The sequence below is a fragment of the Labrenzia sp. OB1 genome, from assembly GCF_001624695.1.
GTDB lineage: Bacteria > Pseudomonadota > Alphaproteobacteria > Rhizobiales > Stappiaceae > Roseibium.
The window spans coordinates 1-112,400 of sequence record NZ_JSEP01000011.1 but is presented as its reverse complement, the minus strand read 5'-3'; the positions used below and the strand labels follow the sequence as shown (position 1 = coordinate 112,400).

106 protein-coding genes, 1 tRNA gene, 1 pseudogene and 1 riboswitch (1 of these 109 running past the window's edge) are annotated in these 112,400 nt (G+C 59.4%); of the genes and pseudogenes, 53 read left to right on the top strand and 55 right to left on the bottom strand.

The window, feature by feature from the left end:
- Together OA90_RS16085 and OA90_RS16080 are read right to left on the bottom strand one after the other, a co-directional pair.
- Positions 1-48 carry the start of a BMP family ABC transporter substrate-binding protein gene (locus tag OA90_RS16085; RefSeq protein WP_068413948.1) on the bottom strand. Its footprint begins 924 nt before the window's first position, so only the first 48 of its 972 coding nucleotides appear in the window; the start codon lies at positions 46-48; its stop codon lies off the left edge, out of view.
- Positions 45-1,010, bottom strand: coding sequence for a tripartite tricarboxylate transporter substrate binding protein (locus OA90_RS16080; protein ID WP_068413946.1), 966 nt, complete (start codon positions 1,008-1,010; stop codon positions 45-47). The genes OA90_RS16085 and OA90_RS16080 overlap by 4 nt, the downstream gene beginning before the upstream one ends.
- A gap of 254 nt (positions 1,011-1,264) precedes the next feature.
- Here OA90_RS16080 and OA90_RS16075 point away from each other — a divergent pair, with 254 nt between their 5' ends.
- Positions 1,265-2,149 carry a MurR/RpiR family transcriptional regulator gene (locus tag OA90_RS16075; protein ID WP_199823730.1) on the top strand — a complete coding sequence of 295 codons (885 nt, stop codon included), beginning with the start codon at positions 1,265-1,267 and terminating at the stop codon, positions 2,147-2,149.
- 142 nt (positions 2,150-2,291) lie between these two features.
- Here the strand turns inward: OA90_RS16075 and OA90_RS16070 are convergent, their stop codons facing one another.
- Complete coding sequence (locus OA90_RS16070; RefSeq protein WP_068413942.1) at positions 2,292-4,106, bottom strand: adenylate/guanylate cyclase domain-containing protein; 1,815 nt, start codon at positions 4,104-4,106, stop codon at positions 2,292-2,294.
- Between the two features lie 300 nt (positions 4,107-4,406).
- On the opposite strand from OA90_RS16070, the gene OA90_RS16065 reads away from it, so the two are divergent.
- The 5 genes from OA90_RS16065 to OA90_RS16045 all read left to right on the top strand — a co-directional run bounded on the left by OA90_RS16065 (position 4,407) and on the right by OA90_RS16045 (position 9,424).
- Positions 4,407-5,159 carry a transporter substrate-binding domain-containing protein gene (locus OA90_RS16065; protein WP_068413939.1) on the top strand — a complete coding sequence of 251 codons (753 nt, stop codon included), beginning with the start codon at positions 4,407-4,409 and terminating at the stop codon, positions 5,157-5,159.
- Positions 5,160-5,390: 231 nt separating this feature from the next.
- The gene (locus OA90_RS16060) at positions 5,391-6,134 is read left to right on the top strand and encodes a hypothetical protein (RefSeq protein ID WP_068413936.1); all 744 of its coding nucleotides are present in this window, start codon (positions 5,391-5,393) and stop codon (positions 6,132-6,134) included.
- Positions 6,135-6,300: 166 nt separating this feature from the next.
- On the top strand, positions 6,301-7,479 hold the full coding sequence (locus OA90_RS16055) for an aminotransferase (RefSeq protein ID WP_068413932.1): 1,179 nt from the start codon (positions 6,301-6,303) through the stop codon (positions 7,477-7,479).
- A 69-nt stretch (positions 7,480-7,548) separates the two neighbouring features.
- Positions 7,549-8,577 (top strand): asparaginase, encoded by a 1,029-nt coding sequence (locus OA90_RS16050; RefSeq protein ID WP_068414137.1) that lies wholly within the window; start codon positions 7,549-7,551, stop codon positions 8,575-8,577.
- A 46-nt stretch (positions 8,578-8,623) separates the two neighbouring features.
- Positions 8,624-9,424 carry an arginine deiminase-related protein gene (locus OA90_RS16045; RefSeq protein ID WP_068413929.1) on the top strand — a complete coding sequence of 267 codons (801 nt, stop codon included), beginning with the start codon at positions 8,624-8,626 and terminating at the stop codon, positions 9,422-9,424.
- 47 nt (positions 9,425-9,471) lie between these two features.
- On the opposite strand, the gene OA90_RS16040 is transcribed toward OA90_RS16045, so the two are convergent.
- The 3 genes from OA90_RS16040 to meaB all read right to left on the bottom strand — a co-directional run bounded on the left by OA90_RS16040 (position 9,472) and on the right by meaB (position 12,558).
- Positions 9,472-10,842, bottom strand: coding sequence for a TIGR03808 family TAT-translocated repetitive protein (locus OA90_RS16040; protein ID WP_068413927.1), 1,371 nt, complete (start codon positions 10,840-10,842; stop codon positions 9,472-9,474).
- A gap of 104 nt (positions 10,843-10,946) precedes the next feature.
- Positions 10,947-11,555, bottom strand: a complete 609-nt coding sequence (locus tag OA90_RS16035; protein ID WP_068413919.1) for a peptidase C15 — start codon at positions 11,553-11,555, stop codon at positions 10,947-10,949.
- A gap of 7 nt (positions 11,556-11,562) precedes the next feature.
- On the bottom strand, positions 11,563-12,558 hold the full coding sequence (meaB, locus tag OA90_RS16030) for a methylmalonyl Co-A mutase-associated GTPase MeaB (RefSeq protein WP_208986163.1): 996 nt from the start codon (positions 12,556-12,558) through the stop codon (positions 11,563-11,565).
- Between the two features lie 179 nt (positions 12,559-12,737).
- On the opposite strand from meaB, the gene OA90_RS16025 reads away from it, so the two are divergent.
- Positions 12,738-13,775, top strand: a complete 1,038-nt coding sequence (locus OA90_RS16025) for a phytanoyl-CoA dioxygenase family protein (protein WP_068413917.1) — start codon at positions 12,738-12,740, stop codon at positions 13,773-13,775.
- Between the two features lie 286 nt (positions 13,776-14,061).
- On the opposite strand, the gene OA90_RS16020 is transcribed toward OA90_RS16025, so the two are convergent.
- The 6 genes from OA90_RS16020 to OA90_RS15995 all read right to left on the bottom strand — a co-directional run bounded on the left by OA90_RS16020 (position 14,062) and on the right by OA90_RS15995 (position 21,590).
- On the bottom strand, positions 14,062-14,652 hold the full coding sequence (locus OA90_RS16020) for a DUF1131 family protein (protein ID WP_068413912.1): 591 nt from the start codon (positions 14,650-14,652) through the stop codon (positions 14,062-14,064).
- 153 nt (positions 14,653-14,805) lie between these two features.
- Complete coding sequence (locus tag OA90_RS16015; RefSeq protein ID WP_068413910.1) at positions 14,806-15,387, bottom strand: TIGR00730 family Rossman fold protein; 582 nt, start codon at positions 15,385-15,387, stop codon at positions 14,806-14,808.
- A 147-nt stretch (positions 15,388-15,534) separates the two neighbouring features.
- The gene (locus OA90_RS16010) at positions 15,535-16,923 is read right to left on the bottom strand and encodes a dipeptidase (RefSeq protein WP_068413908.1); all 1,389 of its coding nucleotides are present in this window, start codon (positions 16,921-16,923) and stop codon (positions 15,535-15,537) included.
- Positions 16,924-17,073: 150 nt separating this feature from the next.
- On the bottom strand, positions 17,074-18,930 hold the full coding sequence (locus OA90_RS16005) for a mechanosensitive ion channel family protein (protein WP_068413903.1): 1,857 nt from the start codon (positions 18,928-18,930) through the stop codon (positions 17,074-17,076).
- A 153-nt stretch (positions 18,931-19,083) separates the two neighbouring features.
- Positions 19,084-20,022 (bottom strand): cation transporter, encoded by a 939-nt coding sequence (locus tag OA90_RS16000; protein ID WP_068413899.1) that lies wholly within the window; start codon positions 20,020-20,022, stop codon positions 19,084-19,086.
- Positions 20,023-20,030: 8 nt separating this feature from the next.
- Positions 20,031-21,590, bottom strand: coding sequence for a helicase HerA-like domain-containing protein (locus tag OA90_RS15995; RefSeq protein ID WP_068413895.1), 1,560 nt, complete (start codon positions 21,588-21,590; stop codon positions 20,031-20,033).
- Between the two features lie 213 nt (positions 21,591-21,803).
- On the opposite strand from OA90_RS15995, the gene OA90_RS15990 reads away from it, so the two are divergent.
- Positions 21,804-22,217 (top strand): DUF2780 domain-containing protein, encoded by a 414-nt coding sequence (locus OA90_RS15990; protein WP_347876839.1) that lies wholly within the window; start codon positions 21,804-21,806, stop codon positions 22,215-22,217.
- Between the two features lie 45 nt (positions 22,218-22,262).
- Positions 22,263-22,670, top strand: coding sequence for a DUF4332 domain-containing protein (locus OA90_RS15985; protein ID WP_068413890.1), 408 nt, complete (start codon positions 22,263-22,265; stop codon positions 22,668-22,670).
- 145 nt (positions 22,671-22,815) lie between these two features.
- On the opposite strand, the gene OA90_RS15980 is transcribed toward OA90_RS15985, so the two are convergent.
- Positions 22,816-23,526 (bottom strand): helix-turn-helix transcriptional regulator, encoded by a 711-nt coding sequence (locus tag OA90_RS15980; protein WP_244274652.1) that lies wholly within the window; start codon positions 23,524-23,526, stop codon positions 22,816-22,818.
- A gap of 501 nt (positions 23,527-24,027) precedes the next feature.
- On the opposite strand from OA90_RS15980, the gene OA90_RS15975 reads away from it, so the two are divergent.
- The 3 genes from OA90_RS15975 to OA90_RS15965 are packed head-to-tail and all read left to right on the top strand — an operon-like array spanning position 24,028 to position 28,657.
- The gene (locus OA90_RS15975; protein ID WP_068413887.1) at positions 24,028-26,049 is read left to right on the top strand and encodes a methylmalonyl-CoA mutase family protein; all 2,022 of its coding nucleotides are present in this window, start codon (positions 24,028-24,030) and stop codon (positions 26,047-26,049) included.
- A complete protein-coding gene (gene scpA / locus OA90_RS15970) occupies positions 26,046-28,211 on the top strand; it encodes a methylmalonyl-CoA mutase (RefSeq protein ID WP_068413885.1) in 2,166 nt (721 codons plus the stop codon). Before OA90_RS15975 ends, scpA begins: the two co-directional genes overlap by 4 nt.
- Before the next feature lie 26 nt (positions 28,212-28,237).
- Complete coding sequence (locus OA90_RS15965) at positions 28,238-28,657, top strand: GFA family protein (RefSeq protein ID WP_068413883.1); 420 nt, start codon at positions 28,238-28,240, stop codon at positions 28,655-28,657.
- A gap of 34 nt (positions 28,658-28,691) precedes the next feature.
- Here the strand turns inward: OA90_RS15965 and OA90_RS15960 are convergent, their stop codons facing one another.
- The 6 genes from OA90_RS15960 to dctP form a co-directional block, all read right to left on the bottom strand.
- Positions 28,692-28,997 (bottom strand): hypothetical protein, encoded by a 306-nt coding sequence (locus OA90_RS15960; RefSeq protein ID WP_068413879.1) that lies wholly within the window; start codon positions 28,995-28,997, stop codon positions 28,692-28,694.
- A 123-nt stretch (positions 28,998-29,120) separates the two neighbouring features.
- Positions 29,121-29,342 carry a helix-turn-helix transcriptional regulator gene (locus OA90_RS15955; protein ID WP_068413876.1) on the bottom strand — a complete coding sequence of 74 codons (222 nt, stop codon included), beginning with the start codon at positions 29,340-29,342 and terminating at the stop codon, positions 29,121-29,123.
- A 43-nt stretch (positions 29,343-29,385) separates the two neighbouring features.
- Positions 29,386-29,964 carry a hypothetical protein gene (locus tag OA90_RS15950; protein ID WP_068413873.1) on the bottom strand — a complete coding sequence of 193 codons (579 nt, stop codon included), beginning with the start codon at positions 29,962-29,964 and terminating at the stop codon, positions 29,386-29,388.
- Between the two features lie 274 nt (positions 29,965-30,238).
- Positions 30,239-31,594 carry a TRAP transporter large permease subunit gene (locus OA90_RS15945; RefSeq protein ID WP_068413870.1) on the bottom strand — a complete coding sequence of 452 codons (1,356 nt, stop codon included), beginning with the start codon at positions 31,592-31,594 and terminating at the stop codon, positions 30,239-30,241.
- Positions 31,595-31,598: 4 nt separating this feature from the next.
- The gene (locus OA90_RS15940) at positions 31,599-32,921 is read right to left on the bottom strand and encodes a TRAP transporter small permease subunit (protein ID WP_068413867.1); all 1,323 of its coding nucleotides are present in this window, start codon (positions 32,919-32,921) and stop codon (positions 31,599-31,601) included.
- A gap of 212 nt (positions 32,922-33,133) precedes the next feature.
- Positions 33,134-34,240, bottom strand: a complete 1,107-nt coding sequence (dctP, locus tag OA90_RS15935) for a TRAP transporter substrate-binding protein DctP (protein ID WP_068413866.1) — start codon at positions 34,238-34,240, stop codon at positions 33,134-33,136.
- 29 nt (positions 34,241-34,269) lie between these two features.
- Between dctP and OA90_RS28590 the strand changes: the two genes are divergently transcribed.
- Positions 34,270-34,518 (top strand): hypothetical protein, encoded by a 249-nt coding sequence (locus tag OA90_RS28590; RefSeq protein ID WP_156510526.1) that lies wholly within the window; start codon positions 34,270-34,272, stop codon positions 34,516-34,518.
- 67 nt (positions 34,519-34,585) lie between these two features.
- Here OA90_RS28590 and OA90_RS15930 read toward each other — a convergent pair whose 3' ends face one another.
- Both OA90_RS15930 and OA90_RS15925 read right to left on the bottom strand, forming a co-directional pair.
- Positions 34,586-35,248: a haloacid dehalogenase type II gene (locus OA90_RS15930; protein ID WP_068413865.1), complete on the bottom strand. Its 663-nt coding sequence runs from the start codon at positions 35,246-35,248 to the stop codon at positions 34,586-34,588.
- Positions 35,249-35,373: 125 nt separating this feature from the next.
- Positions 35,374-35,808 carry a VOC family protein gene (locus OA90_RS15925; RefSeq protein WP_068413862.1) on the bottom strand — a complete coding sequence of 145 codons (435 nt, stop codon included), beginning with the start codon at positions 35,806-35,808 and terminating at the stop codon, positions 35,374-35,376.
- A gap of 293 nt (positions 35,809-36,101) precedes the next feature.
- Between OA90_RS15925 and OA90_RS15920 the strand changes: the two genes are divergently transcribed.
- A complete protein-coding gene (locus OA90_RS15920; RefSeq protein WP_068414132.1) occupies positions 36,102-36,959 on the top strand; it encodes a branched-chain amino acid aminotransferase in 858 nt (285 codons plus the stop codon).
- Between the two features lie 39 nt (positions 36,960-36,998).
- Here OA90_RS15920 and OA90_RS15915 read toward each other — a convergent pair whose 3' ends face one another.
- On the bottom strand, positions 36,999-38,174 hold the full coding sequence (locus OA90_RS15915; RefSeq protein WP_068413859.1) for a YbfB/YjiJ family MFS transporter: 1,176 nt from the start codon (positions 38,172-38,174) through the stop codon (positions 36,999-37,001).
- Between the two features lie 225 nt (positions 38,175-38,399).
- Positions 38,400-38,732, bottom strand: coding sequence for a hypothetical protein (locus tag OA90_RS15910; RefSeq protein WP_068413857.1), 333 nt, complete (start codon positions 38,730-38,732; stop codon positions 38,400-38,402).
- A gap of 485 nt (positions 38,733-39,217) precedes the next feature.
- On the opposite strand from OA90_RS15910, the gene OA90_RS15905 reads away from it, so the two are divergent.
- The 4 genes from OA90_RS15905 to OA90_RS15890 all read left to right on the top strand — a co-directional run bounded on the left by OA90_RS15905 (position 39,218) and on the right by OA90_RS15890 (position 42,059).
- Positions 39,218-39,820, top strand: coding sequence for a superoxide dismutase (locus OA90_RS15905; protein ID WP_068414129.1), 603 nt, complete (start codon positions 39,218-39,220; stop codon positions 39,818-39,820).
- Between the two features lie 255 nt (positions 39,821-40,075).
- Entirely contained in the window at positions 40,076-40,537 is a 462-nt protein-coding gene (locus OA90_RS15900; protein WP_082837086.1) for a cytochrome c, read from the top strand.
- 42 nt (positions 40,538-40,579) lie between these two features.
- Positions 40,580-41,512: a cytochrome c gene (locus tag OA90_RS15895; protein WP_068413853.1), complete on the top strand. Its 933-nt coding sequence runs from the start codon at positions 40,580-40,582 to the stop codon at positions 41,510-41,512.
- A 28-nt stretch (positions 41,513-41,540) separates the two neighbouring features.
- The gene (locus tag OA90_RS15890) at positions 41,541-42,059 is read left to right on the top strand and encodes a GNAT family N-acetyltransferase (RefSeq protein WP_068413850.1); all 519 of its coding nucleotides are present in this window, start codon (positions 41,541-41,543) and stop codon (positions 42,057-42,059) included.
- Here OA90_RS15890 and OA90_RS15885 read toward each other — a convergent pair.
- The 3 genes from OA90_RS15885 to OA90_RS15875 all read right to left on the bottom strand — a co-directional run bounded on the left by OA90_RS15885 (position 42,047) and on the right by OA90_RS15875 (position 46,551).
- Positions 42,047-42,430 (bottom strand): hypothetical protein, encoded by a 384-nt coding sequence (locus OA90_RS15885; protein WP_156510525.1) that lies wholly within the window; start codon positions 42,428-42,430, stop codon positions 42,047-42,049. The genes OA90_RS15890 and OA90_RS15885 overlap by 13 nt on opposite strands.
- 293 nt (positions 42,431-42,723) lie before the next feature.
- A complete protein-coding gene (locus tag OA90_RS15880; RefSeq protein WP_068413846.1) occupies positions 42,724-44,298 on the bottom strand; it encodes an ABC transporter substrate-binding protein in 1,575 nt (524 codons plus the stop codon).
- 168 nt (positions 44,299-44,466) lie between these two features.
- Positions 44,467-46,551 (bottom strand): S9 family peptidase, encoded by a 2,085-nt coding sequence (locus tag OA90_RS15875; protein WP_068413844.1) that lies wholly within the window; start codon positions 46,549-46,551, stop codon positions 44,467-44,469.
- A 107-nt stretch (positions 46,552-46,658) separates the two neighbouring features.
- Positions 46,659-46,872, top strand: a riboswitch (cobalamin riboswitch).
- A 106-nt stretch (positions 46,873-46,978) separates the two neighbouring features.
- Between OA90_RS15875 and OA90_RS28585 the strand changes: the two genes are divergently transcribed.
- From OA90_RS28585 to OA90_RS15855, 5 genes are all read left to right on the top strand, one after another.
- Positions 46,979-47,254, top strand: a complete 276-nt coding sequence (locus OA90_RS28585; RefSeq protein WP_156510524.1) for a hypothetical protein — start codon at positions 46,979-46,981, stop codon at positions 47,252-47,254.
- The gene (locus OA90_RS15870; protein ID WP_068413842.1) at positions 47,251-47,655 is read left to right on the top strand and encodes a DUF1636 domain-containing protein; all 405 of its coding nucleotides are present in this window, start codon (positions 47,251-47,253) and stop codon (positions 47,653-47,655) included. Before OA90_RS28585 ends, OA90_RS15870 begins: the two co-directional genes overlap by 4 nt.
- A complete protein-coding gene (locus OA90_RS15865; protein WP_068413838.1) occupies positions 47,652-48,425 on the top strand; it encodes an ABC transporter ATP-binding protein in 774 nt (257 codons plus the stop codon). The genes OA90_RS15870 and OA90_RS15865 overlap by 4 nt, the downstream gene beginning before the upstream one ends.
- A gap of 17 nt (positions 48,426-48,442) precedes the next feature.
- Positions 48,443-49,378 carry an ABC transporter substrate-binding protein gene (locus OA90_RS15860; protein ID WP_068413834.1) on the top strand — a complete coding sequence of 312 codons (936 nt, stop codon included), beginning with the start codon at positions 48,443-48,445 and terminating at the stop codon, positions 49,376-49,378.
- Between the two features lie 87 nt (positions 49,379-49,465).
- Complete coding sequence (locus tag OA90_RS15855) at positions 49,466-50,470, top strand: iron ABC transporter permease (RefSeq protein WP_068413829.1); 1,005 nt, start codon at positions 49,466-49,468, stop codon at positions 50,468-50,470.
- Here the strand turns inward: OA90_RS15855 and OA90_RS15850 are convergent.
- Complete coding sequence (locus OA90_RS15850) at positions 50,430-51,668, bottom strand: MFS transporter (RefSeq protein WP_068413825.1); 1,239 nt, start codon at positions 51,666-51,668, stop codon at positions 50,430-50,432. The two genes, OA90_RS15855 and OA90_RS15850, sit on opposite strands and share 41 nt — an antisense overlap.
- Positions 51,669-51,831: 163 nt before the next feature.
- Entirely contained in the window at positions 51,832-52,701 is an 870-nt protein-coding gene (locus tag OA90_RS15845; protein WP_068413822.1) for an SDR family oxidoreductase, read from the bottom strand.
- Positions 52,702-52,854: 153 nt separating this feature from the next.
- Here OA90_RS15845 and OA90_RS15840 point away from each other — a divergent pair, with 153 nt between their 5' ends.
- A complete protein-coding gene (locus OA90_RS15840; RefSeq protein ID WP_068413819.1) occupies positions 52,855-53,274 on the top strand; it encodes a helix-turn-helix domain-containing protein in 420 nt (139 codons plus the stop codon).
- Positions 53,275-53,312: 38 nt separating this feature from the next.
- Here OA90_RS15840 and OA90_RS15835 read toward each other — a convergent pair whose 3' ends face one another.
- From OA90_RS15835 to OA90_RS15825, 3 genes are all read right to left on the bottom strand, one after another.
- Positions 53,313-54,062: a transporter substrate-binding domain-containing protein gene (locus tag OA90_RS15835; protein WP_208986162.1), complete on the bottom strand. Its 750-nt coding sequence runs from the start codon at positions 54,060-54,062 to the stop codon at positions 53,313-53,315.
- Between the two features lie 158 nt (positions 54,063-54,220).
- Positions 54,221-54,691 (bottom strand): peptide-methionine (R)-S-oxide reductase MsrB, encoded by a 471-nt coding sequence (msrB, locus tag OA90_RS15830; protein ID WP_068413816.1) that lies wholly within the window; start codon positions 54,689-54,691, stop codon positions 54,221-54,223.
- Positions 54,692-54,861: 170 nt separating this feature from the next.
- Positions 54,862-55,839 carry a diguanylate cyclase gene (locus OA90_RS15825; protein WP_068413814.1) on the bottom strand — a complete coding sequence of 326 codons (978 nt, stop codon included), beginning with the start codon at positions 55,837-55,839 and terminating at the stop codon, positions 54,862-54,864.
- Between the two features lie 561 nt (positions 55,840-56,400).
- Between OA90_RS15825 and OA90_RS15820 the strand changes: the two genes are divergently transcribed.
- The 8 genes from OA90_RS15820 (at position 56,401) to OA90_RS15785 (ending at position 63,094) form a co-directional block, all read left to right on the top strand.
- Positions 56,401-58,785 carry a putative monovalent cation/H+ antiporter subunit A gene (locus OA90_RS15820; protein ID WP_068413812.1) on the top strand — a complete coding sequence of 795 codons (2,385 nt, stop codon included), beginning with the start codon at positions 56,401-56,403 and terminating at the stop codon, positions 58,783-58,785.
- A complete protein-coding gene (locus OA90_RS15815; protein WP_068413810.1) occupies positions 58,785-59,204 on the top strand; it encodes a Na(+)/H(+) antiporter subunit B in 420 nt (139 codons plus the stop codon). The genes OA90_RS15820 and OA90_RS15815 overlap by 1 nt, the downstream gene beginning before the upstream one ends.
- Positions 59,204-59,581 (top strand): Na+/H+ antiporter subunit C, encoded by a 378-nt coding sequence (locus OA90_RS15810; RefSeq protein ID WP_068413808.1) that lies wholly within the window; start codon positions 59,204-59,206, stop codon positions 59,579-59,581. Before OA90_RS15815 ends, OA90_RS15810 begins: the two co-directional genes overlap by 1 nt.
- A gap of 5 nt (positions 59,582-59,586) precedes the next feature.
- A complete protein-coding gene (locus OA90_RS15805) occupies positions 59,587-61,185 on the top strand; it encodes a Na+/H+ antiporter subunit D (RefSeq protein WP_068413806.1) in 1,599 nt (532 codons plus the stop codon).
- Positions 61,182-61,658, top strand: a complete 477-nt coding sequence (locus tag OA90_RS15800) for a Na+/H+ antiporter subunit E (protein WP_068413804.1) — start codon at positions 61,182-61,184, stop codon at positions 61,656-61,658. The genes OA90_RS15805 and OA90_RS15800 overlap by 4 nt, the downstream gene beginning before the upstream one ends.
- Positions 61,655-62,011: a cation:proton antiporter gene (locus OA90_RS15795; protein ID WP_068413800.1), complete on the top strand. Its 357-nt coding sequence runs from the start codon at positions 61,655-61,657 to the stop codon at positions 62,009-62,011. The genes OA90_RS15800 and OA90_RS15795 overlap by 4 nt, the downstream gene beginning before the upstream one ends.
- Positions 62,008-62,361 carry a monovalent cation/H(+) antiporter subunit G gene (gene mnhG, locus OA90_RS15790; RefSeq protein WP_068413797.1) on the top strand — a complete coding sequence of 118 codons (354 nt, stop codon included), beginning with the start codon at positions 62,008-62,010 and terminating at the stop codon, positions 62,359-62,361. Before OA90_RS15795 ends, mnhG begins: the two co-directional genes overlap by 4 nt.
- A gap of 316 nt (positions 62,362-62,677) precedes the next feature.
- On the top strand, positions 62,678-63,094 hold the full coding sequence (locus OA90_RS15785) for a MucR family transcriptional regulator (RefSeq protein WP_068413794.1): 417 nt from the start codon (positions 62,678-62,680) through the stop codon (positions 63,092-63,094).
- A gap of 178 nt (positions 63,095-63,272) precedes the next feature.
- Here OA90_RS15785 and OA90_RS15780 read toward each other — a convergent pair whose 3' ends face one another.
- Complete coding sequence (locus OA90_RS15780; protein WP_068413789.1) at positions 63,273-63,704, bottom strand: SufE family protein; 432 nt, start codon at positions 63,702-63,704, stop codon at positions 63,273-63,275.
- Between OA90_RS15780 and OA90_RS28580 the strand changes: the two genes are divergently transcribed.
- Positions 63,691-63,846 (top strand): hypothetical protein, encoded by a 156-nt coding sequence (locus OA90_RS28580; RefSeq protein WP_156510523.1) that lies wholly within the window; start codon positions 63,691-63,693, stop codon positions 63,844-63,846. The genes OA90_RS15780 and OA90_RS28580 overlap by 14 nt on opposite strands.
- A 175-nt stretch (positions 63,847-64,021) precedes the next feature.
- Here OA90_RS28580 and OA90_RS15775 read toward each other — a convergent pair whose 3' ends face one another.
- Positions 64,022-64,507 carry a DUF5330 domain-containing protein gene (locus OA90_RS15775; RefSeq protein WP_208986161.1) on the bottom strand — a complete coding sequence of 162 codons (486 nt, stop codon included), beginning with the start codon at positions 64,505-64,507 and terminating at the stop codon, positions 64,022-64,024.
- 421 nt (positions 64,508-64,928) lie between these two features.
- Between OA90_RS15775 and OA90_RS15770 the strand changes: the two genes are divergently transcribed.
- The 3 genes from OA90_RS15770 to OA90_RS15760 all read left to right on the top strand — a co-directional run bounded on the left by OA90_RS15770 (position 64,929) and on the right by OA90_RS15760 (position 67,789).
- On the top strand, positions 64,929-66,551 hold the full coding sequence (locus OA90_RS15770) for a hypothetical protein (RefSeq protein WP_156510522.1): 1,623 nt from the start codon (positions 64,929-64,931) through the stop codon (positions 66,549-66,551).
- A gap of 8 nt (positions 66,552-66,559) precedes the next feature.
- Positions 66,560-67,309, top strand: coding sequence for a peptidoglycan-binding domain-containing protein (locus tag OA90_RS15765; protein ID WP_068413785.1), 750 nt, complete (start codon positions 66,560-66,562; stop codon positions 67,307-67,309).
- A gap of 90 nt (positions 67,310-67,399) precedes the next feature.
- A complete protein-coding gene (locus OA90_RS15760) occupies positions 67,400-67,789 on the top strand; it encodes a DUF1491 family protein (protein WP_068413779.1) in 390 nt (129 codons plus the stop codon).
- 70 nt (positions 67,790-67,859) lie between these two features.
- On the opposite strand, the gene OA90_RS15755 is transcribed toward OA90_RS15760, so the two are convergent.
- Positions 67,860-68,999: a DUF2336 domain-containing protein gene (locus OA90_RS15755; protein ID WP_082837083.1), complete on the bottom strand. Its 1,140-nt coding sequence runs from the start codon at positions 68,997-68,999 to the stop codon at positions 67,860-67,862.
- A gap of 459 nt (positions 69,000-69,458) precedes the next feature.
- On the opposite strand from OA90_RS15755, the gene OA90_RS15745 reads away from it, so the two are divergent.
- Positions 69,459-70,316 carry a hypothetical protein gene (locus tag OA90_RS15745; RefSeq protein ID WP_068413771.1) on the top strand — a complete coding sequence of 286 codons (858 nt, stop codon included), beginning with the start codon at positions 69,459-69,461 and terminating at the stop codon, positions 70,314-70,316.
- A gap of 264 nt (positions 70,317-70,580) precedes the next feature.
- Here OA90_RS15745 and OA90_RS15740 read toward each other — a convergent pair whose 3' ends face one another.
- Genes OA90_RS15740 through OA90_RS15730 form a run of 3 tightly spaced genes read right to left on the bottom strand, consistent with a single transcriptional unit; the run spans position 70,581 to position 73,980 of the window.
- Positions 70,581-71,141 carry a hypothetical protein gene (locus tag OA90_RS15740; RefSeq protein ID WP_068413768.1) on the bottom strand — a complete coding sequence of 187 codons (561 nt, stop codon included), beginning with the start codon at positions 71,139-71,141 and terminating at the stop codon, positions 70,581-70,583.
- The gene (locus OA90_RS15735; protein ID WP_068413765.1) at positions 71,138-71,824 is read right to left on the bottom strand and encodes a DUF1214 domain-containing protein; all 687 of its coding nucleotides are present in this window, start codon (positions 71,822-71,824) and stop codon (positions 71,138-71,140) included. Before OA90_RS15735 ends, OA90_RS15740 begins: the two co-directional genes overlap by 4 nt.
- Positions 71,821-73,980, bottom strand: a complete 2,160-nt coding sequence (locus OA90_RS15730) for a PBP1A family penicillin-binding protein (RefSeq protein ID WP_068414112.1) — start codon at positions 73,978-73,980, stop codon at positions 71,821-71,823. The genes OA90_RS15735 and OA90_RS15730 overlap by 4 nt, the downstream gene beginning before the upstream one ends.
- Before the next feature lie 361 nt (positions 73,981-74,341).
- Here OA90_RS15730 and OA90_RS15725 point away from each other — a divergent pair, with 361 nt between their 5' ends.
- Positions 74,342-74,821 (top strand): YcgN family cysteine cluster protein, encoded by a 480-nt coding sequence (locus OA90_RS15725; RefSeq protein ID WP_068414109.1) that lies wholly within the window; start codon positions 74,342-74,344, stop codon positions 74,819-74,821.
- Positions 74,822-74,852: 31 nt separating this feature from the next.
- Here OA90_RS15725 and OA90_RS15720 read toward each other — a convergent pair whose 3' ends face one another.
- Positions 74,853-75,470, bottom strand: a complete 618-nt coding sequence (locus OA90_RS15720) for a TetR/AcrR family transcriptional regulator (protein WP_068414104.1) — start codon at positions 75,468-75,470, stop codon at positions 74,853-74,855.
- A gap of 109 nt (positions 75,471-75,579) precedes the next feature.
- On the opposite strand from OA90_RS15720, the gene OA90_RS15715 reads away from it, so the two are divergent.
- Positions 75,580-76,161 (top strand): NAD(P)H-dependent oxidoreductase, encoded by a 582-nt coding sequence (locus OA90_RS15715; protein ID WP_068414101.1) that lies wholly within the window; start codon positions 75,580-75,582, stop codon positions 76,159-76,161.
- An 88-nt stretch (positions 76,162-76,249) separates the two neighbouring features.
- On the opposite strand, the gene OA90_RS15710 is transcribed toward OA90_RS15715, so the two are convergent.
- On the bottom strand, positions 76,250-77,254 hold the full coding sequence (locus OA90_RS15710; RefSeq protein WP_068413763.1) for a P1 family peptidase: 1,005 nt from the start codon (positions 77,252-77,254) through the stop codon (positions 76,250-76,252).
- Positions 77,255-77,307: 53 nt separating this feature from the next.
- Entirely contained in the window at positions 77,308-77,835 is a 528-nt protein-coding gene (locus OA90_RS15705) for a flavin reductase (RefSeq protein ID WP_068413760.1), read from the bottom strand.
- A gap of 218 nt (positions 77,836-78,053) precedes the next feature.
- Here OA90_RS15705 and OA90_RS15700 point away from each other — a divergent pair, with 218 nt between their 5' ends.
- Entirely contained in the window at positions 78,054-79,160 is a 1,107-nt protein-coding gene (locus OA90_RS15700; protein ID WP_347876838.1) for a branched-chain amino acid ABC transporter substrate-binding protein, read from the top strand.
- A 50-nt stretch (positions 79,161-79,210) separates the two neighbouring features.
- Here OA90_RS15700 and OA90_RS15695 read toward each other — a convergent pair whose 3' ends face one another.
- Positions 79,211-79,825, bottom strand: coding sequence for a YceI family protein (locus OA90_RS15695; RefSeq protein WP_068413757.1), 615 nt, complete (start codon positions 79,823-79,825; stop codon positions 79,211-79,213).
- Between the two features lie 298 nt (positions 79,826-80,123).
- Here OA90_RS15695 and OA90_RS15690 point away from each other — a divergent pair, with 298 nt between their 5' ends.
- Both OA90_RS15690 and OA90_RS15680 read left to right on the top strand, forming a co-directional pair.
- On the top strand, positions 80,124-80,597 hold the full coding sequence (locus tag OA90_RS15690) for a L,D-transpeptidase (protein WP_244274654.1): 474 nt from the start codon (positions 80,124-80,126) through the stop codon (positions 80,595-80,597).
- A 519-nt stretch (positions 80,598-81,116) separates the two neighbouring features.
- On the top strand, positions 81,117-81,983 hold the full coding sequence (locus tag OA90_RS15680; RefSeq protein ID WP_068413748.1) for a hypothetical protein: 867 nt from the start codon (positions 81,117-81,119) through the stop codon (positions 81,981-81,983).
- A 117-nt stretch (positions 81,984-82,100) separates the two neighbouring features.
- Here OA90_RS15680 and OA90_RS15675 read toward each other — a convergent pair whose 3' ends face one another.
- Together OA90_RS15675 and OA90_RS15670 are read right to left on the bottom strand one after the other, a co-directional pair.
- The gene (locus OA90_RS15675; RefSeq protein ID WP_068414092.1) at positions 82,101-83,306 is read right to left on the bottom strand and encodes a VWA domain-containing protein; all 1,206 of its coding nucleotides are present in this window, start codon (positions 83,304-83,306) and stop codon (positions 82,101-82,103) included.
- Between the two features lie 46 nt (positions 83,307-83,352).
- A complete protein-coding gene (locus OA90_RS15670; protein ID WP_068413745.1) occupies positions 83,353-84,291 on the bottom strand; it encodes a MoxR family ATPase in 939 nt (312 codons plus the stop codon).
- 164 nt (positions 84,292-84,455) lie between these two features.
- On the opposite strand from OA90_RS15670, the gene OA90_RS15665 reads away from it, so the two are divergent.
- Complete coding sequence (locus OA90_RS15665) at positions 84,456-84,803, top strand: cytochrome c (protein WP_244274650.1); 348 nt, start codon at positions 84,456-84,458, stop codon at positions 84,801-84,803.
- A gap of 136 nt (positions 84,804-84,939) precedes the next feature.
- On the top strand, positions 84,940-85,212 hold the full coding sequence (locus OA90_RS15660) for a Usg family protein (protein WP_068414090.1): 273 nt from the start codon (positions 84,940-84,942) through the stop codon (positions 85,210-85,212).
- An 8-nt stretch (positions 85,213-85,220) separates the two neighbouring features.
- Here OA90_RS15660 and OA90_RS15655 read toward each other — a convergent pair whose 3' ends face one another.
- The gene (locus OA90_RS15655) at positions 85,221-86,024 is read right to left on the bottom strand and encodes a methyltransferase (RefSeq protein WP_068413740.1); all 804 of its coding nucleotides are present in this window, start codon (positions 86,022-86,024) and stop codon (positions 85,221-85,223) included.
- 4 nt (positions 86,025-86,028) lie between these two features.
- The gene (locus OA90_RS15650) at positions 86,029-86,265 is read right to left on the bottom strand and encodes a DUF2007 domain-containing protein (RefSeq protein ID WP_068413737.1); all 237 of its coding nucleotides are present in this window, start codon (positions 86,263-86,265) and stop codon (positions 86,029-86,031) included.
- 256 nt (positions 86,266-86,521) lie between these two features.
- Here OA90_RS15650 and OA90_RS15645 point away from each other — a divergent pair, with 256 nt between their 5' ends.
- Entirely contained in the window at positions 86,522-87,457 is a 936-nt protein-coding gene (locus OA90_RS15645) for a polyprenyl synthetase family protein (RefSeq protein WP_082837091.1), read from the top strand.
- Positions 87,458-87,539: 82 nt separating this feature from the next.
- Here OA90_RS15645 and OA90_RS15640 read toward each other — a convergent pair whose 3' ends face one another.
- Positions 87,540-88,421, bottom strand: a complete 882-nt coding sequence (locus OA90_RS15640) for a 4-(cytidine 5'-diphospho)-2-C-methyl-D-erythritol kinase (protein ID WP_068413731.1) — start codon at positions 88,419-88,421, stop codon at positions 87,540-87,542.
- An 11-nt stretch (positions 88,422-88,432) separates the two neighbouring features.
- Complete coding sequence (locus OA90_RS15635) at positions 88,433-90,220, bottom strand: tetratricopeptide repeat protein (protein ID WP_082837080.1); 1,788 nt, start codon at positions 90,218-90,220, stop codon at positions 88,433-88,435.
- Positions 90,221-90,494: 274 nt separating this feature from the next.
- Here OA90_RS15635 and ppdK point away from each other — a divergent pair, with 274 nt between their 5' ends.
- Positions 90,495-93,164 carry a pyruvate, phosphate dikinase gene (gene ppdK / locus OA90_RS15630; RefSeq protein ID WP_068413728.1) on the top strand — a complete coding sequence of 890 codons (2,670 nt, stop codon included), beginning with the start codon at positions 90,495-90,497 and terminating at the stop codon, positions 93,162-93,164.
- Positions 93,165-93,208: 44 nt separating this feature from the next.
- Positions 93,209-94,162, top strand: a complete 954-nt coding sequence (locus OA90_RS15625) for an ArgK protein (protein WP_068413725.1) — start codon at positions 93,209-93,211, stop codon at positions 94,160-94,162.
- Positions 94,163-94,233: 71 nt separating this feature from the next.
- Here the strand turns inward: OA90_RS15625 and OA90_RS15620 are convergent, their stop codons facing one another.
- From OA90_RS15620 to map, 3 genes are all read right to left on the bottom strand, one after another.
- Positions 94,234-96,555: a bifunctional diguanylate cyclase/phosphodiesterase gene (locus OA90_RS15620; RefSeq protein ID WP_068413722.1), complete on the bottom strand. Its 2,322-nt coding sequence runs from the start codon at positions 96,553-96,555 to the stop codon at positions 94,234-94,236.
- Between the two features lie 204 nt (positions 96,556-96,759).
- Entirely contained in the window at positions 96,760-97,437 is a 678-nt protein-coding gene (radC, locus tag OA90_RS15615; RefSeq protein ID WP_068413720.1) for a DNA repair protein RadC, read from the bottom strand.
- A 15-nt stretch (positions 97,438-97,452) separates the two neighbouring features.
- Positions 97,453-98,283: a type I methionyl aminopeptidase gene (gene map / locus OA90_RS15610; protein ID WP_068413717.1), complete on the bottom strand. Its 831-nt coding sequence runs from the start codon at positions 98,281-98,283 to the stop codon at positions 97,453-97,455.
- A 447-nt stretch (positions 98,284-98,730) separates the two neighbouring features.
- Between map and OA90_RS15605 the strand changes: the two genes are divergently transcribed.
- Positions 98,731-99,390, top strand: coding sequence for a DNA methyltransferase (locus OA90_RS15605; RefSeq protein ID WP_068413714.1), 660 nt, complete (start codon positions 98,731-98,733; stop codon positions 99,388-99,390).
- A gap of 61 nt (positions 99,391-99,451) precedes the next feature.
- Here the strand turns inward: OA90_RS15605 and OA90_RS15600 are convergent.
- A tRNA-Leu gene (locus OA90_RS15600) sits at positions 99,452-99,537 on the bottom strand.
- A 298-nt stretch (positions 99,538-99,835) separates the two neighbouring features.
- On the opposite strand from OA90_RS15600, the gene OA90_RS15595 reads away from it, so the two are divergent.
- Entirely contained in the window at positions 99,836-101,407 is a 1,572-nt protein-coding gene (locus tag OA90_RS15595; protein WP_068413704.1) for an alpha/beta hydrolase, read from the top strand.
- Between the two features lie 225 nt (positions 101,408-101,632).
- On the opposite strand, the gene OA90_RS15590 is transcribed toward OA90_RS15595, so the two are convergent.
- Positions 101,633-101,977, bottom strand: a complete 345-nt coding sequence (locus tag OA90_RS15590) for a BA14K family protein (RefSeq protein ID WP_068413701.1) — start codon at positions 101,975-101,977, stop codon at positions 101,633-101,635.
- A 202-nt stretch (positions 101,978-102,179) separates the two neighbouring features.
- Positions 102,180-102,881, bottom strand: a complete 702-nt coding sequence (locus OA90_RS15585; RefSeq protein WP_068414084.1) for a Crp/Fnr family transcriptional regulator — start codon at positions 102,879-102,881, stop codon at positions 102,180-102,182.
- 393 nt (positions 102,882-103,274) lie between these two features.
- Here OA90_RS15585 and OA90_RS15575 point away from each other — a divergent pair, with 393 nt between their 5' ends.
- The 3 genes from OA90_RS15575 (at position 103,275) to OA90_RS15565 (ending at position 107,637) form a co-directional block, all read left to right on the top strand.
- Complete coding sequence (locus OA90_RS15575; protein WP_068413696.1) at positions 103,275-103,796, top strand: FecR domain-containing protein; 522 nt, start codon at positions 103,275-103,277, stop codon at positions 103,794-103,796.
- Positions 103,797-103,804: 8 nt separating this feature from the next.
- Positions 103,805-105,679 carry an adenylate/guanylate cyclase domain-containing protein gene (locus tag OA90_RS15570; RefSeq protein WP_244274648.1) on the top strand — a complete coding sequence of 625 codons (1,875 nt, stop codon included), beginning with the start codon at positions 103,805-103,807 and terminating at the stop codon, positions 105,677-105,679.
- A 446-nt stretch (positions 105,680-106,125) separates the two neighbouring features.
- Positions 106,126-107,637 (top strand): alpha/beta fold hydrolase, encoded by a 1,512-nt coding sequence (locus OA90_RS15565; protein WP_068413692.1) that lies wholly within the window; start codon positions 106,126-106,128, stop codon positions 107,635-107,637.
- A gap of 376 nt (positions 107,638-108,013) precedes the next feature.
- On the opposite strand, the gene OA90_RS15560 is transcribed toward OA90_RS15565, so the two are convergent.
- Both OA90_RS15560 and OA90_RS15555 read right to left on the bottom strand, forming a co-directional pair.
- Positions 108,014-108,580, bottom strand: a complete 567-nt coding sequence (locus OA90_RS15560) for a cytochrome b (RefSeq protein WP_082837078.1) — start codon at positions 108,578-108,580, stop codon at positions 108,014-108,016.
- A gap of 195 nt (positions 108,581-108,775) precedes the next feature.
- Positions 108,776-108,991 (bottom strand): hypothetical protein, encoded by a 216-nt coding sequence (locus tag OA90_RS15555; RefSeq protein ID WP_068413689.1) that lies wholly within the window; start codon positions 108,989-108,991, stop codon positions 108,776-108,778.
- A 1,241-nt stretch (positions 108,992-110,232) separates the two neighbouring features.
- Between OA90_RS15555 and OA90_RS15550 the strand changes: the two are divergent.
- Positions 110,233-112,400 (top strand): annotated as a pseudogene (locus tag OA90_RS15550) (DUF5801 repeats-in-toxin domain-containing protein); the annotation flags it as partial.

Genomic DNA, 112,400 nt, shown 5'->3' with positions numbered 1-112,400 from the left:
TTCCGGCAGACCTTTCCCGGAAGGGGAAAGCGGGTGAATACGCATCATTCACTCGCCTGCCTGACGAGCGGTGCCCAGCTTTCGGCAGAAGCTGCGACATAGTCGGCGAAGGCTTCACTCGACATGTCCGATCGGACGATACCCCAGGAGTCGAACTGCCTGACGACGTCGTCGGATTGCAGCGCGGTCGCCAGAGCTTCCTGCAATGTCCCGGTTATCTTGGCGTCGATGCCGGCGGGAGCCGAGATGCCCAGCCAGTTTTCAGCGACGATGTCATAACCGAGTTCGACAAAGGTGGGCGTGTCAGGCAGCGTTGCGAGGCGCTCCGTGGCGCTGACGGCGAGGGGGATGGCATTGCCTTCCTCCACATTGGGCAGGTTCTGCGGCACGGCGTCGAATATCACCGGGATCACTCCGGCACGGAAGTCGAGACGCATGGGCCCGGAGCCCTTATAGGGAATGTGGGACAGTTCGACGTCGGCCTCGCTGGTGAAAGCGACAGCGAAGACATGGCCCCAGGAGCCCACTCCTGAGGAGCCGAAGTCCAGCACGCCCGGTTCGGCGCTGGCCTTTTCCGTGAAGGCTGCCATGTCGGGCGTGCCGAGTTCGGGAGACGCGAACATGCCGAGATGAACCGCGCCGATATAGGCGATATGGGTGAAATCCTCGATCGGGTCATAAGGCGTGTCGGGAAAGCGGGTCGGTGCGACGCTGAACGGGGTGAGGTTGGACAGCATCAGGGTGTAACCGTCATTGGCCGCATTCTTGAGTTCTGTCGCGGCTACTGTGCCCGCGGCTCCCGGCTTGTTCTCCACCACGAACTGCTGGCCGAGTTCGCCGCTCAGCTTTTCCGCCAGGAGACGGGCAACGAGATCGCTCGATCCGCCCGGCGGGAACGATACGAGAATGCGCACCGGACGCTCCGGATAATCAGCGGCAAATGCCGCCGGAGCAGTCACGGCAATGCCGGTGGCAAGGATGGCAATCGTCAGTCTGGAAGTGGCAGGCATGGCGGAACTCCTGGGTCTGAATACGGAACTGTGAACACGAAATTCAATTTCCAAAAAATGAAATTACAGTTTCATACTCACCGCAAGCGGAAAAACAGGCAAATCCGGCAAGTGCAATAAATTTGGTCAGGCTGGTGAAGTCCTAGGCGGAAAATGGCCCGGAAATGCCACGTTTCTTGTCGGATTTCACGGGTTGTGGTTCAGGAATACTCCACTTCTCACGGCGATTACGGAGGGCCCTTGCAATTTCAGCAGTGAAACCGTTAATTGACGAGATGAAATCAGAGTTTCAAAATCACAGTGATGACGAGCCGTTCCTGCGCAGGGTGCAGCGTGTTTTGCCGGTGCTCAGTCCGGCGGAGCGGCGCCTTGCTGAATTCCTTCTCGACTTTCCGGGTGAGCTCGGCAGCTATGATGCCCAGGAGTTGGCACGGCTGTGTGAGGTCTCCAAGGCCACGGTGTCCCGCTTTGTACGGCGCATCGGCTTCGAAAGCTACGACAAGGCCAGGAAGGCCGTGCGCGACGAGCGCGAGACCGGATCACGATTGTTTTTCGCCCACGCCGAGCCGGAGGCGAACGCCGCGGCGTTGGCCATGGACATGCGCGAAGACAAGGACAATCTCGACTGGACCTTCAGCAAGCTCAGCGCGGCCGATCTCGACGCGTTGTCGCGGGCCGTCATTTCGACACGCAAGGTCTGGATTGCCGGGCAGCGCATAAGTCATTCCTTCGCGCAGTACCTCTATTGGCAGCTTACCAAGATCGTTCCCGAGGTGGTGGTCTTCCCGCAAGGCGGCGAGACCCTCGGCGAGCATGTGGCGCGGATCGAAAAGGGCGATCTGGTGATCGCGATCGTGCTTCGCCGTCGGATGGCCGGCACCAGCCGCCTTTTGGACGCGGTGACGGAAACCGGCGGCGAGCTTGCGCTGATATCCGACGAGAGCATGCCGCGCCATTCCGGCGCGCGCTGGCATTTCCATTGCCGCACCCATTCGGAAGGTCCGCAGTTCAATCATGCCGCCGTGCTGGCGCTTTGCCACCAGGTCGTCGTGCGTGCCACCTTGTTCAGCGGCCGGGAGGGCAGAGAGCGGCTGCGGGCGGTGGACGCCGTCAATGAGAAGCTGCTGCAGTATGAATAAACAATCTGACGCCTTGCGATCCTCTGATTTTACCAGCGGCGCCAGATCCGACGGGATCGGATCGATCCATACTCCAGTGGCGTGCGGATATATTTTTTCAGACTGATTTTTGCCGCAGGTTTTGATCTGAGACAGGCCAGGATCAGACCACCAGCCGCGCCACGCGCAGCGGTTCAGCCTTGCCCTTGACCCGTTGCGGTCCGATCGGTTGCAGCTCTATGTCCGGACCGAGCCTGCGGGTGATTTCTTCAGAGGCGAGAATGATGACCTCTGCCGCGCCGTCGATTTCCTTGCCCAGGCTTTCCAGCCGGGAGGCGGCATTCACCGTGTCGCCGATGACGGTGTAGTTGACCCGTTCCGGAGCGCCGATGTCGCCGACGACGAGAGGTCCGGCATGGATGCCGATGCGGATGCGGACCGGGGCCTCGCCGCGCCCGATACGGGCCTGATTGTCCGCGTGTATGGCTCTTGCCATGCCCAGGGCGGCGTGGGCGGCCGGTTCCGCCGGGTTGTCAAGATGTTCCGGCGCGCCCCAGAAAGCCATGACGCTGTCGCCGATATATTTGTCTATGGTGCCGTCCTGTCTGGTGATCTCGGCACCGAGCAGGGACATGTGATGATTGACGAAGTCGGCGGTCTGTGTTGCCGACATGCCTTCGGAGGCGGAGGTGAAACCGGCGATGTCGGTGAACAGCACAGCGACCTCTCGCGCTTCGGGAGGCGCGTCGGCACGTCCTTCGCGCAGGAGTTTCTGAACGAGGGTTCTGGGGACATAACGGCTGAACGCCTTCAGGCCGGAGACCATCGAATTGAACCCGCCGGACAGGTCATCCAGTTCGCGGATAACGCTGCCGGGCAGCGGTTCGACGTCGTTCAGGTTCAGGTTCGCCACCTGGATGGCTGCTATCGATGCGCGCTGAACCGGCCGGGCAATGCGGCGGGCCAGAAACGCGGCGCCGAACAAGGACATCAGAAGGAGGCCGGTGCCGACGATGATCGCAACCATCAGTTCCTCAAGCGGCTGGTCTAGATAGCCGGCAGGGAAATGCACACCGATGCGCGCGGGCAGACCCTTCAGGTTTTCGTTCTGCTGCTCGAGCACGACGAAGCGCTTGTTTCCGTTTTCATCCTGACCGGAGTGAAGATCCAGCCCTTCGGCGATGTCGAACGCGATATTTTCAAGCTTCTTCATGTCTTCAAACGCCGCCAGGAACCCGTCGGAAACCTGACTGACATGAAGCAGGGGCGTTTCAACGCTCAGATGATCGAATTTTTCGTGCAGGTCCTGATGGGCAATGATTTCGTGGCCGCCTTCCTTCATCAGGAACACAGACATCTCGTCTGTTGAAATGAACCAGGTGATCTCGGACATCCTGTCGAGAGACATGCCGATCAGAAGGCTGCCGCGATATTCCCCGTCTTCGTGAAGCGGCTGGACATAGACGAAATAACTGTGATCGCGCTCCTGCATGAACAGGGCGTCGCTCCAGAAAGGTTCAGGTCCGGCGGCGGCTTTTTCCGTGAGCGGCAGGAGCTCAGGGATGTCGGCCGCAAGATCGACGTCACCGCCGAGCAACTCGCCATCGGCGTCGCCGCGGTCCACATCCACGCCTTTGCCGGTTTCATCGACCAGAACCAGAAAGGAAACCTGCTCCGTAGGGGCAAGGGCACCAAAGAGATAGCTGACCAAAACGTCCGGACCGTCAAAGGCGAGTTCGCCCTCTTGCCAGGCGCGTTTCGTGTATTCCCCGGTTTCCGTGACCGCATGGAGTTGTTCGACAAAGGCGGTTTGCGCGGACTCCAGGCCGAGGTCGACCAGTTCGCCCCCCAACTGGCGGACGATCTTCTGCGAGGTGACAGCCTGAATCAACAGAATCGCTGCGGCTGTGATCAGAACGAAACTTCCGATGACGGTTGCCAGCGTTGGTGTAATGAAGAGTTTTTTACGCTGTGGCACGATTTCTTTCTGCGCTTCGACTGCCGTAGTGCGACCCGCGACAGGCCGGGGAAACGACTATAGCTCAATCTCTGTCAAATTCAGGCCTTAAGCGCAACTCGGTTCCACACGGAGAAAGCGGGTCCGGTACCGCAGGAATGGCGGTGTCTTTGTTGGAACTGAAGTGAAAGGTGACCCAGCGTTTACAGTTGTTTGACCGGAAATTGCTTAAAGTAGAATCAATTAGCGCTAACTTTCTGATATTGTTAATTAATATCACTACTAATATTCACAAGGTTTATTAGAATTCAGGACAGCCACATGTCGTTTATTCCTCTACGGTACTTGTCGCTGTTTCTAGTGCTTGCAGCTTCGGCTTTTCCGGTAAAGGCGACCGAGATGCTGCTGGCAACGGATAAATGGTCTCCGGGGGCGATATCGGTATCCAAAAGCAAGTCGGGGCCGGATGTGGATCTCATCAGAGAGATTGCCCGGCGAAGCGATGCGGACCTGAAGGTGGCCCAGATGCCATGGGGGCGGGGGCTCGCCTCGATGCAGAGCGGAGCCGTCGATGTGATGACCGGCCTGGCTTACCGGGCCGAACAGGCGGAATACATCGTCTACACCGATATGCCCTATTCCAAATGCAGGACTGCCTTCTATGCGTTGCGCGGCGTGTCACAGGAAATTCGCGGCTACCCGGATCTTTCAGGACGTCAGATCGGCTATGTGCTGCATTCGGCCCACTTCGACCGGTTCGACAAGGACGCAACCTTGAACAAGGTCGGGGTTCCGGCGGAGCAGACCCTCCTGGACATGCTGCTGAAGCGCAGAATCGCAGTCGTGATCGGGACGGATTGCCAGTTCGATTACTATATCAAAGAGCAGGGGCTGGCTTCCCTCGTCGAAAAGGCGCCTTACAGCCCGGGCGCCGCCGTCGATCTATTTCTCGGAGTCTCCAGAAAATCCGTTTGGGCCCGCCGGATTGACGTGCTGAACAGTATCATCCGGGATCTTGGCGATGAGGGCTATCTCGATAGAATTGCCCGGGAATATTCTCACGGGCCGTCTTAGCGGAACTTGCCTGTTCTGTTGTTTCGCAGCAGAAGCAGCATGTCTTCATGCTGATAGGAGCGTTGTCCGCACGTCAAATCGGACAATGTGATTATCTACGAGCGCAAAGCCGACAGGTTGCATTTTTCCGATAGCTGCCCCTAGAGTTATGACGGGTTGAATGTCCGGTATTCTGTCCGGAAAAGTCGTGATTTCGAAGGCTCGGACAGCTGCAGACCACGGGGGGAATATATGCGCCGGCTACTTGTCTGTGCCCTTTTGGGCATTCTGGCATCCGCGGGCAGTGTATCCGCGCAAGAGAAACTGCGCTTCTCGGGCTTTGTAGCGCCAGGCTTGACACCCGTCGCCGAACAGATCCTTTCCCAGGCCTATGCCGAATTGGGCATTCAGATCGAGACGGTCATTTCGAATCCGCGCCGGGCCCTTCTCGATGCGGCTTCGGGCAAAACCGACGGCGAACTCGTGCGGGTTAAAAACGTCGATGACCGTCACAGGACATTGATCCGGGTCGATGTGCCTGTTGCGGTCTCGCATATTTCTGCCTTTACCCGGAATCCTCAACTGCTGGGAAAATCACTTTCCGAGCTCCAGTATCTCAGAGCAGGGCATATATCCGGCGCGCGCTTCGGCCATGAGCTTACCGAAGGCTTTTCGGAAGTATGGACCGCGGAAAAACCCGAACAGCTTCTTGAGATGCTGGTCCGGGATCGGGTCGACGTGGTCGTCATAAGCGAGAGTTCCGGCCAGCGCCTGATCAGGGAAATGGGATTGAGCGATGTTTTTTCGCTTCAGCCTCCCTTGAAGGAAGTCGCCTTCTATCATTTCTTGCATGAGAAGCACGCCGATCTGGTCCCCCAGTTGGAGGACGTTCTCAGACGCCAGTTGGGGGCGGCCAAAGGTGAGGAGCAGGACGGTTCCAACCGGCGCGAACACCCGACCAAACAGTTGACCCGGCTCAGTCACGAAATGAGCTGATATTTTCAATGCCCCGATCTGCATTTGTAGCGGGCGAGGGGATGACCGGTTCATTGCGACGCAGATCCGGACAAGGGTTCGACTGTCTTCAAGGCGGCAGAAAAATCTCGACGCACACCTTCCGGAGGATTAGAAGAACCGGCGAAAAAGCCTTCCGGGAGGAACCATGAAGCCGACCAATCCTGTGTTTACCGGCATCGATACAACCGTGTTCGAAACCATGTCCCGTCTTGCCATGGCTCATGGGGCGGTCAATCTGGGGCAGGGGTTTCCCGATGTGGACGGCCCGGAAGATATCCGCGAGGTTGCAGCACGGGCGCTGCAGGAGGGGCCGAACCAGTATCCGCCGATGCTCGGGGTGCCGGACTTGCGTCAGGCGGTCGCGGAGACGAACAAGCGTTTTTACGGTCTCGACATTGACCCCATGAGCGAGGTTCTGGTGACGTCGGGTGCAACGGAGGCACTCGCCGACTGTATTCTCGCGCTTGTGTCCCCCGGCGATGATGTGGTGCTGATCGAACCGCTGTATGACTGCTATCTGCCGATTGTAAAACGGGCGGGCGGGGTGCCTGTCCGCGTGCGGGTCACACCGCCGGGGTGGCAACTGGACAGGCAGGCGCTGCAGAACGCCTTTTCAGACAAGACCAAGGCCATTCTCCTCAACAATCCGATGAACCCGACCGCCAAGGTGTTCTCGGACGACGAACTGCAATTCATCACGGACCTTTGCGTCAGGCACGATGCCTACGCGATCTGCGACGAAGTCTATGAGCATCTGGTGTTCGACGGCCTTGCACACAAACCTCTCATGACCTTTGAAGGCATGCGTGAGCGCACGGTGCGGATCGGGTCCGCCGGCAAGACGTTCTCTCTGACCGGATGGAAGGTCGGCTATGTCACCGGACCTGCCGGCCTGTTGGACCCGATCGCCAAGGCGCATCAGTGGGTGACGTTCACCACGCCTCCGGCTCTGCAAAAGGCGGTTGCCTTCGGCCTGCGCAAGGACGACGGTTACTATCAGACCTTCGAGCACGACCTCATGACGAAGCGTGACCGGATGGCGCACGGTCTGGCCGCTCTCGGTTTCACCGTTCTTCCCTGCAAGGCGACCTATTTCCTGACGTGCGGCTTTGCAGGTCTCGGACTTGGCAGAACGGATGTCGAGGCCTGCGAGACCCTGGTGAAGCAGGCAGGCGTTGCTGCCGTGCCCGTTTCGGCCTTCTACGGATCCGACGCGCCCACCGGTTATATTCGCTTCTGTTTCTGCAAGCAGGAGAATGTGATCGATGAAGCCCTGGCGCGGCTCTCTGTCTTTTTGACTGCGGCGCGGGCCGAATCCGCCTAGGTTATCTGCTTGAAATATTTCGCGTTCAGGCGGACGCGGAAAATGACCCTGTTCCGGATGAGAAACCACATGGACAATCCCGCACTCGTGGATGTTACCCGCGGTAGCCTGACCGAGAGTCTTCACCGCGGCAGTGTGGCGGTCTGCGATGCCGCCGGCAAACTCGTTTGCGGGATCGGCGATGTGGAGGCCCGGGTGTTTCCAAGGTCCGCCATCAAGGCGATGCAGGCTCTGCCGCTGGTGGAATCGGGCGCCGCGGAAGCGCTGGCGCTGACGGATGCCGAACTGGCGCTTGCCTGCGCCTCCCACAACGGCGAGGAAATGCATGCCAACGCCGCCAGGGTCATGCTGTTGAAGGCCGGCCTCACCGAAGACGCGCTGGAGTGCGGGCCGCAATGGCCACAGCGCATGGAGGATGCGGCCAAACTGATCCTCGCCGACGAAACGCCTTGCGGATTGCACAACAACTGTTCGGGCAAGCATGCCGGGTTCCTCGGGCTCGCTAAGGTGATGGGCGTGGAAACACGCGGCTATGTCGAGCCTTTCCATCCTGTCCAGCGGGAAATCCGGCTGGTCATGGAACAACTGACCGGCGACGCCTTGACCGAAGACGTCTGCGGCACGGACGGCTGCTCCATTCCGACCTATGCTTCGCCACTGAAGAGCTTTGCCCGGGCATTTGCCGCCTTCGGGACCGGTGAGGGCCTGGAGCCTTTGCGGGCTGACGCTGCGCAGCGGCTGTTCGATGCCTGTATCAACGAGCCCTACATGGTTGCGGGGGCAGACCGGTTCTGCACCAAGGTGATGGAGGGCTTCCGTGGCAGGGTCTTTGTCAAGACCGGTGCGGAAGGGGTGTTCTGCGCGTCCATACCCGAGCTCGGTTTTGGTGTCGCGCTCAAATGCGAGGACGGCGCAAAGCGCGCAGCCGAAGTGATGATGGCCACCGTCATCGAGACGATGCTCGACCTCAATGACGACGAAGCCGTGCTTCTTGACGGTCTCGTCAACCCTCCGGTTCTGACGCGGCGTGGAATTCAGGCCGGGCACATCAGGCCAAGGCCGGAGTTTCTGTCAGAGCTGAAATCAGCACTCAACTGAGGCCAGACCGCAGCTCTTTTTCCGTCATTCTGTCTGGAGACTTCTCATGCCACATCGGGCCGGACTGTCTTTTCGTTTCACCCATGCAATCACCAGAACCCCCGCGGACAGTGTCTCAAGGGGGCTGCGGGCGGTCGATGCGGGCAATCCGAGTGGCGAGACGTTTCGAAAAGAACACGGTCTTTACGTGAAGGCTTTACGGGACGCCGGTCTCGCGGTGGAGGTCCTGCCGCCGCTGGAGAATTATCCGGACAGCTGTTTCGTCGAAGACCCGGCCTTCTGCCTTCCGGAGGGCGCGATCCAGCTCAGGCCGGGAACCGAAAGCCGTCTGGGTGAGGGCAGGGAAATTCGTGCCGCGCTGGACAGGCAATTCGGCAAGGTCGCCGAGTTGCCGGGGTCGGGTCATGTGGACGGCGGCGATGTCCTGATGCTGGACGATGTCATCCTGATCGGCCTGTCCGCCCGAACGGACAAAGACGGCGCGCAGGCTTTTGCGGATCTGCTCGGCGCCTGGGGCTACAGGGCCGAAGTCTGCGACACACCGGAAGGGGTGCTGCATTTCAAGACGGCCTGCTCGACGCTGGGAGACGGCGTCATTCTGGCAACGACAGTCATGGCGGAAAGCGGCTTTTTCGCAGACCGACGGGTGATCGAGGTGCCGGAAGGCGAGGACTATGCGGCCAACGTCATCCGTGTGAACGACGTGGTGCTCGTGCCTGAAGGCTATCCGAAGACACTTGCCGCCATACGAGCCGCCGGGTTCGATACGGTGGTGCTGCCGACCCATGAGGCGCGCAAGGTAGACGGCGGCCTGTCCTGCCTGTCCCTGAGGTTTTCCCTCGGCTGATGGCGGCTGAAAATTGCAGTCATGTTGTCATCTGGGGAAGTGGATACTCAAGCCGCGATCTGATTGCCTTCTATGGTCAGGTTGGCAAACTCCGAAGCGTTGTTGAGCTCACCTGTAACCTTATCCAGCCAGCGGAAGCCGTTGATCGATCCTGATTTTGCACCCTGAACGATATTGTTTGTGATGACGGCCGGCCCGGCGCCCTCCACCACGGTGACGGCAATGCCCGTGCCGCAATCCCGGATGATATTCTGGGAAGCGGCGATGTTGCGCATGTAGGGTCCCCAGCCGAGCAGCATGCCGAATTTCGGCGCGCCCTCGATCACGTTGCCGGTCAGAGCGGTGTCGGCTTCCGCGGAAATACCGATACCGAACCCCGCGACTTCAGAAGGGTAGGGGCCGACGTCGGAAATGTTGCGGACGAGATTTCCGGAGCAGACCGCCATGCGGCCGCCATCCATGAAATTGGCGATTGAAATCCCCGTCGTGCCGCCGTCGACGATATTGTCCGAAATGATCGCACCCTCGAAGCCGAACTCGGAATAGATACCGGTCTCGCCGGAGCGCTGGCAGGAGTTGCCGATGATCTGCACATTCGATCCGGTGTTGGAGCGGATGGCGGAAAAGGCGCAATCCGCGATCCGGTTGTTGGATATCATCACGCCGTGGGCGCGGAACACGTTGATGCCGTTGCCGAACTGTCCCGTGCCGCCGTAGCGGGCGCCGATGCGCTCCACACGGTTGCCGGAGACGATGGTCCCGTCCTCTCCCTCGCGCCAGCGATGCACCCAGATGCCGCCATTGGCGCAATCGGTGACCGTGTTGCCGGTAATCGCGAGGCCGTCGGCCTCGTTGGATCTGAGGCCGGCTTCGGCGGCGCCGGAAATACGGCAGTTTTCCACCCGGCCGGAGCAACGGTCCATGACGAGGCCCATTTTGGACGAACCGGTGATCTCACAATTGTCCAGCACGGCATTGCGGACGCCGATGAAGTGCAGCAGGCCTTCTGTAAAGTCGCCAATGGAGCGGTTGGCGCCGTCGAAGGTGAGTCCGGTGAGGCCGATGTTGCTGACACCTTCGGCGCGGATGAGCTGTCCACCGCCGCCCTGATAGACAAGCCGCGTGCGGCCCGGAACGCCGACGATGAGCGTGCCGGATGGCAGCCGCAGATTGGCGACGGGATAGGTGCCGGCAGGCAGAAACAGCGCCCGGCCGCGTTCAACGGCGCGATTGACAGCGTTCTGGAACTGGGCAGTCTGATCGTCCGAGGCGTTGGGAACCAGCCCAAGTTCCGCGGAATCTATGGAGCCCCTGAGGTCGGCGACCTTCATTTGCGCAAAAGCCGCTGTCCCGGAAAGGCACAAAGCTGTCCCGGCAAGAAACGCTCGGCGGTTCAGTTTTGATGTTTCTCGTGTCATGGGCTCCGACCAGTTGCTTTCAGCGTCCCGGAATGGGAAGCGATCCGGTTTCCTTTCCGGACGGAGCAAGAGGTGTGCCGGTTGAGTTCCTATCCTTAGGCGCTTCAGCGCAAGCGTCTGGCGGTTTCCTGAAGCAGACGGACCGCAGCGTCTTCAACGACATGATAGGGCGGGCGCCTGTCGTGGCGACCCTTGGGCAGCGCGGGAACATGCACGAAGACGCTCGGAATGCCGGAGCCGATGGAGTCCCAGAGCGTGGCGTTGCACAGATAGGTGCCGGCATCGGTGGACACGAGCGCGGGCGCGCCTGCTGACCGGGCCGCCCGGCAAAGTGCCTGGCCGGGCAGGGTGCTGCTGCGCGCGCGTTCGGAGCCAACGCCGAGTTCCGGTCGTGCGGGCGCATTGCCCTCGGCGTCGAGGCGAACGCGGATCGCTCGGTTGACCGCACGGGTTTCGATATTGAGCGTGCGGCGGGTGCCGTCGACGCCAAAATGAACAATCGCGTCCGGCCGGATGTCACGTCGGAGCCTGTCCGTCACCTCCGCCCGGCCGGCCCAGGTCGTCGGCAGGACATGAAACAGGAAACGGGTGCCGGACCGGTTGCCGCCCAGCCGTATCGGCAGACGGCGCATCAGTCTCTCGGTCGGATTTAACGGAGCGCCCGGAAACGGCGAGAAGCCTGTGACCAGAATGGTTTTGGCCGTGTGTTTCATTCGCCGCTCATTCCTCCAGGCCCATCAGCTGTGCCAATTCGTCCACGGCGAAGGAAACGGCTGTCGTGCCGTCACGAACGCTGGCTTCCAGGGTTTTCAGACGGTCGGCGGTGTGCCGGTTGGTCGTGAGTGCTTCCATCATCCGCTGGCGCAGCATGTCCCACATCCAGGCAACTTGCTGCCGGCTGCGTTTTTCCTGCCATTCGCCACTGGCCTGTGTGCGTTCGCGGTAGATGCCGATCTGCTCCCAGAGATGGTCCAAGCCCTCATTGGCGAGGCCCGAGACCGTGATCACCGGCGGTGTCCACGTCGGGGACCTGGGGGCGAGGATATGCAGCGCCGCACGGTAGTTCGACGCGGCGGATCTGGCGCTTGTCAGCCCGTCTCCCTCGGCCTTGTTGACCGCGATCATGTCGGCGATTTCCAGTACGCCCTTCTTGATCCCCTGAAGCTCGTCGCCCGCGCCGGGCAGCATCAGGACGAGGAAGAAGTCGACCATGTCGGCAACCGTTGTTTCCGACTGGCCGATGCCGACGGTTTCCACGAGGATCACGTCAAAGCCCGCCGCCTCGCACAAGAGCATCGTTTCGCGGGTCTTGGCGGCAACGCCTCCGAGTGTGCCGGCGGAGGGGGACGGGCGGATGAAGGCGTTCGGATCGACCGCCAGCCTTGCCATGCGGGTCTTGTCGCCGAGGATCGATCCGCCAGTGCGGGTGGAAGAGGGATCGACGGCAAGAACCGCAACCTTGTGCCCCGCGGCGGTTAGATTTGAACCGAGCGTGTCGATCGTCGTGGATTTGCCGACGCCCGGCACGCCGGTGATTCCGACGCGCAGGGCCCTTCCGGTCAGAGGCAGGAGCTTCTGGACCAGGCGATGAGCGAGGCGCCGGTGATCGGTTTTTTTCGATTCCACCAGCGTGATCGCCCGAGCCAACGCGGCGCGCTTTCCCGCTTTCAGATCGCAGGCAAGCTGCTCCGGATCGATGGATCGTGCCTTGGTCATCATGCTTCAAGGCTTTACCGCAGGAATCGGTAAAGGTCACGGTCGCAAAAGGGTGAACATGGTGTCCGATCCGCCCGGACTGACGCCGGCACTAGTCCGGGCGATTATCTCCATTGTGAAAATCCGGGTAAATCTGATAGATACGGGAAGATGATTTTTTCTGCATTTACCGGTACAGCATGACGCCCTTATCCTATCTGAAGGCCCCTCTCTGGCTTATTGGTCTTGCCGGGATGGACAAGTCTCCGCGCAAGAATCCCATCCTCGGCAACGAACGGCTGAACACCTGGGGCCTGCATCGGAAGCGGGTGGGGATCGCGGCGAATCTGGCATCGCGGCGGCGCGCCCGTCTCGCGAAGAGCGTCGATCCCGAACAGCGCGCGTTTTTCGACGAGAACGGCTATTTCCTGGTCAAGAATTTCCTGCCGGAAGAGGTTTTCAGGCAGTTGAAGGATGAAGCCTTCAATCAGCCGTTCGAGACCCGGGAAATGCGTCAGGGGCAGGCGGTGACCCGCATGACACTGCTGCCGCCGGACGTTCTGCGAAGGAATGCCGCCCTGGCAGCGGCCGTACGCGATCCGCGCGCGCTCGCCATGATCCGCTACGCCGCCTCCCATGGCGGGCAACCGCTCAATTTCCTGCAAACCGTGCTGGTCGAGCCGCTGAAGGTCAAGAAGAAGGACCCGCAATCGGACGCCCATGCGGACACGTTCCACGCGACCTCCAAGGCCTGGCTGTTCCTGCAGGATGTAGGCGAGGAGGACGGGCCGTTCTTTTTCGTGCCGGGATCGCACAAGCTGACACCGGAACGGCTGGAATGGGAATACCAGTGTTCCCTGTCAGCCTCAAAGGACCCGCGCTCCCATCATGCCAGCGGCTCGTTCCGGATCAGGGCCGATGAGTTTTCAGCGCTCGGTCTGCCGCAGCCGGTCAGGATGGCGGTGCCTGAGAACACGCTTGTGGTCGCCGACACTTTCGCCTTTCACGGCCGGACGCCTTCGGACAAGCCGACGGTCCGTTCGGAAATCCACTGGCACATGCGGCGCAATCCTTTCCTGCCCTGGACCGGCCTCGACATCAAGTCGCTGCCTTTCCTGAAGGATCGGGAGATGCCGATGCTGATGTCGTTGGCCGATTTTGCCGAAAAGACCCTGAAGCAGCGCAATATCTGGCGTCCGGTCGGCGACGTGACGGTGCGCTCGAAACCACATGTCTAGGCCTAACCAGGGTCGGTAGCCCAGGGCGTAAACTCATAAATGAAGACGAAATGGCATGGGAAATGGCGAAACCCCGTTAGGAAGCGTGCGATGAGCGGGCTTCCTGCCCGGTCAAGCACGCTGACGACAAGGGGTGAAGCCATTTCCATGTCCTTCGGATTTGACCGAATTGGTCCTCCTCTGCGTCGCAAAAGGCTTGAAAATGAACCACATTTCCTGCGCTTTCGCTCCTTGATGAAGACCAATTCGCCTCAAACCATTTCATCTTCATTTATGAGTTTACGCCCTAGCTCTTCGGCGTCCAGAGAATACGCTGAAGTTCGGCGTCGAACAGGTCGTTGGACGCCGGCAGCTGATCGAACGGGCCCTGGTATCCGGGGATTGCGTAGACCAGCTCGACATTCGGATGACCCTGCGATTTGCAGATCGCCATGCCGCGCCAAAGGTTGTTGCCGACACGGCAGTCCACGCGGGCCGAGCCGACTTCTCCGAAGGTCATGCCGATGCGTTCGCCGTTAGGGCCCTGAAGATGATGGGTCACACCGTGTACTGTGCGGACCTTGCCGTCATTGCCCTTGAAGATCTGAAGGACCTGGAAGCCATCGCTGTTGAAGGCGGCCAGTGCCCATTCCGTCCTGTCTTCCTCGGCGGTCTGAATGCCTTCCGTGGTGAAGCCGGGCAGGGCGGCTTCGATTGCCTTCGAGCCGTAAGTGGTCTCGCTGGTGATCCCGCCGATACTGTCCTCGGTGATCTGCACCAATGTCAGATTTGAGGTCCTGACCAGACGGCCGGATGTGCCGTCATAATCGGAGGTGGGAGAACACGCGGCTCCTGTAAGAGCAAGTAGACATGCAAAACCGGCAGCTCTTTTACGCATAAACATTTCTCGGAAAGAGTTTCGGCCGCGCGTCGGAGCGCGGTCTGGACAACGGACTTACCAACTAACGTCCTGTTTGCAAAGGGAGCAGATTGTCCTGTGGACAATCGACCCGGATCCACCCGATGCCCGGGAAATCAATCCCGCAAATGCTCAGGTTTCCTCCCGGTTAATCCATTTGGGAGACGTGGGCGGTGTGTAGGAATTGAATTGTTCGACCAGGCCCTCCGGCGTGCCGGCGAACATCGCCATGTCGCGCATCACCTTTTTGGTAAAGCCCTCCCGGGTCTGGTGATCGAGAAAGGCGATCAGGTGATCGTAGTATCCTTCGATGTTCAAGAAGCCGCATGGCTTTTGATGATAACCGAGCTGGCCCCAGGTCCAGACCTCGAAAATTTCCTCCAGCGTGCCGACACCGCCGGGCAGGGCGATGAAGCCGTCGGAGAGATCGGCCATCAATGCCTTGCGCTCGTGCATCGAGCCGACAAGGTGCAGTTCGCTCAGGCCCTGGTGCCCGATCTCCTTTTCCTGGAGGGCTTCCGGCAGAACGCCGATCACCTCGCCGCCGGCCGCAAGGGTCGCGTCCGCGACCGTTCCCATCAATCCGACCTTGGCGCCGCCGTAGACAAGCCGGTAACCCCGCTCGGCGATGACACGGCCGGTTGCCGCCGCAGCCTGGCCATAAGCTTCACTGGCGCCGTGGCTGGAGCCGCAAAAGACGCAAAGAGATTTCATAAGTACACTCCTGTGGGGTGGCCGGGTGCTTGTGGCGCCTGCCGGAACCGAGGCTTTCACGGGGGAACAAGGAAAGCTGAAAAAGGTTCCATTTGACAATATCGGACCATCCCGCGTCGTTCCCGACACGGGACATGTTATCTCAATTCACTCGTCCGCCAGTTCGTTCAGGACGCGGGCCCAGGACCGGATGCCCTTGTGGAAGCTGGTCAGATTGTATTTTTCGTTCGGGGAATGGATCTGGTCATCATCCTGGGCGAAGCCGATGAGAAGGGAATCCATGCCCAGCATGCGCTTGAAATCGCCGACGATCGGGATGGAACCACCCATGCCGGTAAGTGCGGCCTCCTTGCCCCATTCATCCTTGAGCGCCTTCTTGCCTTTTTCCAGCGCCGGCATTGCAAAGTCGAGGCGCAGGGCGGGGCTGCCCTCCTTGGCGATGAAGTCCACGGTGCAGTCGGCGGGAATTTTCGAGCGGACATAGGCGCGGAAGCTCTCCTGCACCTTTGTCGGGTCCTGATCGCCGACCAGCCGGAACGTGAACTTGGCATGGGCTTCGGCCGGAATGACGGTCTTGGATCCCGCACCCTGATAGCCGCCCCACATGCCGTTCACTTCCGCGGTCGGGCGGGTCCAGATATGCTCCAGCGCCGTGCGGTCCTTTTCACCGCGGGGGAATTCCAGTCCGACCTCGCCAAGGAAACTCTCGGCGGTAAATCCGAGCTTCTCCCACATCTGCTTTACCTGGTCCGGCACTTCGATGACGCCATCGTAGAAACCGGGCAGCGTGACCCGGCCGTTTTCATCATGCAGGCCTGCGATGATGTTCGCCACGATATGGTTCGGGTTCTGCGCCGAACCGCCATACATGCCCGAATGCAGGTCACGGCTGGCCGCCTTGACGATGATTTCGTCGCCCACCATGCCGCGCAGCATGACGGAGATTGCCGGGGTCGAAGGATCCCACATGCCGGTGTCGCAAACGAGTGCGAGGTCGCAGGACAGTTCGTCCTTGTTGGCTTTGAGAAAGGGGTGAAGAGATGGCGAGCCGGATTCTTCTTCCCCCTCGAACAGGATGGTGACGTCCACAGGCAGATCACCGGTTTCGGCGATGAAAGCGCGGGCAGCCTCGACGAAGGTCATGAGCTGACCCTTGTCGTCGGATGCGCCTCGGGCGACGATCACCCTGGTGCCGTCCTCACGCGTGACGATGGCAGGATCGAAAGGATCCCTGTCCCACAGGTCGAGCGGGTCGACCGGCTGAACATCATAATGGCCGTAAAACAGCACATGCGGGCCCGGTTTTCCGGACTGGCGGTGGCCGACAACCATTGGATGACCGCTGGTGCTGCGAACCGATGCCGCAATTCCAATCGAGTTCAATTCGCCGGCGAGCCAGGTGGCGGCTTCGCGGCAGGGCTCGGCGAAGGCCGGGTCTGTGGAAATGCTCTTGATTTTAAGAAGATGAAACAGACGCTCGAGACTGGACTCGAGATTGGCGTCGATATGCGACAAGACCTTATCGATGGAACTCATGATGGATCCTTGAAATTTTAACGGATTCGAGCGGGCCGAACCGAAACGGCCTCTTTCGGAAGGACCCTAAAAGGCCACAACAGAGCTTTGAGCGCAAATGGATATTGCGCTCTTTTCCGTTTGCTTGCGCCGCTTGCGACAGTCTTGCCCTCAGGCGACCCGCCGGTCCTTTCCGGTCTGCCGACCGATGGTTTCGGCCGGCATTTCGCTGTCCCTGGACAGGTAGACGGTGGAGGAAGGATACGCGAAGCCCGAGCCATTGGTCTCTATGATGGCGCGAATGTCGAAGAGCATCTGCTCCTGTATTTCAAGGAACCCGGAATAGTCCGGAGCGAGCACATAGGCATAGGCCTCGACCGGGACGGCATAGTCGTTGAAACCGATCATCCGGACACGTGTCGTATCGGCAAGAACCCTCTCGTGGGCGGTCAGATAGTCACGAATCGCGGCAAGAATCTTTTTCAGGTTCTCCGGTTCCGTGTCGTATCGCAGTCCGAATATGTGCCGGAAATGAAACTGGTCGCGCTCGCTGAAATTGATGATCTTGCGTCTGGCGAGATCGGCATTGGCGATGGTGATGACCGTCCTGTCGAGCGCGCGGATACGCGTCGACCTGATCCCGATGGATTCAATGGTGCCGGCAAGTTCGTCACATTGGCAGAACTCGCCGACACGGACCATCCGGTCGGCATAGAGAATGACGCCTCCGATCAGATTTTCAATCGTTGGCTGGGCCGCGAGCGCGATAGCCAGACCGCCGACGCCCAGACCGGCGATGACGCCGTAGATCGGGATGCCGATCTGGGTGGCTCCGTATCCGAGAACGATCAGGGCGATGGCCAGGGAAAACACCCGGAAGCCGGTTCGCAGCAAGCTGGCGTCGAGACCCTGCCGCGCCGTGCCCGGTCCGCGTACGAACCACAGATAGATCAGTTGCAGCGCGTGATAGACGAGCCAGGCGGTTGCGGACCAGATCACCGCCGTCGTGATGGTCGTGATCGCGACAAGCACCGCGCCGGTGATGTTGATATGATCCTCACACAGATAGCGGAAAACCACCGCGCTCAGGATCACGAGAACGGGGTTGAGGATCGAGTGACCGACCCGGGTGCGTTCATCCACGGATACGGCCCGCCACTTGCGCCAGCGGATGAAGAAACCCGCGCAGGCCGCATAGGCCGCGAGCAGGGTGAGGAGCGCCAGCCACTGCCAGTAGGCCTGGTCGGCGAAATGTCCATGGAGCCAGTTCGGACCGGCCTCGATATATTCATACCAGTGCGGGGCAATGAGATTGCCGGGTGTGTAGATGTAATATTGAAACAGGTCCTCGCCGCGATCCGCGCGCAGGGGCAGAACACTCACGACGGCATAGTCGTCTGGGATCCTGCCGACAGAATCTGCCGAGAACAGAAAGTTGCCCCTCTGTTCGCCTGCCTCCTGGCGCAGGATGCTGATGCTGGTGCTTGGCAGCATCCACCGGTCGGGCAGGCTCGCACTGCCAGCGGAATGTACGAAACGGCCTGCGGGAAATCCGGGAATGGCGGAAAAGTCGTGCGCCGGAATACGGTCCAGAATTTCCTGAAGCTGCAGGGCGATCTCGATGCCGGCCCGTTCACGGGAGGTTACAGGAATTTCCGAAAGGTCAAAGGTTTGCGCCGCCTTTTCCAGCAGCGCGGTGATCATCACCAGCTTCTCGCGTTGTTTCTCGGTCAGGAAAATCCGGTTGCTGTTTTCATAGTCCTGACGCACAGAGTTCCACAATAGGCTTGCCTCGCGCATGATGAAGACAAAGCTCTCGAGCGTCGCGCGGGGACTTGTGGTGTCCGGAGGCGATATTGGATTGTCGCGCAGATACAGCCTGGCCTGTTCGACCCGGTCGGAATCAAGTGTCGCTGGCCCTTCTGTAGTCGCAACGTCCGGCGTGGCCGTGTCCTGGGCCCGGGCGCTTGCCGGCAAGCCGGGGACGATCCCGATCATGACCAGCCAGAACAGAAGCAGTGCTCTCATGGTTGAACGCGGAAATTTCAAGCAGACACAACTGATTGAAAAGAATGTTCGATTGCCCCGGTTACGCATAGCGGCCCACCTGCGATTGATTGTTCAGGCAAATATAGCGCCCATGGGTAAGCATCTTGTTACCATGAGGATTTTTGACGTGTTTTACGCCCTAAGGCCATCGGATGCGGTTACAACGACTTCCACCCGTGTCGGCCCGATGCGGTCCTCAAGGCGGGCTGCCAGAAGGTCACGGAATGCATCCACATCTTTTGCCCGAATGGGCAATTCCGGATCGAGATAGACCACGACCCAATGCATGCGCCCGGCCTGCAGAACGGCAGCGCGGTGAAACTTGTAGCCCTTCTCCCGCGCAACATCCCGCGAAGTCCGTGCGGCTTTGGCATATGTGCCGCTCGGGGCACTGACGCCGGCAAGGTCGGCAAGAGTATTGCGAAAGGTTGCGAGGGGCTGCCAGATGATTGCCGAGATCAGCAGAAGCACGATCACGGCGTCGCCGATTGGGACGTAAGGCCCCAGAAACGTTCCCTCCAGAAAAGGCAGGGACAGCAGCGCGGCTCCGGAGCCGAGGCTGAGCGCGCCGTCGATCATGGCGGCGCGGGATTCCATCTTCAGGATCGAGCTGCGTTTTCCCGTCCGGTGGTAGGCGCGGTAGTAATTCAAGGCCAGACCCAGGCAGATGGCAACGATGACAACGGCGTAGACCGCGATCGGACCGAAAATCAGTTCGGGTACGTTGCCGCCGGAGAAGAACGTCCAGATCTTTGTTCCGGCAACGAAGCCGGCGAACACCAGCACCCCGATCAGGATCAGGCTGCGGAACGTCACGTAGAGCACTTCGTCGAAGTCGTGCCCCCAGGGACGGGTGCGGGTGGGCGGCAGGCCGACACGGGCGCCAATTCGAGCCGCTGCAATCGCAGAGGCGAAGTTCACAGCCGAATAGAGTCCGTCCACCAGCATCGCATCGGATCGCGAGGCCCAGGCAGTTGCGATTCCGGCGAAGGCCATGAAGAGATTGGCCCATTTGCCCAAGGCAAGCGCCTTGCGCTCAACGGCCAGATGTTGTGCCCTGTCGTCGGTCATGGGTGAGCTCAGTTACCGCGCTTCAGCGAGCCGAGAAGACCTCGCACCAACGCTCTGCCGAGCGAGGTGCCAAGACTTCGGGCGGCCGATTTGAGGCCGGCTTCCAGCACGTTGTCGCGTTGGCTGCGCCGGTTCGAACGGCGTTGCACACTGTCCCGGCGCGGGCGATCATCGCGGCCAAAGTCCGGCAACTGGAACCCGGAACGGGTCCGTCGCGGTTCGCCATGCTTGCGGGCCTGATTGTCTTCCTTCTGCCTGCGGCGCTCTTCCTGGCGCTGCGTTTCTTCCGCGCGGCCGGTCAGGATTTCATAGGCGGATTTCCTGTCCTTTGTGCGGTCGTATATGCCGAAGACAGGGCCGGACTGTATGAGCGTGCGCCGCTCGGCCTTCGTGATCGGGCCAAGCCGCGAGGAGGGCGGGCGGATCAGCGTGCGTTGAACGACGGATGGGATGCCCTTGCCTTCCAGAGTGGAAACCAGTGCCTCGCCGACACCCAGCTCGGTGATGACGCGCTCGGTATCGAGATCCGGGTTCGGCCGGAAGGTTTCGGCCGCGGCGCGGACGGCCTTCTGGTCGCGCGGCGTGAACGCCCGAAGGGCGTGCTGAATGCGGTTGCCTAGCTGGGACAGCACGGTTTCGGGAACATCGAGCGGGTTCTGGGTGACGAAATAGACGCCGACACCCTTGGAGCGGATCAGGCGCACGACCTGCTCCACCTTTTCGATCAATGCCTTGGGGGCATCGGTGAACAGAAGATGGGCCTCATCGAAGAAAAACACGAGCTTCGGTTTTTCCGGATCGCCGATTTCAGGCAATTCCTCGAAGAGCTCGGACAGCAGCCAGAGCAGGAAGACACCGTAGAGCCGCGGTGAGGTCATCAGTTTGTCTGCTGCCAGAATGTTGACAACGCCACGGCCGTCCGGCGCGGTCCGGATCAGATCTCGGATGTCGAGTGCCGGCTCACCGAAGAAGTTTTCGCCACCCTGGCGCTCAAGCACCAGAAGTCTGCGCTGGATCGCGCCAATGGATGCCTTCGAGACATTGCCGTAAAGGGTGGAGAGCTCGGACGCGCGCTCGGCCACATGGGCGAGCATGGCGCGCAGATCCTTGAGGTCGAGAAGCAGCAGACCTTCATCGTCGGCCAGTTCGAACAGGATGTTGAGCACGCCTTCCTGAGTGTCGTTGAGTTCCAGGAGGCGGGCCAGCAGCAGGGGGCCGATTTCCGAGACCGTCGTGCGGATGGGGTGGCCCTGTTCGCCGAAAAGATCCCAGAAGACGGCCGGAAAGGCCTTGTAGCTGTAGGTCTTCTCAAGCCCGACTTCCTGCGCCCGTTTTTCCAGGAAATCCTTGGAAACGCCTTCCGCGGCCAGGCCCGACAGGTCGCCCTTGATGTCGGCACAAAACACGGGAACACCGGCCTTGGAAAAGCCTTCGGCCAGAATTTGCAGGGAAACGGTTTTGCCGGTGCCGGTCGCGCCTGCGATGAGGCCATGGCGGTTGGCAAGCTTGAGGGCGAGGTTTTCGGTTTTTGTGCTGGCACCGATAAATATGTTGTCTTTTGCCGTCACGATTTAGCTGTCTCCCTCCGAATCCGGTCATCCACCTGTCAGCCTAACCCAGCCCGGACAAAATTACGCTATGTATAAGCATCGACGGACGTGCATCCGGCCCTGTATAGAGGGCCAGCTTATTTTGAGTCTATGACCTAAAGCGTCAGAAACCCGAAGTGCCATAAAGCCGAGGCGACGGGACCCGAAGCGCCGGGCGGATGCAGTGCAAGTTTGTTGAATTGGGAGAATAGTATGGAAGAACTCGTCAACCGGATCATGACAGCGGCGGGGATCGATGAGGATGTCGCCAGGAATGCTATCGGCATCATTCTCGGTTTTCTGAACAAGGAAGGCCCCGAGGACAAGATGCAGCTCATCTTCGACGCTCTTCCCGGGGCAACCGAACTGGTTGCCGCGCGCGAGCAACAGAGTTCCGGTGGCGGCCTTCTGGGTGGCCTGGGAAACATGATGGGTGGCGGAATGGGCGCCATGGCGGCGCTAAATGAGTTGACAAATGCCGGACTCGATATGAACGGAGTTCAAAGTGTTGCCAAAGAACTCATTACATATGCTAAGGAAAAAGCAGGGGAAGACGTTGTGGATGAAGTGATTTCACAAATTCCGGGACTGAGCCAAATCGTCTGACTGCCCCAGCGTTCGGTCGCCGGTCTTGAAGGGAGTTCTGTGCGGATGTCTTATTCCATTGCTGAAATCGAGGGCATCGGCCCGACTTATGCTGAGAAGCTGGGTAATGCCGGCATCAAGACCACGGAAGCGTTCCTTGAACGGGCGAAGGATCCGAAGGGACGCAAGGCTCTTGAGGATGAAACCGGTATTGACGGCAAGCGTATTCTGAAATGGGCCAATATGGCCGACCTGATGCGCATCAGCGGCGTCGGGGAGGAGTATTCCGAGCTTCTGGAAGCAGCTGGTGTCGATACGGTGAAAGAACTCAGGAACCGGAACGCGGTCAATCTTGCGGCGAAGATGCAGGAAGTGAACACGGACAAGAAACTCGTGCGTCAGGTGCCCAGCGAAAGCCAGGTGACCAAGTGGGTCGACCAGGCCAAGGACCTGCCGCCGATGATGACCTACTGAGCCTATTGGCGCTGCCGCCTGACGTGGCGCGCCGGTCCCTTACAGTCAACATCAACCGGAATAGAAAAAGGCGCGCCACCGGCGCGCCTTGATTGTTTGTTGCAGTGAAAACCAGAAAGACGTTCAGTCCCGGGTTTTCCCGAAATTAAACGCTGATCTGGCCGTAGCGGAGCGCTTCGACAACGGTGTGCGTCTTGTTGGAAGCGTTCAGCTTGACACTGGCGTTCTGCAGATGTGCATGGACAGTCCGCTGGGAGATGTCGAGCACGTCGGCAATCTGACCTGCTGTCTTGCCATAGGCGGTGAGTTCGAGAACCCTGCGCTCACGGGTCGACAGGGCACCCGGACGCTGTCCGGAAATCACGCCGAGTTCGCGCAGGCGAGAGAACGCAGCGGCCGACAGAACTTCCAGGTTGGCAAGATCGTATTTATTGACCTGAAGCGAGGGCCCGCTTGCAAATACGAATGCCTGGAACGGATAGAGTTCCGTAACCGGGACAACCACGATCTGGCTGCCTTCACCGGCGGAAGCCAGAAGATCCGAATGCTCCATGTCGCCTGCGGTTATGGTCCAGATCCGGGCTCTGTTGGAGCCGAGGCCGAGCATAAGCGCGCTGTCGTTTGCGGAAAGCGAGGTGCTTTCAATTCCGTCATTGCGCTGGTCGGGCCAACGGAACCGCTGAACAAGATTGTCGATCGGGCGGTTCGGCATCGGCAGCCCGGTGATCAAAATATGAGTCGCCCCCATACGCCGAAGGTTGGATTCAAGAATATCCAGAACGTGGTGGGCTGCGTTTGCTTCCGAGATTGCTCTGAGTTTGCTTTTCAATTCCGTTTGATCAAGCACTGTGCACATCCTTTGCGGCCTGTTTTGGGCCGCTTTTTTGCAGACACCTCGAAAATTCGTGAGGGTTTGTCCGCTGATGGGTTAGTCACGTGTCCCGTCCAACCCTTGCAGGTGAAGACTGAACCCGAATGTCGCGCACTTCATTATTGGGCGGTAGAAATTCCCATGCGTCAACAGCCATAAGCTACAATACAATTGATGATCGTACCAATAGGGAAAATTGGTGAATTTGGCTTAATGCGCCAAAAATTTGACAGTTTCTTGTCATCTTCTGCAGTTCCTGCCTTCTTTTAACAATATCCTCGCCTTCTATTGTTGAAGAGCAGGTGCAAAATTTGCGCTATAAATTTATTTCCGGTGAGGAACTAAGCACTTCCTCCATCCGGATTCTTGTCGGAATTCGCAAACCTTACCTTTGGTAATGTCTTGGGCGGACCAACCTTACCCTTTCTGCTGAGTTGCCAAGCTTCAAGCCCGGGGACTAAAACGGTGCCAAGGGAGATGATTGCAATGCCGCGCAGCTTTACCGGACCCGACAGTTTCTTTTCCTCTGACGAGGAGGCGTGGTGGGCATCCGTCGACAAGGCCCTGAAAGGAACGTCGAGAGAGAAACTTTTCGGATCGACGGAAGACGGTCTGGAGATCGCGCCGCTTTACGCGCGCTGGCCGGACACGCCAGCGCGATCGCTCCGCTCCCATGCCGGGGACTGGACTGTCGTCCAGAGGATCGACATCGCGGATCCGGACAAGGCCAATGCGCAGATCCTTGACGATCTCCAATCCGGAGCAAGCGGACTTGAGCTGGTTCTGCCAGGCGCCCATGCGACGGGTGGCAATGTCATCGGCGTGACCGATCTGGCCGGCATGGAAACTCTCCTGAGAGACGTGCAGCCAGACCTTATAAATATACGCATCGACGCGGGCGCGCAGACACCTGAACTTCTGGTGCTGATTCTGGCACTTCTGGAAAAACGCAGGATTGACCCGTCGCAGGTCGCGATAACCGCAGCTTTCGATCCCTTTGGCTGGATGGTCGCGGCCGCAACGGCAGATCAGGACTTCGAGGTCATCGCGAAGCGTTTGCAGGACGTCGTCCTTGCCGCGCGGGAGACCGGCAGTCCGCTGCGGGCCATGACTGCAGACGGGGCTGTGTGGCACAACGCCGGTGCGACACCGGTTCAAGAACTGGCTTTTGTGCTTTCGGCGGTGGTTGCCCATCTGCGTCGACTTGAAGATGCCGGGCTTCCGCCGGAAGAATGGGCGGAGCGGATATCCATGTGCCTTGTTGCGGATGCCGATCAGTTCGGCACGATTGCAAAGGCACGGGCGATACGGGCCCTGTGGTCCTGCGTCCTGGAGACGGCGGGTCTGCCGCGGTCCCCGGCGGCGCTGCATATGACGACGTCGTACCGGATGCTGACCGCGCGCGACCCCTGGGTCAATCTTCTGCGAAACACCGTCGCGGCCTTCGCAGCCGGTATCGGCGGCGCCGACAGCGTCTGTGTTCTGCCGCACACTCTTGCTGTTGGTCTGCCGGACGGCTTCGCACGCAGGCTGGCGCGCAACACCCAGTCCATTCTTCTGGAAGAGAGCAATCTGGCGAAGGTGACGGATCCGGCTGCCGGGGCCGGTGCGATGGAAGACAGGACCGAGAAACTCTGCGGGGCTGCCTGGGAGCTGTTTCAGGAAATCGAGGCGGCCGGAGGACTGCAGACCGGTCTCGGCCAGGGGCTCGTGCAAAAGCATATAAGCGCGGCGAAGGACGAGCGGGACAGCGACATTGCCCGCAGGAAGCGCCCGATCACAGGAGTGAGCGAGTTTCCGGATCTGTCCGAGAAGGAAGTCTCCGTGCTTCAGGACAGCGCAGACGCGGGACCGTCAACGCCGCGGGAACTGCCGGATCTTTCGGCACTGCCGGTGCCGGGTGACGGCCAGTGGTTCAAGGCGTTGCGGTCACTAGCTCTTCAGGGCGCGGCCCTGGTCGATGCTGCCCAACCCAAAGATCTCGGGAAACGCGACCAGTCTGGTCCCGCGCTGGTGGCCGGCCGGGTCGCCGAGCCGTTCGAAGAGCTGCGCGCCGAAGCGGCACGTTTCGAGGCGGCGACCGGTGCGCCGCCGCAGATCTTTCTGGCAAGTCTTGGTACTCCGGCGCAATTCACGCCGAGAGCCGTCTGGACGGGGAATGCCTTCGCGGCCGGCGGCATAAGGGCGGCCGGACCGGCGCCCCACGCTTCGCTGGAAGCGCTTCTTGAAGCGTTCAAGGAGAGCGGTGCCACGCTCGCCTGTCTTGTTTCCTCCGACGATGTCTACGAAGCCCAGGCGCAATCTGCGGCGCGTGCGCTGAAGGATTCCGGTGCCGGGCATCTTTATCTGGCAGGCAGGCCGGGTCCGCGCGAGGCGGACTATAATGGGGCGGGCGTGGATACATTTCTTTACGCCGGCTGCGATCTGCTGACCCTTTTGAAAGATGCGCACAGGCACCTGAAATCGGTCTATGATGGCGGGCACTCTGATCAGGAGATCCTAAAATGAGCAGGATCCCGAATTACGCCGGTAAGCCGTTCGGCAATTTTCTGAAGTCAGCGGAGGCCGGATCGCAGCCGGGCTGGCGGACGCCGGAGGATATCGAGGTTCCACCGGTCTATCAGGCCGCGGACCTTGACGGGCTGAAGCATGTCGACACCTGGCCGGGCCTGCCGCCATTCCTGCGCGGCCCCTATCCGACCATGTATGTGCAGCAGCCCTGGACTGTGCGACAGTACGCGGGATTTTCCACGGCGGAGGATTCAAACGCCTTTTACCGGCGCAATCTGGCTGCCGGTCAAAAGGGCTTGTCGGTGGCCTTCGATCTCGCCACCCACCGGGGCTATGACAGCGATCATCCGCGCGTTGCCGGGGATGTCGGCATGGCGGGCGTGGCCATCGATTCCATCTATGACATGCGCACGCTGTTTTCCGGCATTCCGCTGGACAAGATGAGCGTCTCCATGACCATGAACGGCGCGGTTCTGCCGGTTCTGGCGCTATATATTGTTGCCGGGGAAGAGCAGGGCGTTGCCTGGAAGGATCTGTCCGGAACCATTCAGAACGATATTCTGAAGGAGTTCATGGTCCGCAACACCTATATCTATCCGCCTAGTCATTCGATGCGGATCATCTCGGATATCTTCCAATTCACGTCTCAGAATATGCCGCGTTTCAACTCGATCTCGATTTCCGGCTATCATATGCAGGAAGCGGGTGCGACGGCGGATCTGGAGCTGGCCTATACCATCGCCGACGGGATCGAGTATGCCCGCGCCGGGGTGGCCGCCGGAATGGATATCGACCAGTTCGCACCGAGGTTGTCCTTCTTCTGGGCAATCGGCATGAATTTCTTCATGGAGGTCGCCAAGCTGCGCGCGGCGCGGCTGATCTGGGCCACGCTGATGGCAGAAAACTTCCAGCCGAAGAACCCGAAATCCCTGTCCCTGCGCACCCACTCCCAGACATCGGGCTGGTCGCTGACGGCTCAGGACGTCTTCAACAATGTTGTGCGCACCTGCGTGGAGGCGATGGCGGCAACGCAAGGCCACACCCAGTCGCTGCACACAAACGCTCTGGACGAAGCGCTTGCCCTGCCGACTGATTTTTCCGCCCGCATCGCCCGCAACACCCAGCTTTTCCTGCAGCAGGAAACCGGCACCACCCAGGTGATCGATCCCTGGGGCGGGTCGTATTATGTGGAGAAGCTGACTGCCGATCTTGCGGAAAAGGCGATGGCGCATATTCGCGAAGTGGAAGAGCTCGGCGGCATGGCCAAGGCCATCGAGAAGGGCATCCCGAAGCTGCGCATCGAGGAAGCCGCCGCCAAGACCCAGGCGCGGATCGACGGCGGCGCCCAGACCGTGGTCGGCGTCAACAAATACAAGCCGGAGAGCGAGCAGGACATTGACGTCCTGAAGGTCGACAACGCGCAGGTACGTGCCGCCCAGATCGACAAGCTGAAGCGGCTGCGGGCGGAGCGCAACGAATCGGAAACCCGGTCCGCGCTCGATGCGCTGACGAAATGCGCCGAGACCGGTGAGGGCAATCTGCTGGATCTGTCGGTCAAGGCGGCCCGGGCCATGGCGACTGTCGGGGAAATTTCCCTGGCAATGGAAAAGATCTTCGACCGTCACAAGGCCGAGATCAAGTCGATTTCCGGGGTCTACAAGCGGGAGGCGGGCGCCATGTCCGGGACCATCGAAAAAGTTCAGAAGCTGGTCGAGGCCTTCGAGGACAATGACGGGCGCAGGCCGCGCATCCTGGTCGCCAAGATGGGGCAGGACGGCCATGACCGCGGGCAGAAGGTGATCGCCTCCGCCTTTGCAGATCTTGGTTTCGACGTCGATATCGGCCCGCTGTTCCAGACACCGGAAGAAGCTGCCAGGCAGGCGGTGGAGAACGACGTCCATGTCATCGGTGTTTCCTCGCTTGCCGCCGGGCACCTGACGCTGGTGCCCGCCCTGAAGGCGGCGCTGGCCGGGGAAGGCCGGGAGGATATCATGATCGTGGTGGGCGGCGTCGTGCCGCCGGGGGATTACGATGCGCTCTACAAGGCCGGAGCGGCGGCGATCTTCCCGCCGGGTACGGTGATCGCGGAAGCCGCTGTTGGCTTGATCGGCAAGCTGAACGAGCAGCTTGGCTACGGTTCCGCCGAGGCGGCCGAATAACACAAGATCGCAGGAGAAGCAGGCACGTGTCCCGAAAGCTGACCGGAGGGTGCCTCTGCGAGGCGGTGCGCTATGTGTGCGCTGCGCCGCCGACGGTCACGGTGAAATGCTATTGCCGGGACTGCCGCAGGATCGGTGGTACGGGGCACGCGACGCACAGCGTCTTTGCGCAAGAAGCCTTCTCGCTGACGGGCACGGTTACCGAATTTGAAAAGACCGCCGATAGCGGCCGGACCATCAACAGGCGGTTCTGTCCCATCTGCGGCAGCGCTCTTTATCATACGCGCGATGGCATGGAGGGACTCGTGGTCGTCCGGGCGTCGTCTCTGGATGATCCGGAAAGCGTCATACCGGAACGGGCTATCTACGTGTCGCGGGCGCTCTCCTGGGATCCCGCCGATCAGGAGCTGATCTGTTTCGAGGAAATGACGCCGCAGGCAAAATAGACCTCCGGCCGGGGGATTGCGGCAGGAATTCCTGTCAGGGGGCCGCTGTCATGCCAAGCGGTATCGGCGGCTCCAGATAGGCGCCGAAGAGATAGGGACCCATGCGCCAGCAGATCTGGGTGAAGGCCAGTGTCAGATCCTTGTCGTCCTGAATCAGGACCCGATCCGGCACAGACAGCTCTGTTTCCGCCACGACAATGCCGATATCGCCGTCTTCCAGATCATACAGGGTGCATTCGCAAATCGGCTTTTTGTCCAGGTCCAACAGTTTGCCGGAACGCAGACGGGTTCTGGTCGCTGGCGTGGGCCGGTCTTCCGAAAAAAAATGGGTTTGTGACATTCCAGCGCGCCTTACCTGTCTCAACCGGGGTGTCGTTGGACTTTCCACGGTTGAGGTACCCGTTGAAACTTGCGCGGGGCTGGAGGAGGCGCGCGTCGGCCGGTACCAGGTCACCGGAGATGATCAGTCTTCCGGGCTTTCAGGAGGGCGGTAGACAAGAATGTCGCCGGGCTGGCACTCGAGCGCAGCACAGATCTGCTCAAGCGTTTCGAAGCGAATGCCTTTCACCTTGCCCGACTTGAGCAGCGACACATTCTGCTCAGTGATACCGATGCGCTCCGCAAGTTCCCTGGATCGCATCTTGCGGCGAGCAAGCATCACATCAAGTTCCACGATTATCGGCATTGCGTTCCTTTATGCACCGGATGAAAGCCTGCACCGCGAGGCGTCAGACAAACTGACGGTTTTCGTTCGCGAGCGCGGCGGCCTCGCGCATGATCCAGCCGAACACAAGCAAGAGCGCTCCGAAAACAAGAAAAAAGAACTCGCCGCCGTTCAGCGCGATCTCGAGGCTGCGCTTGCCCGGCGCATTGTCCCAGGTCAGGAGAACGGAACTGATCGGGTCGCTCAGAATGTCGAAGACACCATAGGCAAGCAGCCAGAACCCGGCGTTCAGCACGTGAGCCTGCGTGGCAGGGGCGAAAAACGCGCCGTCTTCAAACTGGGCGAAAAGCTGCCGGATGTTCCAGAGAATTCTGCGGAGCAGAAAAAAAGCAAACAGCACCATTGCAACGAGGCCAAGGCGTTGGGCAAACGGAATGTCGCCCAGTCTCCGCTCTTTCCCGGCCAGATCGAGCATGCCCGTCGAGACGTCGAGAAGGGTGGGCAGAAGAAGGAGGAGGACCAGAAGCGCGCCGACAATGGAAACCAGGATCAGCAAGGCTGTCACAAACCATTTCATCACGTTCGAGAGCCTTCGGATTCGCGTCAGACGTTTTTCCCGTTCCAGTCCTTCAGGGGTGCTCATAGCCGTCTCCACCAAGTCAATCAGATTGTGGCGATGCTACAGCGGACAACAGGTCTGTTCAATATGTAAAAAACGTTTTATGTTAAAAATTTATCGTAATACAATAAATTTTGTCTGCGTTTTGATGTCTTTTCCTATGTTGCAGCCCCTCTTGCAGCAAGGGCCGCACTCATGACAAGTGCGGCCCCGGCAGTCTGCGGTGCGGTCAGAACTTGCCGCGTCAGATTGATTTCAGGAAACCCTGAATCCGCTCAAACGCGACACGCGATAAAAATCAGCCGTAGACCATGTTCGGCAGCCAGGTGATCAACTCCGGGAACATCATGCACAGGACAAGCCCGACGATCTGCAGTGCCAGGAAGGGCAGGGCGGATTTGAAGATATCGGTCATCGGGATTTCTTTCGGCGCGACGCCGCGCAGATAGAAGAGAGCATAGCCGAAGGGGGGGGACAGGAAACTCATCTGCATGTTGACCAGATAAAGGACCCCGAACCACAGCACCAGATCGTCCGGATTGTCGAGGCCGAAGGAGGCCGCGCCCAGTGCCTTGATGATCGGCACGAAGATCGGTACGCAAAGCAGAAGAATGCCGACCCAGTCCAGGAACATCCCGAGCACGACCAGGACAACTTGCATGATGATCAGGATACCCCAGGGGCCGAGGCCAGTGGCTTCGAGCGCGCCTTGAACGAATTGCTGACCGCCTTCGAGCACATAAAGGCCGACGAAGATCGTTGCCCCGAACATGATCCAGATCACCATGGCGGACGCCTTGAGGGTGGTCAGGGAGGCCTCGCGCAGGGTCTGCCAGTCGAGATTACGGTGAATGGCGGCGACGATGATTGCGCCGAACGTACCGATCCCGGCCGCCTCGACAGGGGTGGCAACACCGGTGAAGATCACACCCAGCACGATGACGATCAGGACGATCGGTGCGGACATGTTGGACAGCAGCCGCATCTTTTCCTTGAAGGGGATCCGCTCTTCCTCGGGGATCGGCGGTCCTTTCTTCGGGTCGATCACGCAGCTCATGATAACGTAGAGAATGTAGAGACCCGACAACATGAGGCCGGGGACGACAGCGCCGATAAAGAGTTCACCCACCGACTGTTCCGCCACCACGGCATAGATGATCGCCAGGATCGACGGAGGGATAAGGATGCCGAGCGTGCCGCCCGCCATGATCGAACCCATGGCGATCTTGGGATCATAGTCACGCTTCAGCATGGCCGGGAGCGCGATGATACCCATTGTCACGACCGCCGCGCCGATAACACCGACCATCGCGGCAAGTATGGTGGAGGCGATGATGGTTGCCGCCGCCAGGCCGCCTTTAACGCCGCCGAGTACCTTGTAGATGACGTCGAACATCTCGTTGATGATGCCCGCTCGTTCCAGCATCGACGCCATGAAGATGAACAATGGTATCGCCGAGAGCTGATAGTTGGTCATCAACGGGAAGATGCGTGACGGCACGATGTTGAGCGCCCGTTCATCGCCCAGCACGAACAGGAAGACGCAGGCGAGGCCGCCGGTAACGAAGGCAAGCGGCAGGCCGGCCATGAGCAGGACCAGCAGCGAGCCGAACATGATGAGTGTCAGCCACTCGATTCCGATTTCAAGTCCCATGGATTCAAGCCCTGCCCATTAGCGCGCGGATGTCCTGCGCGAATTTCGAAATTCCCTGAAGCACCAGGAGCAGGCCTCCGAGCACCATGACCCACTTCATCGGCCACAGCGGCACCTCCCACTCGTTGAAGCTGATTTCTCCCCAACGCACGTTTGGATCCGTCCATTGGGAGAGGGACAGGCTGCTCAGCGCCTCGCCGAGGCCGATCTGGCCGCGCGCCCAGTCAGAGACGAGCGCGTTGCCCGAGGGCACGGCGATTGCGTCAAAGGCAAAGATCCAGGACGTGTAGAGCAGCGTGCCGGCGAATATGAAGAAGAAGACCGAGGTCAGCAGATCGACGACCGCCTTGCGGCGGGGCGACAGGGGCGCGTAGAAGATATCGACGCGCACATGGGACTCCGTCAGCATGGCGTAGGACCCGGCGATCAGGTACTGCATGCCGAACATGAGATACATCGCCTCGTGAGCCCAGTTGGTCGGGCTGCCGAAGACATAGCGGCTCATCACCTCGAAATAATAGACAATGACCGCGATCACCGCCCAGTAGCTGACGAACTCGCCGCAGAAGAGCGACAGCCGGTCGATCCAGCCTGTCCAGCCGGAAGAGACGTGACTGGCGTCGTCCTTGCGCTCGGCTTCCTCCAGGGCCTTGAGTTTCTTTTCCGCCTCGCTGAGTTCCGGATCGGGCGGCAGATTGGCATTCGCCTTGCGCACCAGAGCAGGAAGCAGAAACGCATCCACCAGAACACCGGCGAGCAGCAGCCAGAAGGCGTATTTCGCGAAGTTGCCCCAGAAAACGAGTGTCTTGCGGGCTTCGTCCGCCGCCGGCCTGGCGGTTACCAGTGCGGTTTCCGCTTCGGCGATGCGCTCGCGTCCCTGGTCGATACGCTGATTTGCCCGGCGGACGTCGCGCTGGGCCCGGCGCTCGGCCATACTGCCTTCCTCGGCATCGGCAAGCGCGCGTTGCATGGATGGCAAAGCGGTTTCCGCCGCGCTGACGCGATCCGTTTCCCGGTCGAGTGTGCGCTCGGACTGACGCACCAGATTGTCCATGTCGGACACGACCGACCTTGCATCGTGGCTTTGCGCATTGGCGAACAGGATGCAGATGAAGACGGGAATATAGACCAGCCCCAGCAGGCTCTTCAGATACAGCCTGTGCAGGCCGAGTATCCCGCCGGTGACAAGAATGAAATAGGCGAGCACCAGCGAATATTGCCGCTGTTTCGGCTTTGGCCGTTTCGCGAGAAATGTCGCAATGACCGGAAAGACGATCAGTCCGACCCAATAGGCCCAATGCGGCAACGTGAAGTCCAATTGAGGCATGCCTCACCCTTCCCCAGGGGCGCGGATCGGTGGTTACCTCCTGGCCCCAGTCGAATTCAAGCGGGCCCGCGCAGTAGACTGCACGGGTCCGGGTCTCAAGGTGTCTTGAACGGGCCCGAACCTGCTGCGTCCGGATGAACGCAGAAAGTTCGGGCATTTAAAGGCCGATCAATTTTCAGAAATTCAATCGAAACCGATGAACGTCCGTTGATCTAGAGGTTGAGCTCCAGGCCCTCGATCTGCTCCGGCGTCACGTATCCGAGCGAGCCGGACATCATGTAGTCGAGCTGGATCTTGAAGATACGGGCGCTGTCCTTGTCGCGGTTCGCGTAGTTGAACCAGATCGGCACGGCAACTTCCGTCATCAGTTCCACGTCGTCCTGGCTCAACCGGGTGATTTCGGTGCCGTCGGCCTCGAATTTCTCCCAGGCGTCCTGGTCGGCCTTCTGGATGGCCGCGTGGTGCATGTCGGAATAGACGTGCGTTTCCATTTCCACGAACCGCCGCATTTGCGGGCTGAGCGCGTTCCAGGCATCCATGCCGACGGTGATGTCCATAAGGTCGACCGGCTGGTACAGGGACATGAAGCCCGGAGGGCCCATTGAGATGTAGTCGGTCACCTGGCTGAAGCCGAGCGAGTAGTTGACTGCAGGGCCGACATAGTCGGCAACATCAATGGTGCCTTTTTCGAGAGCCGGGAAGATTTCCGACCCCGGAAGAACGGTGGTTTCCGCACCGATTTCAGTGAAGACCTCGGCGACCATGCCTCCCGGCAGGCGCATCTTGCGGCCGCGGAAATCATCGATGGACCGAATCGGCACCTTGGAATGGATGATGTTGGGCCCGTGATGCACAGGTCCGACGAACATCATGTTCTGCGCGGCATAGAGTTCACGGGCGATTTCAAGACCGCCGAGCGAATAGTAGAAGACGTCCCATTCGTGCGGATTGCGCAGTCCCAGCGGGTAGCTGGTCAGGAACGTTGCCGCCGGAATGATGCCCTGGGCATAGATGGTGAACGGATTGACCGCATCCAGAACGCCGTTCTTCACGGCATCGAAGAGCTGGAAATCGCCGACGACGTCATTTGCGCCGAAAGCCTGGAAAGCCAGTTCGCCGTCCGTTTTTTCCTCAATGGTCGCACACCAGTCCTTGAAGATCTGAAGGCCTGCGCCACCGGGCCAGGACGACTGGATCTTCCAGGTCGTGGTCTGTCCCTGCGCCGATGCGACATGCGGTGCGGCAAGAGTTGCGGCACCGGCGGCGCCGACACCGGCTATCTTGCGAAGGGCCTGCCTGCGTGTGTTCAGTTGTTTCATGGTTTCCTCCCAATACGATCAAGGAGAAAATGAGCGCCGATGAAGGGCCTTTTTACAAAGACCCTCGTGTTTCCGAAGACGTCAATCCAATCGCTCGTGTTTTTAAGTCTTTGTTCCTTAGCGATTTTTGGAGTGATCCCGCGGAAGCGCGCCGCTCTTCTTTTCCTCCCGAGCCAATGAAGGATATTACAGTTTATGAATCGTGCAACCTTGCGGTGCGTTCAAAACATCTTTTCCAATTTGGAAACAATAGTTTTGACTGTCAAAAAAATGGATAAGCCCAGCAGGCCGGTTCCGGAGCGGGCATGACCTCTTGCCGGAGCTCGGAATTCGGGTGCGGAGATCTCAACCCAGAGCGGTGAGGCCGGTCAGGTCTGCGAGAACGGCCTTCGGGGCGAGGTCCTGATATTCGTCCGGCATTCCCATCCGGTTCATCCAGACAGTGCGGAACCCGGACGCGGTCGCGCCGGCGATGTCCCAGCGGTTCGAGGACTGGAAGGAGACTTCTTCCGGATAAATGCGGAAATGGGTGGTGACCATCTCGTACACCTGCGGGTCGGTCTTGAAGGTTTTCAGCTCATCCACCGAGAAGATCTCGTCGAAAAGCTCGGTGAGTCCGGAGGCTCGGGCTGCGGCTTCCAGCATGTCGGGCGATCCGTTGGACAGAATGGCGACCTTGGCGCCGCTTGCCTTAAGGTCCGTCAGCACCTGCGGGACTTCCGGGTAGCAATCCAGTTCCCAATAGGCGCTGAGGAGTTCTTCGCGCAGGGACTTGTCGGCGGAGGGGACCAGCGCGAACGCCGTGTCCAGACCCTGCTGGGTCAGTTCCCAGAAATCCTTGTACTGGCCCATGAGCGCGCGGACCCAGGAATACTCCAGTTGCTTTTCCCGCCAGAGCGCGGAAAGCCTCTGCGCATCGGGCCCCAGTTTGGCTGCATGCTTGCGCACAGCGGCATGCACATCAAACAAGGTGCCGTATGCATCGAACACAAAAGCGGCATGTGCCATGGCCGGTACTCCAACGCGTGAATTCAAGAACCGCGGAAGAGAACAGCGTGACACCTCCCGCGTCAAGCGCGGTCGTTGCGACAATAGTCCTGGTCGCAAGAATAATGTGAGAGAGGGTCAGTTCGTCACTGCGGCGGCGGCAACGTGACCGTGCCATCGTCCTCGATGGTCCAGAAAGGATTGTGGGCAATTTCCAGAAGATGTCCGCCGGGTATCTCCACATAGGAGGAATATCCGCCCCAGAAGGCTTTCTCCGGCTGTTTCACAGGCTTGGCGCCTGCCGCGAGAGCGGTTTGGAAAGCTTCATCCACTTCTGCCTGGGAACGGGCATTCCAGGCCAAAGTGACGGCGCCGGTCGCGTTGTCTGTTACTTTTCGGCCGATTTCGGCAGCAAGAGCTGACCGGCTGTAAAGCGCGAAGACGTAGCCGGGAATCTGGAAAAACACGACCTCGGGAGACGGGGCCGCATTGACCTGCCAGCCCAGTCCCTTCTCGAAAAACCGACGGGCTTCGGCAACATCGGGGACCGCGAGTGTCGTCATTGAGATACGTTGTTCCATTGCATAAAGCCTTTGAGGAGGGCGGGTGGAACATATAGGGAACAGTGGCGCCGGGTTGTCAACAGGCCGATGCCCGATACGTCGACTCGTATTGGATACAATTCCGGGAAGATTTTGGAATAATTCTATCGCATTCTCGCCATTTTCTGCTGTTTTTTCCCTGTGAGGAAATGAATTTGGAATAAACTTGGTGAGTTTTCGGAAAATTTTGGCAAGCTCTTGACCTGACCAGACGGCAGGTGTTGTTTCGCAATGTCAAACAGATGGTCAGCGGCCTCGAAAAGGGAAGAAACATGAGCGGATGGAGCGAAACCTGGACATGGATCGACGGGACCTGGCAGGCAGGCAACCCGCCTATCATGGGACCGCGCACCCATGCTTCCTGGCTGGGCTCCAGCGTGTTCGACGGTGCAAGGTATTTCGAGGGCGTGATGCCGGATATCGACCTGCATTGCAGTCGGGTCAACGATTCCGCGCTCGCCCTTGGCATAAATCCGACCATGCAGACCGGCGAGATGGTCGAGCTGACGCGGGAAGGCTGTGCGAAATTCTCAAGCGATCAACAGATTTATGTCAAGCCGATGTACTGGAGCGAAAACGACGGGGCAGGGGTCATTGTGGGCGATCCGGAAAGCACCCGCTTCTGTCTGTGCCTCTTCGATGCGCCGATGGCCCCAAAGGATGCGTCCGTCAGCATAACGCTGTCGCCCTTCCGGCGCCCGACAATGGAGTGCATGCCCGTCAACGCCAAGGCAGGCTGTCTTTATCCCAACAATGCAAGGGCCATGATGGAGGCAAAGACCCGCGGCTTCGACAATGCCGTGGTGCGCGACATGCTCGGAAATGTGGCCGAACTGACGTCCGCCAACATTTTCATGGCCAGGGACGGCAAGGTGCATACACCTGCGCCGAACGGAACCTTTCTTGACGGGATCACACGGCAAAGGGTTATACGGCTGCTGTCATCGGCCGGTTACGAGGTGTTCGAGCGCACCATGGGTTATGACGAGTTTCTGGAAGCCGATGAGATCTTCGCGACCGGAAACTACAACAAGGTGACACCGGTCAAGCGCATCGAGGACCGACAACTGCAACCAGGACCGATCGCGGCGCGGGCCCGGGACCTCTATTGGGAGTTCTCCCACGCCTAGGGCGCGGCGTATGCGGGCACGCCGCCGAATCTCCGTACACTAACGCAGTATCAGAACGGCTGCGACGACCAGTACCGCTGCGGCGGCGAGTGAAGGTGCCTGGAATGAGCCGGTCAGGGCGTGCAGCTCACCGGCGAACCATGGCCCGACGATCTGTCCAACTCCGAAACTGGCTGTCATGACCGCAAGCATTTGACGGATTGCGGCGGGTCCTGCGGAGCTTGCCTGATGCCGCGCTTCGATGAGGCCGAGAGCCGTGATGCCCATGAAGGTTGCGCCCAGGAGCGCAGCTCCTGCAAGAAACAGGACCGGTGCGGCAGCGATCGCCGTCAGGGCGACGCCGCAGGCTTCCAGCAGGCAGGCGAGCGCGAACGCCCGTCGGGCGCCGATGCGAACCGCGATCCGGTTCCAGAGGTAGATGGAGGGCGCGGCGGACAGCCCCACGGCGAGCCAGACAAAGGGTTCGGTGGACTGCAGTGCGGGCGTCGTGCGCGCAATCACCGAGACGAAGGTCGCCGTAATCACGTAACCGAACCCGAACAGACCATAGGCAAGGATCAGGCGCAGCACGCCGCCATTCAAGTAATGTGGTCCCGGGCCGGAGGCAGGGCCGTTTTGGGCAATCGCGGAAACGGGACCAGCGGGCTCTCCTGGAACCAGCCTGGCCGCGACCATCAGAAACACAAGGGTGGCGGCACCGCTCGCCAGCCACAGGGCCTGCCAGTCCGCGCAGAGCCTGCCAAGCCCGGCAACGAGCAGCGCGGAAAACGCGATGCCGCAACCCACTCCGGCAAAATGCAATGCGGACAGGTCACCGCGCCCGCCTGCATTCAGGCGTTCCAGCACCAGCGTTGTCGAGAAAACGAGCACGAAAGCGCTGGCGGCACCGGAGGCGAAGCGAATGAGCAGAAAGACAGGCAGTGCGGTGGTTGTTGCCATGGCCGCGCTGGTCAGAGCACTGACAAGAAGGCCACCCAGGAACCAGAAGCGGACGTTTCCGGGAAGGGATCTGGAAGCCGCAGCAACAGCGCCGACAAGGTAACCGAGAAAATTCGCCGAAGCGATCAATCCCGCATCTTCCGCCGGCAGCTTCAGTCCCTCGCTCATGAAGGGCAGGATCGGCGTGTAGACAAACCGGCCGATGCCCATGGCCGCCGCCAGGGAAAACAGCCCGCCAAAGGCTAGCGCGGCCGTTGCGCGGTCTTGTGATGGCATGCAGACCTCATGGAAAGCAGGTGAGGAGTGGCGGGAAGGCCGGGCCAGCCTGGGCCAGCCTGAGCCGAAGTGGTTCGAACCTGCCATGGCTTCGTTCGAAAGTCACCGGTAAAGCGGGCCTCGGCAAGAAAGAGAAAAGAGGCCGGCCGATGATGAAATGAGGAAAACGCAAAAGCCCCGCAATGCGTCCATTGCAGGGCTTTTTGCAGGTGAGCGGTGCGACGCTCAGTTTGCGCGGCGGACCGGCTGAACGGTCGGGGCAACCAGGGTGGTGTTCGCGCGCTTGGCCTTGCGCAGCGAGCTGGACTTCAGCGATTTCACCTTTTGGGCCGGAATGACCGAAATCGCGCTGTGAATGCTGTCGCAACGATCCAGGCTCTCGTCGTAGCAACTGTTCGGATAGCCGGAGGTCTGGTCGTTGCACCAGGTAATCCAATTGTTGTAGCAGTCTCCGAGATTACTTCCGTCACTCGGACCGGCCATCGTAGACAAGGTGGTGGCGAGAAGGATGCCTCCGGAAACAACAAGTGCAATTGAATATGTATTCTTGAAAATCATATCTTTCTCCAATCAGTTTTCAGCCGCAATTGGCTATGATGAAAAAGATAAACACTCATTCGAGGCAGTGTCGTGCTGGAAATCACACTTATTGTTTTTGATGGAATATTGTTCAAATCGGTGTGATGAATCGCAATGATTGGAACTGATCACCAGCGTGCGGACTGGTGCAGGCACTGCATCTGTTCCGGTCCGCACACAACCGGCTCAGTTTCGGCCGGTTCAGCTCCATTTTCGCTCCTGTGGCAAATTAAAAAGAATTTTTTATTTTATTTTCGGGATACGCGCTTGCCGTCCACGCTCAGCAATTCTATTTTGCCGCTCGACGCAGCCTTTCGGGCTTTGGATCGGCCTGCTCTCATGTGGAACCACCTGAAAGCGGGAGCGTTGTACGATCTTGAGGTGTTGGAATCTCGCCGGGGTTTTAATCCCTCTACAGGATGCCCTCGGGGCTGCCGGTCACCGACCTTTTTGAGGAGTTTGTCATGTCTTTCGAATTGCCTGATCTGCCGTATGCATATGATGCACTGGCCCCTTACATGTCTGCCGAGACCCTTGAGTTTCACCACGACAAACACCACCAGGCGTATGTCACCAAAGGCAATGAGCTGCTTGCAGGCAGCGGCCTGGAAGGCAAGTCCCTGGAAGAGATCGTCAAGGGCAGCTACGGCAAGAACGCCGGCCTGTTCAACAATGCCGGCCAGCATTACAACCACATCCATTTCTGGAAATGGATGAAGAAGGACGGTGGCGGTTCGTCTTTGCCGGGTGCGCTTTCTTCCGCGATCGACAGCGATCTCGGCGGTTTCGACAAATTCCGTGCAGACTTCATCGCGGCCGGTATTGGCCAGTTCGGTTCCGGCTGGGCATGGCTTGCCGTCAAGAACGGCAAACTGGAAATCATGAAAACGCCGAACGGTGAAAATCCGCTGGTTCATGGTGCCGCACCGATCCTCGGCTGCGATGTCTGGGAGCATTCCTATTACATCGACTACCGCAACGCGCGTCCGAAGTATCTGGAAGCTTTCATCGACAACATGATCAACTGGGACTACGTCCTGGAAATGTACGAAGCTGCAACGAAATAAGTCGTTTTCACAGACGCTTTACAAGACCCCGGTTCGCAAGGACCGGGGTTTTTTCATGCCCGAACGCCTCACGCCAAACAATGGGCTGCGCGACTTCACGGGAGCGTGATTTTGTTCTTCATGGTCAAACGGGCTGTACTTTGCTCTGATCAAATTGTTTTCCCGAGGACGCGCGGGATGTTTGGACAGTTGGTCGGTTTTGAAGTGCAGGTGCATCCAGCGCCGTGAGACTCTTTGATCGAGAGGGAGAAAAATATGCGCATTATCCGGAACGCCATGACTTTGGGCCTTGTTGCGGGACTAGGCTTTGCAGGCGCGGTCGCTCAGGCGGCTGCCGATCCCATCCTGACACGGAAGGCGATCATGTCATCCGTCGGTGCGGCGGCCGGTCTCGGCGGCGGAATGATGAAAGGCGAAATCGCCTATACCCCGGCTGCCGGAAAAGCAGCCATCGCCACGATGAGAGCGGCGTCGCTTTCCTTCGGTTCTTTCTTTCCGGCCGGATCGGACACAGGTGACAGCGATGCTGCGGCCACGATCTGGAGCGATGCCGAAGGGTTTGCAACTGAGCTTGACAAATACTCGGCGGCTACAGCAAGCGCGGCGGCGGCATCCGGCAAGTCGGGCCCAGCCGATCTGGATGCATTCAAGGCTGCATTCGGTCCTGTGCTGGGCACTTGCAAATCCTGCCACGAGACTTACCGTAAGCAGAACTGACCGGACGCGAACCGGGAATTCATGAATCTTCGGAGAGGCCCGATGAAAAAGGCTGTGATTGCCGCTCTTCTGCTGGTCCTGGCGGGAGCGGGCATTGGCTGGGGCCTTTCCGCACCGACCCGCATGAGCGCGGAGGAAGCCGCCGCGCTGACGGAAGGCGATGCGGCGAGGGGTGAACCGGTCTTCTGGGCAGGCGGCTGTGCGTCCTGCCACGCCGCGAAGGAAGCAGATGGCGAGGACCTGCTCAAGCTGGGCGGCGGTCTGAGACTGGAAACGCCGTTCGGAGTGTTTGTCGCCCCGAATATCTCCCCGAGCGAGACTGACGGGATCGGAGCATGGTCGCTTGTCGATTTCGCCAATGCGATGACCCACGGCACGTCGCCCGGTGGCGAAAACCTGTATCCGGCGTTTCCCTACACATCCTATGCCAGAATGAGTGCGGCGGATCTGGGCGATCTTTTCGCCTTTTTGAAGTCGTTGCCGGTTGTCGAGGGAAAGGCCGCGGCGCATGAGCTCGGTTTCCCGTTCAACATCCGCCGTGGCCTGGGTCTGTGGAAACGCCTCTTTCTCGATCCGGCGCCGGTGATCGCCGAGCCGCTGAACGGGGCCGGCGTCGACCGTGCCGTGTGGGAGCGCGGCCGCTATCTTGTCGAAGGTCCCGGTCATTGCGGCGAGTGCCACACCCCGCGCGATTTTGCCGGCGGGCTCGTTCTTGCCGACTGGCTGGGCGGTGCGCCCGCGCCGACAGGTGAGGGCAAAATCCCGAACATTACACCGGTTGAGGGCGGTTTCGGCAGTTGGAGCGCCGCCGATATTGCCTATTATCTGGAAAGTGGCTTTACCCCCGAATATGATTCGGTCGGCGGCGAGATGGTTCATGTTCAGGAGAACATGGCCAGGCTTCCGGCGAGCGACAGGGAGGCAATCGCCGTCTACCTGAAAGCGATCCCGCCCATAAGTGCCGGTTCTGACTGACCGGCGATCCTCATCCGGAAACGCAGCAATGGCTCCCCTCGATCAATTCGCAATTTTTCCGGTTGAAACGGCTGAAGATCTGGACGTGGTCAAGACCCTGTTCCGGGCCTATGTTGACTGGCTGGGGATCGATCTTTCCTATCAGGGTTTCGAGGAAGAACTGGCCGGAATGCCGGGCAAATACTCCCGGCCGTCAGGTGCTCTTTTTCTGGCGAAAGATCCGGATGGCAGCAGCCTCGGCTGCGTGGGGTTGCGCCCTTTCGCCGATAATGGTGCCTGCGAGATGAAGCGGCTCTATGTGCTGCCGGCAGGGCGGGGGCGCGGTGTCGGTGGTGCGCTCATCGACCGTGTCCTCGGCACGGCGGCAGATGTCGGTTACAGCGAGATGCTTCTGGACACGCTGCCGTCGATGACGGGGGCGATCAAACTCTACAAGGCTGCGGGGTTCGATGAAATTCCGGCCTATTACGAGACGCCTATCCGCGAGACGGTCTTTTTTCGCAAAGTGTTACAGGTTCCGGACGGTAACCGGCCTCACGCTGTATAGGGGTTGCAGCGCATGAAGCGCGGAACGTCGATATAGCTGTGCATGACGGTCAGATAAGCTTGGCATTCCGACTGGGTCTTGAAGCACCCGGCTTGCGAAATCCGGTACTGGTCACCGAAGTTGTGCACCAGCCCGCTGGCGATGGCCTTCCAGCCGGAGCCGCTGAAATTCCGGCAGTCATAAGGCGTGTTGTAGGTATAGGGGATACTTTGCCTGGTCGTGCTGAACCCGGGGGCAAAGAGCAGGTCGGAAGGGGTCTGATACTGCTGGCAGGCGGCCATCCCTAGCGCGCTCGTGAGGATCGCGGCAAGGCGCAGGCCGGTCTTCAGACCACTGGCCGCTGGCAGGGAACTGCGGATTATGCGGTGCATGGCGAACTCCAGTGATCTGCGCGTCGGGAATTTGAACTCAGGCCAGTCAAACGACTGATATGCAATACCCCGGAATTGACCTGAAGACATGGTCAAAATCAAGTCACGATCCGTTTCGAACCGCGCGCCGCGAAGTCGGCAGGCGGTTTCGACGAGACTTCAGGTTTCCGGATCAGTATGTCCGTGACCCGGAGCATGTCGTGTGAAATTGAAGTCAGGAAATTGCCCGAACGCATTTGCAATGCAAACGCTGCCTTAAGCGTTTTCCTGACCCCGCTAAAACGCGACACACTTCAGTTGACCGAAATCCAGCGCAGCATCAGGAAATTGTCGGCGCGCTGGGTCAGGTCGATATTGGCTTTCGACCCCCAGAGCAGCGGCTGGATGTGCAGGGGAACATACACCACGTCGTCCCGCACAATTCCGGCAACTTCGTCCAACATTGCCTGTCGGCTTTCCGGGTCGATTTCCTGCTGGATCTGAGGCAGCAATTCATCGACGCGTGCATTGGAATACCCGCCGAAATTCCAGCTTCCGAGTTTCTTCTCGTCGTTCCTGGTCGTGACCAGAAACCGGATGGGGTGTTCGGCGTCGAAGGTGCCCGGCGACCAGCCAAGCAGATACATGTCGAAATTGTCCGACCGCAATTCCGGCCAGTAGTTGCGCACCGGCATCGCTTTCAGGGTCGCCTGCATGCCTGCCTGGGCGAGCATGGCGGTCATCGCCTTGCAGAGCGCCTCGTCATTGATATAGCGATCGTTGGGGCATGACAGGCCGAAAGAGAACCCGTCCGGATATCCGGCGTCCGCCAAAAGGGCCCTGGCGCCCTCCGGATCATATCCAAGCCGGTCGCTTGCCGATTCGCTGTAGCCCTTCATCTGTGCGCTGACCAGCTGGCTGGCGACTTCCGCATTGCCACGCATGATCTTGTCTGCAAGAGCCTCCGCATTGATGGCTTTTTGCACGGCCTGGCGGACCCTGACATCCTGAAACGGATTTTTGCCGGCCGTTTCCTTAGATGCGGTCAGCTCATCGTGCCCATGACCGAAACCCAGCATGATGACGCGGGCCTCGATACCCTGATGCAGCGTCAGGCCGTCATTGCGTCTTATACGATCGACATCCTGGACCGGCACAGGATCGATCAGGTCCACCTGACCGCTCAAGAGAGCCGCCACAGCCGTTGCCGGATTGGCGACCGGAATGAAGGTTGCCTTGGTAAGATTATGCCCGGGCTCGTCCCACCAGCCGTCATTTGCGGCCAGGACAGTCTCGACACCCGGCTCCCGCGAGACCAGCTTGAAAGGACCGGTGCCGTTGGCGTTGAGTGTCGCGTGGGTTTGCGTTTCCTTTGCCGGCAGCACGGCCCCGTTGGCTGTTGCCCAGTCCTTGTCCAGGATCATGAAATTGGCGATGGAATCGGGAAAGATCGGATTCGGAGCGTTGGTCAGAAAGTCGACCGTGTAATCATCGACGATCCTGACCTCGCTGACGGGAGCGAACCAGGAACTCACATCCGAGGCTTGTGAAGACGCGCGCTCATAGGAAAACAGCACATCTTCTGCAGTGAACTCGGCACCGTCATGAAACGTCACCCCCTCGCGCAGATGAAAGCGCCAGCCGTCGCCACCGAGTGGTTCCCAGCTTTCGGCGAGCGAGCCTTCGATCGCCATGTCCTTGTCGCGCCGGACCAGACCCTCATAGACGTTGTTCAGAAATCCGAGCACAGGTGCGGAGTTGACGGCATGCGGGTCCATTGTTTGCGGATCGGTCGGTGACGACCAGCGCAATTCGGCGGCTTCCGCAAGCGGGGCCGATGCGAACAGGGCAGCGGCAAACAGGATCTCACGGCGTGGCAGCTTCGTCATGGCTCAACCCCTCAGGCGTTTTGTTGTCTTTGATCTTGGCGAAACAACCTAAGCAATTTGAGAACAAAGGAAATACCGGACCCGATATCGGGTCCGGTCCGGGCCTCACATATGCGTGAGCAGCCTTTCGCATGAGCGATCTCCGGCGGCCGGAGCGCCCCGGAGCTCCTATGTCTTTCCCGTCACCATCAAGGCGAAAGCCTGGTTGAGGGCAACCTCCTTCAGCCTGTCGAAGCGGCCGGAGGCGCCGCCGTGTCCGGCTTCCATATTGGTCTTCAGCATCAGCAGGCTGTCGCCGGTCTTGAGCGCGCGCAGTTTCGCGACCCATTTGGCGGGTTCCCAATAGGTGACGCGCGGATCGGTGAGGCCCGCGACAGCCAGGATGGCCGGATAGTCCTGCGCGGCGACATTGTCGTAAGGGGAATAGGACGCGATGTATTCGTATGCGTCCTTGCCGGTGACCGGATTGCCCCATTCCGGCCATTCGGGAGGGGTCAGCGGCAGGGTGTCGTCCAGCATGGTGTTCAAGACGTCGACAAAGGGAACCTCGGCGAGAATGCCGCCGAACTTCTCGGGCGCGAGATTGGCGATGGCGCCCATCAGCATGCCACCCGCGGAGCCGCCCTGGGCGACGATCCTGTCATGGGTGGTGAAGTTCTCCGCCACAAGATGATCGGCCGCGGCGATGAAATCCGTGAAGGTGTTCTTCTTGGTCTCCCGGCGGCCGTCCTTGTACCAGCGGAAGCCCTTGTCCTTGCCGCCCCGGATATGGGCAATGGCATAGACGAAGCCTCGGTCCACCAGCGAAAGGCTATTGGTGTTGAAGCTTGCCGGAATGGAGATGCCATAGGAGCCGTAACCGTACAGCAGGAGCGGAGCCGAACCGTCAAGCTTTGTATCCTTGCGGTAAAGCAGGGAAATCGGCACGGTCTCGCCATCGGCTGCCGGAGCCATGAGGCGGCGGGTCACGTAATCTCCGGCCTTGTGACCGGAAGGGACTTCCTGCTCTTTTCTGAGCACCCGTTCGCGGGTGTCGACATTGTAGTCGAAGGTCTGCGAAGGGGTGGTCATGGAGGAATAGGAAAAGCGGATGGTCGCCGTGTCGAATTCGTAGCCGCCGCCGAGGCCCAGCGAATAGGCCTCCTCATCGAAGGCGATGGAATGCTCGATATTGTCCGCCAGGCGCCGGATGACGATGCGCGGCAGGCCGTCCTCGCGCTCCAGCCGGGTCATGAACGTCTTGTAGACGCAATGGGAGAGGATCAGACAGCCGGGCTTGTGCTCCACAAGGTCCGTCCAGTTTTCCTTGCCCGGATTGTCCTTCGGCGCCGTGACGATCTTGAAATCCTCAGCGTCCCCGGCATTGGTGAGGATGTAGAGCATCGCGCCATTGTCATCGACGGAATATTCGATGCCGGTCTCGCGCGGTGCGATCAGAACCGGATCCGATGTCGGCCGGTCGGCCGGGATCATCCAGACTTCGGAGGTTTCGTGGTCGTGGATGTCGATCACGATCGCCTCGCCCGACTGGGTCTTGCCGACGCTCATGAAGAAGCCGGCGTCCGGTTCCTCGTAAACCAGCACGTCTTTTGACGGATCCGTGCCGATTTCATGGCGGAACAGCCTGGAGGGCCGGTGATTGGTGTCGAGCCGGACATAGAAGACGAACTTGCTGGCTGCACAGAACACGCCGCCGCCGCCGGTATCCTCGATCAGATAGTCCATGTCCCTGCCGGTGGCGGTGTCGCGGATCTGCAGGGAATAGAATTCCGAGCCCTTGTCGTCATACGCCCATGCGAGCAGATTGTGATCCGGCGACTGGCCGGCGCCACCGAGCTTGAAATAGGATTTGCCTTCGGCTTCCCGGTCGCCATGCAGCAGCACCGTCTCCTCGCCACCGTCTCGCGGTGTGCGGAAGAAAATCGGCTGCTGGCCACCGGTTTCGAACCGCATACTGTATGCATAGGGCCCATCGGGAGACGGAACGGAACTGTCGTCCTCCTTGATGCGGCCGCGCATCTCGGCAAACAGCTGTTCCTGCAGCTCGGCTGTTGGCGCCATCCGGTCGTTCTGATAGGCGTTTTCCGCCTCCAGATAGGTACGGATGTCCGCGTCCAGAACGGAGGGGTCCCGCATGACCTCCTGCCAGTTTTCGGCGCGGAGCCAGTCGTAATCGTCCTGACGGGAAATGCCATGGGTCGTGTGGGTGAGGGGGCGCGCGTCCGCGCGCGGGGGGAAAGCATCCTGTTTCATGGTTCCGGAGGTAGGATTTTTAGGCAGTGAAGGCAAGAGGGCCGGATGCATCCCGGCGAAACGGCGCAAATCCTTCCATGACCTTTATTGACACTTTTTACGAATTCCTTCAGGCATGTGCGGATGGTTCCCGAATCCAGCATCTGGATCGGGATTAAAAGGGAACACGGTGAGGCGTAGCCAACAGGCACCAAATCCGTGACTGCCCCCGCAACTGTGAGCGGCGAGCGAACCTGAAAGTGCCACTGGGGAAACCCCGGGAAGGATCAGGCAAGCTGCGACCCGCAAGTCAGGAGACCTGCCATTTCACTTTCAACCTCAACCCGGGCGGGGTGCCCCGGAGGAGCGAGTGGCATGACAGTTCAGCATCAGTTGGCAAGGTTTGACATTCGGTTCTTTGACGCCCCGCGCAATCGCGGAGGGCGACATGAACCGGTCTCAATCGAAAAAATCAGAGCATATCACCAGTCTTCTTTCTCAAGCAGGCAGCCTTAGCGACCGTGTGGCGCGTGCCATGCGGGCGAATGGGCTCACTCAAACTCATGCAGAACAAGGCTTGCGTAATGTAATAACATTACGTAAATGTTTGAAGCACATCATGACCGGCAACGTTCAGTGGCGGGTCAAGCCCGGCACCGAAACAGCCGGGGGGCATGCGGCGCCGGTGCCGCATTCGATCGTCAACAAGGGAGAATTCCGATGAGATCGGAGCCACACCGGATTTTCGTCTGCACGTCCTGCCGGAACAAGGTGACAGGTAACCGGCCGGGCGATGAGTTGATCGGAAAGCTGAGGCGCGCGCTTCGACCGTCCGATCCGGTTGCCGACACCAATTTCGCGGTCTCGGGCGTTGCGTGCATGGCGGGGTGCGCGAGGCCTTGCGTCGTGGCGTTTCAGGCAGCCGAAAAGACGGCCTGGTTATTCGGTGACATGGACCCGGAAACGGATGTCGACGATCTGGTGGCCTTCGCAAGGCAATACCGTGACATCGGGGACGGCTGGTGTTCGTCCGGACAGCGCCCGGGCAAACTGCGCAGGACCGCGCTTGCGCGGGTTCCAGCGGCAATTGTCCCGGTTGAAACCGGCGGAAAGATTCGCCCATGACCGGCGCCCGCCTTTCCGTCAGAAATGTCAGCTGGAAGCCAGGGCGTGGTGCGCTGCTGCTTCATCCTGTCAGCTTTGACCTTACTCCGGGAGAGATACTCGGGATCGCCGGCGCCAACGGGGCGGGCAAATCGACGCTTCTGCGGTTGCTTTACCGGTTCCTTAGGCCCGTCACCGGATCCATTCAGGTGGACGGTTGTGACATCTGGCGCCAGTCGGCGCGTGAAACGGCGAGGAAAGTCGCCGCTGTCCTGCAGGAGCAGCCGACCGACTTCGCTCTCTCCGTGCGTGAAGTCGTTGCGCTGGGCCGGCGTCCCCACGGCTCGGGCTTTGCTGGCGGCGGCAAGCGAGACGACGAAATCGTATGCAATGCGCTGGAGAGAATGGGACTACTGAGGTTTTCGGATCGTTCTTTCGGCTCGTTGTCAGGTGGCGAGCGCCAGCGGGCAATGGTCGCCAGGGCGCTTGCCCAGGAACCGATATTGCTCATCCTCGACGAACCCACCAATCATCTCGACATCCGTCATCAGCTCGAAATCGTTGAGCTTATCGGCACGCTCGGCGTCACGATCGTAACAAGTCTGCATGACCTGAATCTGGCCGGCCGTGTCTGTGACCGGGTTCTCCTTCTGCACGAAGGCAGAGCCATCGCCTGTGGCCCGCCGAGAGATGTGCTGACGCCTTCTCATATCGAAACGGCCTATTCGGTTCGTGCGCGACTGGAGAACCTTGCGCCAAGCGAACTCCCGCATCTCACCTTTCACCTTTAAAAATCCGGAGAAATCACATGAAACGTCTGGCTTTCAGCCTGGTTGCGCTGACACTCGCCAATTCCGCTTTTGCGCAGGGCACGGTTATGAGTTGCGGCCGGGAGGTGGTGTTCGATGCCCCGCCCGAGGCCGCGGTTTCAAATGACGTCAATCTCACAGAGATGATGCTCGTGCTCGGACTGCGGGATCGCATGGTCGGTTACACGGGCATATCGGGCTGGAAGACCCTGGACGAGGAGATGCGTTCAGGTGTCGCGGAGCTGCCCGAGCTTTCGGCGAAATATCCGACGAAGGAGGTTCTGATCGGAGCCGATGCGGACTTCTATTTCGCCGGATGGAACTATGGAATGAAAGTCGGAGGCGAAGTCACCCCCGAGACGCTGGCACCTTTTGGCATCAAGGTCTACGAACTGACGGAATCCTGCATCCATGTTGGCGACAAGCCGAAGGTTTCCATGGAGGACATGTATGGCGATCTTCTTAACCTCGGAAAGATTTTCTCTGTGGAGGAGCGCGCCCGCGATCTCGTGGCGGGGTATCGGCAGGACCTTGAGGAGATCAGGACCTCGCTGACAACCGGCGGGGAACCGCTGAAAGTTTTCGTTTATGACAGCGGTGAGGACAAGCCGTTCACGGCCGGCCGGTATGCAATGCCGACGGCTCTGATCGAGGCTGCCGGAGGGGTCAATATCCTAGATGACTTCGAAAAGAGCTGGGCGGTGATCGACTGGGAAACCGTGGTCGACAAAAATCCGGACGTGGTGGTGATCGTCAACTACGGCAATGTAACGGCGGAACAGAAACGTGACTTCATGAAAGAAAATCCGGCGCTTGCCGGTATTGACGCCGTCCGCAACGACCGGTTCGTCACCCTGGAGTATGTCGAGGCGACACCCGGACCACGAAACATACAGGCGGTAAGGAAACTCGCCCAATCCTTCTGGGGGGAGTGACCCTTGCTGCAACTGCCAAGCCGGCCCCCATGCCGGGACTGCGCCCCTGAAGAAAACGCTGGAGGAAACCGGAGTAACTATGGGTTATTGCTCCTTTCAGGGGTGGTTGTTCTCGGATTTTCCGTGATAGCGGCAGTGTCTGTCGGGGCAGTAACGATTCCCGTCGATACGGTTTTCGGAATTCTGGCCGGAAAGCTCGTTGCGGGGGCCATTGACCCGGGCTGGTCGGCGGGCCGGGAAGCGATTGTCTGGGAGATCCGCTTTCCCCGCACTCTGCTTGCCGGGTTCGTCGGCGCGGGACTTGCCGTTACCGGTGCCGCATTGCAATCGGTGACGCGCAATCCGCTTGCCGACCCGCATCTGCTCGGCATCTCGTCCGGCGGCGCGGCCGGGGCCATTTTCGCGCTGCTGCATACCGGGCTTTTTCTGGGACTTATGACCGTTCCCCTGCTGGCGTTCGCAGGAGCGTTGCTGGCGACACTGACCGTGCTGGGGGTGACGCATTTCGCCTCGGCAACAAGTGCGGACCGGCTCGTTCTCGCCGGTGTCGCGGTGTCCTTCATTGTCATGTCGATCGCCAACGTCCTGATTTTCATGGGAGACCCGAGAGCAACTCATACGGTTGTCTTCTGGATGCTTGGGGGGCTCGGCCTGGCACAATGGAATCAGTTGCTGTTTCCGCTGGCGATCCTGCTTGTCACGGTGCCCTTTCTGCTCCTCAAGGCGGGTGACCTGAACGCCATGACCATTGGCGATGAGACCGCGTCAACGATCGGTATCAACATCGTCCGGTTCCGTCTGACCGTTTTTGTCGTCGGCGCGCTCATCACCGGTGTGATGGTCGCGTTTTCCGGTATCATCGGGTTTGTCGGGCTGATGATCCCGCACATCGCACGATTTCTCACCGGTGGGAGCTATAGCCGGGTTCTGCCGGTTTCGATGCTGCTGGGGGCCATTTTTCTGATCTGGGCCGACATTCTGGCGCGCACGGTGCTGGCTCCGGAGGAAATACCCATCGGCATCGTCACCGGGCTGATCGGTGGCCTGTTCTTTATCTACCTGCTGCGGTCGAGGTCCGTGGCCGGCCGCTGAAGAGAATGAAGATCATGATCGCTATGGTAACGAAGTTCCAGGCGATGCCGTTGATGAAGGCTGCTTCGTAGGAGGCGGTCAGGTCGTAGATCCATCCCGACAGCCAGCCGCCGAGCGCCATGCCCAGGATAGTGGCCATGATCACCAGCCCGACACGCTGTCCGGCTTCGCGCGCGGGCAGGTATTCGCGCACGATCACTGCATAGCTGGGAACGATGCCGCCCTGGGCGAGGCCAAACACAAGCGATACCAGATACAGCGAGGTCAGGCCGGTAAAGGGGATGAAAAGGAACAGGGCGGCGCATTGCAGTACCGCCCCGGCCAGCAGGGTTTTGACACCGCCGATCTTGTCGGCGAGGTAGCCGGACGTCAGGCGGCTGATGATGCCGGTGCCGGTCATGAGGGCGATCATGTCCGCGCCGGGCGCCACGCCGTAACCGAGATCGACGCAATAGGCGACGATGTGGACCTGGGGCATTGACATGGCGACGCAGCAGCCAAGGCCCGCGATCACCAGGAGGATCTGCAGGGCGGTCGGGGACAGTCCGCTCGTATGTTTTCCGAAAGATCGGGGGCCGGTTCCTGCGGCCATTGCGTTTTCAGGTGGCGGGCGGCGCAGGATCAGCGATAGCGGCAGCATGGCCACGAGACAGATGACCGCGATCATGAGATAGGTCTCGCGCCAGTCCGCTGTTGCAAGGCTCCACTGGATGAAAGAGGGCCACAGAACACCGGCGAGATAATTGCCGCAGGCGACGCAACCGACGGCAAGACCGCGGCGTTTAACGAACCAGTGGGAAACATCTGCGATCAGCGGCCCGAATGTCGCGGCGGTGCCAAGTCCGATGAGCACGCCCTGCGCCAGCGTGAAGAGCCAGATATCGGGTGCGATTGCCGCCAGGGAGAAGCCGGCGCTCAGGCAGAAAGCGGAGGCAATGACCGGCGGCACGATGCCGAAGCGGTCAGCGAAACGGCCGAGAATATAATTTCCGGCCGCGAACCCGAGCATTGTTGCGGTGTAGGGAAGGGAGGCATCCGCCCGGTCGACGCCAAAGTCGGCCTGCACGGCCGGAAGCACGATGACGACGGCCCACATGCCCGCTCCGCCAAGTGTGCTGAGCAGGATGGAAATTGCCAACCGGAACCAAGCATAGGGTCCGTCCTGAACATAGGGGTCGGGTGCAGCGGCTAGGGACATTGTCAGCGCTCGGTATCTTGCGTGACCTTCGGCCTATCAGTTTCTCGAAACCGGCACCAATGAATATCCTTGAAGCAATTGAGCAGTTTTCGGAATGAAAGCCCGGACGTGCCGAAGCACCTCCGGGCTTTCATTTTTGTTCAATGGCCCGTTTCCTGGCCTGTTAAGCGGCGCCACCAGCCATGCTCTTGAGACATTCAGCCACAAGATCGCCGAGCGTCCGGGTGGGGTGACCGATCAGGTTCTGGAGTTCGGTGGATGTACTGTTGAGTTCTCCCTGCGCAGCGCCCCGGTCTGCGTCGGCCAGCGTGGCGGCAAAACCGTCCGGAAGACCGGCCTGGACCAGAACACCGGCGTAGGCTTCTTCGGGCAGATTGGTGAAGGGAATTTCGCGTCCGCTCTGGCGGGAGAGTTCCGCAGCCAGATCTCCGAGAGTGAAGGCGGGGTGACCGGCCAGTTCCAGGGCTCGGGTGGAAAGGTCGCTGCCGGCAATGATCCGTGCGGCAGCTTCCGCATAGTCTTCGCGTCCGGCGGCGGCGAACTTGCCGTCACCGCTGGCGCCAACCACCGCGCCGTGGGCGAGGGCTCCGGCAATGGCCCCGGCGAAGTTTTCGACATACCAGCCGTTGCGCAGAAGGGCGTGAGGAATGCCGCTATCGCCCAGATTCTGTTCTGTCGCGATATGTTCCTTCGCCAGGACAAGGCTGGAGCCGGGCACGTTCAAAAGGCTGGTATAGGCGATGAAGCCGACCCCGGCAGACCTGGCGGCATCAATGACGGCGGCATGCTGGGGCGTGCGTTTGCCGATCTCGGACCCGGAGATAAGCAACAGCCTGTCGATCCCTTCAAGGGCAGCGGGAAGAGTTGCAGGATCGTCATAGTCGGCCTTCACCACGGTAATCTTGCCGCCGGCCAGATCCTGCGCTTTTTCCGGCGAGCGGACGAGTGCACGAATGGGCTCATCGGTGAGGGCGGCGAGATGTTTGAGGACGAGACGGCCCAGTTGTCCGTTGGCACCCGTTACTGCGATCATTGGTCTGCTCCTTGAGGATTGAACGGTGATTTTTCACCTGATGCGCCCCATATAAATCTAAAACTATCCTTTTGTTAGTACGCACTAAAAGGTTAGTTTTGGTGTATGAAGCTGTCCGATCAACCAAACGGAATGCAAAGAGACAGGGATACGATGACCAACAGGACCCAGTTCGAACGTGAAAGGGAGAGGGAAGGCGAAACGACCTTGTCCACCCTCCTGCGTCGGGGAGAAATGTTCGACACGAATTGTCCGGGCCGGGAGATTCTCAAGCATCTGACGAGCCGGTGGGGTGTGCTGGTGCTGATCGCGCTGCTGGAAGACGATCACCGGTTTTCAGATCTGCGCCGGAAGATCGGCGGTGTCAGCGAGAAGATGCTGTCGCAGACGCTTCAGACACTGGAAGCCGACGGCTTCGTGAAACGGTTTTCCCACCCGGTCGTGCCGCCGCGTGTCGACTACAGCCTGACACCGATAGGGCGTGAAGCGGCCATGAAGGTGCGTGAGTTCGCCGACTGGATAGAAATCAATATCGGCAGGATCATGAACGGCAAACGGGTGGCCGAGGCCTGACGCTCCCGCGGCTGTCCGGGGTAAATCGCCAGCGCTCTTCAACCGGCGTAGCGATCCACGATCTGCCAGTAGCGGGGATCCCGCCAGACTTTCGACACCGCTTTGGCAAGACGGGCGCGCATGTGCGGGTCGATGGACTTGTTTGCAGCAAGCCACTGAACACCGTGAGTGACAGGTGCGCCGAAGACCAGGCGTTTGGGGTCGTAGCCGAGTTGCCTGAACATGTAACCGGCCCGCAGGGACATGGTGTACCAGGCATCGATCCGGCCGGTCTCAAGCATGGCGCCCATTTGTTCGGCGGAGGGAATCTCGGTAAAATTGGTAATTCCCGCCCGTTTGAGCATCCGGCTTCGCCAACTGCCGAGATGGACACCGACGAGTTTGCCGGTCTTGATCGCCTTGTCGAAGCTGTCGAGCGGCTGGTCGATGGTGACAAAGGCGCTTTCGGTATAGATCAGGGGGGCTATGTACTCGAATTTTCCCTGTCTTTCCTTCGATCTGGCCAAGGTGAAAACCAGGGCGCCAGGCGTGGTTTGCGCCAGCAATTGCGCGCGTTTCCAGGGGGCAAAGCGAATGTCGAATTCAAGCCCGGCTGCCTCGGCGATGAGCCCCATCAGTTCAACGGCGATCCCCTTGCGCTGCTCATCGATCGAAAGCGGTGGAAGATAACCGGTATAGGCAACGATGCGGTCGGCTGCCTGGCCGGGCAACGCAAGGCTCAGCAGCAAGCCGAATGCGCGCGCCGTGGCCCAAACGCCTGCCGTTATCCTTCCATACAAGACAGACAAGAACCCGCTCCCACAATTTTGTAAGTTCATTGTGATTTATAGCAGGTAACTGTAACTGAAACCTAAACGGTATTCGTATATGATATTGATCTCGCAAAGGATTTCGCGTCGAATTCCGCTAGGTTATCCGGGTTGCGATGTGCTGGTCTTCCTAAACGTCAGCTGCGGCCGGAGTTTCCGCCGTCCGACCCGGCCGGTGGCCGGCCGCCATGGACGAAGTTCATTGCGTGGCCATTCATGCAGTAGCGCCGACCGGTTGGTGGCGGGCCGTCTGGAAAGACGTGACCAAGATGAGCATCGCAGGACTTGCAGCGGATTTCCGTGCGTACCATACCGTGGGAATTGTCGTCCAGTTCCCGGATGGCGTCCGGACCAACCGCCTGGAAGAAACTTGGCCAACCGCAGCCCGCATCGAACTTGGTGTCCGACATGAACAGCGGTGCTCCACAGCAAACGCAGTCATAGCGGCCGATCAGCTTGTTGTCCCAGTAAGGGCCTGTGAACGGGCGTTCGGTACCCGATTGCCGTGTTACGTAGAACTGTTCCGGCGTCAGCTGCTTCATCCATTCGGCAGTTGTTTTTCTGACTTTCGGGGCATCGTCGTCCTGCCGGACAGTGTCATCGCTCATCGGAGATTTCCTGGTTTCTTCTCGGTCAAGAAATAGGGACAAGATGGATCGGAGGCAAGGTGCGCGGCAAGGCTGGCCGGTTGACTATTTTCATGGCAACGAAGCGGAGCGGTGAATTCAAGGAATGCAGCCGGCAATCATGAAGGTTGTGGCCGCCGCATCCGGGGCAGTCAGCGCGCCAGAACGTTCATGATCGTCTTGACCCGGTTGCCGCCTTCCTGACGTGCCTGGAAAACGCAGTTTTCCGCTGCAGAAAGGATGAAATCCGGGCTTTCGCTGACCCCGGTCTGCTCAACCACGGCACAGGCCGCGCCGACGGAAGCCGTTACGACGCGGTCGCCGCGGCCATTGTCCAGGTTGGGAATTCCAAGATCGCGGATCGCGAGGTGAATATAGGCGCTGATGGTTTCCGCTCCCAGTTCATGGGTTCGGGGCAGCAGAATGGAAAATTCCGAGGTGGCCGTACGGGCGGTTATGTCAGCCGGTCGGCGAGCGATATCCTTGAGGGTTTCGGCAACTCTGCTGAGGCAGTCTTCCGCTGCGGCGGGACCGTTGTGCTCGGCCAGTGCGTCGAACCGGTCGAGCGAGACCCTTATCAGGCTCGTATGGGTTTTCTCGCGCAAGGCGATCGCCCATTCCCGCTTCAGGTTGTCTTCGAACGCACGGCGGTTGAAGAGCCCGGTGACGGGATCGGTCTGGGTAGCGGCCTCAAGCTGCACTTCCAGTTGCTTGCGCTTCGCGATGCTGCGCAGAAAGACGGCGAAGGCATAGGGCGTACCGGCGGAGCTTTCCAGGAGATGTGTGGAGATTTCGGCCCAGATCACCGGTCCGAATGCGGATCTGAACTGCAGATCCGCATGGGGAAGGGGACGGGCCGGGTCGCCGTTGCCGGAAAGAATCTGCTGCAGAAGGTCCGCGTTTGCATTCGATCCGGTTACATGGACGAGGCTGTCCAGATGACCGGCGAGTTTTTCCGCTCTCCAGCCGAACAGGCGTTCCGCTGCCGGTGAAATGAAAAAGGGCTTTCCATTGAACTCAAGAAGAATGACGGCTTCATTGCTGAGTTTTACAAGCAATTCAAAGTCGATGCCCGACGGACTGAACTGTTCCCGGCCGGAGGGAATTTGCTTGCTGGAGTCCAAAGCCATCTTTGCCTCATTCAGAATGCCGGTGGCTGTCCCAATGGAAACTGAACGGTATTTACGTCGAGAAATCAAGATGTTTAGACATGGCCCTGTCGCGGAAACACAGTCTCGTGGGGCCGGGACGCATCGAAAACACTCGTAATTTTGCCAATGTTTGCAATCCCCCGTTGTCCCTGCCTGCAGTGGTGCCTAAATACCGTGGAACCGGAGCAAAGAGCTGCCTCGGCAATTGCACCGATACACGACTGTAACATTTGCGGAGATCGGTCCGCAGGAGCTTGAAGAGGCGCATTGGCTTGCCTAGGTACGGACCCATAAAGTTGTCTTTTCAAGTCGTTCGGAAAGTGGCTGTCTCCAGTGTTGCAAAATCATGAAAACCGGACTGGTTTCCTGTGATCCTGTCTGTGGAGTTCCCATTTTTCGAACGACTTGAAAGCATAATTTTAAGAGTCCACAGCCTAAGACATGTCATAAAATTTCAAGGCCGCTATTATCCGGCGCAAAGATGTTGATTCGCAGTAATCGGCATCTGCCGTTTCTAGCAAAACGTGACGAAAGATCAGTATGACGCCAGCAGTGATCGACGACACCACTCTTCTCGCCGTTCTGGCGCCTTTTGCGGCCGCTGTCGTCGCGCCTGCTTTGACACGCTGGTTCAAGCATAATGCGGCCTGGCCGCTGGCGCTGGTTCCCGCACTGATCTTCCTGCATTTCACCGGGTTCATCGGGCCGGTCTCCGAGGGCGAGACCTTCGTTGCGGCAAAGGCCTGGGCGCCCAGCTACGGTGTCAATTTTTCCGTCTATGTGGACGGATTGTCGACGCTGTTCGCGCTGCTGATTTCCGGCATCGGCACGCTGATCATCCTGTACGCGGGCGGTTACCTGAAGGGTCACGTGCAGCAGGGGCGTTTCTTTTCGTTTCTGTTCCTGTTCATGGGGTCGATGCTCGGGCTGGTGCTGGGCAACAATCTGATCTCGCTGTTCATCTTCTGGGAACTCACGTCCATCACATCCTTCCTGCTGATCGGTTTCGACAACCTGCGCGCCGCCTCACGGCGCGCCGCTTTGCAGGCGCTGCTGGTGACGGGTGGTGGCGGTCTGGCCCTTCTGGCGGCGTTCATCCTGATCATTTCCGCGACCGGCGAGATTGAAATGTCCGTCCTTCTGGGGTCGCCGGACATTATCAAGGATACGGGGCTTTACCTGCCGATCTTTATTCTGGTGCTTGGGGGGGCGTTCACCAAGTCGGCTCAGTTCCCATTCCATTTCTGGCTTCCGAACGCCATGGAAGCACCGACGCCGGTTTCGGCCTATCTGCATTCCGCCACAATGGTGAAAGCGGGTGTCTATCTGCTCATGCGCATGCACCCGCTGCTGGGTGACACGGTGCTGTGGACAACCGTTCTGCCGCTTTTCGGCGGGGTTACGCTGTTGGTGGGGACGGTGCTTGCGGTGCGCCAGACCGATCTGAAGCTGATGCTTGCCTATACGACCGTGGCGTCGCTCGGCCTGCTCGTCATGCTGACCGGTACCAGCTATGAGAAAGCCCTGGAAGGAGCGGTGCTCTATCTTCTGGCGCATTCGCTCTTCAAGGGCGGGCTCTTCATGATCGCGGGCACCATCGACCATGAAGCCGGAACCCGGGATGTTACAAAACTGGGCGGGCTGCGCACGGCGATGCCGATTACCTTCGCCGCCGCTTGCCTCGCGGCTCTGTCCATGTCCGGTCTGCCGCCATTCATCGGTTTCATTGCCAAGGAAGTTCTTTATTACGGCACATGGGGCTGGCCCGGTGCGGGCCTGGCCGTCACGCTCGTCGCGGTGGCTGGAAACGCCCTGATGCTGGTGATCGCCGCAGCGGTCGCGCTCAAGCCGTTTTTGGGGCCGAAGGTCGAAACACCGAAACATGCCCACGAAGGGCCGGTGCTGCTTATCGCGGGACCTGTGGTGCTTTCCCTGACCGGTCTTGTTCTGGCGTTCATGGCGCATACGACCGGCCTACTGTTTGTCGGGCCCGCTCTGTCGTCCCTGACCGGTGAGTTCAAGCAAATTGATCTTCATCTGTGGCCCACATCGTTCAACGCGCCACTGATACTCTCCATCATCACCGTCGGCCTTGGCATTGTGCTGTACACGCAGCTCGACAGGCTGCGCAGCCTTATAGCCTCCGTGCTGGCTGCAATCGGATGGGGACCGGACAAGGGGTTCGATCAGGTCGTTCGCGGCATCGTCGGATTTTCCGGCCGGATTACACGGCTTGTTCAGACCGGCAACATGCAGACCTACATGACCGTGATCTTCGTCTTCACGGCGATAGCCGTTCTGCTGCCGGGCTATCTGACCGGCGGTTTGCCGGAAATGCCTGAAATGCCGGAATACCGTTTTTATGAATGGGGCATACTCTTCATCGCGGTTCTGGGACTGATCGCGGTTCTTGTCGCCAAGACCCGTCTGACTGCCATCGTTTCGCTCGGTATTCAGGGGTTCGCGGTGGCCCTGATTTTCATGATGTTCGGCGCGCCCGACCTTTCCTTCACCCAGTTCATGGTCGAAACGCTTTCCGTGGTCATCCTGGCCCTCGTCATGACACGGCTCAACCTGATGCCGAGCGACCATCGTTCGACCCCCGCGGCGATTCTGACGGGAATTATCGCCTGTGCCGTGGGCCTCGGGTTGACGCTGACGCTGCTTGCCATCACGCAGCAGCCGTTCGACACCCGCCTGTCGGATTTCTTTGCCCAGTTCAGCCGCTCGATCGCCCATGGCCGCAACATCGTCAACGTGATCATCGTCGACTTCCGCGGTTTTGACACGCTTGGTGAAATTGCGGTGGTGGTGCTGGCGGGCCTGTGTGTGCTGGCTCTGATCAGGGTGCGGACAAAACCGGACAAGACTGTTGAGGACTCCACCACGGACGCCGTTCAAACCCAAGCCTCGGAGGCTCGCTGATGCGCACGATCATCTTCCGCACCATCGCGCCCTTTCTGACGGCGCTAATGGTCCTGTTCTCGGTATTCGTGCTGCTGCGCGGCCATAACGAGCCGGGGGGCGGCTTTATCGGTGGCCTGATCGCAGCCTCTGCACTGGCGATTTTCGGTATTGCCTGCGGGGTCGCTTCCGTGCGCCGCGCGATTTACTTCCATCCCATGAGCGTGTCCGCCTTCGGGCTGTTTCTGGGAGCGCTTGCCGGAGTGCTCTCCTTTTTCAAGGGACAAGCCTTCATGACAAGCCAGTGGCTGATTTTCGACTTCTTCGGCGTGGAAATCGCCCTGTCCACTCCGATGGTTTTCGATATCGGCGTCTATCTTGTCGTGGTCGGAGCAATCGGTTCCATCGCCCTCGCGCTTGAAGAAAGGGAGATCGACTGATGGAGACCGGTGTTGTTATCCTGATCGGCCTGTTTTTTACGGTGGCCGTCTACCTGATGCTCTCCCAACAGCTTGTTCGGATGCTGCTTGGCATCGCGATTCTGGGCAATGCCGTGAACATGCTCATCTTCACGAATGGACGGTTGATCCGGGAAGTGCCGCCTCTCATCCCGGAGCATCTGTATTCTCCTGATGTCGCTACCGCGAACCCGCTGCCGCAGGCATTGGTGTTGACGGCGATTGTGATCTCGTTCTCGTTTTTTGCCTTTCTTCTGGTGCTTGCCTTCCGGGCTTATCAGGAACTGGGAACGGACGGTGTCAATGAAATGCGTCTTGCTGAACCTGAAGACGACCAAACTCCGCCGCAGGGATACTAAACTTCATGGCCGGTTCTTCCGTTTCCGTTGATCTTACTCAAGCTATGGCGACCGCGCCTGTTGCCGCAGGTGACTGGCTCGTGGTCGCACCGGCGCTGATCACCATGCTGGGCGGGTCCCTGTGCCTGATGCTGCGCAAGAACACCGATCTGCAGCCCAAGGTGGGCATCGGTTTTCTGGGCCTGCTGGTGCTGGCCAATCTGGCGCTGCTGATCCGTGTGCTCGATCATGGCGTCATCACCATGGTGATGGGCAGCTGGCTGCCACCCTTCGGGATCGCCTTCACCGTGGATACGCTCGGAGCGATGCTGTCGCTCATCGGCTCCGTCGTGGCGTTCTGCGCTGGTGTGTTCGGTGCGGCAACCATCGACAGCACGGGCCGCCGTTACGGGTTTTATCCGTTCCTGCTGCTCCTGATGACAGGCGTGTGCGGCGCCTTCCTGACCGGTGACATCTTCAACCTCTATGTCTGGTTCGAAGTCCTTCTGATTTCCTCCTACGGGCTGCTTGTCCTGGGCAATGACAGGATCCAGCTGGACGGGGCGGTCAAATACGGTGTGCTCAATCTGGTCGGAACCAACCTCTTCCTGATCGGAACCGGCATGCTCTACGGCATATTCGGCACGCTCAACATGGCCGATCTTGCCCAGAAGGTCGCGGCGCTGGAAGATCCGGCATCGGGTACGCTCGCGACGGTCGCGGCTCTGTATTTTCTTGCTTTCGCCATGAAGGCTGCGGCCTTTCCCGTCAATTTCTGGCTGCCGGCTTCCTATCACACGCCAAATGTGGTGGTTTCGGCGGTTTTCGCCGGTCTATTGACCAAGGTCGGGGTTTACGCGCTGATCCGGGTCTTCGTCCTGATCCTGCCGGCCTCGCGCGGCTACCTGTCGGACGTGATCTCCCTGGTGGCGGTCGCGACCCTGCTCACAGGCGCGTTTGGCGCGCTCGCGCAAACCGAAATTCGCCGTCTGCTGGGATATCTGGTGATCGCCGGGATCGGGTCGATGCTGGCCGGGATCGCAGTCGGATCGACGCTGGCGATCTCCGGTGCTATCTTTTACGCCGTGCACTCGATCATCGTGATGACGGCGCTTTACATGGCGGCCGGTGTCATGGAGATGATGGGAGGCTCCTACGACCTTCGCAAACTCGGCGGGCTTTACCAGAAGAGCGCGGCTTTCGCCGCAGTGTTTCTTGTTCTGGCTTTTGCCGTGTCCGGCCTGCCGCCCTTCTCGGGCTTCTGGCCCAAGGTCATGCTGGTGGATGCCGCCTTTTCCGATGGCCGGTCGTGGCTCGGAGCGGCTATCCTGGTCAGCGGCTTCCTGACGACGCTCGCCATGGGCCGGATCTGGATATTCGCCTTCTGGCGGGGTGGTCCGGAAGGGACACCCGACGGGCAGACCGCACCGGTCACCGCCGGTACGGCGCTCTCGGAAGCACAGCTTTCCGGCAGTGCGGTCTGGCTGCCGCTGGGCATTCTCACCGCGCTTGTCATCTATTTCGGGCTGCAGCCTGAATGGATGCTGGAACTTTCAACACAGGGCGCGAGCGGTCTCGTTGAACCGCTTGGCTACCTGAGATCGGTCTTTGGAGTCCAGGGATGACAAGTCTTTTCCTCGTCAACATTCTTCTGGCGCTCGCCTGGGGAGCGGTCACGGGCAACTTCTCGGAGGTCAATCTTGCCTTCGGCTTCGTGCTTGGCCTCGGAGCGCTCTATCTGATCCGTGAACAGGTCGGCACGACGCTCTATTTCAAGCGTTTTGCCAAAGGGATCGGGCTGGCGCTCCTGTTCGTCTACGAACTGGTCCTGTCGGCCTGGCGTGTTGCGGTGATTGTGCTTCAGCCCCGGATCAAGCTTCAGCCGGGGATCATCGCCTTTCCCCTGACCGTGGACAGGGATTTCGAGATCACCATGCTGGCCAATCTGATCACTCTGACGCCTGGCACGCTCTCCGTCGATGTTTCCGATGACCGCAAGATCCTTTATGTGCATTGCATCGACGTACCGGATCCGCAGGCGACAATCGACGACATCAAGAACGGTTTCGAGCGCAAAATCCTGGAGGTGTTCAGATGACTTCGCTAGAAGCCTTTGCGTCTGTGTTTCTGGATGTTGCAGTCCGGATCTCGCTGGCAATCCTGACAGTGTCATTCGTGATCATCGTGTTCCGCACCCTGAAGGGGCCGAGCCTGCCTGACCGTGTTGTCGCGCTGGACATGCTGGTTGCCGTCGGTATCGGGTTTATCGCGGCCATTGGCATTCTGACCGGTTACTACCTTTACATCGACATCGCCATCACCCTCGGCCTTGTCGGGTTTCTGGCAACCGTCGCCTTCGCACGCTTTGTCCTCAACCGGGGGGTGGCCGGCGACAAGACGATCGTTGCGGAAGTAGAGGAAAGCATCAAACGCAGAGAGGCGGGGCAATGACTGCTGCTGTCATAGAAATCATTTCCGGCACCATGCTTATCATCGGCGCGTTGTTCGCGCTTGTGGCGTCAATCGGTCTGATTCGGTTGAAGGATGTCTATATGCGCATGCACGCCGCGTCCAAAGCGGGGACGCTCGGGTCCGGCGTGATGCTGCTTGCTATGGCAGTCCATGCCAGCGACCTCGCCATTGTGACGCGGGCGATTGCCGGTGTTGTGTTCTTCTTGCTCACCGCCCCAATTTCGGCTCATTTATTGGCGAAAGCTGCTTATGCAGCGGGGTACCGTCCGTGCGCGGATACAAAAGAAGACGCTCTTGCTGCGTCAATCCGGCCCAAGGGGCAGGGATAATAACGAATTGTGCATCGCTGTGGATAAAGACTGCACCTGCGGCATTACTTTCACTTAATTGTAGGTTATATGCATACTAAACAGTCAATATTTATATAAATTGATTTTTATTGGCGCTATCTGTCCTTTATTTGATTTCTGGGGTTGCCGTATTAGGAAACCAGCTATATAAGGCTGTGACGATCATCTGCGAAGTAGAATCTGTGTTGATTTCCCAAGTCTGCAAGTAACAGAAAATCTATAAATGCTTGCGGCGCCAGATTTTTGCAGATTAGCACCGAAATTTGAATTGAATTCAGTAAAGAACGGGTGAAATATGACTGACAATCCGGTGGATGCAAATTTGATTGACCTAACGGCAGATATTGTCTCAGCTTATGTGAGCAACAATACCGTTGCGTCTACAGATCTGCCAAACCTGATCAGCGACGTGTACGGCGCTCTTCAAAAGACCGCGACGGCCTCGAACGAGCCTGAGCCGGAACCTTTGAAGCCTGCTGTGCCGATCAAGAAATCCGTTATGCCGGACTTCATCATCTGCCTGGAAGACGGCAAGAAATTCAAGTCGCTCAAGCGTCACCTGCGGACCCACTACAACATGACTCCGGAAGAATACCGGGAAAAGTGGGACCTCGGCACGGACTATCCGATGGTTGCTCCGAATTACGCAGCTGCCCGGTCCGAACTGGCCAAGAAAATGGGCCTCGGCCAGCAGCGCAAGCGCTCCAAGTAAAATCTGGCAAGTCCAGTAAAGCTGAAAAAGAGCCGTCCTTTTGGGCGGCTTTTTTTGTTTAAGGTGCGTTGCCGTGCAGCGGATTCGTGGATTCAACCCAACGCAGAAAGCGACAGGTTTTTCCAGGAGCGATTTGTTTTCAGGTCCGTCCGCGCGAACAGGGCAAGTATTTCGTACCCTATGCCGCGGCCGTGGCCGCTTCGGCATCCGTGCGGATGCGGCCGACCATGGATCTGAGGCCGTTCGAGCGCTGCGGTGTCAGGTGGTCCTGCAGTCCGAGCCGGGCGAATACGGCGTCGACATCCGTGTTCAGGATTTCCCTGGCGGTCTTGCGGTTGAAGAGGGCGGTCACCACCGCCACCAGCCCCTGAACGATCAGAGCGTCGCTGTCGCCCCTGAACGTCAGCACAGGCACGCCATCCGAACCGGTGCTGACTGTTGTGATCAGCCAGACCTGCGAGACGCAACCGCGGACCTTGTTGGTATCCGTGCGTTCCTCGGCGGACAATTCAGGAAGCTCCCGGCCGATATCGATCAGGTATTTGTAACGATCTTCCCAATCGTCCAGAAGTTCGAAAGTCTCGAGGATTTCGCTTATGTCTGTCGTCATCGCGCCGGTCTTTGCAGGTGTTGATGTCTTTCATATAGAGCGCTTTGCGATCGAGTTGAACCGTTTGATGCTCATTTATGAATTTCCGGCACAGGGCGGCAGAGAGCGGACATATCCGGACCGATTGCGGCAACAGTGCTGATTTTCTGGAAAAGATACGCCGCAGATGAAGTGGGCAGCTTCTCATCTGCGGCGCAGCGGATCGAACCGCTGGAGTGAAGCTGTCTTGGCGGCGCCGTCATGCAGCGCCGCGCCAGCGTGGCGCAATCGACCGTTTCGGGTTCAGGGGGGCAGAATACCCTAAACGGCCTGCGTACTCAGGTTTCGCGACCTGAGTGGGGTTTGGACCGGGGAACCGGTCCAAATTCTGTCTCAGAAGAGGAGGCTGTGTCCGACACCGGCTGAAGCAACGCACTGGCGGAAGGAACTTCATATGTCGTTTCCGGGAGCGGCGCGGAGGTCGAACCCGTCACGAGAGCGTCGTTTTCGGTCCGGTCTTCGATCCGGGTGTCGATATACTCATACACAATGCGGACGCCGTCGCGGGCTCTGCTGCCGATAACGGTCAGGGCATTTCCACCGGTCTCGCAGGCCTGCGGATTGCGACCGCAGAAGCCGCCAATATCCGAAACGGTTGCCTGAGCCACCAGAAACGCGGACACGGGGTCCACGGTTTCGGTTGGAGTGGTGTTTTCCCGATCCGACCCAAAAGGGATCAGAACCAGCACCAAGGTTAGCCAGAAGGCCGTCCTCAAAAGAAAGAACATGTCGCTACCCGTAGTCTTGTCGATCTTGCGTGCCATTTTTTTGCCGGCACGCCTGTTATGGGGAGACCATAGCAAGGACATGAGAATGGCCGGTTGAACCGGAACCGCGAATTTTCATAAAATAAATCAGGTATTTGAATCGGTTTTTCTGAGAAATTGATTCAAATTTTAGCCAATTGCAGGCAAGCGCTTGAACATAGTGATATTTCACGATTTTTTCCGCGTTTCGAATTCTTCCTTTATCGTTCCTTAAGTGCTCCGCGACAGAATAGCTTTACAGGAGCTGCGAGCGGGAAGTCCTGCATCTGTCGTGTGGTAGTGTAGAGTGCGTAATCTTTTGATTTTTCTGAAGAAAATACTGAGCCTTTGGGCCTCTCGGGTTGACGGGATGATTCATCCCAACGCCGCCGGGGACAGCTTGCTGGCACCATTGCACCGATCTTTTCTGATCAGCTCCATGTTGAGTGGCGCCGTCGCGCTTTTTGTTCTGCCCCTGCATCTTGCGCTCGCAGGCCCTCCGCATGTTGCCGAAATTCTTGTGCTGGCCTGGATGCTGAGCCAGTGGCCGCTGGCGCTCTATCTCTCGCAATCGGGAAAGCTGAATCGGGCGATCGCGGTTTCATCGTCGTTGTTTGCCTGTACCGTTGCTGCCATATGCCTCCTGACCGGAGGAGAGGCTTCGTTCGCTGCGGTCTGGCTGTTGATTCCCCTGGTGGAGGCGGCGTTTTCAACCAGTCGGAGAACACCGATCCTTGTCGCCGCGCTTTGTGGTGTCCTGCTCGCCGCCATCACCTTTTTGCCAATCCCGCAGTTTCAGTTCGAGCCCTTGCCGGTGGCGGCACAGTTCATCGCCATTCTGGCAGGGCTTATCTATGCCGGACTGCTGGCGTATCGCTTGTCGGGCGACCGCAAGCGCACCCGGGACGCGGTCGTCGCGTCGGAAAGCCGGCGGCAGATGATGAGCCAGAGTGCTTCTGAAGTTTTCTGCGAACTTGATCCGGGCGGCGGTATCCGGGTTCTGGGCGGGCCGGTCAAACAGATGTTCGGCTGTCTGCCGGCCAACTGTGCCGAGGACTGGCTGTTTCAACGGTTGCATGTGGCGGAGCGGCCGCTTTATCTGACCAAATTGTCCGATGTCCGGCACAGCGGTGCGCCGGCGGTCTTCGACGCCCGCGTACGGGTCGGCGCGAGCGCACCCGGTGAGACCGGTCAGGCGGAGTACCGCCAGTTGCAGGTGCAAATCAAGCTTCAAGGGCAGGAGGGGAACCAGGCACCGGTAGTGGACAGGAAACTGCTGCTGTTGATCCGGCAAACGGATGACACCCTTTCGTCTCAAGAGGCCGAAACCGCTGCCTCCCCACAGGAAAGCCGGACGGCAGGCATCTCCAGAACCCTGCTTGAAACCGCCGGTATGGACGCCCGGCGGGCCTTCTCCGACATCATCGCCCAGGCGGACGCCCTGCAAGCTGATGGCGGGGCGCGGGCCGGATCGGCTACTCATGCTGCCGCAGGCCGGTTGAAAGCTGCCGGCAAGGCCGGACTTGAAGATCTCGACGCTGTTCTGGATTTCCGGCCGGCCCTGTCCGCAGCATCGGAACCGGATTATGCGGCGATCGACATTCCAACCTGCCTGACGCAATGCCGTAAACTTGTGACGCTGGTTGCCGACCGGCGCGGCGTGGAAATTGAAACAGACGCAAAGAGTGATTTGCCGCCTGCGGTCGCGGATGGGAAATGTCTGCGCCAGGCGCTCTGCTTTGTCCTGTCGGATATGGTCGAGACGTCCAAAAGCGGAGCGGTTGTTACTGTCTCGGGGCGGACCGGGCATGGCGATCTGGAAATCGTGCTGTCCGTCAAGAACCGGCATTCCAGTTTGAGCTGGAGCTCGGATGTCTCTCGGCCGGTCCTGGAGTTTGCCAGGGAACTTCTGGAGAGAACCGGAGGCGGCCTTTCGGTTCAAACCACGCTCGGACATGGTGAGAGTGTTGTGCTGCACGTGCCCGTTCGCTCCGTTCAAGTCTTGCGGACCGGTCAGATCCACGCGGATCAGGCCGGCCTGCCAGTCGCTAAATCGGCATAGGCGGAGGCATGGCGAAACAGGCGAAAAAGAAAAAACAGGTCAAGGCCCCCGACTCCTTCATGGCACGGGCAGGCCATGTGGCGCTCGACAATCCGGTGGCTGCTGGCGGTACGGTCGTTATGGGGCTGACGGCCTGCCTGATTGTCGCCAATGCGGTCGGACTGCAGCCGGGCCGGCACCCGGCGCCCTTGTTTGCCACCCGCGAACGGTCCGATGCCTTGCAGCTTCCCGAACCGGGTGACCGCCGCGGCGAGTTGCAGATCCAGGAGATCTCGACGCTGGTGCTCGATCTGCAGATCTCCCTGAGAAAGATCGGGCTCTATGCAGGTCCGCTTGACGGGTTGAACGGTCCGGCAACGGAGCGCGCCATCCGCGCCTTCGAACGCCGCGCCGGGCAGATGGAGACGGGCGAGGCGAGCGAGGCGTTGCTGGCACTCGTCCTGTTGCACGGGGACGCACCGATTGCAGGTCAACTGCCCGTCCCACGCGCCAAACCCGGGTTCTCCGGCACTCCCGTTCAGGACGCGGGCTCCGAAACGGTCGCCGACATCGATGCGGACCCTCGTCTGATGAAGATACAAAACGCGCTTTCGGAACTCGGTTACGGTCCGTTGAAAGCCGACGGACGTATGGGCGCCAACACGACGACGGCCATCAAGCGGTTCGAACTCGATCGCGGTCTGCCGCTTACAGGCGAGCCTGGCGCGAAGGTGATCGAGCGTCTGGAAATGATCAGCGGGCGCTCCCTTTCCGGCTGAATTCTGATATGAAGCGGCCAGGTTGAAATTTCAGCCGCTTCGAAATTCCGTCACTGTCGAATTCCTCCGTCTCCAGCCGAGGACCTATCAATGCGGGTCACGTCCGACTTCTTCGTCAGTGCGCTTGTGCGCCGGATCTTCAATGGTGGCGGATTTGCTGCGGTTTCGAAGCGGGGAGCACCGGAAGCCGGAGCTGTCTTCGTTAGCGTCGACCGGCTGGACGGAACCTACGATTTTTACGGACCCGCACCGCAATCCATGTTCAGCGACCTGCCCGACGGACGCCTGTTCGAGCGTGTCCTCTTGCAGGCCGACCGGGAAATGCTGGCCGACCGCCTTCAAAAGGAAGGCCGGATGGATCCGGATTACTGGCTGGTGGAGATCGAGGCGCGAGACGGGCAGGTGGAGCTGCCGCTCGCCACGGATGAGCCCGCAGCCGATCCCACAATGGATCCTGGCAAGGGCGTGTTCCGGTTTTGAGAAATACTCTGTCCGCAGCCATGCGGAGCTCTCAAAGAAAATGCGGGCTTTAGACCCGGTGTTGCCGGGGTCAGCTGCCCGAATTCCTGCGGGCAGGGCTGACTTCTGCGTCTGATACAGTCCGTGCCTGTTCCTGGCGGCGATTGCTCTCCTGGTATTGGGGGGCATGTCTGGGTGACGTGGTCTGCACGGTCTGATCCTGCAGCATCCACTGGCCGGCCAGAACGCCTGCCGCACCGACGCTCAATGTGCGATGGAGGCGCAACAATCCGCGCAGATCCGTCAATGGCATCTGCTCGCCAAACAGCCGGATCAAAACGGTGGCGGTTTGCGAGGCGGACATGCCGAGGGCCTTCAGGGCAATTGTCAGGCCGTCGCTCTGGTCCGTCTGCAGCATGAGGTCGCATACGGGCTGCGGCAGGCTCAGTCCCTGGCAGAGGAGATCGGAGAAGCGGAGCCGGTCGCCGGCGAGCGCTTCGGCCACCAGACCATCGCAAAGATGGAGGCGGGCGCTGTTCTGACGGTGAACCGGAGCAGTGCCGGGTGTCTGTGCCTGTTTTATCAGGCTGGCCATCTCGGCCGCGGCAATGGCCTTCGCCTTCAGCTTGGTGGGCAGATGCAGGTACTGGCCCATGAGGCCATCGGGATTGAGGGCGTCCTGGCCGGCCAGTTCCATGCCGAGCGCTGCGACGATATCGCCGCGGCGGCTGAGTTTGTCGTGGTGAACCGGTGCAAGGCGGATATCGTCCCTTTGCAGGAGAATACCTATGGAGTCCGCACCGGCATGCTCGCACAGGGCGCTGAGCACCGATTCGCGCAGCGACGGGCGGTTTGCGATGGCCCGTCTGAGAGATTCCGGTCCTTCCTTGACCTTGCGTAAGAGGAGATCCACAGAAAGCCTTTGACTGTAACGGAGCGGCGGATAAGCAGTCAGCTCGTCTTCGTCGGCGGCAAGGATCTCGAGCAGATCGTCCGGTATTTCGGGATGAGCCGCGAGCATGGAAGCAATCCGGCGACGGTCCTGCAGTGTGGTCGCCGACAGGAGATTGCGTGCCAGCTCCAAAAATATCTTTTTTTCTTCAATATCATGCCGGGACTTCCCGACGAACAGTTCGGTCGCCGCGAGCAGGACGCAGCGATCCTGCGGCGGTTTCTTCCGGCCGGGCACGGACGTCTCGACGGTAGGATTGAAGTGAGGCCTTTGACGCATGACACCTGTCTACAAAATACAGAAGACCGGACCACCGGCTGAAGTTGTTTCATTCAAATTGCCCTAAAAGCGTTAGCATCCTGTTAACCCTGACGGCTTCCTAATGAAGCCTGCAGGAAGTAATGCGTCGCCCGTTTGACTGTGTTTCGCCGGTAATACGCCGCCGAAGCAGCAGGAACCGAAGGAGGAGACGATGGGCAATTTGTTGGACTTTGCGTCCGCTCAGCGGCCCGCTGCACGTGTGGGTCGTCATTCCGATAACCGGCATTCGGCCAGCCGGGAGGCCTTTGGAGAAGTTATCCTCTTCCCAGGTGTCCGGTATGAGCACCATGACCTTGATCTTGCCGCACGAATCGCGACCATCGGGAAGGCTGCTGGACCGGCCGGTTCCGACAAGGACTGACGGTCGTATCGCTCCAGCCGCGTTGCTGACTTTCGAGCGGTCTGGAGAAGCGCCCTATGGGCAATTGCGAAGCGGTACATCCCGGTTCCGCGAAGGGCGGGGGACACAGGCTCGGGCGGGTGCTGACATTCGGCGCTGTCCTTGTTGCTGCCGTTGCCTTGACCGCCTGTGTGCGGCCGACCGGTGACTTTGACCGCGCGAGACCGTCGGTGATCCATGATGACCTGATGCCGAAAGCCGGTGATGAGGCCGCGCGGCTGCGCGGGGATCCGGTTTCGAAATTCAATTATACCAACGATGAAAAGCTGCTGCGCAACCGCGGCTGGACGCTGATCCGTCCACCCTGGACCAAGGACTGGATCGGCGGAACCATCGTGGAACTGGCGCGCACACGGGTCATGCCGGAAACCGAGGGCAGGGTTCCGCCCGATCTTTACCTGATTTATCTGCGCTCCGACAAATTCAGGTCCTCTGATGCCCGCTACGACAAGATCGCGTCCGACGCCACCGGCGACGCGGAACTGGTCATGCCGTTCTGCACGGTGGCGATCCGGGTTCAGAAGGCGGATGACGAGCGGCTGAGGGTTCTGCGCAACAAGACCGTGACCACGGAGGAAACCTATGACGGCGCCAAGGCGCGGGTCTGGGAAAACCGGGTGATGACCAAATGGGTCGGCCAGGCACTGCGCTACCGGATCATTGCCTACAAGAAGGCGCTCGAGGGGCTGGAAATCGAGACCCCGACCCAGAACCGGGTATGGAAGGTCAACAACGCCATCCGCGAACTCGAGGGCCAGGTGAAGCTGGCCGAGGAAAGCTGCGAACGCGGTGGCCGCTACATCACCACCGCGCCTGCCAAGAGATCGCGGATCTACTCGGGGTGGGGAGTCGAGCGGGCGCCGGTGGTGAAATAGAGCGCCGAACCCAACGTTTTTTCACCAGAGTGTAACGGCTCAAACAGATTCATGGTTTCAGGAGGACACCCGAGGCAGCATTTGCATTTGCATTTGTATGCGCTCGCGCGATTTTCCGAGGCCAATTCAACGCGGCATCTGCAGGCTTCTGTTTGAAAATTCCCTTATCCGCTGCTGGTACGGGCTGTCGATGAACGGGGGCGAGCTTTTCCGCAATCCGGCTTTCACGTTGTCCGGGCGGTGATGCGCGGATTTCATGTGTGCTCAGATCGTCCCGCAACGGGCTGCCCGCAATGCCAGGTCGATCTCGTCTGCTTTCGAGCTATGCGGAACATACGCTCTCAGGAGCGCAAAGCCGCTGATCGGCTCCGGGGTTTCGATGACAATCAGGTCTTCAAGGTTTTCCGGCGGGTTCTCGCGAAGGATGGAGAGCTGCGGGGTGGTCAGAACCAGCATGGAGAGGCGTTCGGCGCCGGCGGTGCGGTTGTTGAGGCTGTAGACTGCCTCGCCGGCGGCATTGAACAGGCCGATGGACCAGAAGGACACGGGGATGCTGGCGTCGAAAAGGACAGGCCCGTCGGCGAGCTGGAACCGGCAGGCGGCGTGTTTCATCGCCGGGTCGAGATCGGGAAGAGCTTCCTGGCCGGGTTTGACGTCGGGCAGAAGATTGAACTGCCGGTCGATCCCGTAGGTGGCGATATTGTCATAGGCGCTGTGCTGCACGTTGCGGGGAATGCTGAGCACCACCAGAATATGGATGACCGCCGCCAGACACAACGTCGCCAGAATTCCGACCGTCAGGGTAAAGCGGGGCGAGAGCGTCATGGGCAGCCCGTCCTTTCGATCACCGGCATACTAACGCCGTCCAGAGCTGCGCCCGTGGTGACAGGCGCATCGTAAAGCCGCAGGACGAAACGCAGGCCGTCGCTGGCGTTGGCCCCGGCTGCCAGCGGCAGCCAGTTGCCGGACTGGGGTGACGCCGCCGCGGTGATCTCAAAGGTGCCGTCCCCGGCGCGCAGCAGGTTCTGGCTGACCAGGTGAACGCGGCCGGGCAGGGTTTCAACGAGATCGCCCCTGCCATTGACGGCGGTCAGGGTCCACAGGCGTGCGGACGGGGTCTGTCCGGCGATCCGGTAAACGCAGGTCGGGTCGAGCAGGTGTTCGTTGCTGTCCACGCGAGCGACCAAGGCGAGCCCTTCACCGCTTGCAAGCGGAATGACAGCACCGCGCGTGTAGATGGCCACCGAATAGGGGTCCGCTTCGGTCGTGCCTGCCTTAGGGTAAGCCTGCCAGGGCCCGATCGTGACCGCATTGAGTGGCTGTTCGCGCTCGATGACCAGATAGGCGGAACTGATGCCGAGGAGAGAGGCCAGGAGCAGTACAAGCGAGATTGCCGTCAGCGTGCGCACGGGATGGCCGCGATGGGGACGGATGACCCTGGGCAGCTCGTTCTCGTACCAGTTGGTTTCGCCGCTGGTGACGCGCGGCCACAGGGACGTCTCACTCATCGCGCGGCCGCGAAACTGGTGGGGGTGGATGCCGGTGAAGGAATTACGCTGGCATTGGACTGTTCCAGGAGCAGGCGAAGTTCCTTTCCGATGCGCAGCAGCAAGTCCTGAGTACGCCGTTTCAGGACGCGCGGCTGCGGGGCCTCGGCGTCCTGCGCTGCCGGTTTGGCCGGGCTCGCACGTGCCAGCCTTGGCAGGTTTTCCGCATCGACGCCGGGCATGGCGGCCAGCTCGATGCCGCTATGGGCGAATTCCATGTATTTCTGCCAGGTCATGGCGGGCAGGCTGCCACCGGTAACACGCCGGGTGGATGCGAAATCGTCGTTGCCGTACCAGACGGCGGTGGTGAAATTGCCCGTATATCCGACAAACCAGGCATCCCTGTAGGCATTGGTTGTGCCTGTCTTTCCAGCCGCCACCACACCATCGATGCGGGCACGCCGGCCGGTGCCGGCCTCCACCACATTGACCAGGATGTCGTTGATCTGATGCACCTTGTCCTCCGGCAGGACCCTTTCAGGGCCGGTTTCGTCCTGGTCCCTTCGGTAGAGAACTTCACCGGCGCTGTTCGTGACTTCCATGATCGCGTAGGCGGAGGCCTTCAAGCCGCCATTGGCAAAAACCGAATAGGAGGAGGCCATGTCGATCACGGTCACTTCGGAGGAGCCGATGGGAAGGGAAATCCCGTTTTCAAGCTCGTGGGTGATGCCCATGGCATAGGCGGTCTCGATGATTTTTTCACGCCCGAAATCCATGGAAAGGCGTACCGGGATCGTGTTGATCGACTTGGTGAGCGCCGTTCTCAGGGTCACGGGACCGCGGTAGCTTCTGCCATAGTTCCGCGGTGTCCAGTTGCCGATATAGACAGGCCGGTCCGGGACGATGCTTTCCGGACCGTACCCGTTCATGAAAGCAGTGATATAGACGAACGGCTTGAAGGAGGAGCCTGGCTGGCGCAAGGCATTGACCGCACGGTTGAACTGGCTCTCGCCATAGGAGCTGCCACCTACCATGGCGACCACGGCCCCATCGGGGAGCATTGACACCAGTGCCGCTTCGTTGGCGTCTCGCAGTTTGCCATTTTCCCTCAGGATGGTTTCCACCGCCTGATCCGCGCTGCGCTGCAGGGCAGGGTCGAGTGTGGTGCGCACGGTGACAATGCGGTCGCGGGCAAGGGCGGGATTTCGGCGGGCGAGTTTTTTGACTTCCTCCAGTGCCCAGTCGAGGAAGTATTCCGGCAGCTGATCCTGTGAGCGATCAACCGCGACGGCGGGATTGCGGCGGGCACCGATAACCTGGCCTTCGGTCAGGAAATCGGCCTGCACCATGTTGGTCAGCACCTCGTTGGCGCGGGCGCGGGCGGCGGGCAGGTTGATATGCGGGGCATATTTGGTCGGCGCCTTGTAAAGTCCGGCAAGCATGGCGCTTTCGGCGAGGGTCAATTCGCGGACGTTCTTGTTGAAATAGAACTCGGCCGCAGCGGTCACCCCGAACACCCCGCCACCCATGTAGGCCCGGTCCAGATAAAGTTTCAGGATTTCCTGTTTGGAGAGATTGGCCTCCAGCCACAGCGCCAGATAGGCTTCCTTGATCTTGCGGATCAGGCTGCGTTCGTTGCTCAGGAAGAGGTTCTTGGCGAGCTGCTGGGTGAGGGTGGAGCCACCCTGGACGACGCCGCCCGCACGGGCATTTTCGACCATTGCACGGAAAGTGCCGACAAAATCGATGCCGAAGTGGATGAAGAACCGGCGATCCTCGGTGGCCAGCGTTGCCTTCACGAGGGAATCCGGAATTTCCTCCAATGGCACACTGTCATTGAGCACGATACCCCGTCGTCCGATTTCCTTGCCGAACCTGTCCATGAAGGTCACGGCGAAATCGTCGGTGGTTTTCCAATCGGCGTAACGGGTGGCCTCGAAGGCCGGCTGGGCAAAGGCCAGAACGACGATGAAGCCCGCAAGACCATAGGTGAGAGTGTCGGAGGAAAGCTCTGCCAAAGCCCGCCAGATGCCTTTCGCCCGGAAACGGCGCAGAAAGGCGTCATAGCCTTCGAAAGTCCGCCGTATGGCGGCGCCGCTTTTCCAGAGAGCGGTGTCTACAAACGCATCGAGGCCGAGAAAGAACCGGCGAATACGGTGGCGCTTGCGCGGCGGCAGATTGCCGTCGGTATCACTTGAATGCTGTTCGTTGGCCACGCGAACGGGTTCTCCGGATCAAGATGGATCAATTCAAATTACCGGTTTTTTGTCCGTGTGGAAACCGGTCTCGAATGGCTGTCCTTGTTGTTGTGAATGAACGGTCCTTCCTGAATACCAGTTTCCGGCAGTATTGCTCGTACAAATGCGGTGTGCGGCCGGGCCGCGCTTGCCGGAGGTGGGCAGGCATGCTAGGCGCACCTGAAGATCCCTGATGTCCCCGACGCTCCTTTTGGGTTTGGAAGGCGTTCAGGCTGGACAATATCCAGCTGCCTCGGCGGGATCCGACAAACGGCAGATTGATCTGACAGGCACGGATAAAATGATACCGGCGGATATCGAGGGACATCTCCCGTTCTGGAAAACCAAGACGCTTGAGGAGATGAGCGGGCCGGAGTGGGAATCGCTGTGCGACGGCTGCGCCCGTTGCTGTCTCAACAAGCTGGAAGACTGGGACACGGGTGAAATCGTCTGGACCGATGTCGCCTGCACCCTTCTGGATGGCGACAGCTGCCGCTGCAAGGACTATGAAAACCGCGCGGCGACCGTCCCTGATTGCATTCGCCTTACACCGCAAGAGGTGCGCACGCTCACCTGGTTGCCACCCACCTGTGCCTATCGTCTCGTTCGCGAAGGACAGGACCTTTACTGGTGGCATCCACTGGTGTCGAAAGATTCCGAAACCGTGCACCAGGCCGGCATTTCCGTGCAAGGCAAAACCGTGCCGGAGGACGGCATGCGACTTGAGGAATACGAATTCCATGTCGTTGCCTGGCCCGGAGAAGTGCCCGACACAAGGTGACGGCCACCCTGTCTTGAAGCTTCGGTTGCTCTCACGCGACCAGCAGATAGGCTTCCACATGACGGCGGAGCCTGGCTTCCAGTTCCCCGCGATCCGTAAGCTGGTGACTTTTCAGCAGGATCGCGCCATGCACCATGAAGGCTACCAGGCCGTCGACCATTTCCGCCGGTGATCTGTCGTGCCGCAAGGCCGGCCGGATGTCCGCCATGTCCTGCCAGATCTGAAGAAAAGCCGCGAGATCCGCGTCAAGCGCATCGAGCGTTTCGACGAATTCCGACGCGCAGTGGGGCTTCGTGACGCCGATATTGTCGAGAAACAGGCGCAGGATCGTCGGATTGTCGGTGATCACGGCGATAAGGGACATCATCCGCCGCATAAGCGTGCCGACAGGATCCGACAGATCTTCTGCGGGATCCTTTTCATCCTGCGACGGACCGCGGAGTGCGTTGAGCCTGTCCAGGAGCACATAGGACAGCAGTCCGTCCATGTCGCCGAAATGAGAAAACACGGTTCCTTTCGCAACGCCTGCTTCCTGCGCGACGGCATCGGCCGTGACGAGTTCCAGACCGTGTTTCCGGCTCAGATCCCTTGCGGCCTGCAGCACGCGGGCCCGGGTGGCAATGCTGCGTTGCTGCGGCTTGCGTGTCATGCAGTCTCCAAAAAAATTGACCATGGTCAGAAAACATCTTGACGCACGGATTGGAAGATGTCAAAAAATGACCACGGTCAATTTTTTCTTTGCCAGAATTGGACTTCAAATGACACGAATTCTGATCCTCGACGGACATCCGGCCAGCGGCTCTTTCTGTGGTGCGCTTGCAGAAGAATATGCCAGCAATGCCAAAGCGAGCGGACACGAAGTGCGCTTGCGGCATCTTTCCGCCACGGATTTCAATCCGGACTTCGGCGTTTCCCGGTTCAAGGATGCGCCGCCGCTTGAGCCCGATCTTCAGGCGTTGTGGGACGATATTGTCTGGTGCGAAAGCTTTGTCATTGCGCATCCTTTGTGGTGGGGCGGGATGCCGGCAAAGCTGAAGGGTTTTTTCGACAGGGTGATGCTTCCGGGCAAGGCCTTCCAGTATGTTGCCGGAAAGCCCATTCCGGACAAATTGCTCAAGGGGCGCACTGCTGAAGTTCTGGTGACCTCGGACACGCCCGGCTGGTATTTTCACTGGATCTACGGTGCGGGCATCAAGAAGCAGACCCAAAAGCAGATTCTGGGTTTTTGTGGCCTGAAAGCAAAAGGCTATCACCTGTTTTCACCAATCAGGGGATCGCAGGAGCAGCAGCGGGCGAAAATGCTTTCGCGGGCAGGGGCTCTCGGCCGCAGGGCCGCATGAACTCCCGAGCGCCCGTGGGTCTTCATCGCACAGGTATCGGCCGGGTTTCGCAAGGGGGCATGAGGCCGGGTTCCTGGTTAGTTGCGTCTCACGATCCGAAGCGCTGCTGCCATGTAGGAACGGGATCCTCGGCGGCCGGCGTTGCATGATAGATGCCCCTGGCAATGGCGCGGGCGAGGCAGGAGGCTGCCCCCGCGCCGAGCTGCACCATATCCTCCAGACCATTTTCCATCTTGCGTTGACCGGTGGACATGGCGAAGACCAGGTCTCCGTCGAGCGGCGTATGAGCCGGCCACAGGGCCCGGGCAAGACCGTCGTGGGCCATGACGGCGAGGCGCTTGGCTTCACTCTTCGTCAGGATCGCGTCAGTGGCGACGGCGGCGATTGTCGTGTTTGCGCCGGCTTTCAGTCCGTCCAGTTTGGTTCTGACCACGGTTGCGTCCTGCGGGAAAGGATGTGCCATGCCGAGGCCGCCGAATTCGTCGCCGATCTCAAAAGGAGCGGCCCAGAAATGCGCGCTGTCACCAACTGTTGCGCGGCCGAGGGCATTCACTGCGACGATGGCCCCGATAGTGACGCCGTTTTCCAGAACCATCGATGCGGACCCCAGGCCGCCCTTGAGGTTTGCGGTTGTGGCTCCGGCGCCTGCTCCGACCGATCCGAGGGGAAAATCATGGCCGATCGCATCCAGCGCGGCGCGGCCGAGATCACGATAAGGTGCCGCCTGTCCCCAGCTCTTGTCGCCGCCGTTCAGAAGATCAAACAGGATGGCTGTCGGCACGATCGGCACCCGAAAAGGGCCAATTTCGAAGCCGTAGCCCAGTTCCGCCAGACGCCCCTGGACGCCGGCGCCAGCGTCGAGACCGAAGGCTGAGCCACCCGCCAGTACGATGGCATCTATCTTTTCCACTGTCTGTTCCGGTTCCAGCAGCGCGATTTCGCGCGTGCCCGGAGCACCGCCATGGATGGCGACGGAAGTCACTGATGGCTCGTCCGGTACAAGAACAGTCGCCCCGGATTTCAGCTCCTGGTCGGACGCGTTGCCGACTTTCAGGCCGGGAACATCGGTAATCAGATTGCGCTGGGCAGCCATGTGGTGCTTGTCCCATTGTTATTTATCAGAAGGAGAGTTTGACCGTCAGCAGTCTATGTGTCGAGGCTTTTGTAGCCCCTACGGACATAGAGCAGGGATTTGCCCGGGTCGGTCATGCGCAGATCCGCGACCGTGCCGATGACAATTGAATGCGTGCCCATCTCGGTGATCGCAAACACATCACAATCAACGCTGAGACGCGCGCTGTCGAGGCCAGGGCAGCCTGTGGCCAGCGGTGTCCAGTCTCCCTTGGCGAACCGGTCCGGCATGTCCAGATTTTCGCGCCCGGCAAAGGCATCGGAAATGGCTTCGTGATCGTCGCTGAGTGTGTTGAGGCAGAAGCGGCGGTTTTCCAGAACCGCACCATGAATGCGCGTTTGCCGGTTCAGGCAGACGAGAATGCTTGGAGGATCGTCACTGACCGAACAGGCGGCGGAAACGGTTGCTCCGATGCGTCCGGCCGGACCATCGGTGGTCACTACATGGACGGCGGCGGCAATGCGGCTCATGGCCTCCCGGAAAACCGTCATGTCGAGCGGCAGTCTGGCCTGATCTTCCGGATCTGATGAGGATGAGGACATTCTGTCTGCTCCATGGGACAGCGGCGATGGAATCGGGCAAGGCCCCGAGCACAGCGGAAGTTTATGGCTCCCGGGTCAAAGGCGCAATCGTCGCGGCCCGGCCGTCCAGCTCCCGGAGTGTATATTCGAACGCAAGAACACTATTTGAACCAGCCGGATTGAGCTCGGTATGCGCTCAGGTTAGGTGTAGGAGACGTGAAAAAAGGAATTCCGGGAGAATGATGAAAAACCGGCAGCTTGCCGCCAGTATAACCGTTCTGGTTTTCGGTCTCCTCAGCGGGCCGGCCCTCGCCGATATTCCGATTGCGGTCGCCGGGCCGATGAAGGGGCAGTTCGCAGCATTCGGCGCGCAGATGCTGGCAGGCGCCGAACAGGCGGTCGCCGACATCAATGCAGCCGGCGGTGTGAATGGTGAGCCGCTTGTTCTTGAGGTCGCGGATGACGCCTGTGACGGGGAAACGGCAACCGCTGTTGCCAACCAGATGATCGGCAAGGGGGTCAGGTTCGTCGCGGGGCATTTCTGTTTCGGCGGATCGATCGCGGCAAGCGAGGTTTATTCCGGGGCGGGTATCGTGCAGATCTCCCCTGCGAGCACATTGCCGGCCTTTACCGATCAGCGTCCGGGGGGCGGCATCTTCCGGCTGGCGCCAAGGGATGACCGGCAGGGCAGGCTTGCCGGGCGGCTCCTGGCGGAAGACTTCGGTGACGCGCGTGTCGCGATCCTCCACGACAAGACCGCCTACGGAAAAAGTCTGGCCGATGCGGTCAAGGCCGAGATGAACAGCCAGGGCAAGCCGGAAAGCATGTTCTACGGATTCGATTCCGGTGGTCAGGACTACAGTGCGCTTGTGTCCCGGCTGGGCCTTGAAGATGTCGGTGTTGTGTATCTGGGCGGCTATTATCCGGAAGCCGGGTTGATCAGACTTGAAATGAACCGCCAGGGACTGGACGCGGTGATGGTGTCCGGGGACGCTTTGATGACGGAAGAATTCTGGTCCGTGGCTGGACCGGCGGGTAACGGCACCCTTGTGAGCTACCCGCAGGAACCGCGTGATATTTCCGCTGCAGGAGATCTTGTCAGCGTATTGGAAGATGCCGGCAAACCCGCGGAGCGCTATGCCCTGACAACCTATGCGGCGATTCAGGCCTGGGCTCAGGCGGCGGAAGCCGCGGGCGGCACGACTGAAGAAGAGGTTGCCGCGGCTCTGCGGGAAGGATTGTTCCAGACTGTGATCGGGGCCATTTCCTTCGACGAAAACGGTGACAGCGATGTGCCGGATTTTGTCTGGCATGAATGGCGGGATGGCGAGATCCTGCGAAAATAGCCCGTTCGGGAGAACCCGGACAGGCTATTTGGTCAACAGTGTCGGGCGCACTAACCACGCTGCCCCGTGCCGGAAATCTTCAGGTTGACCTTGTCGGCATAGATCGGCAGGCCGATCTCCATGCCGTAAAGGCTTCTCAGAAAACCTCCGGTGACTTCAAAACCGACACGCCCGTCCGACCCTGTTCCGGTGACGGTCACGGACAGCTTGGTGCGTTTCTTCATACCGCGCAGCGTCAGGACGCCTTCAACCTCGGCGGAATCCGCTCCGGTGATGCGCACCCTTGTGCTGCGAAAGTCGGCAAGCGGATATTTCGCGACGTCGAACATGGCCGCGCTCTTCAGGAAGCCGGTGACCTTGTCATTGCCGGTCTCAACGCTTGCGAGGTCGATCGTCACGCTCACGCGGCTGTTTTCCGGCCGGTTCTGGTCAAGAACCATCTTTCCTGAAACCTTGTTGAATTGCCCTTTCACCGATCCCCGGCCGAGGACGCGCACAGAAAAGCCGGTGTCTATCTGGGCCGGCGTAAGCACATAGGTTCCCGATATGGGGCCGGCGAGAGCCTGAACGGGAGTGCTTAGAAGAACAAGGGCAAGAGCCGGAATTTTCCAGCAACCTCTCAAGCGTTCGGCGAAAGCGGTTGGCACGGTATCGAAAGAAGTCATGTTTCAGTCCTTCAAATAGATCATCGGCAACGCAACCGGCGAAAGCGGAAGGGATCTCGCTCTGCTGACCGAAGCGGCAGGGGAATTATCGCCTGGAACCGCGCGCGGCATAGTGCTCCGCGTCACAGCACATAGAGCGTGGCGCGGCGCCGGCCATTGCCTCGTTAACCTTTTGATAAGAAATTGATGGTGGATGCGTTCAATCCGGCGAACCTCGGCTGTATTGTCCTGGAAAAGGTCGGGAAAAGCCATGTATTTGAAGTCCTTGTTCCGCGGAGTGTTGCCGCTGGCCGTCTTGATGCTTCTGAGCGGCATGACGCCACCCGCAGATGCGGCCGAAGTGGTGGGGTTCGCCGATGCCAGGTTCCGGCCCGGCACCATCGTCATCAAGAACTCCGAGAAACGGCTTTATCTGGTTCTCAGGGGGCAAAGGGCGATCCGCTACAGTGTCGCTGTCGGCAAACGTCATAAAGCCTGGACAGGCAATGCCCTTATCACCGCGAAATATGTAAAACCCGACTGGGCGCCGTCGCCGGAAGTCCGCCGGGATTTCCCGCATCTTCCCGACGTTATCCGGGGCGGAGCGCCGAACAACCCGATGGGCGTTGCCGCGATGACCCTGTCGAACGGCAATTACGCCATTCACGGCACCAACCGCCCCGGCTCAATCGGCCGCGCCGTTTCCTACGGATGCATCCGTATGGCCAATCACGATATTCAGGATCTGTTTCAACGGGTTGGGGTCAGCACACAGGTGGTTGCATTGCCTTAAGGCGTAAACTCCTAAATGAAGACGAACTGGCATGGGAAATGGCGAAACCTCGTCAGGAAGCGTGCGATGAGCGGGCTTCGTGCCCGGTCGTCAAGCACGCTGACGATACGGGGTGAGCCATTTTCATGTCCTTCGGATTTGACCGAACTGGTCCTCTTCTGCGTCGCGAAAGGCTTGAAAATGAACCATATTTCCTGCGCTTTCGCTCCTTGATGAAGACCAAATCGCCTCAAACCATTTCATCTTCATTTATGAGTTTACGCCCTTGTGTTGAGGCCCGGGAAGTCAACGCGAGATGCCTTGAAACCGATTGTCTTTCAAAAAGGAGCGTTCGTCATCAATTGTGCCGGAATTCTGTAGTTCCGTAATTTTCACAGTCATAAATTGCCTTTTGTGAATCTTGCCTAATTGTGGGCCGTTTTAGAGATATTTCAACTATTGCGCGTATAATGGAGTTTAATGTAGCTTGAGTTAGCAATGCAGCGCTCCCGATTTTCAGGTGACCGGAACCGGCTGAACATGAACGATTTCGAACTGTCAGACTTTGAAAGCTCCCTGTTCCACCAGCTCATTGGCTGCCTGCTGCTGCTCGTGGTGATCTTCGGTCTGGCACATAATGTCTTTCTTTCGGTCGGCGATCCTCTTTCGGGAACTCTTCCTTCCACGCATCCCCTGACTGCCGCAGGATTTTTCGCGATTGCATGCGCGATTCTCTTTCGACCGAAATGGGAAAACTCCGTCTGGCTCAATGTGGGTCTGCCGTGCATTTTCATCGCGTTCTCCGGACTGCGGATCCTCGAGGCCCTTTTCCCGCACGAGTTGTCGACCTTCACAGACGGGCAGATTACGGCCGCATTGGAAACGGTGGGTGTTTACGGCCGCTTTTCGGTGGAGACGGCGTTGTTCCTGATTTGCAGTTTCACCTATGTGCTAGCTTCGGAACGTCAGCTTGCCATCAAGCTTCTGGCGGTCTCCTGTGCCCTGGCGGTGCTGTCGCTGGGGTTGGTCGAAACAGCTTATTCATTTCTTCTATGGGGCAACGAACTCTCGTTTATCACGCAGATTGCGATGATCCTTGTCTGCCTCGACATGACATATCGCATGCAGGTTCAGGTGCCGTTTCACAGTGTCTTCCGGACGGCGCGGTCTTCGTTTTATTTTCAGTTCACCGTGCTCGCGCTTTACCTGTGTCCGATGATCATTGGCGCGGTTCTGCTGCACAAGTTCGAGGTGTCGCCGGCATTCCGGACACCGTTCGAATTCGCCTTCGCGGGAACGAGCTGGCTATTGCTCTGTCTCGCTCTGGCCCTGGGAGCCATTCTGGACAACCGCAAGCAGGAGCAAGGCAACTTCCGAAGCGAAAACCCGGGGAACTTGCCGGGTTAGCTCAGTCATGCGAACCGCGACTTTCACGGAGCAAATCGTATCTCCTGAGGATCAACTGCGATTCCGTGACCAATCGCTTTTCTGCTTTTCATCGGCAGGGCTGCAACGCGCCATACGCTAAAGCCATTTTCGCGGGTCAGACCTCGCCGTGCGACGAGAGCCGGACAGGGCAGTGACGAGATCCGCAACCGCATCCAGGGAATGGACGGCGCGGAATTCATCGACATGGGGCAGAATGGCCCGGATGCCCTTGGCCTTGGCTTCGAAGCCTTCGTAGCGGAGCAGGGGATTGAGCCAGATCAGACGGCGGCAGGAACGGTGCAGACGGTCCATCTCCCGTTCCAGATCCTCGTCGGTGTTACGTTCCAGGCCGTCGGTAATCAGCAGCACAGTCGGCTGGCCGGACAGCACCCGGCGTGACCAGTGGCGGTTGAAATCATGTAGTGCCGAGGCGATCCGCGTGCCGCCGGACCAATCCTTCACGCCGTCAGAACAGGCTTCCAGGGACTCGTCCGGGTCCTTCATTCGCAGTTGCCGGGTGACATTGGTGAGCCGTGTGCCGAACAGGAATGTATGCACGTCGCGCCGTTCGGCTGTCAGCCCGTGCAGAAAATGCAGCAGCAGGCGGGAATACTGGCTCATCGACCCGGAAATGTCGCAAAGCGCGACCAGGGGCGGGCGCTTTTCTCCGGGTTTGCGAAACTTGAGGTCGATGATGCCGCCACCTGCCTGCATGGAGGCGCGCAACGTCCGGCGCGGATCGACGCGGCCTCTAGCGGCGGGCTTGAGACGGCGCAGCCGGATTTTGTCCACCGGAAGGGCCATGCTGCGCAGAGCGGATTTCGCCGCCGCAATCTCGTCAGCAGTCATCTGCGCGAAATCCTTCGCCTGCAGCAGTTCCTTGCCGGACACAGTGAATTTGGCATCCACCTCGATTTCGGGAACGGTTTCCTCGGCGATACGCTCCCGCCTGGCCTCAAAGGCCTGCGAAACGCGGGTCTGACCGGCCCGGGGCTTTTCCGGCGCGGCGCGGGCTGGGGCCACGGGGGACAGGATCGCCAGCATCTTTTCAACCAGCCCGCGGCTCTGCCAGTAGATCCGGAAAGCCTCGTCGAAGAGCACCCGGTGTTCGCGTTTGCGCACGAAGACGGCATGCAGGGTCCAATAGAGGTCGTCCCTGTTTTCAATGCCGGAGACTTCCACTGCGGAGACCGCATCGACCACGGACGCGGGGCCGACCGGAACGCCGGCCTTGCGCAGTGTGCGGGCGAAATAGACGATATTGTCCGTTATGCGCGAGCGAATTTCAGGCGAAGGCTGAATGGGAGTCTCCCTTTCGGCGCGATACGGGGAGCGGAGTGCGTGCCATCTAGATCGTCGGCATCGTCTGCTGGGGCGGCGTATCCTTGCGGATATCGTCGACCATCTGCCGCACCTTCGAGCCGCGGACCCGTTCGATGTCATCCTGGTATTTCAAAAGAACGCCCAGCGTGTCGGAGGCCATATCCGGGTCGAGCGCGATTTCATTCAGTTCGGAAAGCGCTGTTGCCCAATCGAGCGTTTCGGCGACACCCGGCTGCTTGAACAGATCTTCCTCGGCGCGCAGTTTCTGAACGAAGGCGACAACTTCAGCTGCGAGCCGCTGTGCGGCGCCGGGAACCTTGCGCCGGACGATCTCCAGTTCGCGCTCCGCATCCGGATAGTCGACCCAGTGATAAAGACAGCGGCGCTTCAGCGCGTCGTGAATTTCGCGGGTGCGGTTGGTGGTGATGATGACGATTGGTGGTTCGTCCGCGCGGATGGTTCCGAGTTCGGGAACAGTCACCTGATTGTCCGCGAGCACTTCCAGCAAAAAGGCCTCGAACGCTTCATCGGCGCGGTCCAGTTCGTCGATGAGAAAGACGGGTGCGCCTGAGAGCGATGGTTCCAATGCCTGCAGGACGGGGCGTTTGATCAGGAAGCGCTCGTCAAAGATCGATTTCGAAAGTTCTGAATGATCCAGGTCGCCGGACGCCTCGGCGACGCGGATTTCCACCATCTGAGCCGGGTAATTCCACTCATAGACCGCGGAGGCGACGTCGAGGCCTTCATAACACTGCAGCCGGATGAGATCGCGGCCGAGCGTGGTGGCAAGAACCTTGGCGATTTCGGTCTTGCCGACACCGGCCTCGCCCTCGAGAAAGAGCGGCCGCTTCATCTTCAATGCAAGATGAAGGACCGTCGCCAGGGACCGGTCCGCGACATATCCCGCCCTGTCCATCAGTTCCAGAGTGCCTTCGATGGAATCGGGTAGGGCGGTCGGGCTCATGTGTCCTCCAGTGCGTCGCTGTTGTGCGAATTATATACAGTCAGATGCGCAATGAAGCCATGCCACAGTGCGGGCCAGGCTGTCATGCCCGTGTTCATCCTAATGTTTTTCCCGGTCACGACCTTCTATAAATCAGAGAGAGGGTTCAAGGAGAGGATACGTTCGTGTTGAAATGGGTACCGGTACTGGGGTTTGTCGTCCTGTCCATGTCCGGCGGTCATGTCGCTGCTTCGGGAGGTGGTTATCCGACTGACGCCGCCAGTCTTGCGTCTGGCCGGGAACTGGCGGAGATCCATTGTGCGGTCTGTCATGCGGTGGGGCCGGATGACGAGAGTGCGCAGGCAGGCGCACCGGCGTTCCGCGACCTTTCCAGTCTCTATCCGCTGGACAGTCTTGAGGAACCGCTGGCCGAGGGCATCGTCACCGGTCATGACGGAATGCCTGAATTCGCCTTCGCCCCGGACGACATCGACGCCTTTCTGGGCTATCTTGCGTCCATTCAGGCCAAGTGATGCCGTATAGGCCGTTTGTTAGCAGCTCCAGATAGCTGCTGCCAAAGTACTGGTTATAAACAGTATTTGATCGATGGCCGGGTCAGGTTCTCCTGATTTCGTGACATTCTTTCTTTGCAACAAAGAAAGGACCGGCATGAAAACCAGCTCAGACTTTGAAAAGCGACTTCTCGGCTACGGCCTGCTGACGGCTGAAATCCTCTATCGGATTCCCGACCATCCGAAACTGCTTCAGAGCTTTCTCTGGCAGACTGAGGATCTCGCCCCCAAATCTCCGGAACTCAACCGGTTCCTGAAATTCTGGGAAAGAGAAGTCGAGGGCAGAATTCACTCTGTGCGCGTCGCCCATCAGAAACTTGTCACGCCGGTAGACTTCCGCTTTGCCGACGGCGAGATCGTGATGCACTGAAAAGACCCTCAGCGGCGCGGCGATAGCCCGAGCCCTTGGCCGTCACGCATGACGGTCTGTGCCTGGCTTGTGAAGTCGGATCCCTCGCCCTCGTGCAGGACAAAGCCCGGCAGCAGCCGCATGGGCGCCTTGCTGGCGCGAATGGCGCGGATGAGGACGCGGGTGGCCGGTGCTTCCTGGCGCGGGCGCAGGGGAATGACGTCAATAGCCCCGAAGCGGCCCTGCAGAATGTTCAGCAGGTCCGGCAGACCGTCGGCACGGAAAATGACGGTGAGGGTGCCGCTGTCGCGGACAATATCCGTTGCGGTTTTCACCCAGGGCTCAAGCCCGCGCTCATCGAGCATGTGGGCGCCGGCTCGCGCTTCCTTGGGAGACGCCCGGAACCTGTCGGCCTCATAGTAAGGCGGGTTCATGATCACATGGTCGGCCATCGAGGGTTTGAGGCCTGCTGCGTGGCGCAAGGTTCCCTTTGCGATGATATCCGCTTCCAACAGCGTGACCCGCTCCGAGAAGGCCGCGTTGTGCGGGTCTTCCAATCCGCGGGCCGCGAGAGACAGCACGGTAGGGTCCAGCTCCACGAGAGTGACGCTGATGTCGGTCAGACGGGCCGCTGCGCAAAATCCCGCGGTTCCCACACCGGCGCCCAGGTCGACCACACGACCGCGCGTCGTCTCCGGCAGCGCGGCCGCCAGGTAGACCGCATCCAGACCGGCCCGGTGGCGCCCGTATCTGGGCTGATGCACATAGACCCTTCCGCCCAGAAAAGCGTCGCGTGTTGTCTCGGTTTCATCCCCGGCAAGGTGTGTGCTCATGATGTCAGGCCTGTCCGGTGTCCGGCCGCAGCTCGCCCTCCAGGCCAGCTTCGCGCACCAGCATGCGTGCTTTCTGGATCTGGTCGGAATGAACCAGCAGCCGGCGCGGGATAATGCCGAGCGACCCTTCCAGAACGCTCATATTGCCGTCTGCGACAAAATGCTTGATGCCGGCTTCCTCCAGAATCGATTCCAGAAACGAAATCAGGACGGGATCATTTGTTCTGACGAGTTCTTCCATTGGATTCCCGGTTTTAGCTGCACACCAAGATGCGGTTTGAAAAAGCACCGTCCGGCACCGGTGTCCAGCAAAACCCTTCAAATGTGGCATTTCAACAGCTTGTCTGCCGATTGGCGTCTTGCCCCGGGCGCAAACGCACCATATTGTCCGCTCAAACATTCAGGGAGTGCCGTGAGTGGCCTTTGTTGCGACCTATACTGACAGTCAGCCGCGCCGTGCGAGCATTCAATCTCTCGTGGAACTCGTGTCCCCGGGCATGACCAGCGTCAACAACCTGATCCTCTCCAAGGCAGGATCAAATGTAGATCTGATTCCTGAAATCGCCAAACATCTGATCTCGTCCGGCGGCAAGCGGCTGCGCCCGATGCTGACGCTCGCCTGTGCGGATATGTTCGGCTATCAGGGCGACGGGCATGTCACGCTGGCGGCCAGTGTCGAGTTCATGCATACGGCGACGCTGCTTCATGACGATGTCGTCGACGAAAGTGACATGCGCCGCGGCAAGCTGGCGGCCCGCAAGCTCTGGGGCAACCAGGCAAGCGTGCTGGTGGGAGATTATCTGCTCGGACAGGCGTTCAAGATGATGGTGGATGTCGGCTCGCTGGAAGCCTTGCGCATTCTGGCTTCCGCATCCGCAGTCATTGCCGAGGGAGAAGTCCTGCAACTCGGCGCCGCCAAGAATATCGCCACCAGCGAAGAGGATTACCTGCGCGTGATCGAGGCCAAGACGGCTGCCCTGTTCGCGGCCGCGGCCGAGGTCGGGCCGGTGATCGCCGGTCAGAGCGACGAGATGAAGCATGCGGCGCGCACCTACGGCATGGAACTCGGCTATGCCTTCCAGCTTGTTGACGACGCGCTCGACTATGGCGGCTCGTCGGCGGATCTCGGCAAGGATATCGGCGATGATTTCCGCGAAGGCAAGATCACACTGCCGGTCGTGCTGGCCGTTGCCCGCTGCACGGAGAGTGAGCGGACCTTCTGGAGCCGTTGCCTTGAAGGCGAAGAAGTCGAGGACGGCGATCTGGAGCAGGCTATCGAGCTGCTGAGGAAATACGACGCCCTCTCGGATACCGTGCAACGTGCCCGCGATTACGGCGAAAAAGCTCTTCGGGCGCTCGATCCGCTGCCCAGCGGCGCACACAATGATGCCCTCGCGGACGCTGTCGCCTTCTGTATCTCACGTGTAAGCTGATTGCTGTAACGCACTGATATTTAAATCAGATATGGTATCAATCTCGCTGTGATGAACGGTGTTTTCTGTGGCGCTCCCATGGCTACGACAAGGGCCCTGAAGCGATCCACCATTCGGGGTGGTCGGCTCTGAGACTGCGCTCGATGTCCGCGGCATGTTGCAGTTCGCATAGCCCGAAACAGGTGGCGCCGGAGCCGGACATGCGGGCGAGATCTATCCGGCTGTCCGCCTCAAGCACCGACAACACGTCGCCGATACCGCCGCAAAGCTGCATGGCTGCGTCCTGCATGTCGTTTCGGCAAATTTTCAGATAGGCGGTCAGTTGCGCCAGTGTCTCGAAGCTCTCCGGAACCGGAGGCAATGGAGGATTGTCGCGCCGGGTCAGCGATTTGAAAACGTCCGGGGTGGAAACACCGGCCTTCGGGTTGACCAGAACCATGCCGCAGGCGGGCAGTTCCGGTCCGGTAGTCAACTCATCGCCGATACCACGCATGATCTGGGGCTCGGGAATAAGGCACACGGGAACGTCGGCGCCGAGCGACAGCGCCAGGTCGTGAAGGTCTTCCTCGGACAAATAAGCTTCGGTGAAATCCTCAAGCAGGCACAATGTCGTTGCCGCGTCGCTCGATCCGCCGCCGATTCCCGAAGAGACGGGGAGGCGTTTGGTGAGCGTGAGGCGAATGTCGGGGCAGGGCAGCTTCGCCCGTGCCGCGAAGGATCGGACCGCCTTCAGGATGAGGTTGGCCTCATCAGGTCCCTCGAGATCGCGCGCGAAGGGGCCTTCCAGAACAAGTTCCAGCTTGTCCGAAGGGGCCAGCGCGATGCGGTCCCCGATCTGGGGAAACACAACAAGCGACTCCAGCAGATGGTAGCCATCGGATCGTTGCCCGGTGATATGCAGGGCCAGATTGACCTTGGCACGGGCAAGCTCCACCCGGGGAGAGGGAGGGTGGGAAAGGGACATGGCGGTCGCGGTCAGCCGCCGTTCTTGTCGTTTTCCGCCTTGGCGGCGTCCGTGACCGGCGTGTCCGGCATGCCGTTGGCGATCTTGTCCAGGATCGCGGGAAGATCCTTTTCGTCAGGTCCGAGGTCGCGCGCATGGTTCCACTGGAACCTGGCTTCGTTGCGGCGACCCACCATCCAGTAGGCATCGCCCAGATGGTCGTTGATGACCGGGTCGGCCGGGCGTAGCTCAATGGCCCGCTCGAGCTCCTTGACCGCTTCCTCGTAGCGCCCGAGGCGATAGTAGACCCAGCCGAGACTGTCCACGATGTAGCCGTCGGATGGCCGCAACTGGACAGCGGTCTTGATCATGTTCAGTGCTTCGTCGAGCTTCAGTCCCTGATCGACCAGCGAATAACCGAGATAGTTGAGAACCAGCGGTTGATTTGGGTTGAGTTCAAGCGCCTTGCGGAAATCGGCTTCCGCCTGGTCCCACTTGTCCAGCCGTTCGCGGCTGATGCCGCGGAAATAAAGCAGCAGCCAGTGTTGAGGCCCCAGCTCGGAAATCGTGTCCAGACCTCTGGTGTAGATGGCTTCCGCATCGTCATAGATCTCGTGGGACCGCAGGATGTTGCCGAGCGCGATAACCGCTTCGAGGTCGGAAGGATCCTGATCGATCAGCTTCTGCAGATGCGAGCGCGACTCCTCGAGCTGATCCAGTGCATTGTAATTGAGCCCGACCTGGATCTCGGCTTCGCGCTTCAGCACGCTGTCGTCAGGAACTTTCGTCAGGGCGGCTATTGCCCGTTCCGGCTGTTCCATGCGTTCGAAAACGGCTCCAAGGGCAATTGCCGCGAATTCCGCGTTCGGGTCCAGATAGAGCGACAGCTGCAGATAGGAGGTCGACAGTTCCTCACCGCCGTCACGGCCGATCACCGCACCCAGGCCATAAAGGATTTCCGCCATGCCTTCGGCCGGTCTGGTGACCAGCGGCGGGACGACGGCGCCGCTTTCCAGGATGGCTCTAGTCTGGTCGAGCTTGGGATGGCCACGGAACTGCTGGTCGTACCGGTCGAGGACGTCGAGCGCGTCTTTCTGGCGGGCGTTGGCCGCCAGAATGCGGGCATAGGCATCCACGACGCGAATGGCGCCCTGGTCGGTCTCGTATGCGCCTTCAATTGCCTCCAGGGCGTCCTGAATACGCCCGGCGGCGAACAGCAGATGGGCCTTGTGAGTCGCCTTGAAGACTTCGAACCAGTCGGGACCGTTGAGCGCGTCGATCATCTCGACTGCAGCTTCGATCTCTCCGTCGCCATAAAGGGCCCAGGCGCGGGAAATGCCGACGGACAGTTGGGCGAGGGGGCCGTTTCTGCTTTTGGCCAGAGCTGCGTCCGCTTCCGCGTAGCTGCCTTCCGCCATACGCTCAGCGCCTACGGTGATCTGGGCGAGGAAATTCTCCAGTCCGCTTTTTTCCATCTCATCGGCATAGAAGACCGCCTGCTCAACGTCGCCATTGGCCAGTTTCAGCAGGAACGTGCGTTCCAGAAGCATGGTGTTGGACGGATCGGCGGCCAGGGATTCTTCATAAAATGCGGCTGCATGGCCGTAATCTTTCTGGAAACCGGCGAGGCGTCCGGACAGATAGCTGCCCGACAGGGTGAACGGCAGATCGGAGGGCGTGCCGAAAGTGTCTGTCTTTGCATTCGTCTCAGCGCCGGCTGCGGCGGGCAAAAGGGCAATTGCGCTCACCAGCGCAAGGAGCTTCAGTTTGAAAGGCCTGCGGTCCATTCTGGCAACGGCGCCGGTCACTTGTGTCATCATTCCTCGCACTTCCGATTGCTGAGCCGGTTCGATTGTTGCTTATTGCCTTTGACAATGGCGTCTTTAAGGCTGAGCGGCAAGGCAGCCGGGATAACTTTCTGAGGGTTTAAATCCTTTCAATTTTGCCGATCGTGATAATTCTCGGAGCCTGGCGTGCGAGGAAGCGGTTTTCTGCCTAAAAGGACTTGATGACGGTGGTCTGCCGTAGCAGGTATGTGCCCTGCAACATTGACGGAAGCGCGGACGTAGCCAGCGCGACGCGAGGAGAGTTGATATGGCCAAGTGGGTCTACAGTTTCGGCAACGGGTCTGCGGAGGGTGCGGCGCACATGCGCAACCTTCTCGGTGGAAAAGGCGCCAATCTTGCTGAAATGAGCAGCCTTGGTCTGCCGGTGCCACCGGGTTTCACAATCACCACCGAAGTCTGCACCTGGTATTATGATCACGACAATTCCTATCCGGAGACGCTTACCGCCGAGGTTCTGGAAGCGTTGAACAGCATCGGTGCGGCGACGGGCCGCACGTTTGGCGGCGAGGAGCGTCCTCTTCTGGTTTCTGTGCGCTCCGGTGCCCGCGTCTCGATGCCCGGCATGATGGATACGGTGCTCAATCTGGGTTTGAACGACCGGACGGTCGAAGCTCTGGCGATGGAGTCGGGAGACCGGCGCTTTGCCTATGACAGCTACCGCCGCTTCATCCAGATGTATTCCGATGTTGTGCTCGGGGTCGATCATCATGAATTCGAGGAAATCCTGGAGGACTACAAGGAACGCAACGAGCTGAAGCTCGATACGGACATCGACGCCGATGCCTGGTCGGGTCTGATCGAAAAGTTCAAGGCTCTGGTGGAAGAGGAACTGGAAAAGCCGTTTCCGCAGGATCCCCAAGAGCAACTCTGGGGTGCCGTGGGAGCGGTGTTCGGATCCTGGATGACACCGCGCGCGGTCACCTATCGGCGGCTGCACGATATTCCCGGAAGCTGGGGAACCGCCGTCAACGTTCAGGCGATGGTTTTCGGCAACATGGGGGCGAACTCCGCGACTGGCGTTGCCTTTACGCGCAATCCGTCCACCGGCGAGAATGCGCTGTATGGCGAATTTCTGGTCAATGCCCAGGGCGAGGACGTCGTCGCCGGGATACGCACACCACAGGACATCACCGAAAAGGCGCGGCTTGAGGCTGGTTCGTCCAATCCCTCGCTCGAAGCGCTGATGCCCGAAGCCTTCGCTGAATTCCAATCCTATTGTGCCAGGCTGGAAGCCCACTACACGGATATGCAGGACCTGGAGTTCACCATCGAGGAGGGCAAGCTCTGGATGCTGCAGACCCGCGCCGGCAAGCGGACGGCAAAGGCCGCGCTGAAGATCGCCGTCGACATGGTCTCCGAAGGTCTGCTTGGTGAAGAAGAAGCGATCGGCCGTGTCGAACCGGGTGCGCTCGATCAGCTTCTGCATCCCACCATCGATCCGAAAGCGGAGCGGGATGTGCTGACGACCGGCCTGCCGGCATCGCCGGGTGCTGCCTCCGGAGCTATCGTCTTTACCTCCGCGGCTGCCGAAGAAGCGAAGGCCGAGGGCAGGAAAGTCATTCTGGTGCGAGTGGAGACAAGCCCGGAGGACATTCACGGCATGCATGCCGCCGAGGGCATCCTGACCTGCCGGGGTGGCATGACCAGCCATGCGGCCGTGGTTGCCAGGGGAATGGGCAAACCCTGTGTCGCCGGCGCCGGCATGCTGCGCATCGATTATCGCAACGGTGTCATCAATGCGGCCGGACGTCAGCTCAAAGAGGGCGATATCATTACCATCGACGGGGCGAACGGCCAGGTTCTCTCCGGCGAGGTGACGATGCTTCAGCCCAAGCTTTCGGGCGATTTCGGCACATTGATGGGTTGGGCTGACAAGGTTCGGCGCATGACCGTTCGCGCCAATGCGGAGACGCCGCTGGATGCCAAGGTCGCTCGTGATTTCGGAGCCGAGGGGATCGGCCTGTGCCGTACGGAACATATGTTCTTCGCCGGCGAACGCACCGTTGCCGTGCGCGAGATGATCCTCGCCGAGACTGAAGCGGGACGGCGGACGGCTCTTGCCAAGCTGCTGCCGATGCAACGGCAGGATTTCGTCGAGCTCTTCAAGATCATGCATGGCTTGCCGGTGACCATCCGCCTGCTCGATCCGCCGTTGCATGAGTTCCTGCCGAAAACAGACCATGAGCTCGCCGAAGTCGCCGCGGCGATGGGAGCAGATCCGGACCTGCTTCGGGACCGGGCGCTGGCCCTGGAGGAGTTCAACCCGATGCTCGGCCATCGCGGATGTCGTCTTCTGGTCTCCTATCCGGAGATCGCCGAGATGCAGGCAAGGGCGATCTTTGAGGCCGCCGTGGAAGCTGCCCGTGAGACCGGGGCACCGGTCGTACCGGAAATCATGGTGCCTCTGGTCGGATTGAAAAAGGAGCTGGATCTGGTCCGGCAAAGCATCGAGGCAATGGCCGCCGCCGTGCAGCAAGAGACCGGAGCTGAACTGACCTATCAGGTCGGCACCATGGTCGAACTACCGCGCGCGGCGCTCAAGGCAGCGGAAATCGCGCAGTCCGCAGAGTTCTTTTCTTTCGGAACCAACGATCTTACCCAGACCACCTTCGGTATCTCGCGTGATGATGCCGCATCCTTTCTCGGCACCTACCAGAGGAAGGGTATTATGGAACAGGATCCCTTTGTGTCCCTCGACCAGGAAGGGGTTGGCGAGCTTATCCGGATCGGTGTGGATCGCGGCCGCTCCACCCGGCCGGACATCAAGCTGGGCATATGCGGTGAGCACGGCGGCGATCCCGCCTCGATCGGCTTCTGCGAAGAAGTGGGGCTCGACTATGTGTCCTGCTCGCCCTTCCGTGTGCCGATTGCCCGGCTGGCGGCCGCTCAATCGGCCCTCAAATCCAGATCGGGCTGAACGATGCGTGGCGGCGAAAAGGCGGCCGGTGCCGCAAGGACGGTATGAGCGGGCCGCTCCCTTCGCTGGAAGAGCTGCGAACGGGAGGCAAGCGGCTGCTGGCAAGGGTTCTCTCCCGGCTGGAAACACATGCCGGGGATGCCGAGACGGCTGCCTTCCTTGATCGCGTCTCCCTAAGCGTGCGCGCCGAGGTCATTGGATTGACGGGACCGCCCGGTGTCGGAAAATCGAGCCTGAGCGATGCCCTCATCCGGGCTTACAGGGCGGAGAGCAGGAAAGTTGGCGTCCTTGCCGTCGATCCGTCCTCGGCCCTGACGGGCGGCGCTCTGCTCGGAGACCGCACCCGGCTGAAGACCGATCCGTCCGATGACAATGTCTTCGTGCGATCCATGGCGGCCCGTAACCGGCTGGGAGGGCTGTCCGACCATGCGGTTGCGGCCATCGTTGTCCTGAGAGCTGTCTGCGATTGCGTGATCGTCGAAACGGTCGGTATCGGCCAGTCGGAAGGCGATCTGAAACAGGCTGTCGATACGGTCATCTTGTGTGTTCAGCCCGGTTCCGGCGACAGCCTGCAATTCATGAAGGCCGGTATCATGGAACTGCCGGACGTGGTCGCCGTGACAAAGGCGGATATGGGCGCTCTTGCGCGCAGGGCAGCCTCGGATGTCAGGGGCGCGCTTTCGCTGAGCGGAGGCGGTGCGGGGGACTGGCAGGTTCCGGTATGCGAAGTTTCAGCGGAGACCGGGCAAGGCATCCAGGAGCTGACCGTGCTGACGGCCCGACATCATGCTCATTTGGTCGAAAGCGGCTCTTTGGACCCGCGCCGGCGGGATCAGCATGCTGCCTGGTTTCGTGACATGGTGCGGACGGAATTCGGTCAGACGGGTCTGCGATTGGCCGGACGGCAACCTGCCGATGTCCGGGTGGACAGGGCGAAGACCGAACCTTTCACGAGTTTTGCATCTTTTGCCGCGGATTTCCGGCGTCGTTCTGGCTGACGAGTGCACACATTGCGATTAATCGCTACCGGCTCGACCGACTCTGGAAGTTCAATTGATCGCGACAGGCTCTAGAACCTCGCGCCGACCTTGCGGGGCTGAAAGCTGAGATCGGTTCCGAAACCGCCGCCGCTATCGCCGTTGAATTCCTCCAGAAACGCCGTCAGATCGGCTTCCGAACGCGGTTTGGAGATATAATATCCCTGCATCCGGTGGCAATCGTGCGCCTGCAGGAAGCGAAGCTGTTCAAGCGTTTCGATGCCTTCCGCGACGATTGTCATGCCCAGTGCCTTGCCGAGCTGAATGATCGATACAAGGATGGCTTCGGCCTCCGGATTGCCGTTCATGCCGGAAAGGAAATCGCGGTCGATCTTGAGCGTATCGAAGGGAAAGCGGCGCAGGTAGCTCAGGCTGGAGTATCCGGAACCGAAATCGTCGAGTGCGACCTTCACGCCGAGGTTTTTCAACCGACGCAACGCCTTGAGCACGGAATCGTTGCGCCCGGCGAACACGCTTTCGGTGACCTCGATCTCCAGGCGTTGTGGCGGAAGATTGTTCGCCGCCAGGATGGCCATGACCTTTTCAACGAAACGCGGATGTTTGAACTGGTTGGGTGAGACGTTCACCGCAACGATCACACCCGGCCAGTCATGCGCCTTGGCGCAGGCCTTGTTCAGAACCCAGATGCCGAGTTCGTTGATCAGGCCGGTCTCCTCGGCAACCGGAATGAACTGGGCCGGAGAGACAACCGTGCCATCCGGCTTGGTCCAGCGGGCGAGAGCCTCGACCGATACGATCCGGCGACCGCCGGTATCGGATTGCGGCTGATAGGCGAGATCCAGTTCGTCGTTCTGCAAGGCGAGGCGGAGTTCCCGCGACAGCCTGTCCCGGGACTGAACCTGGTGTTCCATGTTCGCTTCAAAAAAGGAGCGCCGGTTGCGGCCGTTGGCCTTGGCATCGTAAAGGGCGATGTCGGCCTTGCGGAGCAGGTCGTCGGGGTCGTTCCCGTCCCTGGGGGCGACCGCCACACCCATGGAAAGGCTGGCAAACAGCTCATGGCTGCCGATCATGATCGGGCGTCCGATCTCGTCCTGAACCTGATCCAGTATATATTCCAGCCACTCGTCATCTTCACAGTTTCGGATGACCATGGCGAATTCGTCGCCGCTGATCCGGGCGACAATGCCGTCATCGGGAATGACCCACTTCAACCGTTGCGCGACCGCGACGATTACCTGGTCGCCAGCCGAGTGGCCCAGTGTATCATTGATGTCCTTGAAGTGGTCCAGGTCGATATAGACGACTGCCGTGTTCGTATTTTTGCCGAAGCCCGTTTCAAGAGCTTCTTTCAAAAGCGCATGGAACCTGGCTCGGTTCGGAAGACCCGAAAGAGCGTCATGACGCGCGGCAAGAACGGCCTTGGCTTCGCTCCTTGCCAGCCGTTTTGTCATCAGCCGGGTAAAGACGATGACCGCAATCACCAATGCGGCGATCATGAAGGCGGCCAGGGCAAGGAACGGTGTGATCCGGTCGAGCATCTGGCTGCCGGGACGAGTGGTGTTCCAGCCCAGCACCCCAACGCCCCGGCCGAGCGGTGAGTAAAGCTGAAACTGGCCGGCGCCATCCGTGTTCGCCCGACGGCTCGGCTGAGGACCTGCCGTGGAGCTTTCCTCGAAACCTTTCAGCACGAACCCTTCCAGCCGCGTCATCTCTGCGATTTCATGCAATTTTTCGCCATTCAGCGGCATCAGGCTCACCAGTGTTACCGGAGGAGTGCGCTTCTTGGAGATGGAGAGGATCTGCGGCACGACGGCCGAGGCGGTGAACAGATGAGGTTGGCCATCTATGCTGAGAACGCCGGTTTCGGCGATCGAGCGGCGGGTTTCGTTGTATTCAGGGGCAAAGCGGTACAGACCGGAAGGCGTTTTCTTCATGGAAACGATGTAGCGGGCGCGTACCTTGGCGACGGCAGGCCGAAGGTCTTCAATCAGGTTTGGCGTCATCCACACCTGAGTGAGGTCATGGGCGTAGACGCTCTGCACCGCGAGTTCCCGATCGATCAGCATCGATTTGGTGAAGCCGTGATTCTGGTACAACCAATGCGTCATGTTGTTGTGAATCCAGTTTTTATCCGGATCCGTCTGATTGACGACGTGGTAGGCTTCTTCCCAGATCGCCACACCGGTCTGCTGTTTGACCAAATGGTTCTGAGTGAGCTGCATGGCGCCGGCAACGAGTGTGTGCTGCGACTGTTCGGCATTGCGATCGGATAGATGGGCGGACCAGTGCATCACGCCAAAAATGCCGAATACGGAAATCAGCACAATGGCGACCATCGGAACGATGATCGCTCCTGCAATCTTTCCGCCTGAGTTTTTCGCCGAATAGTTCATCTGCCGCCCGATTTATTTTGAAGCAGTATTGCCTCTCGGGGTTAAGGAATGACCCTAAGTTCATAGTAAAATTACAGTAAACAGACGCTGGGTCAGCTTTGGATGTTTCAACGAAAACAATCAGAATCGCGGTTTGCGTGCCCCCCGGTTCGCGGCGCGCGCGTCGATCCGCCTCAAGGTTTGAACCTCAGGTGGCGATGCCGGTCAGATCAGTCGCAGGCCGCGGAAACTCACATTCTTTCTCATGCCGACAATGATGTGGTCATGAACCTCGATACCGAGCGGATTGGCTATCTCGATGATCTTCCGGGTCATCTGGATATCCGCCCGCGATGGCGTGGGATCGCCGGAGGGGTGGTTGTGAACCATGATGAGCGCTGTTGCCGAATGATCGAGGGCGCGCCGGATCACTTCGCGCGGATAGACCGGCGTGTGATCGACCGTGCCGGTCTGCTGGACTTCATCTGCGATCAGGCCGTTCTTCTTGTCCAGATAAAGCACCCTGAATTGCTCGATGCCGGAATGTTCCATTGAGGCCTGCAGATAGTCGATGACCTTCTGCCAGCTGTCGAGCGGCCGGCGGTCGTTCAATTCCGAACGATGGTACCGGGCGATGGAAGCGTGAACCGCCTGCAGGCTGTCGATGCTGATGTCCGACAGACCGTCGATTTCCTTCAGGCGCGCTCGGGGTGCGGCAAGAGCAGCGGAAAAGGATCCGAAGCGCTTGATAAGCGCCTTGGCGATCGGTTTGGTATCCTGACGGGGCAGGGCGGAAAAAAGCAGGAATTCCAGGAGTTCATAGTCGGCGAGGCTTTGTGCACCGGTGGTGCGAAATCTCTCCCGAAGCCTTTGACGATGCCCCTTGTGATCCTCGGCCCCCATGGTCTTGCTGCGGCCCTAGTCGTCCGGACGACCGGGCTTGTGAAGTCCCCTGGCCGACGTGGTGAAGATCTGGCATCCGTCCTCGGTGATACCGATGGAATGCTCGAACTGGGCCGACAGCGATCGGTCGCGCGTCACGGCCGTCCATCCGTCGCTCAGGACCTTCACATGGGGGCGTCCCAGATTCACCATCGGCTCGATGGTGAAGATCATTCCGGGTCTGAGTTCGACACCTTCTCCCGGGCGGCCGTAATGAAGGATGTTCGGGGTATCGTGAAACAGTAGTCCCAGTCCGTGGCCGCAGAAATCGCGTACCACCGAGCAGCGTTCGGCTTCCACGAAGGTCTGGATGGCAGCGCCGATATCTCCGGTGGTGTTGCCGGGGCGGGCCGCCTCGATGCCGCGCATCAGCGATTCATAGGTCACGTCGATCAGACGTTCGGCGGCGCGTTTGACCGTGCCGACCGGATACATGCGGCTTGAATCGCCGTGCCAGCCGTCGAGAATGAAGGTCACGTCGATGTTGACGATATCACCTTCGCGCATGGCCTTGTTGTTGGGAATGCCGTGGCAGACCACGTGATTGATCGAGGTGCAGGACGACTTGGTATAGCCACGGTAGTTGAGTGTCGCGGGAATGGCGTTACGATCCATGCCGTACTGGTAGACAAATTCGTCGATTTCCTCGGTGGTCGTTCCCGGTTTGACGATATCGGCGAGTTCATCGAGGCAGGCGGCCGTCAACTGGCCGGCGCGCATCATGCCCTCGAAATCGGCGGGACCGTAAAGGCGGATCTGGCCGGTGTTCTTCAGGGGAGCTTCTGCGGCGTCAATGTAACTGACCATCTTGTACTCGTGTCTTGCAACTGGACCGGGCCGGCCCGATCAAGTCTTGTCGTGCAGTCCGGCACCGTTGATTATTCTTCTGTCTCACATGTTCACATACAGTCACGAGGTGGCAATTTCCAGTTCCACGTGCGGTTAAAGTGTCGGGAATGGCGCTCTTCGGCTCTGCGAACCAATGCATGTGGCCGCGCGAGGGCTGATCGAAAACGGAAAACAACCGTTCGGTCCTTGCGATCCCGGATGTCCGCGGCTTTGCCCTGGACGGACGTTTCGGGGAGATCTGAAAAGAGCTGCTCAAGCCGGGGCCGTTGACCCACGTGGTGTGGATGTTGCCTGGCGGGGCGCACAAGCAGACGGATCGAAATCATCTTCAAGTTGGCGGCCAAAGCGTTGGCGTGCGGTCAAAAGACGTGCTTTCATTGTCAGATGTCGACGGGAAAGTGAAACATGCCGACTTCTGAACTGCTGACGGTTCCGTACACGTACGAGCGTCCGCTGCCGGATTTTCAGAACGGGGACGACATCAGATTCCCGGACAGTCTGGTCGCGGTCCTGCTGGATCGGTTCACAAAGCCGGGAGACAAGGTGTTCGATCCGTTTTCCGGGCTGGGAACCACTTTCTTCGTCTGTGAGCAAAAGGCCAGGATCCCTTATGGAATTGAGGCTGATCGGCAAAGGTATGACTGGGTGAAATCCCGCGTGAATTCAAAAGACAACCTGTTGTTCGGCGACAGCGGCGACATCGGGTCCTTCAACTTGCCTGAAATGGATTTTTCGATCACGTCACCACCGTACATGCCTCACTGGCACGAGTGGAATCCTCTTTACAACGGAGATCCCCGATACGACGGATATGACATCTACCTGGAAAGGCTTCAGAGTATTTACGCAGGAGTCTGCCGGGTTCTCAGAAAAGATGCCTGCGTCATCGTCCAGGCTGACAATCTGACACATGAGCGCTTTTCAACCCTCGTCTGGGATCTCGGAAAAGCCCTGTCTGAAGTCATGACGCTTGAGGGCGAGATTATCGTCAACTGGTCGGAAAATGCCGAAAATGAATACCAGTTCACACAATGCCTTGTGTTCAAGAACAATGTGATCCCATGAGGCGATCCCGGCGCCGCCATCAACCGTCTCCCTTGCCACAGGAGGCGGATGCGCCGGGGAATGGTGCGGGCGGCGGGACTCGAACCCGCACGGCCTAGGGCCTCCGGATTTTAAGTCCGGTATGTCTACCAATTCCATCACGCCCGCTTCACTTCGTCTGCAATTCAGACGAAGCGATTTAGGTGAATAGCGACACGGCTTTTGAAGCGCAACCCGCAAGACCGAATCCGCTCCTGCATCCGATAAAATGTACACAAGTGCGATCCCTGCCGGTTCCCGGCGGCAAGCCATGGCTTAGCCAGTCGGGGCGGGGTCGGTTTTCACCAACTGAAAGGCCATGCGAGGCGCGGCGGGCCCTATTTGCTCACCGTTGTTGTCAGCGTTGTCAGAAAGATGATAATTATCTTCATCTTATGTTTTTCTTCCAGTCAGACGGGAATCGTGAATGTCTCAGGATCTTGAGATCTCTCTCCTGGGTGAATTGCGGGTTTTGTCTTCGGGCGAAGAGGTCTCCTTGCCCGCTTCGCGCAAGGCCCGGGCGCTGCTGGCGTTTCTGATCGCCACCGGGCGGCCCCATCGCAGGGAGCGTCTTTGCGAACTGTTCTGGGACATTCCCGACGATCCTAAAGCGGCGCTGCGCTGGGCGCTCAGCAAGTTGCGCAAGACCGTTGACGGTCCGGATGAGGTCAGGATCGTTGCCGACCGCGAGCGGGTGCAGTTCGTGCCCGGTGGCATCCGCGTCGACATCACCGATATTCATGCAAGATTGCGCGACAAGGACAATCCGCCTGCTGTCGAAGACCTTGAACGGATGGCGCATCGGCTTGAACGGGTGTTGCTCGACGGGCTGGACGGTGCCGGTGACGACACCTTCGATGCCTGGCTGACGGCTGAGCGGGAGGATGCGCGGACCGCGCAGGTGGAGGTTCTGAAACGGCTGGCAACCCATCCCGACACCGGATCCACCGCTGCCAGAAAGTGGATGCGGCTGTGGGCGGAAGCCGACCCCGACGACGCGGACGCCCATCGGCAGTCGGTCGCAAGACGGGACGCCGCAAGGAGCGACGGGGGCTCGGCAAGCGCCCGCATGAAGGCGGCCGAAAACGGTGTTTACGAAACAAGAACGCAGGATGCCCAGATGCGGGTCAAGAAGGCGCGGGCGCGGGCCCTGCGGGCGCAGCGCATCGGGTTCTGCGAGGTGGCCGACGGCACGAAGATCGCCTTTGCGAGTATCGGCTCCGGGCCTCCAGTGCTGAAAGCGGCGAACTGGCTCAATCACCTTGAATTCGACTGGTCGAGCCCGATCTGGGGCAGGAGTTTCAGCGAGATTGCCCGCCGCCGCACCTTCATCCGTTACGACGAGCGCGGCTGCGGCCTCTCCGACTGGGACGTCAAGGATCTGAGTTTCGAGGCCTTTGTGGAGGATCTGGAGGCGGTGGCCGATACGCTTGGTCTGGAACGGTTTCCCCTGATCGGCATTTCCCAGGGATGTGCTGTTTCGATCGAATATGCGGTGCGGCATCCGCATCGCGTGTCAGGCCTGATCCTGATCGGCGGCTACGCGGCCGGCTGGCGGCACCTTGCCAGCCCTGAGGAACAGGCAAGACGCGAAGCGGTGCGGACGCTGACCGAACTGGGATGGGGAACGGACAATCCCGCCTACCGGCATATCTTCTCGCAGACCTTCATGCCCGAGGCGAGTGCGGAAACGCTGGCCTGGTTCGACGAATTTCAGCGCCTGACAACGTCACCGCAAAATGCTGCCCGCTTTCAGGACGCATTCGGTCATATCGATGTCCGGCACCGGCTGGCGGATGTGCGTACTCCGACCATCGTTCTGCACTCCAGACATGACCAGCGGATCCCGCTGGACCAGGGCCGGGCGGTCGCCTCGGGCATCCCGGGGGCGCAGTTCGTGCCGCTGGAAAGCCACAACCATATCCTGGTCGACCGGGAACCGGCCTGGCAGGTCTGTTTGAACGCCATCGGTGCATTTCTCGAAGAACATCGGATCTAGAACATGCCGCCTAAATTGAATTGAGGAAATCGCCTGAACGCATTTGCAATGCAAACACTGTCTCGAGCGTCTTTCTGAACCCTTGAAATCCGCCTGAACGCACACACTCCAGAGCAAGGCAGTGCGCAAAAACAAACCCCCGGCTTCAGCCGGGGGTGTCGCCGGCATTCACCGGGTGGAGGTCTCGGGCAGGGGGAAGCCCAAGCAGTCAGCTATTCGGCAGGGTCAGCCCTTGAAGTAGGGGGAGCTGCACAGCCTGCGCTGGCCTTTGAATGGCTGGAAGGTGTTGTTCTGGGCGCGGTAGGATCTGTATCGGTCGGAACACCAGGCCACATGCTGCTGCCAGTTGTTGCCACGCTGAGCCTTGTAGGTATTGTGGCGGTACCAGTAGTTATTGTGGCGGAAACCGCGGTTCTTGTGGTGGTAGCCGTGGTTCTTGTGGTGGTACCCGTGATTCTTGTGGTGGTAGCCGCCTTTGTAGCCATGGCTTCCGGCGAATGCGGAGGTCGTGGACACAGCCGCCGCCAGGCCGACGACCGCCAAAGTGGTGAGAATTGCTTTCTTGAACATCAGGATTTTGCCTTTGTGTTGGTCCCGGCGAATTCGTTTCCGCCGATAACCAATACTTAGGTTTGCCCCCCTGGCAGCACATGTGACGCGCAACACCACACGGTCGAGGCCCTGAAAATTCTGTCGGGAAATCCGTTGCCTGCCCCCTGAGGACCGGCGCGTTTTCCGTGTTCACACGATCCTGCCCGAGGTTCGGGCCGAACTACTCGCCCTCGGCTATTGTCTCCAGGCCCTCCCGGTCCCGCAGGATGAGCCAGCCTTCCTTCAGGTCGACCAGGCTTGATTTCTGCCATTTGCGCAGGCAGCGGTTCACGTTTTCCCTCGTGTTGCCGATCATGGAGGCCATTTCGGACTGGGATAGCGATAATTTCGTCAGGGGTTTCTCCTCGCTTCCTGGCGCGGCCACGGTTATGCGCAGCAGCAGCCGGGCAAGGCGCGAGGGCAATCCGAGGAAGGCGATTTCCATCATCCGCTCGTCGGAGCGCCGGACCCGTTTGCACAAAAGTTCAATGATGCGGATCGAAAACGCCGGATTGCGTTGCAGGACCTCCAGCAAGGCACGCCTTTCGAGCACCACGAGGGTGCAATTGGTCAGGGCGCGGACATTCGCAGACCGTTCACCGCCATCCAGCAGCGCAATTTCTCCGAAGACATCCCCGGCGGTCAGCTCCGCTAAGGTCACATCGCGGGAATTCGGTGTCGGCATGCCGACGCGCACGGTGCCTTCCGCGATTGCCATCATGCTCTGGCCGGGGGTCCCCATGTCGAAAACGGTCTCACCTGCAGAATAGCGTTTGACATGGGCAAAGGCGGTGAGATCCCGCCGGCTTTGTTCGTCAAGCGCTTCAAAGACAAAGCTTTTTCCCAAAAGCTTTTCCTTGTTTACGGGCTCGTCTGCTGTCATACGCTCCACTTTCTTCATGTTTTTTTCGATGTACAACGCTGGCTACAACGTTACAGGTGTTTTAGGACATACCCTTGTAAAAAAGATTGAGGGAGCAGGAGTGAGTTTGTTCCAAAAAAATGCGCAGCTTTGCCGGAAACAGGTTATTTTCCGGTGCTCCGTTGCGCTGCTCGCGGATAAACTCATGGTCTCTCTCGAAGCGTGACAAAAACGGTTTCGATATGCTGTGGCTATGCTCTCCGGGCCAGGCAGGACGTTCGTTTGGCGCATGTCCGGTGTCACCCTGGTGGCTCGTCGCGATGATTCAGTCTGATTTATGAGGTTGTGGTCCTATCAAGACCAAAAAATCGTGAGAAGAAAAGACTTAATTGCTGGAACCGTATTGAGAAAGCCATGCCGACCATACGCCTGAAAACACTTTTTTTAACGGCAGCCCTGTTTCTGGCCGCCACCTGTACGCAGGGTGCGGCTCAGGACGTGAACGGCTGCGTCAAGACGGACGCACCCAATCCGCCCAGGGTCGTCTACCAATGCGCGAACGGGCTGGTGTTCGAAGCGGAAGCCGCCGCCGAGATCGCTGTTGAGAATACTCCGGGACAGATCCGCCCCGGGGCGGTCCAGCTTACCGAGGACGCCGTGCTCATCGAGGTGGAGCCGGACAGCGGACCGTTCCAGATCCTCACCCCTCATGCGATTGCCGCGGTTCGGGGAACGATCTTTGTCGTGGATGTGAAACAGGAAATGACTTCCGTGTTCGTCGTTCGCGGAAGGGTGGCAGTGTCACGGCCGGACGGTTCCGATGAGGTGACCCTGTCCGAGGGTGAAGGTGTGGAAGTCACCGGGGATGATCCCCTGACCGTGAAAACCTGGCCGCAGGACAAGGCCGACAGGCTGCTTGCCCGTTTCGCGCGATGAAATCGAGATTGCCGATAAGACTGGCGCTTGTCGCGCTTCTTGTCGGCTGTCTCTGGTCAGGATGGCTCGTGCAGACCCATCTTTCCGGATGGGCAAGCGTTCTGGACCGGGCAGAAACGGTTCTGCTTGACTTGCGCATTCTGATCAACGGACCGCGCAAGGTCATTGATGACGTCGTCATTGTGGCGGTCGACGACGAAACCGTGGCGGGCACGGGCAGCTATCCGCTCGGACAGGACAATCTGGCACTCCTGATAGACAAGATCCGACAGGCCGGTGCACGTGCGCTTGCAATCGACATTCTGCTGACGGGAAACGCTGGCGATGGCGGGAGTGAAAAACTCGCGACCGCGCTGGGCACGCTTCCGGCGGTCATCGCTGCAGCCGGGCAATTTACGGTCGAGCAAAGCGGCGGCTCCTATCTCCCCAAGCCTGACAAGGTGCTCAATCCGCTGCCTTCGTTGCGCACCGAGGCCGCCACGGGACTTGTCAACGTGTCGACCGATACAGGCGGCACTCCGCGTCATATCCCTCTTGTCTTTGCCACCAGGGACGGTCCGGTTCCTTCCTTCGTGCTCTCGGCAACGGGACGCTATCTCGGTTCGGATCCGACGCTCACGCGCGATGCAGTTCGTCTGCGGGACAGGCTGCAGCCTCTCGATTTTGCCTGGCACCTTCCGCTCAATTACTATGGACCCGGTGAAACCTTCAGAACCTTGAGTGCTCAATCCATATTCGATGGCAGCTTTGCCGCCGGTGCGCTCAATGGCCGCCTGGTGCTGGTCGGGGCGACCGCGACGGGAGTGGGGGACCGGTTCGGCACGCCATTCGACCAGATTCTTCCCGGTGTCGAGGTTCTGGCAACCGGCATCGCCAACCTTCTGGACGGGTCGGCTCTTGTCAGGAACAGCATGATCCGGCGTATCGACGCGGTCGTGTCGGTCTCGATCATGCTGATTGCCCTGAGCGCCGTGATTTTCCTTCCGCTGGCCCAGGCGACAATCCTTTATTTGCTGCTTGTCGGTGTCTGGCTCGTCGTCATTACTTTCGCCTACGGCCAGGGGTACTGGTTCAATGGCGCGCTTCCGGTGGCCGCAAGCCTGCCGCCGCTCGTCATGATCGCGATTGTCCGTGAGGTGTTCGACAGACGGCAGACCAGCCGTTTCGCGGTGGCCAATGAAGCACTCAGCCGGTTTCAGGCTCCGGGTCTGGCCAGGCGCATCGCGGAGGATCCCGGTTTCCTGCTTCGTCCCGTGGAGCAGGACGTTGCGATCCTGTTCATCGACCTTGCCGGCTACACCGGACTGACCGAACGCCTGGGCCCGGGCGGCACGCGCGACGTGCTGAAAGCCTTTCACACGCTTGTGGTCAATGAAACCGCAAGGCATCACGGCGTGGTCCTGGACTTCATGGGCGATGGCGCGATGATCGGTTTCGGCATCCCCGACGCGCGGCCGCGGGATGCTTCAGACGCCTGCCTGTGTGTCTTCGATCTTGTGGCCGCCGTTCAGGACTGGATCGCCTCGTCGGATCTTGGCGATGACCTCAGCAATGTGCGCGTCGGCGGCCATTATGGTCCCGTGGTCCTGTCGCGTCTCGGACATGAAACCCAGCAGCAGATTGCTGCAACCGGCGACTGCGTGAATGTTGCCAGCCGGCTGATGGAAACCGGCAAGGCTTTCGAAGCTTCGGTTGCCCTGTCCGCGACCCTGATTTCCTCAGCGGAGCGGTGCACTCTGGATCCACCCCGGCTGGAATCTGTCGATATCCGCGGCCGACGGCAGAACATCCAGATCGCGCTCTGGACATCGCGGCAGGCCGCAGCGCTTCGATCCGGTGTCCGCAACGGCCGGGATCCGACCGCGGCGCACAGTGAGCCCTAGATCCTGTTTTCAGGCCATTCGACGGCAACAGCAATTCAAATTCGCCTGCGAAAATCCGGTGACCGTTTCCAAGGTTGCCCTGTCTCCTGCCGGTGGTGCCGACACATACAGGATCTCCTCAAGAGCTTCTGCGGTGAATTTCCCCTTCGCCGATCAGGCTGATTGGGGTGTTGCGCCTCCAGCAACGAGTGACGGGCGACAGCAGGCGGCGTTGCCTGGTCCGCGCAGAGTTCCGACACATACTGGCGCAGCAACCCGGGCGGACCGCTACAACGGTGGCGACAACGTCAGGTGCATATTGCACTTTGCGCGTTGGTGAGATTAAAGACGCAAAATCAGCAAACCCCGTCATGGCCAGTCGCAAACCCGGAAATTTCGCAAGCCCGATTTCGGCCTGCGGCAGAAACTCGAAGTGTCCGCGCACTGCCGTTCAAGGAAAAGACGAAATGTATTTTTTCGAGCCCCAAAACCTGCGGCGTATCGCTGCGGCTTTGATTGTTTCACTGTCCAGTGTTGCCGGGGGAGTGGAGGTGGCGGCCGCGGCTGAGGAACGCCCGCTGGTGCTTGTGCCGGGAGTGCTCGGCTCGAAACTTTGCCGTACCGATGCTGACGGCAACAAAACGCTTTTATGGGGAAATGCCGAAGCGATCCTGCAATTTCCCGATCTTGCGATCGGGGACAATACACTCGAGGTCGAACCGTGTGGCCTGATTGAGGAGGTCTCGTTTCTGGGCGTCTTCACACAGGATGTCTACGGCCCTTTTATCGACCGCCTGGACCGGGCCGGATACCGTCAGGACAGTACGCTGCTGATCTTCGACTACGACTGGCGGCTCAGTGTGTTCGACAACGCCCGGCTTCTGGCAGCCTTCATCGACGAGAATACGGAGCGCGACAGCACCGTCGATATTGTCGCGCACAGCATGGGAGGTCTGATTGCCCGGACCTATGCTCTTGAGGAAGGCGGAGACACCCGAATTCATCGTCTGATTACAGCCGGAACACCGTGGCGCGGTTCGGTAAAGGTGTTCGGGCTTCTGGAAAACGGCTGGGGCGTCAGCAATCTTCTGATGGGCGGACTTGAAGCCGTCCGGCGGACCGTCCTGAGTTTTCCGTCAATGTACGAACTGATGCCGAGCTACGAAGGCTGCTGCCGGATCGGCGACGCACCCGGCAACGCATTCGACGCGGGCAACATGGATGCCTGGGCGGATCTGGGCTGGGAAGGGGTTGATGAGGAGGCGCTGCCCGAACTCGCCGATGTGGCAGAGCGTCAGTCAAAGCTGCGCCGCATCGTCGACACACCTCTTCCGGCGGCTATCGAGGAGGTGCTGATCATCGGCGTCGATCAGCGTACACCGGAGCAGTATGAGCTGCAGGTCCGGCGCGGAGAGGCACATTTCGATATGCGCACGAGCTGGGAAGGGGACGGCACCGTCCTGCGCGAAAGCGCACAGCTGCAAAAGCGCGTGACCTATCCGACCAGCTTCGCCGTGCACAATGCCATCTTGAATGACGAACTGGTGCAGGACTTTGCGATCAGCGTGTTGAGAGAAGGGTCGGAAGTCGCGCATGAGACGGTTCCAGTGCGCAAGCGAACATCGGTTCTGACGGCTCTCGGCGCAGCTGTGGAACTTGTCGGCGTCGTCGTGACGACGGATCAGCCGGTCTATGAAACGAATGCGACCGCGACCGCAACGGTTCACCTCAGGCTTGAGGTCCAGGACCCGGTCGATGCGGGCCGGTTCAGCCTGGCTCTCGCCGCTTCCGGCACGACGGCCAGACCCATCGTGCTCCATCCGGATCCGGGAGCCTCCGACCCCACCAATCCGTTCGAGCAGTCATTCTCGGCTCGCTTTGAAACAGGTCCCGAAGCCGGTAAACTCGTGCTTACCCTGACGGTTGAAGGCGAAACCGGTGCCCCCCGGGTGATTGTCAGGACCGTTCCGGTACTCTGATTTGATGTGAACTTTCAGAAGGTGGTCCCTTGGGCTGAATCGGCTCGGGAGGTCCGTGTACACGTTGGGGATTGCGGCAATTGATGCTGCCTTCGGCGGATTTGAGATGCCTCGACGTCCCGGGCGCAATTTGTCAGCTTCTCCCGGGCGATCCTCTACCAGAGGCGTCGGGCTCGCTATTGTCTGGACGCATTTCCTGATGGCGACCGGTGACGGTCTCGCGCTGTTGGCGCTCGCCGGGTGGCGGTTCCGAAAGAGCATCGCCGCGACCAGGCAGGTGGCATGGTGAGAGCTGATTGAATCAACAGCCCCCGGTCGGTCCGGACCGGGGGCTGCAAGTCGATCGGTGCTGCGGTGTTGAAGCAGGCAGCGGGTGTCAGATGATCTTGTAAAGCGTCTGGTCGCGCTTGATCACGTGATGGAGGAGTACCGCACCGAAATGCATGGCGAACAGGCCCAGGAGGATCCAGGCGCTCCAGGCGTGAATGCCGGAAAGCGTCCAGGCAATGTCCGGTGATTTTCCGATCGGGCTCCAGATCGGAAGAACTCCAAACCATGTCAGCGGAAATCCGTGCGCATTGGTCGCCAGGAAACCGCTGACAGGCATGATGATCAGGAACAGATACAAAAGACCGTGCACGCTGCTGGCGGCAAAGCGCTCGATGAACGGCCCTTCAGCCGGTGGCTTGCGGGCGATCAGCTGATTTCCCACACGCACAAGCATCACCCAGAGGAGCAGGAAACCGAAGCTTTCGTGCAGCAGATAGAAATCCATGGACACCTCATTCTTGACGAAATCGATGAGGAAACCGAGGGGCCAGGTCACCAGAACGAGCGCGGCGACAAGCCAGTGCAGTATACGGGTCGCTCCCGTGTGACGGGAGGTTTCGGGGAGGGGTGACACTGTCGAGGCGGGCGTCGCGCTTTCCAGAGTGTTCAACATTACAGTCTCCATGTTGCGTGCAAGTCGTTCACGGACAAAGACGCCGGGAGACTGCCGTTTGAGAACGCCGGCCACCGTTACGGACCGGAACGAGGACGTTGTTAGCGATCACGCGTTGTCGCGACCGTTTGAATCCGTCGACAAAAGCGTCGGATGTACCGCTTTTTCGTCATGAAGAGGGAGTGGACCGCGCAGTTACGGTGCCGGGTCGTGGTCGAACCATCCGCGCAGATCGTGCCTGCGCAGGCCGGTGCCGCCGGTCATTGTTTCGGGAAAATTGAGAAGACCCAGTTCAGACCTGAATGCCCGGGTGGCCCCGGCGAGGCCCGAGATTCCCTGCAGGCCTCTCGTGGCGGCAAGAAACAGGGAACGGGCTATCGCCGTTGAAGAGGGATGGGGTCCTGAAAACATGGCACATCTCCTGCGCTTGGAATGACATTTCAGCGCGTTTTCGTATCGCGGTCAGCACACATGTAGGGGAGGTGTCAGACCCTGGCCTGTGACGGCCGGCACACTGCATTCAGGGTCATAAAATCCTTGCCGGTCCAATGCTCCGGCGCAGCTTCTCTTCCGTTGTGTTTTCGGTCATTCGAGAGACTTCCGCTTCAAGGGGGAGCGTGAGCGGCCACCATTGAAGCGGATCCGGTTGTACCGCATGAGGGAAAGCCTGCCGGAAAAAAAGACGCTTCGTCCCGGGGAGAAGACGCCCGACTCGCCTTTACGTCTTTCAGCACACAACACCTACTTAACCCTAGGTTGTTTTTCGTTAACTATCACCCTTACTTTAGGGTGTTCTAAATCTGTTTCTGCAATCGATTTCCCTTTGGAATTTATGATTAGATCATTTCATTTGCCAGTATTAATCAACTTAAGTAGTATATTGTCTTATTTAATAAAAATAATATTAGTAAATAACTCTATTTTATTTTGATTTTTAGTTTTTATTCATCGTTGAATCGTGTTCTCGGTTGTCTGTCGATCTGTTTTATTATGTTTTATGAAAATAATAATACGTATTTGTTTTATAAAATGGTTTTCCTAAAATTTTTTCTTTTTTCGTATGAGTTCTGTTTTCTGAAGAAAAATTTCAATTTTTATTGCGTATAATATGAAATATAATTTGTTCATTTAATACAATGAATAAATTATGCTGATACTTTATAGTTGTATTTAGGACTATATTTCTATCTTATATCATTTTTTGCAAACAATAATTTGATTATGATATAATTTTCATTTTTTTGCTATATACATAAAAATTAATTAAATTTAATACGAACTTTTACTGTGCGTGTGATCTATATCACATTCCTAGCTTTGGCTTTGTGTGTTTACCTTTTTTTAAATAAGCCAAACTTTCGGTTTCTCTTACTGTTAAAATTAGGTAAACGAATACTAACAATTTTATGCAATTTTGACTTATTAGCGCAGAGTGAGTTGCCATGAATGAGTTCGTTCGGATCGCACAAGCCTCCACCGGTACTGATACGGGTAATAATGACACGCAGGGTGACGCAACTGTAGCTCTCGCGCTTTCTCGGCCAGACCCACAGCAAAGTGTGGTTTCGTTGAGGCTTCCGGGGCAATTGGTCGACTTCCGGCAGATCCTTAGTGAAGACATCTCGTTCATTCAAATCGGCGACGACTTGCAGATGATCTTCGCTGATGGCGGCATGATTATCGTACAGGACTTCTTTCTGGGCGACGGTGGTTCGCAGGTTGCGCTCGTCGGTGAAGATCAGGTTCTTTCAATCGGTGAGTTCATATCGGTTGCAAATCTTCAGGCTGCGGAAGAAATTCAGACTGCGGCAGCGGAGACCAGCAATCTGGCAACAGCCCTGGGCGGGCCGCAGGGCTCCGGACAGAATTTTCAAAACACGGAAATCGAAGGCCTCGGCGGTGGTACCAATACCCTCGGGCTGCTGGGCTCCGGCGATGGCGGCACCGATGACGGGACACCCGCCGGATTCGCCGATGCCGAGGTGGAAACCGTTCCAACGCTGGTATCCGATGCGGATGCAGGTTTTCTGGATGAAGGTAACCTTGCCGAAGGAAATGAAGCGGGCGAGGGGCCGCTTGTCGCGACTGGTGGCCTGGGGGTCAACTTCGGTGAAAACGCCGGCCCGTCGTCCAGCCTGACCTTCGACACCGATGACGCGGGCATCCCGTTGGACGCTTCAGGTGTCGCGCTCGAACTGTCCTCGGATGGTATCGCACTCACCTACACGTTTGTCGACAATGCTGACGGCGGTCAAACGCTTACCGCAACGAAAGACGGCACCGATGAGATCGTCTTCACGGTTACGCTGGCAATCGTTCCCGACGTTTTTGACGGAGGTGCGTCCGGCGCGACCTACACCTTTACGCTCATCGGCAATCTCGACCACCTCGATGAGGCCACAGACGTTGTCTTGCCGGTGTCCTTCAGCGTGACCGCCACAGATACGGACGGGGATGCGATCGGTACGGGTTTTACTGTCAATGTGACGGACGATGACGCTGTCATCGGCGACGCGGACGACAGTTCCGTCGACGAAGAAGGCCTCGCAGGCGGTAATGTCGACAGTGGCTATGATGGCGATCTGGCCGGTTCCGCAATTACGTCTTCCGGCGACCTTGCGATTTCCTGGGGTGCCGACGATGCCAATCCGACCGATGGTGGGGGCGCCGGCGACCGCTCAGTTGCCTTTGATGCGAGCCAGCCGGGTCTGACTGGACTGAGCTCCAACAATGCCGCTGTCTCCATAGCCGTTCTGGCCGATGGGACGCTTGTCGGCTACACCGGCAGCACGGTTCCGAGCGCAACCGGCGATGCCGGTGTTGTCTTCTTCGCGAACCTTTCGGATGCCGACAGCGGCAGCTATGCCTTCACGCTGGTCGATAATCTCGACCACCCTGATGCAGACACTGAAGACGACCTTGACCTGACGTTTGCCTTCACGGCGACAGATGGCGACGGTGATACCGCAAGTGCGACCTTCACCGTGACCGTCGATGACGATGCGCCGGTCATCGGCGACGCGGACGACGGTTCCGTCGACGAAGAAGGCCTCGCAGGCGGTAATGTCGACAGTGGCTATGATGGCGATCTGGCCGGTTCCGCAATTACGTCTTCCGGCGACCTTGCGATTTCCTGGGGTGCCGACGATGCCAATCCGACCGATGGTGGGGGCGCCGGCGACCGCTCGGTTGCCTTTGATGCGAGCCAGCCGGGTCTGACTGGACTGAGCTCCAACAATGCCGCTGTCTCCATAGCCGTTCTGGCCGATGGGACGCTTGTCGGCTACACCGGCAGCACGGTTCCGAGCGCAACCGGCGATGCCGGTGTTGTCTTCTTCGCGAACCTTTCGGATGCCGACAGCGGCAGCTACGCCTTCACGCTGGTCGATAATCTCGACCACCCTGATGCAGACACTGAAGACGACCTTGACCTGACGTTTGCCTTCACGGCGACGGATGGCGACGGTGATACTGCAAATGCGACCTTCACCGTGACCGTCGATGATGACGGCCCGGTGCTTGGTGATGTCGGATCAAGTCAGGTGGATGAAGACGGCCTTGCCGGCGGAAACGTTGGCGAAAGCTATCCTGGCAACACAGGCGACTACTCTACCGGCGGTTCTCGTGACGCTGCCACAACCTCCAGCCGATCCCTCAATATCTCCTGGGGAGCCGACGACGCCAACAGCGAGGTCGACGGCGGTGCGAGCGAGGGGACCGGCGACCGTGCTGTCGAATTCACGTCCAGCGACGTTGCCGTCAGACGTGGTTCAATCGATCTCGCCGGAGTGACTTCACGCGGGGAAACCGTCGAATTCCG

Excerpts from the sequence above, each read along its gene's own strand:
- OA90_RS16080 (WP_068413946.1), bottom strand. The coding sequence starts at position 1,010 with ATGCCTGCCACTTCCAGACTGACGATTGCCATCCTTGCCACCGGCATT.
- OA90_RS16065 (WP_068413939.1), top strand. The coding sequence starts at position 4,407 with ATGTCGTTTATTCCTCTACGGTACTTGTCGCTGTTTCTAGTGCTTGCA.
- OA90_RS16060 (WP_068413936.1), top strand. The coding sequence starts at position 5,391 with ATGCGCCGGCTACTTGTCTGTGCCCTTTTGGGCATTCTGGCATCCGCG.
- OA90_RS16055 (WP_068413932.1), top strand. The coding sequence starts at position 6,301 with ATGAAGCCGACCAATCCTGTGTTTACCGGCATCGATACAACCGTGTTC.
- OA90_RS16050 (WP_068414137.1), top strand. The coding sequence starts at position 7,549 with ATGGACAATCCCGCACTCGTGGATGTTACCCGCGGTAGCCTGACCGAG.
- OA90_RS16045 (WP_068413929.1), top strand. The coding sequence starts at position 8,624 with ATGCCACATCGGGCCGGACTGTCTTTTCGTTTCACCCATGCAATCACC.
- OA90_RS16040 (WP_068413927.1), bottom strand. The coding sequence starts at position 10,842 with ATGACACGAGAAACATCAAAACTGAACCGCCGAGCGTTTCTTGCCGGG.
- OA90_RS16035 (WP_068413919.1), bottom strand. The coding sequence starts at position 11,555 with ATGAAACACACGGCCAAAACCATTCTGGTCACAGGCTTCTCGCCGTTT.
- meaB (WP_208986163.1), bottom strand. The coding sequence starts at position 12,558 with ATGACCAAGGCACGATCCATCGATCCGGAGCAGCTTGCCTGCGATCTG.
- OA90_RS16025 (WP_068413917.1), top strand. The coding sequence starts at position 12,738 with ATGACGCCCTTATCCTATCTGAAGGCCCCTCTCTGGCTTATTGGTCTT.
- OA90_RS16020 (WP_068413912.1), bottom strand. The coding sequence starts at position 14,652 with ATGCGTAAAAGAGCTGCCGGTTTTGCATGTCTACTTGCTCTTACAGGA.
- OA90_RS16015 (WP_068413910.1), bottom strand. The coding sequence starts at position 15,387 with ATGAAATCTCTTTGCGTCTTTTGCGGCTCCAGCCACGGCGCCAGTGAA.
- OA90_RS16010 (WP_068413908.1), bottom strand. The coding sequence starts at position 16,923 with ATGAGTTCCATCGATAAGGTCTTGTCGCATATCGACGCCAATCTCGAG.
- OA90_RS16005 (WP_068413903.1), bottom strand. The coding sequence starts at position 18,930 with ATGAGAGCACTGCTTCTGTTCTGGCTGGTCATGATCGGGATCGTCCCC.
- OA90_RS16000 (WP_068413899.1), bottom strand. The coding sequence starts at position 20,022 with ATGACCGACGACAGGGCACAACATCTGGCCGTTGAGCGCAAGGCGCTT.
- OA90_RS15985 (WP_068413890.1), top strand. The coding sequence starts at position 22,263 with ATGTCTTATTCCATTGCTGAAATCGAGGGCATCGGCCCGACTTATGCT.
- OA90_RS15980 (WP_244274652.1), bottom strand. The coding sequence starts at position 23,526 with ATGTGCACAGTGCTTGATCAAACGGAATTGAAAAGCAAACTCAGAGCA.
- OA90_RS15975 (WP_068413887.1), top strand. The coding sequence starts at position 24,028 with ATGCCGCGCAGCTTTACCGGACCCGACAGTTTCTTTTCCTCTGACGAG.
- scpA (WP_068413885.1), top strand. The coding sequence starts at position 26,046 with ATGAGCAGGATCCCGAATTACGCCGGTAAGCCGTTCGGCAATTTTCTG.
- OA90_RS15960 (WP_068413879.1), bottom strand. The coding sequence starts at position 28,997 with ATGTCACAAACCCATTTTTTTTCGGAAGACCGGCCCACGCCAGCGACC.
- OA90_RS15955 (WP_068413876.1), bottom strand. The coding sequence starts at position 29,342 with ATGCCGATAATCGTGGAACTTGATGTGATGCTTGCTCGCCGCAAGATG.
- OA90_RS15950 (WP_068413873.1), bottom strand. The coding sequence starts at position 29,964 with ATGAGCACCCCTGAAGGACTGGAACGGGAAAAACGTCTGACGCGAATC.
- OA90_RS15945 (WP_068413870.1), bottom strand. The coding sequence starts at position 31,594 with ATGGGACTTGAAATCGGAATCGAGTGGCTGACACTCATCATGTTCGGC.
- OA90_RS15940 (WP_068413867.1), bottom strand. The coding sequence starts at position 32,921 with ATGCCTCAATTGGACTTCACGTTGCCGCATTGGGCCTATTGGGTCGGA.
- dctP (WP_068413866.1), bottom strand. The coding sequence starts at position 34,240 with ATGAAACAACTGAACACACGCAGGCAGGCCCTTCGCAAGATAGCCGGT.
- OA90_RS28590 (WP_156510526.1), top strand. The coding sequence starts at position 34,270 with ATGAGCGCCGATGAAGGGCCTTTTTACAAAGACCCTCGTGTTTCCGAA.
- OA90_RS15930 (WP_068413865.1), bottom strand. The coding sequence starts at position 35,248 with ATGGCACATGCCGCTTTTGTGTTCGATGCATACGGCACCTTGTTTGAT.
- OA90_RS15925 (WP_068413862.1), bottom strand. The coding sequence starts at position 35,808 with ATGGAACAACGTATCTCAATGACGACACTCGCGGTCCCCGATGTTGCC.
- OA90_RS15920 (WP_068414132.1), top strand. The coding sequence starts at position 36,102 with ATGAGCGGATGGAGCGAAACCTGGACATGGATCGACGGGACCTGGCAG.
- OA90_RS15915 (WP_068413859.1), bottom strand. The coding sequence starts at position 38,174 with ATGCCATCACAAGACCGCGCAACGGCCGCGCTAGCCTTTGGCGGGCTG.
- OA90_RS15910 (WP_068413857.1), bottom strand. The coding sequence starts at position 38,732 with ATGATTTTCAAGAATACATATTCAATTGCACTTGTTGTTTCCGGAGGC.
- OA90_RS15905 (WP_068414129.1), top strand. The coding sequence starts at position 39,218 with ATGTCTTTCGAATTGCCTGATCTGCCGTATGCATATGATGCACTGGCC.
- OA90_RS15900 (WP_082837086.1), top strand. The coding sequence starts at position 40,076 with ATGCGCATTATCCGGAACGCCATGACTTTGGGCCTTGTTGCGGGACTA.
- OA90_RS15895 (WP_068413853.1), top strand. The coding sequence starts at position 40,580 with ATGAAAAAGGCTGTGATTGCCGCTCTTCTGCTGGTCCTGGCGGGAGCG.
- OA90_RS15890 (WP_068413850.1), top strand. The coding sequence starts at position 41,541 with ATGGCTCCCCTCGATCAATTCGCAATTTTTCCGGTTGAAACGGCTGAA.
- OA90_RS15885 (WP_156510525.1), bottom strand. The coding sequence starts at position 42,430 with ATGCACCGCATAATCCGCAGTTCCCTGCCAGCGGCCAGTGGTCTGAAG.
- OA90_RS15880 (WP_068413846.1), bottom strand. The coding sequence starts at position 44,298 with ATGACGAAGCTGCCACGCCGTGAGATCCTGTTTGCCGCTGCCCTGTTC.
- OA90_RS15875 (WP_068413844.1), bottom strand. The coding sequence starts at position 46,551 with ATGAAACAGGATGCTTTCCCCCCGCGCGCGGACGCGCGCCCCCTCACC.
- OA90_RS28585 (WP_156510524.1), top strand. The coding sequence starts at position 46,979 with ATGAACCGGTCTCAATCGAAAAAATCAGAGCATATCACCAGTCTTCTT.
- OA90_RS15870 (WP_068413842.1), top strand. The coding sequence starts at position 47,251 with ATGAGATCGGAGCCACACCGGATTTTCGTCTGCACGTCCTGCCGGAAC.
- OA90_RS15865 (WP_068413838.1), top strand. The coding sequence starts at position 47,652 with ATGACCGGCGCCCGCCTTTCCGTCAGAAATGTCAGCTGGAAGCCAGGG.
- OA90_RS15860 (WP_068413834.1), top strand. The coding sequence starts at position 48,443 with ATGAAACGTCTGGCTTTCAGCCTGGTTGCGCTGACACTCGCCAATTCC.
- OA90_RS15850 (WP_068413825.1), bottom strand. The coding sequence starts at position 51,668 with ATGTCCCTAGCCGCTGCACCCGACCCCTATGTTCAGGACGGACCCTAT.
- OA90_RS15845 (WP_068413822.1), bottom strand. The coding sequence starts at position 52,701 with ATGATCGCAGTAACGGGTGCCAACGGACAACTGGGCCGTCTCGTCCTC.
- OA90_RS15840 (WP_068413819.1), top strand. The coding sequence starts at position 52,855 with ATGACCAACAGGACCCAGTTCGAACGTGAAAGGGAGAGGGAAGGCGAA.
- msrB (WP_068413816.1), bottom strand. The coding sequence starts at position 54,691 with ATGAGCGATGACACTGTCCGGCAGGACGACGATGCCCCGAAAGTCAGA.
- OA90_RS15825 (WP_068413814.1), bottom strand. The coding sequence starts at position 55,839 with ATGGCTTTGGACTCCAGCAAGCAAATTCCCTCCGGCCGGGAACAGTTC.
- OA90_RS15820 (WP_068413812.1), top strand. The coding sequence starts at position 56,401 with ATGACGCCAGCAGTGATCGACGACACCACTCTTCTCGCCGTTCTGGCG.
- OA90_RS15815 (WP_068413810.1), top strand. The coding sequence starts at position 58,785 with ATGCGCACGATCATCTTCCGCACCATCGCGCCCTTTCTGACGGCGCTA.
- OA90_RS15810 (WP_068413808.1), top strand. The coding sequence starts at position 59,204 with ATGGAGACCGGTGTTGTTATCCTGATCGGCCTGTTTTTTACGGTGGCC.
- OA90_RS15805 (WP_068413806.1), top strand. The coding sequence starts at position 59,587 with ATGGCCGGTTCTTCCGTTTCCGTTGATCTTACTCAAGCTATGGCGACC.
- OA90_RS15800 (WP_068413804.1), top strand. The coding sequence starts at position 61,182 with ATGACAAGTCTTTTCCTCGTCAACATTCTTCTGGCGCTCGCCTGGGGA.
- OA90_RS15795 (WP_068413800.1), top strand. The coding sequence starts at position 61,655 with ATGACTTCGCTAGAAGCCTTTGCGTCTGTGTTTCTGGATGTTGCAGTC.
- mnhG (WP_068413797.1), top strand. The coding sequence starts at position 62,008 with ATGACTGCTGCTGTCATAGAAATCATTTCCGGCACCATGCTTATCATC.
- OA90_RS15785 (WP_068413794.1), top strand. The coding sequence starts at position 62,678 with ATGACTGACAATCCGGTGGATGCAAATTTGATTGACCTAACGGCAGAT.
- OA90_RS28580 (WP_156510523.1), top strand. The coding sequence starts at position 63,691 with ATGTCTGTCGTCATCGCGCCGGTCTTTGCAGGTGTTGATGTCTTTCAT.
- OA90_RS15780 (WP_068413789.1), bottom strand. The coding sequence starts at position 63,704 with ATGACGACAGACATAAGCGAAATCCTCGAGACTTTCGAACTTCTGGAC.
- OA90_RS15775 (WP_208986161.1), bottom strand. The coding sequence starts at position 64,507 with ATGGCACGCAAGATCGACAAGACTACGGGTAGCGACATGTTCTTTCTT.
- OA90_RS15770 (WP_156510522.1), top strand. The coding sequence starts at position 64,929 with ATGTTGAGTGGCGCCGTCGCGCTTTTTGTTCTGCCCCTGCATCTTGCG.
- OA90_RS15765 (WP_068413785.1), top strand. The coding sequence starts at position 66,560 with ATGGCGAAACAGGCGAAAAAGAAAAAACAGGTCAAGGCCCCCGACTCC.
- OA90_RS15760 (WP_068413779.1), top strand. The coding sequence starts at position 67,400 with ATGCGGGTCACGTCCGACTTCTTCGTCAGTGCGCTTGTGCGCCGGATC.
- OA90_RS15755 (WP_082837083.1), bottom strand. The coding sequence starts at position 68,999 with ATGCGTCAAAGGCCTCACTTCAATCCTACCGTCGAGACGTCCGTGCCC.
- OA90_RS15745 (WP_068413771.1), top strand. The coding sequence starts at position 69,459 with ATGGGCAATTGCGAAGCGGTACATCCCGGTTCCGCGAAGGGCGGGGGA.
- OA90_RS15740 (WP_068413768.1), bottom strand. The coding sequence starts at position 71,141 with ATGACGCTCTCGCCCCGCTTTACCCTGACGGTCGGAATTCTGGCGACG.
- OA90_RS15735 (WP_068413765.1), bottom strand. The coding sequence starts at position 71,824 with ATGAGTGAGACGTCCCTGTGGCCGCGCGTCACCAGCGGCGAAACCAAC.
- OA90_RS15725 (WP_068414109.1), top strand. The coding sequence starts at position 74,342 with ATGATACCGGCGGATATCGAGGGACATCTCCCGTTCTGGAAAACCAAG.
- OA90_RS15720 (WP_068414104.1), bottom strand. The coding sequence starts at position 75,470 with ATGACACGCAAGCCGCAGCAACGCAGCATTGCCACCCGGGCCCGCGTG.
- OA90_RS15715 (WP_068414101.1), top strand. The coding sequence starts at position 75,580 with ATGACACGAATTCTGATCCTCGACGGACATCCGGCCAGCGGCTCTTTC.
- OA90_RS15710 (WP_068413763.1), bottom strand. The coding sequence starts at position 77,254 with ATGGCTGCCCAGCGCAATCTGATTACCGATGTTCCCGGCCTGAAAGTC.
- OA90_RS15705 (WP_068413760.1), bottom strand. The coding sequence starts at position 77,835 with ATGTCCTCATCCTCATCAGATCCGGAAGATCAGGCCAGACTGCCGCTC.
- OA90_RS15700 (WP_347876838.1), top strand. The coding sequence starts at position 78,054 with ATGATGAAAAACCGGCAGCTTGCCGCCAGTATAACCGTTCTGGTTTTC.
- OA90_RS15695 (WP_068413757.1), bottom strand. The coding sequence starts at position 79,825 with ATGACTTCTTTCGATACCGTGCCAACCGCTTTCGCCGAACGCTTGAGA.
- OA90_RS15690 (WP_244274654.1), top strand. The coding sequence starts at position 80,124 with ATGCTTCTGAGCGGCATGACGCCACCCGCAGATGCGGCCGAAGTGGTG.
- OA90_RS15680 (WP_068413748.1), top strand. The coding sequence starts at position 81,117 with ATGAACGATTTCGAACTGTCAGACTTTGAAAGCTCCCTGTTCCACCAG.
- OA90_RS15670 (WP_068413745.1), bottom strand. The coding sequence starts at position 84,291 with ATGAGCCCGACCGCCCTACCCGATTCCATCGAAGGCACTCTGGAACTG.
- OA90_RS15660 (WP_068414090.1), top strand. The coding sequence starts at position 84,940 with ATGAAAACCAGCTCAGACTTTGAAAAGCGACTTCTCGGCTACGGCCTG.
- OA90_RS15655 (WP_068413740.1), bottom strand. The coding sequence starts at position 86,024 with ATGAGCACACACCTTGCCGGGGATGAAACCGAGACAACACGCGACGCT.
- OA90_RS15650 (WP_068413737.1), bottom strand. The coding sequence starts at position 86,265 with ATGGAAGAACTCGTCAGAACAAATGATCCCGTCCTGATTTCGTTTCTG.
- OA90_RS15645 (WP_082837091.1), top strand. The coding sequence starts at position 86,522 with ATGACCAGCGTCAACAACCTGATCCTCTCCAAGGCAGGATCAAATGTA.
- OA90_RS15640 (WP_068413731.1), bottom strand. The coding sequence starts at position 88,421 with ATGTCCCTTTCCCACCCTCCCTCTCCCCGGGTGGAGCTTGCCCGTGCC.
- OA90_RS15635 (WP_082837080.1), bottom strand. The coding sequence starts at position 90,220 with ATGATGACACAAGTGACCGGCGCCGTTGCCAGAATGGACCGCAGGCCT.
- ppdK (WP_068413728.1), top strand. The coding sequence starts at position 90,495 with ATGGCCAAGTGGGTCTACAGTTTCGGCAACGGGTCTGCGGAGGGTGCG.
- OA90_RS15625 (WP_068413725.1), top strand. The coding sequence starts at position 93,209 with ATGAGCGGGCCGCTCCCTTCGCTGGAAGAGCTGCGAACGGGAGGCAAG.
- OA90_RS15620 (WP_068413722.1), bottom strand. The coding sequence starts at position 96,555 with ATGAACTATTCGGCGAAAAACTCAGGCGGAAAGATTGCAGGAGCGATC.
- radC (WP_068413720.1), bottom strand. The coding sequence starts at position 97,437 with ATGGGGGCCGAGGATCACAAGGGGCATCGTCAAAGGCTTCGGGAGAGA.
- map (WP_068413717.1), bottom strand. The coding sequence starts at position 98,283 with ATGGTCAGTTACATTGACGCCGCAGAAGCTCCCCTGAAGAACACCGGC.
- OA90_RS15605 (WP_068413714.1), top strand. The coding sequence starts at position 98,731 with ATGCCGACTTCTGAACTGCTGACGGTTCCGTACACGTACGAGCGTCCG.
- OA90_RS15595 (WP_068413704.1), top strand. The coding sequence starts at position 99,836 with ATGTCTCAGGATCTTGAGATCTCTCTCCTGGGTGAATTGCGGGTTTTG.
- OA90_RS15590 (WP_068413701.1), bottom strand. The coding sequence starts at position 101,977 with ATGTTCAAGAAAGCAATTCTCACCACTTTGGCGGTCGTCGGCCTGGCG.
- OA90_RS15585 (WP_068414084.1), bottom strand. The coding sequence starts at position 102,881 with ATGACAGCAGACGAGCCCGTAAACAAGGAAAAGCTTTTGGGAAAAAGC.
- OA90_RS15575 (WP_068413696.1), top strand. The coding sequence starts at position 103,275 with ATGCCGACCATACGCCTGAAAACACTTTTTTTAACGGCAGCCCTGTTT.
- OA90_RS15565 (WP_068413692.1), top strand. The coding sequence starts at position 106,126 with ATGTATTTTTTCGAGCCCCAAAACCTGCGGCGTATCGCTGCGGCTTTG.
- OA90_RS15560 (WP_082837078.1), bottom strand. The coding sequence starts at position 108,580 with ATGTTGAACACTCTGGAAAGCGCGACGCCCGCCTCGACAGTGTCACCC.
- OA90_RS15555 (WP_068413689.1), bottom strand. The coding sequence starts at position 108,991 with ATGTTTTCAGGACCCCATCCCTCTTCAACGGCGATAGCCCGTTCCCTG.